This is a genomic window from Acinetobacter psychrotolerans (assembly GCF_048552595.1).
In the GTDB taxonomy this organism is placed as follows: Bacteria; Pseudomonadota; Gammaproteobacteria; order Pseudomonadales; family Moraxellaceae; genus Acinetobacter.
This window is the reverse complement of record NZ_JBIMDK010000001.1, coordinates 230,687-346,029: the sequence shown is the minus strand read 5'-3', so window position 1 is coordinate 346,029 and position 115,343 is coordinate 230,687. Positions and strand designations below refer to the sequence as shown.

At 38.4% G+C, this 115,343-nt stretch carries 115 protein-coding genes, 4 tRNA genes and 3 pseudogenes (1 of these 122 cut by a window edge); 46 read left to right on the top strand and 76 right to left on the bottom strand.

Annotation, left to right across the window (positions count from 1 at the left end; translation table 11 throughout):
• Together ACG94X_RS01580 and ACG94X_RS01575 are read left to right on the top strand one after the other, a co-directional pair.
• Positions 1–938, top strand: the 3' portion of a protein-coding gene (locus tag ACG94X_RS01580; protein WP_419381967.1) for a YihY family inner membrane protein. Its footprint begins 307 nt before the window's first position; only the last 938 of its 1,245 coding nucleotides appear in the window; the start codon falls outside the window, past its left edge; its stop codon occupies positions 936–938.
• A 453-nt stretch (positions 939–1,391) separates the two neighbouring features.
• A complete protein-coding gene (locus tag ACG94X_RS01575; protein WP_419381966.1) occupies positions 1,392–3,581 on the top strand; it encodes a TonB-dependent siderophore receptor in 2,190 nt (729 codons plus the stop codon).
• A 51-nt stretch (positions 3,582–3,632) separates the two neighbouring features.
• On the opposite strand, the gene ACG94X_RS01570 is transcribed toward ACG94X_RS01575, so the two are convergent.
• Both ACG94X_RS01570 and ACG94X_RS01565 read right to left on the bottom strand, forming a co-directional pair.
• On the bottom strand, positions 3,633–4,271 hold the full coding sequence (locus tag ACG94X_RS01570) for a fumarylacetoacetate hydrolase family protein (protein WP_419381965.1): 639 nt from the start codon (positions 4,269–4,271) through the stop codon (positions 3,633–3,635).
• A gap of 54 nt (positions 4,272–4,325) precedes the next feature.
• Positions 4,326–4,826 carry a YcxB family protein gene (locus ACG94X_RS01565; protein WP_419381964.1) on the bottom strand — a complete coding sequence of 167 codons (501 nt, stop codon included), beginning with the start codon at positions 4,824–4,826 and terminating at the stop codon, positions 4,326–4,328.
• Positions 4,827–4,990: 164 nt separating this feature from the next.
• Here ACG94X_RS01565 and ACG94X_RS01560 point away from each other — a divergent pair, with 164 nt between their 5' ends.
• Complete coding sequence (locus ACG94X_RS01560) at positions 4,991–6,280, top strand: SRPBCC family protein (RefSeq protein WP_419381963.1); 1,290 nt, start codon at positions 4,991–4,993, stop codon at positions 6,278–6,280.
• Positions 6,281–6,391: 111 nt separating this feature from the next.
• Here the strand turns inward: ACG94X_RS01560 and ACG94X_RS01555 are convergent.
• The 5 genes from ACG94X_RS01555 to ACG94X_RS01535 all read right to left on the bottom strand — a co-directional run bounded on the left by ACG94X_RS01555 (position 6,392) and on the right by ACG94X_RS01535 (position 7,891).
• Positions 6,392–6,468: transfer RNA gene (locus ACG94X_RS01555), tRNA-Arg, on the bottom strand.
• Between the two features lie 617 nt (positions 6,469–7,085).
• Entirely contained in the window at positions 7,086–7,283 is a 198-nt protein-coding gene (locus tag ACG94X_RS01550) for a hypothetical protein (RefSeq protein WP_419381962.1), read from the bottom strand.
• Positions 7,284–7,581: 298 nt separating this feature from the next.
• Positions 7,582–7,658 (bottom strand) — tRNA-Arg (locus ACG94X_RS01545).
• A 50-nt stretch (positions 7,659–7,708) separates the two neighbouring features.
• Positions 7,709–7,785, bottom strand: a tRNA-Arg gene (locus ACG94X_RS01540).
• 16 nt (positions 7,786–7,801) lie between these two features.
• Positions 7,802–7,891, bottom strand: a tRNA-Ser gene (locus ACG94X_RS01535).
• A gap of 267 nt (positions 7,892–8,158) precedes the next feature.
• Here ACG94X_RS01535 and rnr point away from each other — a divergent pair.
• The 6 genes and pseudogenes from rnr to ACG94X_RS01505 all read left to right on the top strand — a co-directional run.
• Positions 8,159–10,606: a ribonuclease R gene (rnr, locus tag ACG94X_RS01530; RefSeq protein WP_419381961.1), complete on the top strand. Its 2,448-nt coding sequence runs from the start codon at positions 8,159–8,161 to the stop codon at positions 10,604–10,606.
• A 334-nt stretch (positions 10,607–10,940) separates the two neighbouring features.
• Positions 10,941–12,980, top strand: a complete 2,040-nt coding sequence (locus ACG94X_RS01525) for a M3 family metallopeptidase (protein ID WP_419381960.1) — start codon at positions 10,941–10,943, stop codon at positions 12,978–12,980.
• Positions 12,981–13,022: 42 nt separating this feature from the next.
• A complete protein-coding gene (locus ACG94X_RS01520; protein ID WP_419382007.1) occupies positions 13,023–13,232 on the top strand; it encodes a YheV family putative zinc ribbon protein in 210 nt (69 codons plus the stop codon).
• Between the two features lie 12 nt (positions 13,233–13,244).
• Complete coding sequence (locus tag ACG94X_RS01515; protein WP_419381959.1) at positions 13,245–13,685, top strand: hypothetical protein; 441 nt, start codon at positions 13,245–13,247, stop codon at positions 13,683–13,685.
• Positions 13,686–13,864: 179 nt separating this feature from the next.
• The gene (locus ACG94X_RS01510) at positions 13,865–14,740 is read left to right on the top strand and encodes a DMT family transporter (protein ID WP_419381958.1); all 876 of its coding nucleotides are present in this window, start codon (positions 13,865–13,867) and stop codon (positions 14,738–14,740) included.
• Positions 14,741–14,896: 156 nt separating this feature from the next.
• Positions 14,897–14,977: pseudogene (locus tag ACG94X_RS01505) on the top strand (IS1595 family transposase); the annotation flags it as partial.
• A gap of 80 nt (positions 14,978–15,057) precedes the next feature.
• Here the strand turns inward: ACG94X_RS01505 and ACG94X_RS01500 are convergent.
• From ACG94X_RS01500 to ACG94X_RS01480, 5 genes are all read right to left on the bottom strand, one after another.
• A complete protein-coding gene (locus ACG94X_RS01500; RefSeq protein WP_419381957.1) occupies positions 15,058–17,256 on the bottom strand; it encodes a TRAP transporter large permease subunit in 2,199 nt (732 codons plus the stop codon).
• Positions 17,257–17,647: 391 nt separating this feature from the next.
• The gene (rrtA, locus tag ACG94X_RS01495; RefSeq protein WP_419381956.1) at positions 17,648–18,229 is read right to left on the bottom strand and encodes a rhombosortase; all 582 of its coding nucleotides are present in this window, start codon (positions 18,227–18,229) and stop codon (positions 17,648–17,650) included.
• Positions 18,230–18,298: 69 nt separating this feature from the next.
• A complete protein-coding gene (locus ACG94X_RS01490) occupies positions 18,299–19,390 on the bottom strand; it encodes a hypothetical protein (protein WP_419381955.1) in 1,092 nt (363 codons plus the stop codon).
• Positions 19,391–19,958: 568 nt separating this feature from the next.
• Positions 19,959–20,237 carry a hypothetical protein gene (locus tag ACG94X_RS01485; RefSeq protein ID WP_419381954.1) on the bottom strand — a complete coding sequence of 93 codons (279 nt, stop codon included), beginning with the start codon at positions 20,235–20,237 and terminating at the stop codon, positions 19,959–19,961.
• 112 nt (positions 20,238–20,349) lie between these two features.
• Positions 20,350–20,607 (bottom strand): FAD assembly factor SdhE, encoded by a 258-nt coding sequence (locus tag ACG94X_RS01480; RefSeq protein WP_419382006.1) that lies wholly within the window; start codon positions 20,605–20,607, stop codon positions 20,350–20,352.
• 178 nt (positions 20,608–20,785) lie between these two features.
• Here ACG94X_RS01480 and ACG94X_RS01475 point away from each other — a divergent pair, with 178 nt between their 5' ends.
• Positions 20,786–21,958 carry an acyl-CoA dehydrogenase family protein gene (locus ACG94X_RS01475; protein WP_419381953.1) on the top strand — a complete coding sequence of 391 codons (1,173 nt, stop codon included), beginning with the start codon at positions 20,786–20,788 and terminating at the stop codon, positions 21,956–21,958.
• A gap of 163 nt (positions 21,959–22,121) precedes the next feature.
• Here ACG94X_RS01475 and ACG94X_RS01470 read toward each other — a convergent pair whose 3' ends face one another.
• From ACG94X_RS01470 to ACG94X_RS01325, 30 genes and pseudogenes are all read right to left on the bottom strand, one after another.
• Positions 22,122–23,612, bottom strand: a complete 1,491-nt coding sequence (locus ACG94X_RS01470) for a flavin-containing monooxygenase (protein WP_419381952.1) — start codon at positions 23,610–23,612, stop codon at positions 22,122–22,124.
• Between the two features lie 210 nt (positions 23,613–23,822).
• Complete coding sequence (rplQ, locus tag ACG94X_RS01465; RefSeq protein WP_419381951.1) at positions 23,823–24,188, bottom strand: 50S ribosomal protein L17; 366 nt, start codon at positions 24,186–24,188, stop codon at positions 23,823–23,825.
• Positions 24,189–24,206: 18 nt separating this feature from the next.
• Positions 24,207–25,214, bottom strand: coding sequence for a DNA-directed RNA polymerase subunit alpha (locus tag ACG94X_RS01460; protein WP_419381950.1), 1,008 nt, complete (start codon positions 25,212–25,214; stop codon positions 24,207–24,209).
• Between the two features lie 17 nt (positions 25,215–25,231).
• Positions 25,232–25,858: a 30S ribosomal protein S4 gene (rpsD, locus tag ACG94X_RS01455; protein ID WP_419381949.1), complete on the bottom strand. Its 627-nt coding sequence runs from the start codon at positions 25,856–25,858 to the stop codon at positions 25,232–25,234.
• A 12-nt stretch (positions 25,859–25,870) separates the two neighbouring features.
• Positions 25,871–26,257 (bottom strand): 30S ribosomal protein S11, encoded by a 387-nt coding sequence (gene rpsK, locus ACG94X_RS01450; protein WP_004281491.1) that lies wholly within the window; start codon positions 26,255–26,257, stop codon positions 25,871–25,873.
• Positions 26,258–26,276: 19 nt separating this feature from the next.
• On the bottom strand, positions 26,277–26,633 hold the full coding sequence (gene rpsM / locus ACG94X_RS01445; protein WP_004650467.1) for a 30S ribosomal protein S13: 357 nt from the start codon (positions 26,631–26,633) through the stop codon (positions 26,277–26,279).
• A 107-nt stretch (positions 26,634–26,740) separates the two neighbouring features.
• The gene (rpmJ, locus tag ACG94X_RS01440; protein ID WP_000867907.1) at positions 26,741–26,857 is read right to left on the bottom strand and encodes a 50S ribosomal protein L36; all 117 of its coding nucleotides are present in this window, start codon (positions 26,855–26,857) and stop codon (positions 26,741–26,743) included.
• Between the two features lie 20 nt (positions 26,858–26,877).
• On the bottom strand, positions 26,878–28,197 hold the full coding sequence (gene secY, locus ACG94X_RS01435) for a preprotein translocase subunit SecY (protein ID WP_419382005.1): 1,320 nt from the start codon (positions 28,195–28,197) through the stop codon (positions 26,878–26,880).
• A gap of 45 nt (positions 28,198–28,242) precedes the next feature.
• Positions 28,243–28,683 carry a 50S ribosomal protein L15 gene (gene rplO / locus ACG94X_RS01430; RefSeq protein ID WP_419381948.1) on the bottom strand — a complete coding sequence of 147 codons (441 nt, stop codon included), beginning with the start codon at positions 28,681–28,683 and terminating at the stop codon, positions 28,243–28,245.
• Positions 28,684–28,686: 3 nt separating this feature from the next.
• Positions 28,687–28,863 (bottom strand): 50S ribosomal protein L30, encoded by a 177-nt coding sequence (gene rpmD / locus ACG94X_RS01425; protein ID WP_419381947.1) that lies wholly within the window; start codon positions 28,861–28,863, stop codon positions 28,687–28,689.
• Between the two features lie 6 nt (positions 28,864–28,869).
• The gene (rpsE, locus tag ACG94X_RS01420; RefSeq protein WP_419381946.1) at positions 28,870–29,367 is read right to left on the bottom strand and encodes a 30S ribosomal protein S5; all 498 of its coding nucleotides are present in this window, start codon (positions 29,365–29,367) and stop codon (positions 28,870–28,872) included.
• A 2-nt stretch (positions 29,368–29,369) separates the two neighbouring features.
• On the bottom strand, positions 29,370–29,720 hold the full coding sequence (rplR, locus tag ACG94X_RS01415) for a 50S ribosomal protein L18 (protein WP_419381945.1): 351 nt from the start codon (positions 29,718–29,720) through the stop codon (positions 29,370–29,372).
• A 14-nt stretch (positions 29,721–29,734) separates the two neighbouring features.
• A complete protein-coding gene (gene rplF / locus ACG94X_RS01410) occupies positions 29,735–30,268 on the bottom strand; it encodes a 50S ribosomal protein L6 (protein WP_419381944.1) in 534 nt (177 codons plus the stop codon).
• Positions 30,269–30,281: 13 nt separating this feature from the next.
• Positions 30,282–30,677 (bottom strand): 30S ribosomal protein S8, encoded by a 396-nt coding sequence (gene rpsH, locus ACG94X_RS01405; protein WP_419381943.1) that lies wholly within the window; start codon positions 30,675–30,677, stop codon positions 30,282–30,284.
• A gap of 13 nt (positions 30,678–30,690) precedes the next feature.
• Positions 30,691–30,996, bottom strand: coding sequence for a 30S ribosomal protein S14 (rpsN, locus tag ACG94X_RS01400; protein WP_166322118.1), 306 nt, complete (start codon positions 30,994–30,996; stop codon positions 30,691–30,693).
• Between the two features lie 9 nt (positions 30,997–31,005).
• On the bottom strand, positions 31,006–31,542 hold the full coding sequence (gene rplE, locus ACG94X_RS01395) for a 50S ribosomal protein L5 (protein WP_419381942.1): 537 nt from the start codon (positions 31,540–31,542) through the stop codon (positions 31,006–31,008).
• 16 nt (positions 31,543–31,558) lie between these two features.
• Positions 31,559–31,876 (bottom strand): 50S ribosomal protein L24, encoded by a 318-nt coding sequence (gene rplX / locus ACG94X_RS01390; RefSeq protein ID WP_419381941.1) that lies wholly within the window; start codon positions 31,874–31,876, stop codon positions 31,559–31,561.
• Positions 31,877–31,887: 11 nt separating this feature from the next.
• Positions 31,888–32,256 carry a 50S ribosomal protein L14 gene (gene rplN / locus ACG94X_RS01385; protein ID WP_004725701.1) on the bottom strand — a complete coding sequence of 123 codons (369 nt, stop codon included), beginning with the start codon at positions 32,254–32,256 and terminating at the stop codon, positions 31,888–31,890.
• A 90-nt stretch (positions 32,257–32,346) separates the two neighbouring features.
• Positions 32,347–32,604 (bottom strand): 30S ribosomal protein S17, encoded by a 258-nt coding sequence (gene rpsQ, locus ACG94X_RS01380; RefSeq protein WP_419381940.1) that lies wholly within the window; start codon positions 32,602–32,604, stop codon positions 32,347–32,349.
• On the bottom strand, positions 32,601–32,798 hold the full coding sequence (gene rpmC / locus ACG94X_RS01375) for a 50S ribosomal protein L29 (RefSeq protein ID WP_004650482.1): 198 nt from the start codon (positions 32,796–32,798) through the stop codon (positions 32,601–32,603). The genes rpsQ and rpmC overlap by 4 nt, the downstream gene beginning before the upstream one ends.
• Positions 32,798–33,211: a 50S ribosomal protein L16 gene (gene rplP / locus ACG94X_RS01370; protein WP_419381939.1), complete on the bottom strand. Its 414-nt coding sequence runs from the start codon at positions 33,209–33,211 to the stop codon at positions 32,798–32,800. The genes rpmC and rplP overlap by 1 nt, the downstream gene beginning before the upstream one ends.
• Positions 33,151–33,967: pseudogene (gene rpsC / locus ACG94X_RS01365) on the bottom strand (30S ribosomal protein S3). The gene rplP and the pseudogene rpsC overlap by 61 nt, the downstream one beginning before the upstream one ends.
• A gap of 1 nt (position 33,968) precedes the next feature.
• Positions 33,969–34,298 (bottom strand): 50S ribosomal protein L22, encoded by a 330-nt coding sequence (gene rplV, locus ACG94X_RS01360; RefSeq protein ID WP_419381938.1) that lies wholly within the window; start codon positions 34,296–34,298, stop codon positions 33,969–33,971.
• A 9-nt stretch (positions 34,299–34,307) separates the two neighbouring features.
• On the bottom strand, positions 34,308–34,583 hold the full coding sequence (gene rpsS, locus ACG94X_RS01355; RefSeq protein WP_139853116.1) for a 30S ribosomal protein S19: 276 nt from the start codon (positions 34,581–34,583) through the stop codon (positions 34,308–34,310).
• A gap of 19 nt (positions 34,584–34,602) precedes the next feature.
• The gene (rplB, locus tag ACG94X_RS01350) at positions 34,603–35,427 is read right to left on the bottom strand and encodes a 50S ribosomal protein L2 (protein WP_419381937.1); all 825 of its coding nucleotides are present in this window, start codon (positions 35,425–35,427) and stop codon (positions 34,603–34,605) included.
• 11 nt (positions 35,428–35,438) lie between these two features.
• Positions 35,439–35,759 carry a 50S ribosomal protein L23 gene (rplW, locus tag ACG94X_RS01345; protein WP_067661648.1) on the bottom strand — a complete coding sequence of 107 codons (321 nt, stop codon included), beginning with the start codon at positions 35,757–35,759 and terminating at the stop codon, positions 35,439–35,441.
• Positions 35,756–36,358, bottom strand: a complete 603-nt coding sequence (rplD, locus tag ACG94X_RS01340) for a 50S ribosomal protein L4 (protein WP_419381936.1) — start codon at positions 36,356–36,358, stop codon at positions 35,756–35,758. The genes rplW and rplD overlap by 4 nt, the downstream gene beginning before the upstream one ends.
• An 11-nt stretch (positions 36,359–36,369) precedes the next feature.
• Positions 36,370–37,008 carry a 50S ribosomal protein L3 gene (gene rplC, locus ACG94X_RS01335; protein ID WP_086164638.1) on the bottom strand — a complete coding sequence of 213 codons (639 nt, stop codon included), beginning with the start codon at positions 37,006–37,008 and terminating at the stop codon, positions 36,370–36,372.
• A gap of 60 nt (positions 37,009–37,068) precedes the next feature.
• Positions 37,069–37,380, bottom strand: a complete 312-nt coding sequence (gene rpsJ, locus ACG94X_RS01330) for a 30S ribosomal protein S10 (protein WP_004725677.1) — start codon at positions 37,378–37,380, stop codon at positions 37,069–37,071.
• Positions 37,381–37,657: 277 nt separating this feature from the next.
• A complete protein-coding gene (locus ACG94X_RS01325) occupies positions 37,658–38,383 on the bottom strand; it encodes a type 1 glutamine amidotransferase (protein ID WP_419381935.1) in 726 nt (241 codons plus the stop codon).
• Positions 38,384–38,566: 183 nt separating this feature from the next.
• On the opposite strand from ACG94X_RS01325, the gene ACG94X_RS01320 reads away from it, so the two are divergent.
• From ACG94X_RS01320 to ACG94X_RS01290, 7 genes are all read left to right on the top strand, one after another.
• Positions 38,567–39,757: a PLP-dependent transferase gene (locus ACG94X_RS01320; RefSeq protein ID WP_419381934.1), complete on the top strand. Its 1,191-nt coding sequence runs from the start codon at positions 38,567–38,569 to the stop codon at positions 39,755–39,757.
• Positions 39,758–40,109: 352 nt separating this feature from the next.
• The gene (locus tag ACG94X_RS01315; RefSeq protein ID WP_419381933.1) at positions 40,110–41,627 is read left to right on the top strand and encodes a helicase HerA-like domain-containing protein; all 1,518 of its coding nucleotides are present in this window, start codon (positions 40,110–40,112) and stop codon (positions 41,625–41,627) included.
• Between the two features lie 247 nt (positions 41,628–41,874).
• Positions 41,875–42,639 carry a globin domain-containing protein gene (locus ACG94X_RS01310; protein ID WP_419381932.1) on the top strand — a complete coding sequence of 255 codons (765 nt, stop codon included), beginning with the start codon at positions 41,875–41,877 and terminating at the stop codon, positions 42,637–42,639.
• 161 nt (positions 42,640–42,800) lie between these two features.
• On the top strand, positions 42,801–43,154 hold the full coding sequence (locus ACG94X_RS01305; protein ID WP_419381931.1) for a hypothetical protein: 354 nt from the start codon (positions 42,801–42,803) through the stop codon (positions 43,152–43,154).
• Positions 43,155–43,227: 73 nt separating this feature from the next.
• Positions 43,228–43,671 (top strand): RrF2 family transcriptional regulator, encoded by a 444-nt coding sequence (locus ACG94X_RS01300; RefSeq protein WP_419381930.1) that lies wholly within the window; start codon positions 43,228–43,230, stop codon positions 43,669–43,671.
• Between the two features lie 100 nt (positions 43,672–43,771).
• A complete protein-coding gene (gene yihA / locus ACG94X_RS01295; protein WP_419381929.1) occupies positions 43,772–44,638 on the top strand; it encodes a ribosome biogenesis GTP-binding protein YihA/YsxC in 867 nt (288 codons plus the stop codon).
• Between the two features lie 140 nt (positions 44,639–44,778).
• Complete coding sequence (locus ACG94X_RS01290; RefSeq protein WP_419381928.1) at positions 44,779–45,732, top strand: metal-dependent hydrolase; 954 nt, start codon at positions 44,779–44,781, stop codon at positions 45,730–45,732.
• 112 nt (positions 45,733–45,844) lie between these two features.
• On the opposite strand, the gene ACG94X_RS01285 is transcribed toward ACG94X_RS01290, so the two are convergent.
• The gene (locus ACG94X_RS01285) at positions 45,845–47,083 is read right to left on the bottom strand and encodes a dicarboxylate/amino acid:cation symporter (protein ID WP_419381927.1); all 1,239 of its coding nucleotides are present in this window, start codon (positions 47,081–47,083) and stop codon (positions 45,845–45,847) included.
• Positions 47,084–47,226: 143 nt separating this feature from the next.
• Positions 47,227–48,102 (bottom strand): acyl-CoA thioesterase, encoded by an 876-nt coding sequence (locus ACG94X_RS01280; protein WP_419381926.1) that lies wholly within the window; start codon positions 48,100–48,102, stop codon positions 47,227–47,229.
• 305 nt (positions 48,103–48,407) lie between these two features.
• Here ACG94X_RS01280 and plsB point away from each other — a divergent pair, with 305 nt between their 5' ends.
• On the top strand, positions 48,408–50,993 hold the full coding sequence (plsB, locus tag ACG94X_RS01275; protein ID WP_419381925.1) for a glycerol-3-phosphate 1-O-acyltransferase PlsB: 2,586 nt from the start codon (positions 48,408–48,410) through the stop codon (positions 50,991–50,993).
• A gap of 257 nt (positions 50,994–51,250) precedes the next feature.
• A complete protein-coding gene (locus tag ACG94X_RS01270) occupies positions 51,251–52,393 on the top strand; it encodes a catalase family protein (RefSeq protein ID WP_419381924.1) in 1,143 nt (380 codons plus the stop codon).
• Positions 52,394–52,547: 154 nt separating this feature from the next.
• Here the strand turns inward: ACG94X_RS01270 and ACG94X_RS01265 are convergent, their stop codons facing one another.
• Positions 52,548–53,366 carry an NAD(P)H-binding protein gene (locus ACG94X_RS01265; RefSeq protein WP_419381923.1) on the bottom strand — a complete coding sequence of 273 codons (819 nt, stop codon included), beginning with the start codon at positions 53,364–53,366 and terminating at the stop codon, positions 52,548–52,550.
• A 44-nt stretch (positions 53,367–53,410) separates the two neighbouring features.
• Between ACG94X_RS01265 and recG the strand changes: the two genes are divergently transcribed.
• Positions 53,411–55,456: an ATP-dependent DNA helicase RecG gene (gene recG, locus ACG94X_RS01260; protein WP_419381922.1), complete on the top strand. Its 2,046-nt coding sequence runs from the start codon at positions 53,411–53,413 to the stop codon at positions 55,454–55,456.
• A 167-nt stretch (positions 55,457–55,623) separates the two neighbouring features.
• Positions 55,624–56,208, top strand: a complete 585-nt coding sequence (locus ACG94X_RS01255) for a ComF family protein (RefSeq protein WP_419381921.1) — start codon at positions 55,624–55,626, stop codon at positions 56,206–56,208.
• Between the two features lie 186 nt (positions 56,209–56,394).
• On the opposite strand, the gene ACG94X_RS01250 is transcribed toward ACG94X_RS01255, so the two are convergent.
• Both ACG94X_RS01250 and ACG94X_RS01245 read right to left on the bottom strand, forming a co-directional pair.
• A complete protein-coding gene (locus ACG94X_RS01250; RefSeq protein WP_419381920.1) occupies positions 56,395–56,787 on the bottom strand; it encodes an NUDIX hydrolase in 393 nt (130 codons plus the stop codon).
• Between the two features lie 105 nt (positions 56,788–56,892).
• Positions 56,893–57,510 carry an LOG family protein gene (locus tag ACG94X_RS01245; RefSeq protein ID WP_419381919.1) on the bottom strand — a complete coding sequence of 206 codons (618 nt, stop codon included), beginning with the start codon at positions 57,508–57,510 and terminating at the stop codon, positions 56,893–56,895.
• A 158-nt stretch (positions 57,511–57,668) separates the two neighbouring features.
• On the opposite strand from ACG94X_RS01245, the gene ACG94X_RS01240 reads away from it, so the two are divergent.
• Positions 57,669–58,682: a CorA family divalent cation transporter gene (locus ACG94X_RS01240; protein ID WP_419381918.1), complete on the top strand. Its 1,014-nt coding sequence runs from the start codon at positions 57,669–57,671 to the stop codon at positions 58,680–58,682.
• Between the two features lie 150 nt (positions 58,683–58,832).
• On the opposite strand, the gene ACG94X_RS01235 is transcribed toward ACG94X_RS01240, so the two are convergent.
• The 9 genes from ACG94X_RS01235 to dxs form a co-directional block, all read right to left on the bottom strand.
• Positions 58,833–59,120, bottom strand: a complete 288-nt coding sequence (locus ACG94X_RS01235) for a toluene tolerance protein (RefSeq protein WP_419381917.1) — start codon at positions 59,118–59,120, stop codon at positions 58,833–58,835.
• A gap of 49 nt (positions 59,121–59,169) precedes the next feature.
• Positions 59,170–59,793, bottom strand: coding sequence for an MlaC/ttg2D family ABC transporter substrate-binding protein (locus ACG94X_RS01230; protein WP_419381916.1), 624 nt, complete (start codon positions 59,791–59,793; stop codon positions 59,170–59,172).
• Positions 59,794–59,814: 21 nt separating this feature from the next.
• On the bottom strand, positions 59,815–60,483 hold the full coding sequence (gene mlaD / locus ACG94X_RS01225; protein ID WP_419381915.1) for an outer membrane lipid asymmetry maintenance protein MlaD: 669 nt from the start codon (positions 60,481–60,483) through the stop codon (positions 59,815–59,817).
• Entirely contained in the window at positions 60,483–61,262 is a 780-nt protein-coding gene (gene mlaE, locus ACG94X_RS01220; protein WP_419381914.1) for a lipid asymmetry maintenance ABC transporter permease subunit MlaE, read from the bottom strand. Before mlaE ends, mlaD begins: the two co-directional genes overlap by 1 nt.
• A complete protein-coding gene (locus tag ACG94X_RS01215) occupies positions 61,259–62,077 on the bottom strand; it encodes an ABC transporter ATP-binding protein (protein ID WP_419381913.1) in 819 nt (272 codons plus the stop codon). The genes mlaE and ACG94X_RS01215 overlap by 4 nt, the downstream gene beginning before the upstream one ends.
• A 416-nt stretch (positions 62,078–62,493) precedes the next feature.
• On the bottom strand, positions 62,494–64,440 hold the full coding sequence (locus ACG94X_RS01210; protein ID WP_419381912.1) for a DEAD/DEAH box helicase: 1,947 nt from the start codon (positions 64,438–64,440) through the stop codon (positions 62,494–62,496).
• Positions 64,441–65,218: 778 nt separating this feature from the next.
• Positions 65,219–65,758 carry a shikimate kinase gene (locus ACG94X_RS01205; protein WP_419382004.1) on the bottom strand — a complete coding sequence of 180 codons (540 nt, stop codon included), beginning with the start codon at positions 65,756–65,758 and terminating at the stop codon, positions 65,219–65,221.
• A 122-nt stretch (positions 65,759–65,880) separates the two neighbouring features.
• Positions 65,881–66,711, bottom strand: a complete 831-nt coding sequence (locus tag ACG94X_RS01200) for an inositol monophosphatase family protein (RefSeq protein ID WP_419381911.1) — start codon at positions 66,709–66,711, stop codon at positions 65,881–65,883.
• A gap of 129 nt (positions 66,712–66,840) precedes the next feature.
• A complete protein-coding gene (dxs, locus tag ACG94X_RS01195) occupies positions 66,841–68,745 on the bottom strand; it encodes a 1-deoxy-D-xylulose-5-phosphate synthase (RefSeq protein ID WP_419381910.1) in 1,905 nt (634 codons plus the stop codon).
• Here dxs and ACG94X_RS01190 point away from each other — a divergent pair, their 5' ends adjacent.
• The 5 genes and pseudogenes from ACG94X_RS01190 to aroE all read left to right on the top strand — a co-directional run bounded on the left by ACG94X_RS01190 (position 68,746) and on the right by aroE (position 72,480).
• Complete coding sequence (locus ACG94X_RS01190; protein WP_419381909.1) at positions 68,746–68,910, top strand: hypothetical protein; 165 nt, start codon at positions 68,746–68,748, stop codon at positions 68,908–68,910.
• A gap of 151 nt (positions 68,911–69,061) precedes the next feature.
• Positions 69,062–69,664 (top strand): GTP cyclohydrolase II, encoded by a 603-nt coding sequence (ribA, locus tag ACG94X_RS01185; RefSeq protein ID WP_419381908.1) that lies wholly within the window; start codon positions 69,062–69,064, stop codon positions 69,662–69,664.
• Between the two features lie 121 nt (positions 69,665–69,785).
• Positions 69,786–69,980: pseudogene (locus ACG94X_RS01180) on the top strand (DUF4844 domain-containing protein); the annotation flags it as partial.
• A gap of 168 nt (positions 69,981–70,148) precedes the next feature.
• A complete protein-coding gene (hemF, locus tag ACG94X_RS01175; RefSeq protein ID WP_419381907.1) occupies positions 70,149–71,090 on the top strand; it encodes an oxygen-dependent coproporphyrinogen oxidase in 942 nt (313 codons plus the stop codon).
• Between the two features lie 601 nt (positions 71,091–71,691).
• Complete coding sequence (aroE, locus tag ACG94X_RS01170) at positions 71,692–72,480, top strand: shikimate dehydrogenase (protein WP_419381906.1); 789 nt, start codon at positions 71,692–71,694, stop codon at positions 72,478–72,480.
• Between the two features lie 104 nt (positions 72,481–72,584).
• Here the strand turns inward: aroE and ACG94X_RS01165 are convergent, their stop codons facing one another.
• Positions 72,585–74,984 (bottom strand): hypothetical protein, encoded by a 2,400-nt coding sequence (locus ACG94X_RS01165; protein ID WP_419381905.1) that lies wholly within the window; start codon positions 74,982–74,984, stop codon positions 72,585–72,587.
• Positions 74,985–75,214: 230 nt separating this feature from the next.
• On the opposite strand from ACG94X_RS01165, the gene ACG94X_RS01160 reads away from it, so the two are divergent.
• Together ACG94X_RS01160 and ACG94X_RS01155 are read left to right on the top strand one after the other, a co-directional pair.
• Entirely contained in the window at positions 75,215–77,038 is a 1,824-nt protein-coding gene (locus ACG94X_RS01160) for an acyl-CoA dehydrogenase C-terminal domain-containing protein (RefSeq protein ID WP_419381904.1), read from the top strand.
• A 332-nt stretch (positions 77,039–77,370) separates the two neighbouring features.
• A complete protein-coding gene (locus ACG94X_RS01155) occupies positions 77,371–77,778 on the top strand; it encodes a hypothetical protein (protein ID WP_419381903.1) in 408 nt (135 codons plus the stop codon).
• A gap of 198 nt (positions 77,779–77,976) precedes the next feature.
• Here the strand turns inward: ACG94X_RS01155 and hemW are convergent, their stop codons facing one another.
• The gene (gene hemW, locus ACG94X_RS01150) at positions 77,977–79,131 is read right to left on the bottom strand and encodes a radical SAM family heme chaperone HemW (protein ID WP_419381902.1); all 1,155 of its coding nucleotides are present in this window, start codon (positions 79,129–79,131) and stop codon (positions 77,977–77,979) included.
• 120 nt (positions 79,132–79,251) lie between these two features.
• Here hemW and ACG94X_RS01145 point away from each other — a divergent pair, with 120 nt between their 5' ends.
• Positions 79,252–79,713, top strand: coding sequence for a DMT family transporter (locus ACG94X_RS01145; protein ID WP_419381901.1), 462 nt, complete (start codon positions 79,252–79,254; stop codon positions 79,711–79,713).
• A 108-nt stretch (positions 79,714–79,821) separates the two neighbouring features.
• Positions 79,822–81,126, top strand: coding sequence for an MATE family efflux transporter (locus tag ACG94X_RS01140; RefSeq protein WP_419382003.1), 1,305 nt, complete (start codon positions 79,822–79,824; stop codon positions 81,124–81,126).
• Positions 81,127–81,299: 173 nt separating this feature from the next.
• Here the strand turns inward: ACG94X_RS01140 and ACG94X_RS01135 are convergent, their stop codons facing one another.
• Positions 81,300–81,512 carry a DUF1737 domain-containing protein gene (locus ACG94X_RS01135; RefSeq protein ID WP_419381900.1) on the bottom strand — a complete coding sequence of 71 codons (213 nt, stop codon included), beginning with the start codon at positions 81,510–81,512 and terminating at the stop codon, positions 81,300–81,302.
• Positions 81,513–81,829: 317 nt separating this feature from the next.
• Between ACG94X_RS01135 and ACG94X_RS01130 the strand changes: the two genes are divergently transcribed.
• Positions 81,830–83,128 (top strand): ABC1 kinase family protein, encoded by a 1,299-nt coding sequence (locus tag ACG94X_RS01130; protein WP_419381899.1) that lies wholly within the window; start codon positions 81,830–81,832, stop codon positions 83,126–83,128.
• Between the two features lie 162 nt (positions 83,129–83,290).
• Here the strand turns inward: ACG94X_RS01130 and crcB are convergent, their stop codons facing one another.
• Both crcB and ACG94X_RS01120 read right to left on the bottom strand, forming a co-directional pair.
• Positions 83,291–83,671, bottom strand: coding sequence for a fluoride efflux transporter CrcB (gene crcB / locus ACG94X_RS01125; protein ID WP_419381898.1), 381 nt, complete (start codon positions 83,669–83,671; stop codon positions 83,291–83,293).
• Between the two features lie 58 nt (positions 83,672–83,729).
• Positions 83,730–84,578 carry a hypothetical protein gene (locus ACG94X_RS01120; protein ID WP_419381897.1) on the bottom strand — a complete coding sequence of 283 codons (849 nt, stop codon included), beginning with the start codon at positions 84,576–84,578 and terminating at the stop codon, positions 83,730–83,732.
• 158 nt (positions 84,579–84,736) lie between these two features.
• Here ACG94X_RS01120 and ACG94X_RS01115 point away from each other — a divergent pair, with 158 nt between their 5' ends.
• Positions 84,737–85,069: a HopJ type III effector protein gene (locus ACG94X_RS01115; protein WP_419381896.1), complete on the top strand. Its 333-nt coding sequence runs from the start codon at positions 84,737–84,739 to the stop codon at positions 85,067–85,069.
• A gap of 105 nt (positions 85,070–85,174) precedes the next feature.
• On the opposite strand, the gene ACG94X_RS01110 is transcribed toward ACG94X_RS01115, so the two are convergent.
• The 3 genes from ACG94X_RS01110 to ACG94X_RS01100 all read right to left on the bottom strand — a co-directional run bounded on the left by ACG94X_RS01110 (position 85,175) and on the right by ACG94X_RS01100 (position 87,529).
• On the bottom strand, positions 85,175–85,585 hold the full coding sequence (locus tag ACG94X_RS01110; protein WP_419381895.1) for a GFA family protein: 411 nt from the start codon (positions 85,583–85,585) through the stop codon (positions 85,175–85,177).
• Positions 85,586–85,674: 89 nt separating this feature from the next.
• Positions 85,675–86,883 carry a TIGR03862 family flavoprotein gene (locus ACG94X_RS01105; RefSeq protein WP_419381894.1) on the bottom strand — a complete coding sequence of 403 codons (1,209 nt, stop codon included), beginning with the start codon at positions 86,881–86,883 and terminating at the stop codon, positions 85,675–85,677.
• On the bottom strand, positions 86,873–87,529 hold the full coding sequence (locus tag ACG94X_RS01100) for a class I SAM-dependent methyltransferase (RefSeq protein ID WP_419382002.1): 657 nt from the start codon (positions 87,527–87,529) through the stop codon (positions 86,873–86,875). Before ACG94X_RS01100 ends, ACG94X_RS01105 begins: the two co-directional genes overlap by 11 nt.
• 73 nt (positions 87,530–87,602) lie before the next feature.
• Between ACG94X_RS01100 and ACG94X_RS01095 the strand changes: the two genes are divergently transcribed.
• Positions 87,603–87,767, top strand: a complete 165-nt coding sequence (locus ACG94X_RS01095) for a DNA gyrase inhibitor YacG (protein ID WP_419381893.1) — start codon at positions 87,603–87,605, stop codon at positions 87,765–87,767.
• A gap of 930 nt (positions 87,768–88,697) precedes the next feature.
• Here ACG94X_RS01095 and ACG94X_RS01090 read toward each other — a convergent pair.
• The 5 genes from ACG94X_RS01090 to ACG94X_RS01070 form a co-directional block, all read right to left on the bottom strand.
• Positions 88,698–89,342 carry an MBL fold metallo-hydrolase gene (locus tag ACG94X_RS01090; protein ID WP_419382001.1) on the bottom strand — a complete coding sequence of 215 codons (645 nt, stop codon included), beginning with the start codon at positions 89,340–89,342 and terminating at the stop codon, positions 88,698–88,700.
• A 28-nt stretch (positions 89,343–89,370) separates the two neighbouring features.
• Positions 89,371–90,384: a ferrochelatase gene (gene hemH / locus ACG94X_RS01085; RefSeq protein ID WP_419381892.1), complete on the bottom strand. Its 1,014-nt coding sequence runs from the start codon at positions 90,382–90,384 to the stop codon at positions 89,371–89,373.
• A 67-nt stretch (positions 90,385–90,451) separates the two neighbouring features.
• Positions 90,452–91,471, bottom strand: a complete 1,020-nt coding sequence (locus ACG94X_RS01080) for a DUF4062 domain-containing protein (RefSeq protein WP_419381891.1) — start codon at positions 91,469–91,471, stop codon at positions 90,452–90,454.
• Positions 91,472–91,578: 107 nt separating this feature from the next.
• Positions 91,579–92,457 (bottom strand): glutamate racemase, encoded by an 879-nt coding sequence (murI, locus tag ACG94X_RS01075; RefSeq protein WP_419381890.1) that lies wholly within the window; start codon positions 92,455–92,457, stop codon positions 91,579–91,581.
• 47 nt (positions 92,458–92,504) lie between these two features.
• Positions 92,505–93,116: a DUF1285 domain-containing protein gene (locus ACG94X_RS01070; protein ID WP_419381889.1), complete on the bottom strand. Its 612-nt coding sequence runs from the start codon at positions 93,114–93,116 to the stop codon at positions 92,505–92,507.
• 215 nt (positions 93,117–93,331) lie between these two features.
• Between ACG94X_RS01070 and ACG94X_RS01065 the strand changes: the two genes are divergently transcribed.
• A complete protein-coding gene (locus ACG94X_RS01065) occupies positions 93,332–95,044 on the top strand; it encodes an electron transfer flavoprotein-ubiquinone oxidoreductase (protein ID WP_419381888.1) in 1,713 nt (570 codons plus the stop codon).
• Between the two features lie 98 nt (positions 95,045–95,142).
• Here ACG94X_RS01065 and tusA read toward each other — a convergent pair whose 3' ends face one another.
• Positions 95,143–95,400: a sulfurtransferase TusA gene (gene tusA, locus ACG94X_RS01060; RefSeq protein WP_419381887.1), complete on the bottom strand. Its 258-nt coding sequence runs from the start codon at positions 95,398–95,400 to the stop codon at positions 95,143–95,145.
• Between the two features lie 359 nt (positions 95,401–95,759).
• Here tusA and ACG94X_RS01055 point away from each other — a divergent pair, with 359 nt between their 5' ends.
• Both ACG94X_RS01055 and lnt read left to right on the top strand, forming a co-directional pair.
• Positions 95,760–96,599 carry a CorC family transporter gene (locus ACG94X_RS01055; RefSeq protein ID WP_419381886.1) on the top strand — a complete coding sequence of 280 codons (840 nt, stop codon included), beginning with the start codon at positions 95,760–95,762 and terminating at the stop codon, positions 96,597–96,599.
• Entirely contained in the window at positions 96,596–98,155 is a 1,560-nt protein-coding gene (lnt, locus tag ACG94X_RS01050; RefSeq protein ID WP_419381885.1) for an apolipoprotein N-acyltransferase, read from the top strand. Before ACG94X_RS01055 ends, lnt begins: the two co-directional genes overlap by 4 nt.
• A 214-nt stretch (positions 98,156–98,369) precedes the next feature.
• Here the strand turns inward: lnt and ACG94X_RS01045 are convergent, their stop codons facing one another.
• The 3 genes from ACG94X_RS01045 to gspF form a co-directional block, all read right to left on the bottom strand.
• Positions 98,370–98,705, bottom strand: a complete 336-nt coding sequence (locus ACG94X_RS01045; protein ID WP_419381884.1) for a hypothetical protein — start codon at positions 98,703–98,705, stop codon at positions 98,370–98,372.
• A gap of 283 nt (positions 98,706–98,988) precedes the next feature.
• Entirely contained in the window at positions 98,989–99,426 is a 438-nt protein-coding gene (gspG, locus tag ACG94X_RS01040) for a type II secretion system major pseudopilin GspG (protein ID WP_419381883.1), read from the bottom strand.
• Between the two features lie 50 nt (positions 99,427–99,476).
• Positions 99,477–100,682 carry a type II secretion system inner membrane protein GspF gene (gene gspF / locus ACG94X_RS01035; RefSeq protein ID WP_419381882.1) on the bottom strand — a complete coding sequence of 402 codons (1,206 nt, stop codon included), beginning with the start codon at positions 100,680–100,682 and terminating at the stop codon, positions 99,477–99,479.
• Positions 100,683–100,836: 154 nt separating this feature from the next.
• On the opposite strand from gspF, the gene ACG94X_RS01030 reads away from it, so the two are divergent.
• From ACG94X_RS01030 to ACG94X_RS00995, 8 genes are all read left to right on the top strand, one after another.
• Positions 100,837–103,062 (top strand): primosomal protein N', encoded by a 2,226-nt coding sequence (locus tag ACG94X_RS01030; RefSeq protein WP_419381881.1) that lies wholly within the window; start codon positions 100,837–100,839, stop codon positions 103,060–103,062.
• A gap of 92 nt (positions 103,063–103,154) precedes the next feature.
• A complete protein-coding gene (locus ACG94X_RS01025) occupies positions 103,155–105,047 on the top strand; it encodes a monovalent cation:proton antiporter-2 (CPA2) family protein (RefSeq protein ID WP_419381880.1) in 1,893 nt (630 codons plus the stop codon).
• A 71-nt stretch (positions 105,048–105,118) separates the two neighbouring features.
• The gene (gene hslO, locus ACG94X_RS01020) at positions 105,119–105,994 is read left to right on the top strand and encodes an Hsp33 family molecular chaperone HslO (RefSeq protein ID WP_419381879.1); all 876 of its coding nucleotides are present in this window, start codon (positions 105,119–105,121) and stop codon (positions 105,992–105,994) included.
• 127 nt (positions 105,995–106,121) lie between these two features.
• On the top strand, positions 106,122–106,571 hold the full coding sequence (locus tag ACG94X_RS01015; protein ID WP_419381878.1) for a DUF2147 domain-containing protein: 450 nt from the start codon (positions 106,122–106,124) through the stop codon (positions 106,569–106,571).
• 306 nt (positions 106,572–106,877) lie between these two features.
• Positions 106,878–107,327, top strand: coding sequence for a DUF2147 domain-containing protein (locus ACG94X_RS01010; protein WP_419381877.1), 450 nt, complete (start codon positions 106,878–106,880; stop codon positions 107,325–107,327).
• A gap of 251 nt (positions 107,328–107,578) precedes the next feature.
• Positions 107,579–108,544 carry a DnaJ C-terminal domain-containing protein gene (locus ACG94X_RS01005; protein ID WP_419381876.1) on the top strand — a complete coding sequence of 322 codons (966 nt, stop codon included), beginning with the start codon at positions 107,579–107,581 and terminating at the stop codon, positions 108,542–108,544.
• A 32-nt stretch (positions 108,545–108,576) separates the two neighbouring features.
• Positions 108,577–108,915 carry a chaperone modulator CbpM gene (locus ACG94X_RS01000; protein ID WP_419381875.1) on the top strand — a complete coding sequence of 113 codons (339 nt, stop codon included), beginning with the start codon at positions 108,577–108,579 and terminating at the stop codon, positions 108,913–108,915.
• Positions 108,916–109,034: 119 nt separating this feature from the next.
• A complete protein-coding gene (locus ACG94X_RS00995; RefSeq protein WP_419381874.1) occupies positions 109,035–109,295 on the top strand; it encodes an HP1242/YdcH family protein in 261 nt (86 codons plus the stop codon).
• Between the two features lie 16 nt (positions 109,296–109,311).
• Here ACG94X_RS00995 and ACG94X_RS00990 read toward each other — a convergent pair whose 3' ends face one another.
• From ACG94X_RS00990 to rpsO, 3 genes are all read right to left on the bottom strand, one after another.
• Entirely contained in the window at positions 109,312–110,535 is a 1,224-nt protein-coding gene (locus ACG94X_RS00990; protein WP_419381873.1) for a magnesium transporter CorA family protein, read from the bottom strand.
• Positions 110,536–110,668: 133 nt separating this feature from the next.
• On the bottom strand, positions 110,669–112,756 hold the full coding sequence (pnp, locus tag ACG94X_RS00985) for a polyribonucleotide nucleotidyltransferase (RefSeq protein WP_419382000.1): 2,088 nt from the start codon (positions 112,754–112,756) through the stop codon (positions 110,669–110,671).
• A gap of 261 nt (positions 112,757–113,017) precedes the next feature.
• The gene (gene rpsO / locus ACG94X_RS00980) at positions 113,018–113,287 is read right to left on the bottom strand and encodes a 30S ribosomal protein S15 (protein ID WP_419381872.1); all 270 of its coding nucleotides are present in this window, start codon (positions 113,285–113,287) and stop codon (positions 113,018–113,020) included.
• A gap of 263 nt (positions 113,288–113,550) precedes the next feature.
• Here rpsO and ACG94X_RS00975 point away from each other — a divergent pair, with 263 nt between their 5' ends.
• Positions 113,551–114,849: a serine hydrolase domain-containing protein gene (locus ACG94X_RS00975; protein ID WP_419381871.1), complete on the top strand. Its 1,299-nt coding sequence runs from the start codon at positions 113,551–113,553 to the stop codon at positions 114,847–114,849.
• The last annotated feature ends 494 nt before the right edge of the window (positions 114,850–115,343 follow it).

Sequence of the window (115,343 nt, the reverse complement as noted above, 5' to 3'; positions counted from 1 at the left end):
TTGGTGTGCTATTTCTATTCATTACTACAGTCATGATGCTTACCAGTATTGAAACTGTATTTAATCGAATTTGGCGAGTTAAAGAAACCCGTAACGGTATTGTCGGATTTATGCGTTACTGGACGATCATTTCTTTAGGGCCAATTTTACTCGGTAGCGCTTTTGTTATCTCATCGACCTTAGCGTCTATGAATGTCCTGAGTAACTTCACTGGCAGTTATGAAGTTAATGGTGCTTTTGTCTTTTGGTTAATTTCTTTTACCCTCACTGTCCTTGGTTTTTTTATCCTTTATTGGACAATTCCAAATCGTTCAGTACCTATGCAAGCTGCTGCTATTGCAGGTCTTTTCAGTGCCATTATTTTTGAATTATTAAAAAATCTATTTGGCTTTGTTATGACGCATTTTACCAGCTATACCATTGTTTATGGTGCATTTGCGGTTGTTCCAATTTTCCTTTTGTGGATTTTTCTGTCTTGGAATATTGTCCTTTTAGGGGTTGAAGTCAGCTATGCACTTACAGCTTTTCACGCAGGCAAAGTACAAACCCGCCATCCAGTTCTAATGCTGCTCGATATTTTAGAATTATTCTATAAAAGACAACAAACGGGACAAACCGTTACAGATACAGAAGCCCTTGATATTTTAGGTCGTGGTGAAATTGGACGTTGGCCTTCTTATGTGCTTTTACTAGAAAAACAGAATCTGGTTAAACGCACAATTAATGATGAATATGTCTTAGCACGAAATTTAGATACTGTTGATTTTTGGTCTTTTTATAAAGCCTTGCCTTATACACTCCCAAACCGTGAAGATGTAAAAAATGTCCATGAAGATGATGTTTGGATGCAGAGAATTGCCCCTGCGCTCATCGAATCTGATGAATATCTAGCGGCAAAACTGTCTATGCCACTGTCATTTATTTTGGATGATAAATAGTGTGAATAAATGGTATTGAAAATAAATTGCAAATGACCTTATTCGTCCAACTTATCTAGCTGAGTTGGACGAATAGATAGGTTATCAAAGTGGATCATACTTCTGCGTTTATCTATATGGTTAAAGCTTAGCTGAAAATCTAGTCTAATCAATTTTTAAAATAATTTTTGAATTAAGCCCTTATATCTATTCATAAATAATGTATTTATAAAACGACAACTACGTTTTTCACAACCGTTATTTATAAAATTTAGGATCAGTTCCTATTATTCAATCTATCAATACTATTTCATTTATTCATCGTTTTTAAAAATAAATCTTGATTTTACACCAGTAATAACAATAATCATTCTCAATTAAAAACGAGCAATGATTATGCAAATCCAAGTTCAAAAAACACCTCTTCTATTTAAAAATATACTGTGTATATCCATAACAAGCATACTTTCACAAATGGCTTTCGCAGCTGAAAGTAATGCCTCTATTGAAAGTTCTACAACGATAAATCAACTACCAACTATTGCAGTTCAAGCAAAACAAACTGACGATAAAGGCTATATCAAAACGAAAAGTAGTACTGCAACAAAACTGAATATTGATGTGAAAAAAACACCACAATCCGTGACGACTATTAGCCGAAAACAGATTGAAGATATGGGCTTCAATAACTTAGGTGAAGCCTTAACCAATACAACAGGCATCGTTTTAACTGGTGATAACTCTGAACGAACAAACTTTTCTATCCGAGGATTTAATTTAGGCGATGGCTGGAATTCCAACCTTTTACAATTCGATGGTATTGCATTAAATGCGTCTAATGTCGCTGCATCTAAACCTGATATGGCGATGATTGAAAGTATAGAGGTTCTACGTGGTGCTTCAGGTCTAATGCAAGGCTCTGGTGAACCTTCAGGTGCAATCAATCTTATTCGTAAGAAACCTACAGAACATTTTCAAGCAAATGGCAGTGTAAGCTACGGTTCATGGAATACACTACGTGGAGAAGTCGACCTTTCAGGACCATTGAACCAGCAAGGTTCGGTTCGTGGGAGATTCGTCGCAGCCTATCAAGATAGTGACTCATGGATGAAAGCCGTCACGCGAGATACAAACTTACTCTACGGAATTATTAGTGCGGACCTCACACCATCAACGTTATTAAATCTCGGTTTTTCTCAACAAAAAGAACATGCTGTACCTGTTGGGGGATTACCCCGTTTTTCAGATGGTTCAGATTTAGCATTAGACCGTGAAAACTGTGGATGCGATTATCGTGACTTTTGGGACAAAAAAAATTCACAAGCTTTTATCGATTTAACCCATGAATTTAATGAAAATTGGATGATGAAAGCGGCTTATATCAATGCCAATATTGATATGGATATGCGTTTTACTAGTTTAGCGCTTGCAGCAAATACCACACAAGATCATCCTCAGGCAACTGTAAATAAATATGCTTACCGCTATCAACAAGATATCAATGCTTTCGATTTATTTACCAAAGGGAAATTAAGTTTATTTGGTCGTGAACATGAATTGGTGGTTGGTGCAAATTATCAGCATAGTAAACTACCTGGGCAATGGACTAGCTTTGATAATATGCTGGCTGATGGCTCATTATGGAACAGTGCTCAGGGCAAACCCAACAATCCATATCTAGTAGACTTATGGACATACAAACCTTTTCAATTGCCATCGGGTGAATCTCGCTATAGCTTAGATGGAGGAATATCGGATGTAGAGTCAAAACAATCAGGGCTATATATTACGTCTAGATGGAATATATTAGATCCGTTGAATGTGATTGCAGGCATCCGTCAAAGTAATTATGAATATTCTTCAAAATATACCAGCAATGTCGATGGTTTAAGAAAAACAGCAAGAGATACTCAATATAAAAAGAGCAATGTTCTAACACCATATTTTGGTCTAACTTACGATATCAATGACGTAGTCACGGCGTATGCTAGTTATACAGATAGTTTTGTAGTACAAAATGTTAAAGATAAAAATGGAAACTTACTTGATCCAATCCAAGGCAATGTTTACGAGCTGGGAATCAAGGGTGGATTTAATGATGATCAAGTGATCGCTTCACTCGCTACATTTAGAACCAACCAGATTAATCGCAGTATTGATGATCTTTCAACACTCAACCAATGCCCTGAAAATGGTGCGAATAGCTACTGCAAAACGGCTTCAGGCAAGGTGATCAGTGAAGGTATAGAGACTGAACTCAGAGGTGAAATCTTGCCTAATTTAAATTTAATCGCAGGCTATACCTACAATACAACTGAATATAAAAAAGATCCTAAAAACCAAGGTCGTGTATTTAATGAAACCACACCTGAGCATATTGCACGATTATTTGCGAGCTACAAACTGCCCAATCAACTGACTATTGGTGGTGGAGTGAATTATCAAAGTGAATGGAAAGTTGGGCGTTATGGGGTCAAGCCTGCAACTCAAGAGGGATATGCTTTAGTTAATTTAATGGCGAGTTATCCACTGAGTGATCAGGTGACAATTGCTTTGAATATGAATAATATCTTTGATGAAAAATATTATTCATATATCTCTGAAACCACCAATCGTTACGGTGAACCTCGCAATGCAAAATTAACATTAAGAGCAAAATTTTAAATAAAAAAAGGCAGCTCAAAATTGAAGCTGCCTTTTTATCAAGCTCAGTGATTACTTCACAAAAGTTTTCCAAACAAAATCTTGGCTTTGACCATTTAAAGTCATGCTCAATTGATCACCCGAAGCCAATGCTGCAACACCTGCTGGCGTTCCAGTCATCACTACATCACCTGGTTCTAAAGAGAACACTTGGCTAATATCTGCAAGTAAATAACCAATATCAAAAATTAATAAAGAGGTATCACCTTTTTGGCGAACTTGATCATTCACAGCAAATTCAAAAGTCACAGAATCCCAAGCTTTTACTTCACTAATATCGACCCAATCTGCCAGTACGCACGAACCATCAAATGCTTTAGCACGTTCCCAAGGCTGACCTTTTTTCTTTAAGTCATCTTGCAGATCACGCAAAGTTAAATCCAAACCTAAAGTCACAGCACCAATGGCTTCAAGTGCTTTTTCAGGATTGGTTTCAGCTTTTAATGGTTTGTCTATTCGTAAAGTTAGTTCACATTCATGGTGGCAATTGCCCCAACTTTCATTCCAAGAAATACCCTCTTGCAATGAAATCAGACTGCTTGGTGGCTTAATAAATAAGACGGGGCGATCTGGTGTCGCATTCCCTAATTCGGCAATATGTGCAGCATAGCTGCGACCAACACAGATAATTTTAGATGGACGCGCACTCATATTTTTCCCTTCTTATTCATGACTATTAAAAACTTTTTGGCTGATACTACTGATTTACTTTTTAAAAGTATTAATAAAAATCGCTTGATCAGTAGGACTTTCAAATGCACGTTTCGGGACGATCACAACTGTACGATTTTTTAATTCGATCATATAGGTGAGTTTTCCTTCTACAAACTTTTGCACATCTGCATAATGAAAAACTTGTTTTGGACGACCGCTACTGAACAATGCTAGGTAATCTTGAAATAATTCAATACCCTGTTCACTTTTGCCAAATTGATATTTTACGAATTGACGTTTAAACATCATTGGTAAAAACCAATAACGCATCAGTGCTTGCAAAATAAGGAAAAATAAACCTAAGCTGATATAGTATTTGCCAACACCATTAATCCCCAGATAAAATCCCCAAAGGATAATCCCGACACTCACCAACGGTGTTAAAAATCGGCTAATTTGTTTTTTACCAAAAGTTGCGAGTTTAAAACCATCTTGTGATTCTTCTAAATTGAGGTAATAACGCGCAGATAATGCAGGTTTGCTGTCTGACATAGTTGCTTCAACACAATTCCTATTCACGATACCAAGATATTACACTAGATTGTTTGCTTAAATGAGGATTTTCACCTAGCTTTACAGAACACATATTTTTTAATATGTGTCATCATTTTAAAAATGATTCAAAAGAATCAAAGTAATAAAAATAAAGGATTATAATGAACCGTTTACTCCCCCAAATTTGTCTTGTTTTAATCAGTAGTATAAGTTCGTTAAGTTTTGCAAAATTAGTGACTTGGTCAGATAATATTCCCAGTGGAATCAAACCTTTTGATAATAACGCCCAACAAGTTGCGGCGATTGCACAAGATAATATTCTGATTTATGCACATCCTGCGCTAAAAACCACATTACCAACTTTAAAAAACAATCCACAACCTATTGCTCAATTTTCCACAGCCGCTATTGTTGTGCCCGTGAGTAGCCAAGAAGTGGCTAAAACATTAACCAATTACAACCAATATGTCGGACTTTTTCCCACATTAAAATCTGCAAAAATTTTAGAACAATCTGGAAATATCAGCCAATTCAAATATCGGATTGCTATTCCAACGCCTATTCCTGTTTTAAATTTTAATGAAGATGTGGTGATGCAACATCAAATTGGACACAACAGTATCTCGACTATCATCATTGAAGGGCCAATTCCTTATGGTGCAGGAAAATTCGAATGGTTCCGTCTTGGAGAGAACAAAACTTTAATTACCCTGACACAATGGGGAGATTTAAATCAGCCACAAGGTTTTTTACTCAAAAAAATATTAAATGCTTTTCCAGAGGTTAAATTAGCCATTCCAAGCGGTTCAAGTGCTTTTATTATGGAAGCATTAAAAAATAAATATGTTGCTAAAAAAACAATTGCATTGAATGCAGGGCAATTACCCAGTCCACAATTAAATACAGCGCAAATCAATAAAATTGTTCAGGTCAGTGCCAATTCACAGCAACCTGTAAGTTTTGTGCTCAATCCTGCAACTGTGCCTTATACCCATGGGCGTGAAGTTTTACGCTTTAGCACCAGTTATCAATATTTCAATGCAGCACCACAGCAAATGCAGAAATGGATACAACCCACATCCTATAAAGAAATCTTACCGAAACAAATTAAGAATATAAAAACCATGCCCGTTAATACTCAAGGGCAAGATACAGAATTTAAAGTCAGTGTTGGCTTAGGTGTGATCAGTATTCCTTTTGATTTTAAAATGCATTTCAGTTATCCCAAACCTACTGAAAATAACTTCTATGCCAACGGCGGCGATTTACGTTACTTAAAAGGACAAATTCAGTTTTTACCGCAGGGTAATGACACTTTATTAAAAATGACCACAACAGTAAAAATTGATGAAAAAGCACCATTTTTACTCAGAGTCGCACGTAGTTTGCCTTATCATGAAATGCTGCCTGCTGTAGGTATAAATGCCCTTTTTGCACAAAAAATCAAATAGATTGAATATAGGCAACAATACCTAAATATTGAATAATTTTATTATTTCAGACACAAAAAAACCGCAATTAAGCGGTTTCTTTCAATTTTATATCTTTCGATATCAAAAAGTTGGTGCGCTCAGAGAGATTCGAACTCCCGACCCCTTAGTTCGTAGCCAAGTGCTCTATCCAGCTGAGCTATGAGCGCGACGTCTTGATGGGACGCATTATACGCCTTTTCACGTTTTTGTTAAGTGTTTTATACGCTTTTAAGAATTGAATGTTTATGAATTAATCACCAACTAGATATACTGTTGCTAATTCGAACGAAATAAGCAACCACTCGATCAATGCAGAACCAAACAACACCTTTTAAAATATTCTTGGTGGATTACTCCTCCCTTTGATATTTATTTGCAGTATAAATTACATGACTTTTTTAGCTTTATCAGAATATACAACTCTGACCAAATCCGACTGGAAAGAGATCAGCCTTTCCACACAAGATTCCCCATATTTCGTTAAATCATTTAAAACTGAAACTAAACTTTTTATTGGAAATACTACCCTGAACATCAAAATTTTGAAGTGAGTTGTGATGAACGCTTATATGCTATGTGTAAATTACCATATTTTCAGTAGCATTGACCTTATTTTGCCTAATCAAAGGTATGCTACTTATTTATTAATAAAACCACAAAGGTAAATCCAATTCTCAGGAAAATCAGTTTAAGTTTTATAATCTTGCATCTAACCAATCTGTGCGTAGTAACCTATATAACCTTGGCTTAATGATTAGGTTTGAAATTGCCATAAAATGCCATGTTATTCAGCACTTACACATTCTAGTTGCTCCATACATTCAGCACAAAAAATCACAGCTTCATTTTCCAGACTTTGAATTTGCAGTTCGTAAACAAAACCTGTCAGCGTCCGATTACAACCATCACACTGTTGTAAGTTGAAATGACAAATAAAATCAGCATGTTCATAAATGTAATAACCGTCTGTATATTTTTTCATATCCTTATTTCTGAGCTTCTATTCTTAGGCTTATATTAAAGTTTTTAGTTTATTAATAGTGATATTGAAAGTGGCAATGCGACAAGAATAGACGTATAGAAATTTAGAAAAATATTCTTTTAATTCAAGAATAATGATTTTGCTATATTCTTCGACTCACAATTTAAAAAAGATAAAAGGTGAAAATAGAACATCATATTGTTCTAAATTATTTTTTTACAGCACCTTAAATTTCAGACACAAAAAAACCGCAATTAAGCGGCTTCTTCCAATTTTACATCTTGCGATGAGTGCAAGTTGGTGCGCTCAGAGAGATTCGAACTCCCGACCCCTTAGTTCGTAGCCAAGTGCTCTATCCAGCTGAGCTATGAGCGCAATACTTGTATGTCAATAAATTGACTTCGTTACTTTTAGATTTACTTAATTGGTGCGCTCAGAGAGATTCGAACTCCCGACCCCTTAGTTCGTAGCCAAGTGCTCTATCCAGCTGAGCTATGAGCGCGACATAAGTAAATCGTTGGCGGTGAGAGAGGGATTCGAACCCTCGATACAGTTACCCGTATGCATCCTTAGCAGGGATGTGGTTTCAGCCACTCACCCATCTCACCGTAACGAGCCGCCATAATACAAACTTAAACCCCATTCGGCAAGCCATCAGCCTAAAAAAAACCGAGTTTTTTGATCAATTAATTACTTTTTATACGATTTCCATTATTTTGTTGTTTTTTTATGCTACAAAAAGATCAAAACCATGCAAAAGTTAAATAATTTCTTTAAAAACTAATTTTAAAACACAATATTGCAATCAATTACGTGCAGTATTTCACTGTATGTCTTATGCTAATCCTATCTTCTGACTAGAAACCAAATACATCATGAAAAATTGGGTCGATCCTGAAGCCAAAGCTGAAGCTGAACGTTACGACAATCCTATCCCAAGTCGTACACTCATCTTAGAAATCATTGAGCAAAAAAAAGTACCACTGTCACACACGGACTTAGTGGAACAGTTTGAAATAGTTGATCAAAAAAGTATAGAAGCGCTAAGCCACCGTTTAAGTGCGATGGTTCGTGATGGTCAGCTCATGAAAGACGGTTTTAAATATCAGCTCATGGCAGATCAACCTTCTTTAGATGCAACAGTTTATGTCAACTCTAAAGGTTTAGGTGTTGCAAGCTTAGATGGTAAAAAAGACGAATTTTTATTACCCGAGCGAGAGCTACGCCAAGTCTTTCACGGCGACCGTGTAAAAGTTCAACAAACCTCTGTAGACCGTAAAGGTAAAGCTTGGGGCTATATTACTGAGATTACTCAGCGTCGTGTAAAACAGCTTATTGGTAAAGTTGCAGAATTTGAAGGTGAATACTTTGTTCAACCTGCCAATCCAAATGCACACCAACCAATTACCTTAGAAAAAGAATTGATTGAACATGCCAAAGCCAAAGTCGGTGATGCATTACGTGTAGAAATTGATGATTATCCAACACGTGATGAATTGGCAACTGGACATATTATTCAGTCAATGGCAGATAAAGCCGATACTGAAATCATTATTCCACAAACGATTTTGGAATATGGCTTGCCATACGAATTTCCAGATGAAGTGGTAAAAGAAGCAGAAAGCTTTAAAGAACCAACTGCGAAAGACCGTGAAGGTCGTGTCGATTTACGTGATTTGCCATTAGTGACAATTGATGGTGAAGATGCACGTGACTTTGATGATGCTGTATTTGCAGAAAAACGTGCAGGCGGTGGTTATCGTGTGGTCGTGGCAATTGCAGATGTAAGTCATTATGTTCGTTTGGGTAAACCACTAGATAATGAAGCACAGGAGCGTGGGACTTCTGTATATTTCCCACATTATGTTTTACCAATGTTACCTGAAGCACTTTCAAATGGCTTGTGTTCTTTAAATCCAAACCTTGACCGTTTATGTATGGTCTGTGATTTGAATTTAAGCCGTGCAGGTAAAGTGACGAAAGTTGAATTTTATCCATCAGTCATGCATTCAAAAGCACGTTTAACTTATACCCAAGTTGCACAATATTTGGATGGTGACACAACTGCTGTTCCAGAAAATCGTGATGTACACAAATCATTGAATACGCTGTATCAATTGTATGAAACTTTAAAAGGCTTACGTGCTGAACGTCATGCTATGGAGTTCGAAACTGTTGAAACATATATGACTTTTGATGAGTTGGGTGGAATTAAAGAAATTTTACCTCGCACACGTAATGTTGCACACAAACTTATTGAAGAATGTATGTTGCTTGCCAATGTCGCAGCAGCAGAATATTGCTTAAAAAATGAAGTGCCAATGTTGTACCGTGTACACGAAGCGCCTGAATTTTCCCGTATTCAAAAAGTCCGTGATTTTGTCAAATTACTGGGTTTGAAATTCCCTGAACAACCGACTCAAGCAGATTATCAAGCTGTAATTGAAGCGACCAAAGACCGTATTGATGCTCCAAGTATTCATGCGGTGTTGTTACGTTCAATGATGCAAGCTTATTATGGTGCGAAAAATCTCGGTCACTTTGGCTTGGCGTATGAAGCTTATACGCACTTCACTTCGCCAATTCGTCGTTATCCTGACTTGTTGTTACATCGTGCCATTAAAGCCAGTTTGACCACAAAACAGTATCCATTGTCTGGTGCTGCGCTAGATGCTGCAGGTGAGCACTTCTCTATTACTGAACGTCGTGCCGATGAAGCATCTCGTTCTGTGACCTCATGGCTAAAATGTCACTATATGCAGCAGCATATTGGTGAAGAATTTGTGGGTGTGGTCAGTGCAACTGCCGAATTTGGTTTATTTGTCACGCTAAAAGACTTGTATGTAGATGGCATGATTCATGTCAGCCAATTGGGTGATGACTATTTTGTCTTTGATCAAGCAAGTCAAAACTTAGTTGGTCAGAACCGTGGTCAGTCTTTCGGTCTAGGTGATGAAATTAGAATCAAAGTTGCGGGCGTCAATATTGAAGATCGTAAAATCGACTTTGAGTTGATCCAACAACTGAGCCATGGCGGTCGTCCGATTCGTAGCCGTGCACCTCGTGTTGCAAAAACTGTGGCAAAAGAAGAAGTTTTTGCTGATCGTCCTGCAAAGGCCAAATCTAAGTTAGAGTCTTCAAACCCGAGTGAAGATGGGGAACGTCCCAATCGAAAGAAAAAAGCCAAAGGGCACCCCAGTTCTGACAGTAAAAAGCCTCGAAAAAATACTTCAACAAAGTCTGCAACAAAGGTTAAAGATAAAGTGAAGAAAAAAGAAAAGGTAAAAAAGAAAAAGTCCAATGCTAAGGCTAAGGATGAGTAACTTTTAGATCATTTGAATGAGAGAGCTTCGGCTCTCTCTTTTTATTGCTATTCAGAAACTTAAAACTCCATATTTAAATTTGAATATTTCCTTAACCGTTCAATTTAATCATTCAAATCTTTATCAGATTTAAAATTTTGCTCAGAATTTTGAAAATTTCCACGCAACATTCAAATTATTTTAGAAGTAATATCCCTATCCTTTTGCGTACAAGATCCATACTCAGCAGATTGAATCAAATTTGGAATGGTTAAATTTATTACCAGACCTTGATTTCCCTGACCAAAAGCCCTACATCTATCTATAACTTCGCAAATTATTTGGCTTACACCACATGACATTAGAAAAGGCAACTTTGCCAGTACCGCAATTCGATCAAATCACTTTAGATCAACTCAAACAAAATATTGAAAAAGCCATTCAAACAGGGCAAAACTTTTTAAATGAACTGATCCAAGCTCCTGAAAGTATTCAGCAACAACTGGCTGTTATTGAAAATGTAGATTCACTTGAAAATAATATGGGCGAATCTTGGGGTGTTTTATCACACCTCAATGCAGTCATGAACAATGCCGAAACACGTGAAGTCTATCAATCACTACTACCGAGTCTAAGCGAATACTACACGCAGATTGGACAACACGTTCCATTATTCCAAACCTATCAATATGTTTATGACAATGTGATTTTTACTGATTTACCAGCAGCGCAACAAAGTGCCATTAAACTGGCTTTACGTGATTTCAAACTTTCAGGTGTTGCTTTAGAAGGTGAGGCGAAAAAACGCTATGCAGAAATTTCTGCTCGCTTGTCGCAACTGTCTTCTGACTTTTCCAATCATGTTTTAGATTCCACTCAAGCCTATAGCAAACCTTTAACCCAAGATCAGCTGAAAGGTTTACCACAAGGCAGTGTTGAGTTACTCAAACAATATGGTCAACAACGTGAATTAGATCAACCTGTTGCAACTTTAGATATTCCATCTTATCTCGCAATTATGACGTATGCAGAAGACCGTGCATTACGTGAAGAAGTCTATCATGCTTATGTAACTCGTGCCTCTGACCAAGCGATTGATACACAGTTTGACAATGCACCCGTGATGGTTGAAATCCTCAGTCTGCGTCAGGAAATGGCAAAGCTATTAGGTTTTGACAATTATGCAGAATATTCACTGGCTTCAAAAATGGCACCCGATGTTGCCACAGTTGATAAGTTTCTTGTCGATCTTGCTGAACATGCACGTACACCTGCACTTAAAGAAATTGAGGAACTTAAAGCCATTGCCAAACAAGATGGTATAGATGAGCTAAAACCGTGGGATAGCACTTATTATTCTGAAAAATTAAAAGTTCAACAATTCAATCTTTCTCAGGAAGATTTAAAGCCGTACTTCCCTGCGCCAAAAGTCATTCAAGGTCTATTTAATGTCGTGAATCGCTTGTATGGCATTAACGTGATTGAACGTGAAGCACCGTTATGGCATAGCGATGCACATTATTATGAACTTGAAGATCAAGGCAATGTGATTGGTGGTTTTTACTTTGACTTGTATGCACGTAGCGGAAAACGTGGCGGTGCATGGATGAGTGGTTTCCGTTCACGCATGCAAACAGATTCAGGTTTACAAAAACCAATTTGCTACATGGTCGGTAACTTTACACCACCAGTAGGCGATCAAGCTGCCCTTTTAACTCATGATGAAGTGATTACACTATTCCATGAATTTGGTCATGGCTTACATCACATGCTAACAGAAGTAGATAATATTGCAGTGGCAGGAACACACGGCGTAGCTTGGGATGCGGTCGAGTTACCAAGTCAATTTATGGAGTTCTGGACGTGGGATACCGAAAGCTTGGCTTTAATTAGCCAACACATTGAAACAGAAGCATCGCTTCCAAATGATTTATTGAAAGCATTATTAAATGCACGCTTCTTCCAATCGGGTATGCAAACTTTACGTCAAATCGAATTTTCTCTATTTGACTTAAACATTCACAAACAAACTCCTGCGTTAAATGCCGATCAAATCCAAGCAACTTTAGATGATATTCGCCAAAAATATGCAGTTTTAGCCACAGCGCCTTATAACCGCTTCCAAAATGGATTTAGCCATATTTTTGCAGGTGGCTATGCTGCCGGTTATTATTCTTATAAATGGGCTGAAGTTTTAGCCAGTGATGCTTTTGACCGATTTGAAAATGAAGGTGTTTTTAATACCCAGACTGGACAAGAATTTCGTAAGGCAATCCTTGCAGTTGGCGGAAAAGACACAGCACTTGATGCATTTATCAATTTCCGTGGGCGTGAGCCAAAAATAGATGCATTATTACGTCATCAGGGTTGGACGAATAGCTCAAAAAACGCTTAAACTAATGCCCAAATTTGTTTAAAGTATGGTGGGTGTATGAATATCAAACGTCGTTTCATTGCTGGTGCAAAATGTCCAAAATGTGAAGCGATGGATCGTATTGTTATGCTCACTCAAGACGATGCTGAATGGATTGAATGCATTGAGTGTGGTTATTCTGAAAATCGTCCTACGCATGTAGATGCGCCTGAAGAACCTGCCATACCAGATGAAATTGGGGTGATTCAATTCAAGCCTCGTTCTTTAAAATAACTGGACTGTAAAATGCATATAGATCAAAGAAATAATTCAAAATTATTATGGATCATTACCGGTGGATTGGTTGTTATTGCTGTTTTGATTGCGCTATTTTTCGCTTTCAGTGGTTCGTCTAATGATCAACAGACCAATACTCAGATCAAACCAGCTGCACCAGAGCAACCTCTAGTCGCTACACCATCTGCTGCACAACCCGTAGAACAAATAGCAACTTCACAAGCAGCCAATGTCGAATTGGTGAAGGAATCTATTTTAAAAGACAGTGTGCCTGAAAATTCAAGCTTAGCCAAAGAAGAAGTGGCTAAATTAGACGATATTCAAAAGCAACTGGATGAACAACAGCAGAATTTAAAATCGCAACATGCAGATGCAGATCAACTACTGAAATTAAAAGAAGAACAAGTCAAATTACTTGAACAGCAATTGGCAGCTCAAGCAAAAGCTTAGACTGAACTAAATATTTATTTCTACATTTGATAAGTAATATCATTAAAGCTTTAACCTGAGGTTAAAGCTTTTTTTATTGACATAATCTAAAGAATAATTATTTCAGGATGCCTTTATTCAAAGGTTTTTATGTTTCATTATTGCTACACTCACATTGAGTGCATAGATCGTTTTATTTTATGAAAATTAACTCAAGCAATCATAATATTGTTTTGGCAATAGTTTTGCTGACCTGTTCAGCTTTCCTATTTTCAATTATGGGGGTTTTCATCCGCTACGCTTCTTATACTGTAGATAATTACACCGTTGTGTTTTTTAGAAATGTGGTTGGAGTCCTGATCTTTATTCCGCTTATTTTCTCTAAAGGTATTGGTTATTTTAAAACTGAAAAACTGTGGATGCACTCATGGCGTGCCATTGTCGGCTTAACTGCAATGTATGGTTTTTTCTATGCGATTGCACATTTAAAACTCTCTAATGCCATGGTATTTACGTACTCATCTCCAATTTTTATTCCTTTAATTGCTTGGTTATTTCTCAAAGAACAAGTCACTACAACAATGCTGATTGCAGCAGCTCTTGGTCTCATTGGTGTCATTTGCGTTGCAAAACCAGATAGCGGTATGTTCAATAAAATCTCGGCAATTGGTTTAAGTGCAAGTTTTTTGGCAGCAATGGCTTTTGTCACGGTTCGAGCGTTAACCAGCACAGAACCTCCTGAACGGATCGTGTTTTACTTCTGCTTAATTGGCGCAATGCTCTCTGCGATCCCAATGTTTTGGATGATCCGCCCCTATACATTAAAAGAACTTTCATTCTTAATTGGTGCAGGACTTTTAGCAAATATCAGCCAGATCTTTATGTCCTATGCCTACAAACTCGCACCCGCAGGACAAATCGGTCCTGTGAATTATATTGCGATTATTTTTGCAGGAACTTGGGGCTTTTTATTATGGGGCGAAACGCCTGATCTCTCTAGTTTGATCGGTTTCGGCTTTATTGTATTAGCGATTATTCTATGCAGCCCTTTTTTGCAGAAAAAGTTAAATACTTAAAATCTAATATCTTGCCATATCATGTTTTTAATACAAAATATCGTATGACAATATTCACATACTCACCCTATTTTCAATCATAGCCTTATAAGCATAAATATTTAAAATAGAAGTTATTTTTGATGGATTTCAGCTTCAATTCATCTATCTAATTCTCTCCATTTTAAAGCAACTGAATACCGATTTAATCATCGAATGAAAAATCTATACCTCAATTTACTTAAACTATTCCGATGAGGCTCTCTTTAAATTTATCACCACCACACAAATCATCACGCACAAAAAAGCACCCGAAGGTGCTTTCTTAGAGACTGATCTTACTTATTCGGATACCAATCAAACATATTGAATAGGTATGGTACATAAGTCACGATCAACAGCGCAGAGAGTAATACCACGATTGGTAATATCCAACGCTCATATCGATAATAAAAGTTCGTGTATTGGGCTTTTGCTTCGGCATCCGCGGCGGCGACTTCGGCATCTCCGACGGACATTCGCGTCAGTAAATGATTCAATGCCACTGGTGGAGTTACATAACCAAATTCGAAAGCAACCAATACAATCATCCAGAAATGAATTGGATGTATGCCATTGGCAAAGGCAACTGGAGCAACCGTTGCTGCAACCAAAATTACTGCACCAAATGGGTCTGTTGTCATACCAATTAAAGCAAGTAATAGCGCCATAAAGCCAAGAGTAATCATAATGCTACCAAGGTGAGTTGGTACCATAGTTACGATTTCACTCCGCTCGATTAAACCACCAACACTTGCAGACAGTGCCATCAGGATAATTAAAGCACCAATATGCCCAACACTTTCCGAAGTCGCAAACCAAATAGATTTACGGAAACCACGCTCATGTTCAGCTGTAGCACCGTGTTCACGTAGAAATTCAGATTTTTTCTCATGCTCTAAAGTAAGTGCTTTATTTGGATTTTCTGGAACAGGTAACCTGTCACCAAACATTTTATCAAACAAGATAAATACGAGCAGCATGATTGGAAGAATTACAGGTGCTGTAAACTCATCCATTTGTGTATCTAAACCATACTTATAGAACCCAATCACAGCTCCAACGATTGCAATATATGGAAGCACTGGAATAAAGGCACGTAACATGCCAGGCACTGCAACTTTTGGAGAATTGATACGGAATTTATCTTCAGCCAGGAATAATGACACACCAAGGAAAATAAATGCAGTTAACCAGAATACGTAAATACCATGATCAAATAACTCATCAGAAGTAACATGACGGCTATCGAGCATTGAAATCAGAATAACAAGCAAACAAGGACGCAATACCACACCCAACGAGCCTGACATTGCAGACACTGCAAGTGCGTATTGACGGCGTGCACCAGAATTCCACACTTCCCGATAAATGATTGCACCCGCAGCCACAACGAAGATACCTGAAGCACCTGTATAAGCTGTTGGAATTGCCGCACCAATCAAAATGATCCATGTTAATGTTTCAGGTGCTAAATTCCATGGACGAAGAATCGCTAAGAACAAATCCATCACACGCGTTTGAGTCAGTAACATACCAGCCCAAATAAACAACGCTAAGTTGAGGAAAATCCCAGAGAATTCAACCAAAAGTCCAAGGTAGATCCCTTGACCCATTGGATAATCCATAAAGAAGGTAAACGCAATACCCGTCACAATCGCCATAAAGGCATAGAGAGGAATACTTAATAGCGCAAGTCCAAATTTACCGCCTTCTTCAGCATTGGCAGGTGTTCGAAACAATTGGTATAGACTGATCACGGTCAGTGAGATAAACAGAATCATCCATAACCAATAAACAGCAAGCGTTTCAAATGTCGAAATTACACCTGAATTCAATACTGAACGATATTGGCTAATAACCGAATAGCTTAATAATCCATTACCTAGAATCATGGCAACAGAATACACACGGAAATCAAGTTTAGTTCTTGCTGGACGTAAACCAATATGATGCATTTTCAAAGAAGCTGAAATTGCAGCAATAACAACCATTAAAATAAGAATAAGAACGCGGTTCTCAGTTCCCCATTTTAAAATCCAGAAGAATCCAGTCTCCATGGTGCGGTAAGCACGAATGGTAGAATGATCTTCCATATATTTCATGGATTTATCATAGAACGTAAATTTTCCATTACATTCTTGTTGAGCCGCAGTAAAAGACTGTCGTATATCTGCCTCAGGTGTAACCCCAAAGAAAGCAACATCTGGGTCTTTTGCTTCTTGTTGCATTTTATCTTTAACAAGTGAATCAATATTCGCATTTCGATCACATGAAGGCTTGCTTGGTTCTGCTCTTAAATAGGAATACTGCATTCCTACTGATTCGTTTCCGTAAAGTTTTTCACCAAAACGGAGCATCTGCCCATGAATCATATCCCCAGTGCCGATAATTAAAGTCAGCAAAAGGAGAATTAGTATGGAAAAGGTTGAGAACCACTCATTCCAGAGATAACTGAGTAGACCTAATCCCGATCTTTTATTTACAGGTTCTTGCATTGTTATTCCAGTTTTTATACATCGCGACCATACAATCACTTGCATAGCCCATCTTATATTTTTTGGTTATAGGTAAATTCCGTTACCAATACCCACTCCTATCATTACAACTTCAATTTGCCGTAATTTTTTTTAGAAAGACATGGCTCAGATTAATTTATTTGATGGAATTTTTACCAACTCATCCACGGTATTATCATCTAATTCGTTGTCAAACAACGATATGTCTAATTCTATCTCTCTAAAATACCTTGAATTTTGAAAGAATCAACAAAAATGGTGATTCAATCACAGCTAATTGTGAAAAAGTTGATGATAATTCAAATTTTAGATATTTTTCGATAAATTAATTCCATTTTTATTGATTGTTTTTTAATACAAATACACTTGATCATTCGTTTTTTTGTACTACTTGTAACTGAAATATAAGGATAAAAACTGCGAGTAATCCGCCAAAAATCACACCCAATAAATGTGCTTGTGTGAGCACTGGACTGCCAATAAGCTGAGCCGTTTGCAACGATCCAAAGTAATATTCCCAGATGATTTTAGCGAGAACAATCACAATAATCAGTGCTGAAAAATGACGATCAGTTTTATTTTTCAAACTCACAATGGCACAGAATATAAATAGCCCATGCAAAATACCTGACAGCCCTGCATAAGCAAAAATATGCGGATAAATTAAATAAAAACTGAAGCTTAATAATGGTGGCAATAAGAGAAGCAAAATAATTAAACTTATTTTTTTAATATTGGGAAATAAAAAAGGTAAGCAAGCAAATACCAGTACATTTAATAAATAATGAATCCAACCTACATGCACCCAGTGCCCTGTCCACCATCGCCAAGGTTGTGTAAAAAAAATATCATGCCGATAAATAAACTGTTGCTGAAAAAATTGAAGAGCTGCAAAAAAAATGGCGCAGACCATTACAAATTGCATGCTGTCATTGAGTTTTAATTTTTCCATTATTCACCATAAAAAAAGAAGAGCAATTGCTCTTCTTTTCATTGTACTTAAATACTTAATTGAATGACATTAGTTACTTGGCGCTGTACTATCTACCGCAGGTTCGCCAACGTCTTCAGCTGGTGGCGGAAGATCACTAAATAACTCATCATCACCTGTTGTACCTTGGTCATCCCAGAATACCGTCATGCCATCGTCACCTGCACGAACACCGGTATGTTCAGTCCAATAGCGATCCGCAACCCCTTGAACCATTTGACCCGCCATAGCATCAAACAATCTAAACTCAGGATTAATTGGCTTTTCATCTGTACGAGATGCTGCGTAAGCTTTTAAGGCATCTCTCAGCTTCACATCATCACCACTAGCTTGAGCAGCAACAGCATTCATTGCAAACGCTAAACGTACACCTTTTTGCTCTGCAATTTTCATCGATTCTTGCAATGTCTGCGTTGGATCTGGCTTACCATCACCTGCACCTGGCAACAATGTCCAAATAACAGCACGAGTTGCATTTGGTGCACCCCAGTACTTAGTATTATCTAAACATGCCATACCACGCTCAACAATTGCAGCAATATCTTTAGGCACATTCACCGCACCGCCAGAGTTGATGTCATTTGTCATCGCTTGTAAACCACTGAGCATACCAATTAAATATACAGTTTGATCTAAATCCTTACGCATAGCAGGACAAGAATCACCTAAAGTATATTTGTATTTTGCTTGCCAGCGTTCAGCAAAGAGTTGGTAACCTGCATATTGACGTGATGCAGCTAATGCCGCCCAACGTTTTTGTTCTACACGAGCATCTTGGGCTTCTGTTACTTTACCGTCTTTGGAAGCACGTAAATATCTTAACTCAGCATCTAGTGCACGATTTTCCGCACACATACCCGCTGCTGAATATAAAAGAACAGCCATACGTGTTGGATCTGCCCCCATATCTTTAGTAGCCAGAATGGCTGGTGTTAAAGCATTACCCGTACTACAAGCCATATCAGCATCGCCACCACTTAAAATAGGGGGAACGATATATTTTTCACTAAATTGCAATGCGACATTCGCACCTGATTTAACAACATATGAACAGCCTGACAATACAGATGAAGCAACAACAACGGTCAGCATCAATTGACCAAACTTGTGGACCTTAGACATATTCCTGTCCTCTATATAATTGTGTTTATGTCCTTTTTAACCAACAATATCAGATGCAATCTCTGAATAAAAGAGTAATAGCTCTAATTTTATCTGAACAATGTGCCATAAAGTTAAGAATATTCAATTGACCTTAGATTGTATTTATAAAAATTTTGGGCAAAAAAAAGTAGCATTGCGACGGTTCGGCACATGCTACTTGTTAAATGGTAAAACTCTCAGGAGAGCTTTTTAGTTTTGAGTCGTTTCAGCTTCGTATTACTCGCTTTCTCAATCTGTTCCTTCAGCACAGTTCCTAATCTTCCTATTGTAATCGCAAAAACAATTGCGATGATTAGAAACCAAAACGTATGAATTTCACCCATTTGGAAATTCCTCAGTTGCTTTTGGTAGTTTTAATTTACATGATCGAGTTCAACTTTCTGTAGATAATTGTCTGACAATTTGTTAATTTGGCATTTTCAATGAATCTAGTCAGACAAAGAAAAAATGAATTGATTAAAAATGCTCTAAGTTACTTATTTTTATAATTTTTAATAACTGATTAATAATTTAATTTGTAAGACAATCACCCAAACTTACAGCGATTTTTTAAAGATTTCCATTGATTTTTAGAGACTTGATCTTGCCAAATGATTGAAGGCTTTATTTTTTTATTCTCAAAATGAACCGCAATATAAAAATAATGATCAATAAATTGTATTATTTTGACTTGCTGTATCTCACGACTAGAAGAATATCGAATTGACCAAATGTCATATTCTAATTGCTCAATTTGATCTGCTTTAGGCTGCATGTTAAACAATTTTAGACTGATCAAAGCAGCGACAATACAGACCATCCACATCCAAATACTTAAGCTTAAATATATGAATAGTAGAATAATTATCAAGCATGAAATCTGAAAACCCAGTGCGAAACGACTGGGTTTTAACAAATAACATTGATGTATCTGAGAATTAGCCATGGACATATTTTTTGAGTTTGTTAATTAAATCTCGCAGTTCAGGGCGTGGTGGCTCTGACACTTCCATAAACCAATCCAATAAATCTGGATCTTCTTGATCAACCAACTCTTTAAACAAATCTCTTTCTTGTTGATCTGCGTGTAAATAGTATTGTTTTACATAAGGGTCAAAATACACATCAATCTCTTTCAAACCACGACGTGCACGATAAATCACTTTGCGCTCTTCTAAAGTCATTTCTTCAGACATGATATTCCCCGATGATGAATTGCCAGATAGTTTACCTGATTCTTTCATAAATTCTTGCTAAAAACGTTGAAATGACCAAATTCATCATTTTCAAAATAGATTTGAGCATTCATCTCATTGCGACAAAATTATAATTCACATAATTTCAACCCACTAAACTCCTTTGGATATTATAAAAATGCAATCAGCTTCTGTCCGCCCTTTGGCAAATATGTTGCCGCGTAAATTATTTAATGCTGAGCATGAAGCATTCAGAGAAACTGTACGTAAATTTTATGAAAAAGAAGTCGTTCCAAATATTGCTAAATATGAAGAACAACAACATGTCGATCGTGATTTATGGAATAAAGCAGGTGAAATGGGGCTACTTTGTGCAACCATGCCTGAAGAATATGGTGGTTATGGTGTAGATCGCCTCTACAGTATGATTTTAATTGAAGAACAAGCATATGCTATGGATTCTTCAACAGGTTTTTCTTTACATTCAGATATTGTTGCAAACTATGTCAACAACTTTGGTAATGAAGAACAAAAGAAACACTGGATTCCAAAAATGGTTTCTGGCGAGGTGGTTACTGCTATTGCAATGACAGAACCAGGTACAGGTTCAGACTTACAAGGCGTAAGAACAACTGCCGTTTTAGAGGGTGATGAATATATCATCAATGGTTCTAAGATCTTTATCACCAATGGTTATTTGTGTGATATGGCAATTGTAGTCTGTAAAACAGGAAGTACAGATAAAGGTTCTGCCAACTTATCTTTAATTATTGTAGAAGCGAATCGTGCTGGTTTTAGCAAAGGCAAACCTTTGAATAAGATTGGCATGAAAGGTCAAGATACTTGCGAATTGTTCTTCGAAGATGTACGTGTCCCAAAAGAAAACTTACTCGGTATGGAAGGAATGGGCTTTATCATGCTAATGAAAGAATTGGCTTGGGAGCGTATGTTAGTTGCAATCATTTGCCAAGCCGGTTCAGAAGCTGCCTTTGCTCACACTGTCCAATATACAAAAGATCGTAAAGCATTTGGTAAGCCAATTGGTGCTTTCCAAAACACACGCTTTAAACTTGCTGAAATGCGTTCAGAGATCGATTTCAGCCGTGCTTATTTAGACCGCTGTATGGAATTGCAACTCGAAGGTACTTTAGGTATCGAAGCAGCTGCAGCAGCAAAATATAAGATGTCAGATATGTTCTCCGAGGTTGTAGATGAATGCCTACAATTACATGGTGGTTATGGCTACATGCTCGAGTATCCAATTGCACGTGCTTATATCGATAACCGTGCGAATCGTATTTATGCAGGAACCAATGAAATTATGAAAGAATTAATTGCACGTTCTTTATAATTTTTAAACAATAAGATCAGGGAGCAAATGCTCCTTTTTCTTTACCTCATTTTTTTGTAGTCTAGTAATCGGCAATTATTACTATTGATTGATTTTCATTAATATTTTTGTAATAAAAAAGGAGCTTACGCTCCTTTCAGTTTAGTACTGGGTTCTTAATTTATTAAGACACCAGTTTAGGCTTTTTTTCAGTTTGGGCTTCACGTTTATGAAACTTCAAGACGCTATCATCAAATTTAGCATTTTTAAGCTCTTTACGATCTGCCAAATAGTTATTGGTCACTTTCCATGGCGCATGTTTACCTTGTTTAGGCATAACGTCTGCAGCACGTGCAATATAACCTGAACTTAGACTACCCATCACAGTATCTTCAAGTAACTCTGTAGCATCACCTTGTGGAATCACTTCATCAAAGCCTTTCTGATCCATATAATTCACAAGACGACTAATATATTCTGCAGCGATATCAACTTTTAACGTCCAAGATGCATTGATATAGCCAATGATCATTGCCATATTAGGTACATCACTCACCATGACGCCTTTATAAAGCATATGCTGAGAAGTGTTCATTGGCTTACCATCAATCGTCGCTTTAATGCCACCCAGAATTTGAATTTCTAGACCTGTCGCAGAAACAATGATATCGGCATCCAAGTGTTTACCAGATTTTAATTGAACACCTGTTTCAGTGATTTTTTCAATATGATCTGTTTCAACACTTGCTTTACCAGTACGTAAAATTTTAAATAAATCACCATCTGGAACAACACATAAACGCTGATCCCATGGGTTATAGCTTGGTGTAAAGTGCTTTAAATCTACTTTACCCTTCAATTGTATTTCGATAGATTTTAATAACAGTTTACGCAGAATATTAGGCTGTTTTTGTGCTAATGCATAAATACCACGTTGCATGCCAATATTTCTTGCACGTGTTAATTTATAAGCCACATCTTCTGGCAAAATTTTACGCATTTTTTCATAAACAAAATCAACAGAAGGCACAGTTGCAATATAAGTTGGAGAGCGTTGCAACATAGTTACATGACCAGCCCCACCCTTCACCATTGCAGGTACTAAGGTAATTGCTGTTGCACCACTACCAATAATTAAGACTTTTTTCCCCGTGTAATCTAGGTTTTCAGGCCAAAATTGAGGATTGATAAACTGCCCTTTAAATGCTTCTTTATTTGGAAAATCAGGTTGATAACCTTGGTCATAATTATAATAACCCGTACAACCTACGACAAAATTAGCCTGCCAAGTATTTAATTTACCACTAGAATCCTCAACTTCTACAATCCATTTTTTAATAGAAGAATCATAATTAGCAGTACGTACACGATGATTAAAACGAATTTTTTCTTTTAACTTAAATTCTTCTAAAACTTCAGCAACATAACCTTTAATCGAAGCACCATCTGCCAAAACTTTTGAACTCTGCCATGGTTTAAAATTAAAACCAAAAGTCGACATATCAGAATCAGAACGAATACCAGGATACTTAAACAAGTCCCACGTCCCACCAAAGCTTTCACGACGTTCAATAATTTCAAATGAGCGCTGTGGTGAATTTTTAGAAAGGTGAGCTGCCACACCAATACCAGAAATACCAGCACCTACAATAAGGATATCAATTTGCTTTTCCATGTTCTTTTTATGACCTATTTAAGAATACATTTTTATTAAATCACAAATTTGACAATACGCAATGTCAAGTTTGTATTTTTCCGACAAATTTCATGTCAGTTCAGGACAAATTTAAAGTTTTGTCTGACAATTATCAATACTTAAGCATAAAAAAAGGTCGGTAAAATACCGACCTTTTTCGAACAACCGATTGTTCTGTGACGCGAGTAATTAGTTTACTTCACGATCCACAAGTTCTACATAAGCCATCGGCGCAGCATCACCTGCACGGAAACCAGCTTTAAGAACACGTAGATAACCGCCGTTACGTTCTTTGTAACGAGGGCCAAGAACGGTAAATAATTTACCAACTGTTGCTGCTGAACGAGTACGAGCAAACGCCAAACGACGGTTTGCTACAGTATCGCTTTTAGCTAAAGTGATTAAAGGCTCAGCTACACGACGTAACTCTTTAGCTTTAGGCACAGTTGTTTTAATCAACTCATGCTCAAACAAAGAATTAGCCATGTTTTGGAACATCGCTTTACGATGACTGCTTGTACGGCCTAATTTCACACCACTATTACGATGACGCATGGTGATAGTCCTACTTAATTAACGGCTACGATAGGCAAAACGATCGTCCATACGTAAACTAGCTGGTGGCCAGTTTTCTAAACGCATGCCGAGTTGTAAGCCTTTTGAAGCCAGAACATCTTTGATCTCAGTAAGCGATTTTTTACCAAGGTTAGGAGTTTTAAGTAACTCCACCTCAGTGCGCTGTACAAGATCACCAATGTAGTAAATATTTTCTGCTTTCAAACAGTTAGCAGAACGAACAGTAAGCTCTAGATCATCTACTGGACGAAGCAAGATTGGATCAACTTCCTCACGAGGTTCTTGAGCCACTGGAGCTTGATCTTTCTGAAGATCAACAAAAATTGCAATTTGTTGTTGCAAGATTGTTGCCGCTTTGCGGATTGCTTCTTCTGGATCTACAGTTCCATTAGTCTCAAGATCAATGACGAGCTTATCAAGGTCAGTACGTTGTTCTACACGAGCATTTTCAACTGTGTAAGACACACGTTTGATCGGGCTATAAGAAGCATCTAACTGTAAACGACCCACTGGGCGAGTTTCGCCTTCTGGGAAACGTGAGTCAGATGTTTCATAACCACGGCCTTGACAAACTTTCAGGCGCATTTTAATTGAGCCTGAAGCACTTAAAGTACCAATCAAATGTTCAGTATTAACCACTTCAACATTATGCGGTAAACGAAGATCAGCGGCAGTAATGTCGCCAGGACCTTGTTTTTCCAATGTCAAATATGCTTCGTTTTGATCGAACAGCTTAATAGACAATCCTTTTAGGTTCAGCAAGAGCTCGACGATGTCCTGCTGCAAGCCTTCTAAAGTACTGTACTCATGCTCGACACCTTCTATCTCAACTTCAACCACAGCAGCGCCAGGTAAAGAAGATAAAAGGATACGGCGTAAAGCATTACCAAGAGTATGACCAAAGCCACGCTCTAACGGTTCAAGAATCACTTTTGCCGAGGTCCCGCTTGCCGCTTCGACTTTAATCGCTTGCGGAGTAAGAAACTCGTTTGCAGTACGCGTCATTATTGCTACCTCAAGGATTATTTAGAATACAATTCTACAATCAAGCTTTCGTTGATTTCAGCAGGTAAATCAGAACGATCTGGTGCAGCTTTAAATGTACCTTCAAGTTTTGAATGATCTACATCAATCCAAGGTGAAGTACCACGTTGAGCAGCTAATTCAATTGCGCTTTTAATACGTAATTGTTGTTTAGCACCTTCGTGAACTGCGATCACGTCGCCCGCTTTAACTTGGATAGACGCAATGTTTACGCGACGACCATTTAAAGTGATTGAACGATGAGATACAAGCTGACGAGCTTCTGCACGTGTAGAACCAAAACCCATACGATAAACAACGTTATCGAGACGGCTTTCTAGCAATTTCAACAAGTTTTCACCTGTTGCGCCTTTAACACGAGCAGCTTCTTTATAGTAATTACTAAATTGACGCTCTAACACACCGTACATACGACGTACTTTTTGTTTTTCACGTAATTGTAGAGAATACTCAGATTGTTTGCTACCACGAGCTCCACCATGTTGGCCAGGAGCTTTCGCATGTTTTTTTGTCTTAACTTCAAACGGTTTAACGCCTGATTTAAGTTGCAGGTCTGTCCCTTCGCGGCGAGAGAGTTTGCATTTTGGACCAATATAACGAGCCATGAATGTTTCTCCTTACACGCGACGTTTTTTAGGTGGACGGCAACCGTTGTGCGGGATTGGCGTCACATCGGTAATGCTGTTAATTTTATAACCCACTGCACCTAATGCACGGACCGCAGACTCACGACCAGGACCAGGACCTTTTACAAGGACGTCCAAGTTTTTCAAACCGTAATCTAAAGCAGCTTTACCAGCAACTTCAGCAGCTACCTGAGCAGCAAACGGAGTTGATTTACGTGATCCACGGAAGCCTTGTCCACCAGAGGTAGCCCAAGCCAGTGCATTACCTTGACGATCGGTAATAGTCACAATGGTGTTATTAAAAGAAGCGTGAATGTGTGCAACACCTTCAGAGACGGTACGAGTGACCTTCTTGCGTGCGCGAGTATCTTTAGCCATCTTTTAGCTTCCAGAAATCTTATTTCTTAATAGGTTTGCGCGGACCTTTACGGGTACGTGCGTTAGTTTTGGTGCGTTGTCCACGAACAGGCAAGCTGCGACGATGACGAAGACCGCGGTAGCAGCCTAAATCCATTAAACGTTTAATGTTCATGGAAATTTCGCGACGTAAATCACCTTCGGTCGGAACCTTAGTAATTTCTGCACGAATCGCATCAAGCTGAGCGTCATCTAGTTCACGAATCTTAGTGGTAGTAGCGATACCAACAGCAGCCAAGATATTCTTAGCAGTATGGCGACCAATACCAAAGATATACGTAAGAGAGATAACAGCATGCTTGTTATCCGGAATGTTTACACCGGCAATACGAGCCATTCAAATTTCTCCAAAAAGGCAGTAGAGATAATCAACCGCCCTACAAAAATCTTGAAGGGCGGATAATAACCTAATTAGCCTACTGAAATCAACAGGTCTTAATTAAATTAACCTTGACGCTGTTTATGACGAGGTTCTGCGCTGCAAATTACGCGAATAACCCCATTACGACGGATAACTTTACAGCTACCACAAATTTTCTTTACAGAAGCTTGTACTTTCATGATGAAACCTCTAAGTGCGCTTATCCCTTAGGATGAGCAGTCGTTTTTCTCATTAACGATTGATTATCGTACTGGTGCGAAGTTAAATGGGCTTGCAGCTGAGCCATAAAGTCCATAACCACTACAACTACGATGAGTAATGAAGTACCACCCAAATGGAATGGAATACCAAAAGAACTCTGTAAAATCATCGGCATTAAACAGATGACCGTAATGTAGATTGCACCAATAAAAGTCAAACGATTAAGAATATGATCTAAGTAACGAGCAGTTTGCTCTCCTGGGCGAATACCAGGCACATAAGCTCCACTGCGTTTTAAATTCTCTGAAACTTCTTTAGGACTGAACACCAGTGCCGTATAAAAATAACAGAAGAAAATAATTAACGCACCGAAGAGCACTAAATACAAAGGTTGTCCAGGCGATAACACTAATGCTAAATCTTGTAGCGAACGTTTCACGATTCCTGCATTTGGATCAGCACTACCTAACCATTGACCTAAACTTGCAGGGAAAAGTAACAGCGAACTCGCGAAAATTGCTGGAATTACCCCTGCCATATTAATCTTCAATGGCAAATGTGTTTGCTGTGCAGTAAATACACGACGACCTTGCTGCTTTTGAGCATAGTTAACAGGTATACGACGTTGAGCTTTTTCAATGAACACAATCGCCGCTAATACAGCAATTGAAAGTAATCCAAATACAGCCAAACCGATTAAACTCGATTGACCATTATCTACCGAAGTAAATGCTTGGATGACTAAGTTTGGTAAACCAGCAACAATACCTGCAAAGATAATCATTGAGATACCATTACCAACACCACGTTCAGTGATCTGCTCACCCAACCACATTAAGAACATAGTACCTGCGACTAACGATGTTAGCGCTGGAACGTAGAACGCCAATCCTGAAGTCAAAGTAATCCCTTGACTAATCAGACCAGCACACATCCCAATACCTTGAACTAATGCAAGTAATAGGGTGCCGTAGCGCGTATATTGATTAATCTTACGCTTACCCTGCTCGCCTTCCTTCTTTAATGCCTCTAACGAAGGAACAACTGTTGACATCAGCTGCACAATAATTGATGCAGAAATGTATGGCATGATTCCTAACGCCAAAATAGACATTCGTTCTAATGCTCCGCCAGAGAACATATTAAACAAACCTAAAAAAGTACCTTCATTAGCTTTGAAAAAACGTTCTAAAGCGACATTATCAATCCCTGGCAGCGGAATATGCGCTCCTAGTCGAAAGACCACCAAAGCACCGATTAAAAACATTAATCGCTGTATAATTTCACGATATTTCACATGAAACGGCTGACCTTTCATCATGTTAACATGACCTGTAGAACTAGGAGACATAGTCACTCGCGATTACTCCTCGACTTTACCGCCAGCAGCTTCAACAGCAGCTTTAGCGCCTTTAGTCAATGCAACACCTTGGATAGTGAACGCACGAGTGATTTCACCAGAAAGAACGATACGAGCACGAATCATATCTTTACGTACTACGTTCGCAGCTTTTAAAGTTTCAAGAGAAACAATATCGCCTTCAACTTTAGTAAGCTCAGATAAACGTACTTCAGCAGTTTTCAAAGCCAATTGGCTAGTGAAACCGAATTTAGGTAAACGACGATATAACGCTGTTTGACCGCCTTCGAAACCTGGACGCGTACCACCACTTTTACGTGAGTTTTGACCTTTGACACCACGGCCACCAGTCTTACCAACGCCAGAACCGATACCACGGCCTACACGACGGCTGTCACGTTTTGCACCTTCAGCAGGTGCAAGTTCATTTAAACGCAGAGTCATGGCTTATTCCTCTACACTAACCATATAGTAAACTTTGTTGACCATACCACGATTAGAAGGTGTATCTAACACTTCTACAGTATGACCAATACGACGCAGACCTAAACCTTGTAGGCAAAGTTTGTGATTTTTCAAACGATGCGAAGAAGATTTAATCTGGGTAACTTTAATCGTTTTCATGATTGATTACCCTTGAATTTGTGCTACTGAAAGACCACGTTTCGCAGCGACTTTCTCAGGAGAAGTCATATCACGCAAACCTTTGAAAGTTGCGTTAACTACGTTAGCAGCATTAGTAGAACCGTAACATTTAGCAAGTACGTTATGTACACCTGCCGCTTCTAAAACAGCGCGCATAGCGCCACCAGCAATTACACCAGTACCTTCAGAAGCAGGTTGCATGTATACACGGCTTGCACCATGACGAGCATTCACAGGGTGTTGCAGAGTAGTACCTGCAAGATCAACGGTAATCATGTTGCGACGAGCAGCTTCAAGTGCTTTAGCAATAGCAGCTGGAACTTCACGTGCTTTACCACGACCAAAACCTACACGACCATTACCATCACCTACCACAGTCAATGCTGTGAAAGAGAAGATACGACCACCCTTAACAACTTTGGCTACACGATCAACGGCAACCAGCTTTTCAACAAGACCTTCGTTTTGTTCAACTTTAGCCATGATTAGAACTCCAAGCCGTTTTCACGAGCAGCATCAGCCAAGGCTTTGATACGACCATGATATTTAAAACCAGAACGGTCAAATGCAACTTTAGTAACACCAGCTGCTTTAGCGCGCTCTGCGATTAAAGCGCCTACTTTAGTAGCCGCATCAACGTTACCAGTAGTACCGCTACGCAATGATGTATCCAAAGTAGAAGCTTGCGCTAATACTTTTCCACCATCTGCTGAAATAACCTGAGCATAGATGTGACGCGGAGTGCGGTTTACACACAAACGAGTCGCACCCAACGCACGGATGTGCAAGCGTGTGCTTTTCGCACGACGCAAACGGGATTGTTTCTTTTCGTTCATAAGAACCTCGCGCCTTATTTCTTCTTAGCTTCTTTACGAAGAACAACTTCGTCAGAATAACGAACACCTTTGCCTTTATATGGCTCTGGTGGACGGTATCCACGGATTTCTGCAGCCACTTGACCTAACAATTGCTTGTTAGTTGATTTCAAAATGATTTCAGTAGCAGTAGGAGTTTCCGCAGTTACACCTTCTGGAAGTGCGTAATCAATTGGATGTGAAAAACCTAAGTTAAGGTGTACAACAGTACCCTTAACCGCAGCTTTGTAACCAACACCAATGAGTTGTAACTTACGTTCGAAACCTTCGTTAACACCTTTTACAAGGTTATTTAACACAGCGCGAGCAGTACCAGCTTGCATCCAAGAATCACGAGATTCTTTAACTGGAGCAATTTGAAGTTTACCTTCTTCCTGTTTAAGCTCGACCAGCGCATGCAGGGTGAAAGACAAAGAACCCTTTGTACCTTTCACTTCGACCTGCCGGCCGTTCTGAGTAACTGTTACACCATTAGGTACAGCTACTGGGGCTTTAGCCACACGAGACATGAGGAATCACCTATTAAGAAACAAAAGCAATAACTTCACCACCGATACCAGCAGAACGTGCTGCGCGATCAGTCATGATGCCTTTGCTTGTAGAAACAATTGCAATACCTAAACCTTGCTTAACGCTCGGAAGTGCATCCTTACCGCGATACTGACGTAAACCTGGACGGCTTACGCGTTTCACAGTTTCGATAACTGGTTTGCCTTCAAAATACTTTAAAGTAATTGTCAAAGTAGGTTTGCCTTCATTCTCAGCTACTTCTACATTTGCAACATAACCTTCAGATTGAAGTACGCTAGCGATAGCAACTTTCAACTTAGAGTTAGGCATAGAAACAGTTTGTTTCTTTGCCATTTGTGCGTTACGAACACGGGTTAACATGTCGGCAACGGTATCTTGCATACTCATTTATAGTCGCTCCTTACCAGCTTGCCTTAACAACGCCCGGTACATCACCTTGCATTACAGTTTCACGTAATTTGTTACGGCTTAAGCCGAACTTACGGAAGTAACCATGAGGACGACCAGTTAAACCACAACGGTTACGAAGACGCACTGGAGACGCATTACGTGGTAATGCTTGAAATTTCATCATCGCTTCGAAACGTTCTTCATCTGTAGCATTTACGTTTGCAATAATTGCTTTTAATTCAGCACGTTTTGCAGCGTATTTAGCAACAGTAGCTTCGCGTTTCAATTCGCGATTAATCATACCTTTCTTAGCCATATCGACCTCTTATTTGAACGGGAAGCCGAATCCACGCATAAGCGCACGGCCTTCGTCATCGGTGCGAGCAGTCGTAGTAATGGTAATATCCATACCACGAATACGATCGATCTTATCAAAATCGATTTCAGGGAACATTATCTGCTCCTTGAGACCCATTGAATAGTTACCACGACCATCAAATGACTTCGCAGAAAAACCACGGAAGTCACGAATACGAGGGATCGCAATAGAGATCAAACGGTCTAAGAATTCGTACATTTGTTCGCCGCGTAAAGTAACTTTACAACCGATCGGCCAACCATCACGGATTTTAAAACCAGCGATTGATTTACGAGCTAAAGTAAGCACTGGTTTTTGACCAGCAATAGCTTGCATATCAGCTAGAGCACCATCCAACAATTTCTTGTCAGCTGAAGCTGCACCAACACCCATGTTGATGGTAATTTTTGTAATGCGAGGAATTTCCATCACATTAGCCAAGTTAAGTTCATCTTTCAACTTAGCTCGGATTTCTTCATTAAAACGTACTTTAAGTCTGGCCATAGCCTATTTCAACCTATTACTTTGCTGTCGCCACTGATTCACCATTTGACTTATAAACGCGAGTTTTCACGCCTTCAGCCACTTGGTAACCAACACGGTCAGCCTTTTGGGTTGCAGCATTAAAAATTGCTACATTTGAAATATGAAGCGAAGCTTCTTGTGTAACGATAGCACCTTCAGCACCAGTTGCACGGTTCGGCTTTTGATGCTTCTTAACTAAGTTAAGGCCTTCAACCTTAACTTGGTCATTTGAAACAGACAAAACGGTGCCCTGTTTGCCTTTTTCTTTACCTGCGATCACAATTACTTGATCGCCTTTTCTAATCTTAGCCATGATTGCCTCTATTATAGAACTTCAGGAGCCAATGAAATGATTTTCATGAACTGTTCAGTACGAAGTTCACGAGTCACTGGTCCGAAAATACGAGTGGCAATCGGAGCCTTGTTGTTGTTCAAAATAACTGCAGCATTATCATCAAAACGGATCACAGAACCATCTGGACGACGAATACCGAATTTAGTACGAACTACAACCGCATTCATCACGTCGCCTTTTTTAACACGACCACGTGGAATTGCTTCTTTAACAGTAACTTTAATAATGTCGCCAACAGAAGCATAACGACGATGTGAACCACCAAGTACTTTAATACATTGTACGCGGCGTGCCCCACTGTTGTCTGCTACGTCTAGCATACTTTCGGTCTGAATCATTGCCCTACTCCGAAACCGAGCATCACCGGTCGCAATTTCGAAAGGCTCAAAGAGTACTCGAAATTGACCAATGATGCAACAAGAACGTAATTACTCAGCAGCTGCTTCAATAACTTCCACTAAAGTCCAAGCTTTAGTTTTTGAAATTGGGCGGCTTTCTTTAATGGTTACAACATCGCCAGTTTTAGCAGTGTTATTCTCATCATGAGCGTGTAATTTTGTTGAACGGCGGATTGATTTGCCATACAACGGGTGTTGAACGCGGCGTTCGATAAGTACAACAATAGACTTGTCCATTTTGTCGCTTACTACTTTGCCTGTTAACGTGCGAACTATTTGCTCACTCATTGTCCGTTCCCCTGTTTTTCGGTAAGGAGTGTCTTGATGCGAGCAATAGTCTTACGAGTAAGCGCAACTTCATGCGATTTACCCAATTGACCTGTTGCTTTCGCCATACGAAGACGGAATTGGTTAAGCTGTTGCTCATCAAGCAAAGCTGTCAACTCTTCTACCGATTTTTCACGTAGATCTTTAGTTTTCATTACATCACCGTCTTAATAACGATAGCGGTTTTAAACGGAAGTTTAGCTGCTGCAAGCGCAAACGCTTCACGAGCCAATTCTTCGCTAACACCGTCCATTTCGTACAAGATCTTACCTGGTTTGATTTGGCAAACCCAATATTCCACTGAACCTTTACCTTTACCCATACGAACCTCAAGAGGTTTTTTAGTAATTGGTTTGTCCGGGAATACACGGATAAAGATCTTACCACCACGCTTAACACGACGACTAATTGTACGACGCGCAGCTTCAATTTGACGAGCAGTCATTTGACCACGTTCAACAGATTTAAGCGCAATTGTACCAAAAGATACGGTGCTACCGCGATGAGCTAGACCAGTATTACGGCCTTTTTGCACTTTACGGAATTTAGTACGTTTAGGTTGCAACATGGATTATTCTCCCTTTTCAGCAGAACGATCATTGCGACGACCACGACGCTCTTGACCCTCACCACGACCACGACCGCGTTTAGCTGGACGATCTTCAGCAGGAGCTGGGTTCATGACTTGCTTCATGCCACCCAAGATCTCGCCACGGAAAATCCAAACTTTAACACCAATCGTACCGTAAGTAGTTTCAGCGCGCACTGATGAATAGTCGATGTCCGCACGAAGAGTATGAAGAGGTACACGACCTTCACGATACCATTCTGTACGTGCAATTTCAGCACCACCTAGACGACCAGAAACTTCAACTTTAATACCTTTAGCACCAGCACGCATAGTGTTTTGAACCGCACGCTTCATAGCACGACGGAACATTACACGTTTTTCTAATTGTGAAGAAATACCTTCAGCAACTAAACGAGCGTCTAAGTCTGGGCGATCGATTTCGTTGATGCTTACTTGCGCTGGAACACCCATAATTTGAGTAAGTTCACGCTGTAATTTTTCAATGTCTTCGCCTTTTTTACCGATAACGATACCAGGACGAGCAGTGCTAATAGTTACTTTAGCAGCGCCTGTAGGACGTTCGATAAGAATTTTGCTGATCATTGCGCTTTTAAGTTTTTTATTCAAAAACTCACGAACTTGAAGATCTTTAAGCAAATATTCAGCGTATTGTTTCGGACTCGCATACCAGTTGGCGTTATGACGTTTTACAACACCAAGGCGGATACCGATTGGATGAACCTTCTGACCCATATCAAACCCCTACCTTAACGGTAATGTGACAAGTACGCTTAGTAATACGATCTGCACGGCCTTTAGCACGTGGCATAATACGTTTAAGGCTAGTGCCTTCATCAACGTAAATCGTAGTAACTTTAAGGTCGTCTACATCTAAACTGTTATTATGTTCAGCGTTTGCAACTGCAGATTCCAAAGCTTTTTTCACAATCGCTGCAGCTTTTTTATTGCTGAAGCTCAAGATATTAAGCGCGTGAGCAATAGATTTGCCACGGATTAAATCTGCAACCAAACGAGTTTTTTGTGCCGAGATAGCGGCACCGCGTAATTTAGCAGTAACTTCCATCATAGCACCTTAACGTTTAGACTTCTTGTCAACACCGTGACCACGATAGGTACGAGTTGGCGCGAATTCACCGAGTTTGTGACCAACCATGTGTTCAGATACGATTACTGGAACATGGTTACGGCCATTATGTACAGAAATTGTTAAACCAACAAAATCCGGGAGGATCATTGAACGACGCGACCAAGTTTTGATCGGCTTGCGAGTATTACTCGCTACAGCCGCTTCAACCTTAGCGAACAAGTGCGCATCGACGAATGGGCCTTTTTTCAGAGAACGAGGCATTGTCAGATTCCTTTACTTGTTACTTAACGCGACGGTCGCGAATGATCATCTTAGTCGTACGCTTATTGGTACGTGTTTTGTACCCCTTAGCTTTTTGACCCCATGGGCTTACAGGTTGAATACCTTTGTTACGCCCTTCACCACCACCATGTGGATGGTCAACTGGGTTCATCGCCATACCACGAACGGTAGGACGAACGCCACGCCAGCGTGCTGCACCTGCTTTACCAAGTGAACGAAGGTTGCTTTCTGAGTTAGATACTTCACCTAACACAGCGCGACATTCAACATGTACTTTACGCATTTCACCCGAACGAAGACGAATGATTGCGTAAGAACCGTCACGACCTAACAACTGAGCAGAAGTACCAGCAGAACGCACTAATTGTGCACCTTTGCCAATTTTAAGCTCGATGTTATGTAGTGTAGAACCGATAGGCATGTTGCGAAGTGGCAAGCAGTTACCTGGACGAATTGGAGCATCGTTACCAGACTGTACTTGATCACCAGCACGTAAACCCTTAGCAGCGATGATATAACGACGCTCACCATCAGCATACAAAACCAAAGCAATGTGTGATGTACGGTTAGGATCGTATTCAATACGCTCAACTACAGCAGGAATGCCATCTTTGTTACGTTTAAAGTCAACGATACGGTAGTTTTGTTTATGACCACCACCAACGTGACGAGTTGTAATGTGACCGTTATTATTACGACCACCAGTACGTTTTTTAGCTTCAACCAACGGTGAGTAAGGTGCGCCTTTATGAAGATGGTCGTGAACGACTTTCTCTACAAAGCGACGCCCTGGAGACGTTGGCTTACATTTTTGAATTGGCATAATTTTCGTCCTTATTCCGCTGTGCTTTCAGCGGTATCGCCCAAGTCAGCCATTTCAACATCTTGGCCAGCTTTCAGGGTGACGTATGCTTTTTTAACATCAGAACGACGTCCTAATGTTTTACCAAAGCGTTTAGTCTTACCTTTAGTAATAGTCGTGTTAACTTTAACAACTTCTACACCAAATAATTGTTCAACCGCTTTTTTGATTTCAAGTTTGTTTGCATTAATTGCAACTTTAAAAACTTGAACACCAGCAGCTTCACCTAAAGCTTGAGCTTTTTCTGAGAATACAGGTCCTTGTAGGACTTGATAGATACGTTCGTTGTTCATCCGAGTTCTACCTCAATTTTCTTAGCAGCAGCTACAGACATGACAACTTTATCAAACGCAATCAAACCAACAGGATCGATCCCAGCAGCATCAACCACATCAACATGTGGAATATTACGAGCAGCTAGATATAGATTTTCATCTACAGCTTCCGTAACGATTAATGCGCGAGTAGCGTTCAAGCCGTTAAGCTTAGCAAGCAATTCTTTAGTTTTAGGAGCTTCAACAGCAAAATCTTCAACTAGAATAAGACGATCTTGGCGAACAAGTTCAGCTAAGATACATTGCATTGCACCGCGGTACATTTTACGGTTAACTTTTTGAGACCAATCTTGTGGACGAGCAGCAAAAGTTTTACCACCACCAACCCAGATTGGGCTACGGATAGAACCAGCACGCGCGCGACCAGTACCTTTTTGACGGAATGGTTTTTTACCACCGCCAGATACATCGCCACGTGACTTCTGAGCTTTCGAACCTTGACGACCACCAGCTAAATAAGCTGTAACAACTTGGTGTACAAGCGCTTCGTTAAATTCACGACCGAAAGCAACTTCAGATAGTTCAACAGTAGAGCCGGAAACAGTATTTAAATTCACAATATTTCCCCTCAGGCCTTGATCGTAGGACGAACAGTAACGTTGCCACCAGTAGCACCAGGAACTGCGCCTTTAACGACAAGAACTGAACGTTCAACGTCGATAGCAATGATCTCAAGACCCTGTGTAGTTACGCGTTCAGCACCCAAATGGCCAGCCATTTTTTTGCCTTTGAACACGCGTCCAGGTGTCTGGTTTTGACCAGTAGAACCCAAAGAACGGTGAGAAAGTGAGTTACCGTGTGTAGCATCTTGCGTACGGAAATTCCAACGCTTAACACCACCTTGGAAACCTTTACCTTTAGATTGACCAGTTACGTCAACAACTTGACCCACTGTGAACAATTCAACGGTAAGAGAACCACCAACTTCACGACCTTCAAGATCAGCTTCTGTAGCACGAAATTCTTGAACCAAACGACCAGCAGCAACACCCGCTTTCGCGAAATGGCCTTTCTGAGCGTTAGTTACGCGAGATTCGCGACGTTCACCAGTAGTGATTTGAATCGCTTGATAACCATCAGTTTCAAGCGTTTTGATTTGAGTGATGCGGTTAGGATCAACCTCAATCACTGTTACAGGCACAGAAACACCAGCATCTGTAAAGATACGTGTCATACCGCACTTGCGACCGACTAAACCAATAGTCATGTGCATAAACCTCTAAAAAAGCGACCTAATTGACTTAAAACATCAATTAACCCGAAAGCCTTAACCCAATGCGATCTGAACATCAACACCAGCTGCAAGATCCAACTTCATCAATGCATCAACAGTTTTATCTGTAGGTTGAACGATGTCGATCAAACGTTTGTAAGTGCGGATCTCATATTGGTCACGCGCATCTTTATTAACGTGTGGTGATGTTAAAACGTTAAAACGTTCGATGCGAGTAGGCATCGGGATAGGGCCACACACTTGTGCGCCAGTACGTTTTGCTGTTTCTACGATCTCTTGAGAAGATTGATCAATTAAACGGTGATCAAAAGACTTAAGACGGATACGAATTCTCTGGTTAGACATACCAGTTAACTCCAAGCCAAATATATAAAGAATCACCCATGACGCATCTCCCCCTATCAAAATAGAGCAAGTGTCAAAGGCAGTGAATTATCACTAAGGTCATGATCGATGCCACGACTGTAACGATACGGACGACTTTCTTCGCCATCCATCCCCTTCATATCGAAGGGTCGCTTATTATAACGATTGTTTAACGCTTAAGCAAACCTATTTGAGTGCTTTTCCATATATTTAAATAATTTATTGTAAATACTCAGGTTAATATTAAAACAAAAATTTAGACTCGTAAAACGTAATCAATCGCGTGATTAAGAAGTTGATTTCCGTTCATATAATCCATCTGTTGTGACTTTTTCAATCCGCTCAATGATAGTGCAAGCTCTTGACTAAACACCATATCATTCTCTTCATGTTCAATGAATATTTCCAAACTATGTGGTGTAATTTCTGGATGAAATTGAAAACCTAAAACGTTCTTGCCAATTTGGTAGAGTTGATTTGGACATGCTTGATTTTCGGCTAAGCGAATTGCGCCTTTCGGAATATCAAAAGTCTCACTATGCCACTGCATCACACGAACAACTTCAGGGAGTTGAAAGTATTCATCTGGCACAAAGTGACTTTTATTCACCGTTGTCCAACCAAGCTCTTGTACTTCGTTGCGTCGAACATTTGCACCCAAAGCATTGGCAATGAGCTGCCCTCCCAAACACAACCCTATTGCAGGTTTTTGTTCTGCCAAATAGCGGCGGATCCAGCGTTTTTCCAGTTTTAACCATGGGTAATTGGCTTCATCATTTACGCTCATCTCTCCGCCCATAATAATAAGCAAATCCACATCATTCACATGCGGCAATGCTTCTATATCTAATTGTGAATCTATAGGTAAAGCAAAAAATTCCGTTGCGGTAATTTCTGCACCCATTGCTTTTAAATAATCATAACAACTACCAAAACCTTCACCCGCAATATGTTGAAAATAATGAACTTTCAATTTATTCATGTTATCACCTATTCTTGTTGTTTCGCCTACACTGCAAAGCCAAAAATGTACCGTTGTATAAATGCAAAAATGAAGCCAACACCTGTTTTAGATATTAATTTTCACAAATTATTGCTTTTAGATACCAACTGAATATGTTTTGCTTATTTCAATTCTTTTATTGTTCTTATTTTGAGTAATCTTGTGAAACAAAATCCTCAGACCGCTTTAATTCACGCGCCGCGCAAAGCACCTCAATTTATCAATACCGTTCAAGCTCCCTTATTTCGTGCATCTACAATCATTTTCGAAAATACCGATGCTCTGTTTAATCGCCATTGGACAGATGATTATGACTATAGTTATGGCACACATGGCACACCAACCACCTTTACACTAGGCGATAACATTGCCCAAATTGAAGGTGGGCAATATTGTCTACTCGCGCCCAGCGGTTTGTCTGCAATTAATTTAGTCAATTCTTGCTTTTTAAATCATGGCGATGAGGTTTGGGTTGCAGATAATATTTATGGTCCAAATATGGAACATTTACGTAATCTTGAACATCGCTACAACATTATTGTCAAAGTTTATAATCCAATTGATGCAACTTCTTTTCAGCCAAGTGAAAAAGCAAAATTGATTTGGTTAGAAGCAGCAGGCTCGGTCACTTTAGAATTTCCAGACTTAGTTAATTTAGTCAGAAAAGCCAAAGAAAAAAATATTCTAACAGCACTCGATAATACATGGGGCGCAGGTTTAGCCTTTAATACTTTTGATTTTAGTGATGAACATTTGAGTGTCGATATTTCCGTTCATGCTCTGACCAAATACCCAAGTGGTGGTGGTGATATTTTAATGGGTTCAGTTGTTACTAACGACAAAAGCTTACATCACCAATTATTTCGTACTCATGCTATTCAAGGCATTGCTATTTCGGGTGATGACGCGGCTCAAGTACAACGCAGCCTTGCTTCTATGCAATTGCGCTATCAACATCAATCACAAAGTGCTTTGCAAATTTTAGCATGGCTAAAAACCCAAACTGCATTTGCACAAGTATTACACCCTGCCGATCCAGACAACATAAGCCATACCTTTTGGAAAGACACCTGCCAAACTGGACTCAGCGCAGGCTTAGTCAGCGTCATTTTCAAGCCTGAATATGATTTGGTAGCAATTCGTAAATTTTGTGATCATTTAAAACTCTTTAAAATCGGTTTTAGTTGGGGTGGCCCTATTAGTTTGGTGATGCTGTATAACTTAAATGGTATGCGCCAATTAGAACACCCACATTTACAGCAAGGTTTATTGGTACGCTTTTGTATTGGCTTAGAACATCCTGACGATTTAATTGTAGATATTGAAAATGCATTAAAGGTTATTCTAGTTTAATCCGTTTAATTATTGAATTGATAAGTTTTAATCAATGAGATCAATTTAACAAACCACTCCATAGACAATGTGAAATTAAACATAATGCTGCGATTATGTGAGGTGGTTTAGATGCCGCCTCACGTAGCACCACATTCAAACAGTACAAGTAAAACGTAACGATATAAGAATGTATACGCTGTAAAAATTGAGCAAAAATTTCTTTCAATCGTTAAAAATATCAATTTCAAATTCATCAACAAATACAGATTTACAACATCGCCAATTCGTGCAATTTTGTATAACAATAAAGACATAAATATTGAGCAAGATTAAGAATATCCGAACTCAAATAGAAGCTATAGGAATAACAATGGGTACACCAATTATCATCGCAAAAAAAACTTCAGATACAGCACAAGACATCGTATTACATTCACAATTTGCCAATCGGCATGGACTCATTGCAGGGGCAACAGGAACGGGTAAAACAGTAACCCTCAAAGTGCTTGCAGAGAATTTTTCACGGATTGGCGTACCTGTATTTTTAGCAGATGCCAAAGGTGATGTTTCAAGTATTACCAAAGCAGGCTCAAGTAATCCAAAATTTGAAGAACGCATTAAAAGCCTAGGCATTGAGAATGTTCCATTTGCATCTTCACCAACAATTTTCTGGGATTTATTTGGTGAGCAAGGGCACCCTATTCGTACCACCATGTCAGAAATTGGCCCTTTACTTCTCGCTCAAATGCTAAATTTAAACGATACCCAAGAGGGCGTACTTTCTGCGGTATTCCGTGTCGCAGACGACCAAGGGTTATTATTAATTGATTTTAAAGACCTTAAAGCAATGTTGACCTATGTCAGTGAAAATGCATCAGATCTAAAAGCCGAATATGGCAATCTCTCACCTGCGAGCTTAGGCGCAATTCAACGCAATTTATTGGCTTTAGGAGATCAGGGTGGTGAACGCTTCTTTGCCGAGCCTAGTTTAGATATTATGGATTTTATCCAGACTGACTCCAATGGACAGGGTTATATCAATGTTTTGGCAGCAGATAAGCTGATGAATACACCAAAACTCTATGCCACTTTCTTATTATGGATGCTTTCTGAATTGTTTGAAAAACTCCCAGAAGTCGGCGATATGGATAAACCAAAACTGGTGTTCTTCTTTGATGAAGCACATCTACTTTTTGATAACGCAAGCCCAGCCTTACAAGATAAAATTCAACAAGTGGTTCGTCTAATTCGCTCTAAAGGTGTGGGCATTTATTTTATTACCCAAAGTCCACTCGATATTCCAGAAAATGTTTTAGGGCAGTTAGGGAATCGAGTACAACATGCTTTACGTGCATTTACACCAAAGGATCAAAAAGCAGTAAAGACCGCTGCGGATACATTTCGAGCCAATCCTGAATTTAAAGTGGATGAAGCCATTACCGAACTTGCTGTGGGTGAAGCCCTCATTAGTTGTTTAGACGAACAAGGTACACCGCAAGTCGTAGAACGCGCGATGATCATGCCTCCCTACTCGTCATTCAGCCCAATTACTTTAGAAGAACGTAAAGCGCTGATAGCACAAAGTATTGTGGCTGGCGTTTACGACAATGAAGTAGATCGTGACAGTGCTTATGAAATGCTACAACGTAAAGTTTCCGATAACACCCAACAACAAGTCGCTTCGGAAGCAGCAGCACAACAAGCCAAAGAACAAGAGCGTTTAGAAAAAGCACAACAAAAAGAAGATGAAAAAGCTGCTGCTGCACGCTCCAAACTCACCCAAGATGTGATTGGAACATTTGCCAAAAGTGCTGCACGTAGTTTAGGTGGCTCTACTGGGCAAAAAATTGTCCGTGGATTATTAGGATCACTCTTTGGTGGTCGTTAATTTATCTCAGTAATTCAAGAAGGAGTAATTCAACTCCTTCTTGAATTATCTAAAACGTTTTATATAAAAGACTAGCCGTTAAAAATACTGTAAATAAACAATTTTATTCATCTTCTTAGTTTGATTAATTAAGTTTGAATAAATAATCCATAAAAAATTTAAGGTTATTTTTTAAAAAGTATTGCAAGAGCATCTTAAAACATATATTTTAAATATATCTTATAAAGCCAGATAAAAGGTCTAGCCAATGATTCCACAACATATCGAACTTGTTAAATCTACCGTTCCTGTACTTCGTGAAAATGGTGTTGCATTAACAAGCTATTTTTATAAAAGAATGTTGGCAAATAACCCTGAATTAAATAATATTTTTAATCTAGATAGTCAAAATTCTGGACGTCAACCCCGCGCCTTGGCAGCAGCGGTATTAGCATATGCAGAAAATATCGAAAACCCTTCTGTTCTCGCTAAAGCTATTGAGCACATCACCACCAAACACGTCAGCTTAGACATCAAGCCTGACCAATATGCGATTGTGGGTGAAAATTTACTGCATTCGATTAGTGAAGTTCTAGATGTACCAATGGAATCTGATTTAATCGCTGCGTGGAAAGTCGCTTATCTGCAATTGGCTGATATTTTAATTGGCGTAGAAAAGCAAAAGTATCAAGATTTAGCCGCTCAAAATGGTGGCTGGACAGGTTGGAGAGCTTTTGAAATTACTGCAATTGCAGATGCTTCCGACAATGGAAAAATCTTTACTGTGCGTACTGCTGACCAACAAGCTACAGCTCAAGCGAATCCAAATGCATTTATTTCAGTCAAAGTAAAAGTACCAAACAAAGGTATTGAGCAACCACACCAGTATACAGTCCTTACTCATACTGAAAATTCATATCAATTTGAAGTAAAACCTGAAAAAAATCACACTGAATACTCGGTATCTAATATTCTTTTAGACCATTACAAAGTTGGTGATCAAGTTCAATTAACTGCACCTCTAGTGAAGTAATATTGAATTAAAGCGAACAGAATATTAATAAATAAGCGATATATGGTTTCCTCATTCATATATCGCTTATTTTTTTCATAAAAATTCACAATTGGGTTATTGGTCAATATTCTGAAAATTTATATACTGCTATTTGAGTATGCTCATTCAGAGTTTTTATTATGCAACGCATTTACATTATTCTAATCATTATCACACACGCGTTAGCTTTTTCCACATCGAGTCAAGCAGCCCAAGTAAAATCGTCATTGCATTGTAAAGACCAAGCAATTCAACAAGCTCAAAAACTTTTAGAGTTTCATTTCGGGCCAGATGACCGTATCGAAATTTCACAAGATGTCAAAGCCTTAGCTTCTATCGTTAATCCAAGAAATAAAAAACAAAGATTCGATGTTCTAGAAGTATGGGGATTTATTTATAAAGGTGAATATCGTATGCGTTTCGAATACTATTTGGAAAAACAAGGTACGTGTTTGTTAATGGGGCAAGAAATTCTTGAATACGCCAATATTTAGATGACATACCATTTCACGACTATTCACGCTAAGATAGGTGGGTATATGATTATGTCGAAGTTTATTTAAATTTATGCAACTCAACAAATTTACCGATTATGCGCTCCGTATTTTAATGTACATCTCTCAACCGAAAGATGTACCGTATACGATTGCTGAAATTGCAGAGAACTTAAAAGTTTCACAAAATCATTTGGTTAAAATCGTTCATTTCATGGGAAAACAAGGCTGGCTAATTACCACACGTGGTAAAGGTGGCGGTTTACGTCTAAATCCAGAAATTTTAGACTATCGACTCGGTCATATTGTTCGTATTCTTCAAGGCGATGCACAAATCGTAGAATGCAATACCCCACCTTGTGTTTTACGCTCTCGTTGTGGACTAAAAGGTATTTTAGATCATGCAGTTGAAGCATTTTATCACAGTCTTGATCAATACACTGTTGCAGAAGTATTGAATACTCCACCTCAGCAGCACAAGCTTGTCGACTCCCCCATTCCAAACCTTAATGTATAAATCACACTACCTTTTACTCAAATAAGATTTATCAAAATTCGCTTGAATCTTCGACTTCCTTTATAATGCACTTCGTTCATCCGTTTATTGAAGTTGAAGTATGCATCGCAGCAGTGGAAAGTCTAGAAATAGCAAGACATCAAACACCCCTAAACAAAAAATCAGCTATGAGAAAATGGCGGATCCTGCGATTTCAGAATATTCAACTTCATCTTTGAACTGGTTGCATAGTGCTGAATTCCTCATGAGTGCGCCAAAACTGAATCTTTGTGTAGAAGATACAGGCTATGAAATTGCATTTGCAGGTCGTTCAAATGCAGGGAAATCAAGTGCAATCAATGCACTAACCAACCAAAAGCAATTGGCTCGTGCGTCTAAAAGACCTGGTCGTACTCAAATGCTCAACTTTTTCAGCTTGGGTAATCCAGATCAGCGCTTGGTCGATTTACCAGGATATGGCTATGCAGCCGTACCTGAAGCAATGAAAATTGTTTGGCAAAAAGAACTGGAAAATTATTTGATTCATCGTCAAAGCCTACAAGGGCTTGTTTTATTAATGGATATTCGCCATCCATTACAACATTTTGATGTCATGATGTTGGAATGGGCATATTCACGCCACTTATTTGTTCATGTACTTTTAACCAAATCGGATAAACTGAATCGCGGACCTGCCAGCAAAGTTTTACTCGACGTACAACAAAAATTGAAAACAATGAAACTTAATTTCTCTATTCAATTATTCTCATCTTTAAATAAACAGGGTCTTGAAGAACTTGCATCGATCATGGCAGGACGTCTAAATTACACACTAGATAAAACAATCGGTTTTGATCTCGATGCAATTCCAGAAGCCACAGCAGACGATATGGATGATGAAGTTACTGATCATGAATTAGACGATGCAAGCGACGAATCTGTCACTGAATTTATTAAAGATGGTGATATTTCAAACAAATCTGAATAAATTTCGCCTTTTTTTCGATTGTCCGACCAAAATCATCACTAATTGATATTCGAATGTCCTAAATTGCTAATAACAATTCAGGGCATTTTTTTATACTGAAATTATAAAGTGTGAATTCACATGATAAAAATTAGGACACTGTGATGAAGTTATTATCTAAATTAAAGAACAGTAAGATTGGATCGTCTATTCAATACCATATTAAGCCACGTAAAGTTAAATTCGAATGGCAAGACACACCAATAGATTGGATTCCAAATCAACCATTCTCTAGCTATTTCATTAATGAAATTAATATGATTTTACCTGCGGGTGAGTTTTGGTTTTGTCGCCTCTATAACAAAGTATTACCCCAGATTACCGATGAAAAATTAAAAGAAGATGTTCGTGCTTTTATTCGCCAAGAAGCAATGCATGCACAAGCCCATAGTTCAGCAAATAAAGAGTATTTAACGGTTCGTAATATCGATATACAACGTAATCTAGATATTATGGAGCTTTTATTTACCAAAGTTTTGGCAGATAAACCATTTACCGTTATTCCTGTACCGGGTCCACTTGAACATCAGTGGGATTTATTCCGTTTAGGTATTGTGGCAACGGTTGAGCACATGACATGTGTACTCGGTAAATACGTGTTATATAATAAAAAATGGGCTGAATTGGGTGCAGATGCCAATATGCTCGATTTAGTAAAATGGCACGGCGCAGAAGAAATTGAACATCGCACTGTCGCATTTGACTTATATCGTCATTTAGGTGGTGGCTATATTTCTCGTTATTACCAGAGTGTCATTGTAATCGCTGCTGTATTAGGTCTTTGGGTAGATGGTGCAGCACATATTATGGGCCAAGATCCACGTTTTGCTGATAAAAAACCCGCCGTTTACAAACCGTGGATTTGGCGTGAATGGGCAAGTATTGCTCAAAAAGATAATCGTTTGATGCCACATCCACTTTGGCTCATATCGCAACAACTGGGCTATTTAATGCCTTGGTATGATCCTGTCCATGAGGCTAAAACTGAAGATGCGATTGCATACTTAGACCAGTCACCTGCTGCGAAACGCGCTTTACCTAAGGTTGCTGCTTAAGTATCACATTCTCGGCTATTGATTAAAGCAGGAATAAAATTCCTGCTTTTTTACTTCTGCCGATTAATATTAGAAAAATTTAAGATAAAATAACGATACAAATCATTAAATATTAACTGGTTGATTCGGATGTTCTTGTATGACGATCGACCACCACACTAATCATCATATCACCCTGCACATTCACCACAGTACGAACAGTATCCAAAATACGATCAATCGGCAGCAAAATTGCGATGGCTTCCGCAGGTAAACCAACGGACTGTAGCACCATAATCATTGTCACCATGCCAGCACTTGGAATACCTGGTGCACCGAGAGATGCGATCATTGCGGTTAAACACACAATCAATTGCTGAGTAATGCTAAGTTCAAGCCCCATTAAATTGGCAATAAAAAGTGCAGCAGCAGCTTCATATAACGCAGTACCATCCATATTTAATTGTGAACCAAAAGGTATGACAAAACCTGCAATCTGCGGACGTACACCTAAATTTTCCTGTGCACACTTTAAACTCAGTGGCAATGTTGCAGAACTGGAACTTGTCGCAAAGGCAGTAATCAGTGCTGCTCGTGTCCCTTTAAAGAACGTGATTGGATCCATTTTCCCAAAGATCCATAACAATAATGGCAACACCACCACGCCATGGAAAATCGTAGTACCTGTAACAACCACTGCAAATTCAGCCAAACGACTGAGAATAGAAATATCTTCAATTGCAATCAACTTTGCTAATAATGCAAAAATTCCAATCGGTGCAACCTTCATTACCCATGATACAAGCAACATCATAATGTCAAAGAATTGATGTGCAAGTTGTTTGATGGCACTGAAACGCTCACCACCACGGACTAAAGCCAATCCCAACAATAATGCAAATACAACAACGGCAAGAACATTACCATCGCTAAAAGCTTTGAATGGGTTAATTAAAGTATTTTGAATAAAATTGGTAAAAAAACTACTTGGAGTAAGTGTATCTGGAGTTTGATGTTGCGCCATCGCATCCTTAAACAAGGTAATATCTACACCCTGCCCGACATTAAAAAGATGTGTAGACGCTAAGCCGAGAATCAATGCCAATGTCGTTGTCGTTACACAACACGCCAAAGTAATTTTCCACACTCGACCCAGTTGCGTACCACCTTCTAAATTAGATACACCCACTAAAATTGAACTAAAAATAAGCGGAACAAGTAACATTTTTAATAAACCAATAAAAATGTTACTGGCTATGCCTAAGCCATAAATACTGACATCAAAAAATTGTGTTGCAGGAAATTGAATTAATAAAAATCCAAAAGCAACACCTAAAATCGCAGCAATTAATATTTGTGTATTTAAGCTCATCTTCGCTGACTATTTATCTTATCTATTGATCGCAATATGCCATTGAAATTATTTAGAATCGAGCATTATTTTGTGACAAGCTCTACGCAAAAATAGAAAAGCCATCTTAAAAGATGGCTTAATTTTCAAGCTCGATTCAGAATTTACTGCGTTTCTATTTCTCTTAAACGCATTAAGCCTTCTTGAACTGTACTACATACCAACTGTCCATTTTGCCACATCCGACCATGATTCAAACCACGTGAGTTTGCAGTCACTGTTGCATCCATATCGTATAGCATCCAGTCATCAGCACGGACAGGTTTGTGGAAATAGATCGCATGATCAATACTCGCACATTGCAAACTTGGCGATAAATAGTTCATACCGTGTGGACGTAATGCCGTCATCATCAAAGTGTAATCTGAATAGAATGCAACAATCGCTTGATGTAAAGACACATCATTTTCAAGCTCAGGAGAAAGCTTGTCATGCGTCCGCAGGTAATGTGCGTAAGATGGTGCTTCTGGCTGTGCCTGAAAAGGATTGCTAATATTGACTGGGCGAATTTCCACCTGACGCGGACGCATAAAGGCCGTCCGAATATTTTCTGGAATAAAGCTCACTAAGTTTTCTTTTAATTCCTGTTCTGCTTTTAGGCTTTCAGGTTCAGGATATTCAGGTTCTGCAATCTGATAATCCAATCCGTCTTCATTGTTTGCAAATGAGACCATTGCAGTAAAAATCGTACGACCATGTTGAATTGCTTTCACCTGACGGCTCAGGAAACTTTTGCCATCACGTAATTTTTCCACTTCATAAATGATCGGCGCATTAATATCACCACCATATAAGAAATAAGCATGTAATGAATTAACTGGGCGATCTGCTGTATATGACGCTGCACGTAAAGCCTGTCCCAACACCTGACCGCCAAAAACACGCTTCCCAACAAGGTTGCGGCTTTGACCACGAAAAATATGTTCTTCAAGCTTTTCAAGCGTTAATAGTTCTACGAGTTCTTTTGTTAAGTCATTCATATACAATCCATACACTTAGTGTTCAATGGCTTGAACGGCAATCTGCATTTCTAGATGCCAAACAAACGCCATAATTTCAGTCCTTTTGGCATTTTGCCATAAATACACAGTAAAATACTAAAGATTGATTGACTGCATTGTCACTTCTCATATTTGATATAATAGCTAAAAATACGATTTGTAACGGTAAAACATGCCACTTTGCATGCAATTTGGCTGAAAATGACCTATCGTTTTATGCGTAAAATATAGAGAATATCGCACCATCTGTATAACGTGGTTCTCATCACCTGTCAGGAGTTTTTATGTCCAAGAGTGGTTTTGGTCAAATGTATCGTCGGCTTTCTAGTAAGCTGCTTGACCTCGTTGTTACCCCGCATGTTCTTGGCGAGGTTCCAAAGGAATCTCAACCATCTGAAACTCAACTCTCCGATGCTCAGACCAATCAACAATCACAGAATAAAATCGTCTGTTATGTTTTGCAGAACTATTCACGTAGTAATGCACTGGTGGTTGATGGTGAAACACGTCGTTTAAATCTACCTGCGGCACTTGATCCATTATTGCTCACCGATCATAAAGAAAAGGCAGCAGTGTTGTTTTTACAACATCGGGATGAGAATAATGCCTTCCATACGCCAACACATTCTTTCCCGCCACGTTTATTACGTCTCATCGAGTTTATAGAAAAACATCCAGATACGGACATCGAACTCATTCCTGTAACTGTATTGTGGGGACGCTCTCCAGACAAAGAAGATTCATTATTTAAGTTATTATTTACAGACACTTGGGCGACCCCAAGTAGAGTGAAACAACTGATGAATATTGGCGTACATGGTCGTCAGTCTTATTTGGAATTCCACGAAGCACAATCGTTAAAAACACTGGTGGATTATTCCAAAATTTATCATCCAAATATTTCCCCTGCGACCTATATTATTAACCAGTTAAATGGTTATTTGGATCGTCAGCGTGAAGTCATTCTGGGGCCAGATTTATCAGACCGTCGCAATGTCATGCAATCGCTGATTAAATCGCCAGATGTACAGGATGCTATTCGCAAAGAAAGTATCCGTTCTAAAATCAGCATGATTGATTCAGAACGTAAAGCGATTGGCTTTGTCAATGAAATTGCCTCGGACTATTCTGCATCTGCGGTACGTTTTGCAGATATGGCACTGACCCGTCTTTGGACACAGCTTTATGATGGCGTAGAAGTACATAACTTTAGCACCGTGCGTGAACTGGTCAAAGATTACGAAGTGATTTACACCCCATGTCACCGCAGTCACATCGATTATTTATTACTGTCCTATGTGATTTATAAACGTGGCTTGATGGTGCCGTATATTGCAGCAGGCGATAACCTCAATATGCCTTTCGTGGGGCAATTACTGCGTGGTGGGGGTGCTTTCTTTATTCGCCGTTCATTCCGTGGAAATGCACTTTACACCTCTGTATTTAAAGAATATTTATTCAGCATTCTGTCTCGCAATACACCTTTGGAATACTTCATTGAAGGTGGTCGTTCACGTACAGGACGTTTGCTTCCACCGAAAACAGGCATGCTTGCAATGACCATTCATAGTCATTTGCGTGGTCGTGCCAAACCGATTGTATTCATTCCAACTTACGTGGGTTATGAGCGCTTAATGGAAGGCGCAACCTATGTCGGTGAAATGAACGGTAAAGCGAAAGAATCTGAATCCATTTGGGGGATTCTGCAGACTCTGAAAAAAATTGAACGTATTTTCGGTAAAGTTCATGTTAATTTTGGCGAACCTGTATTTTTAGATGACGTGCTCAAAGAACACGGCGCAGACCAAATTAAAATTGCACACAATGATGATCCTATTCCGCAAGAAGTGTCCGATGCGGTCAGCAGTTCTGCTAATACAATTTTAGAAAATATTAACCGTGCCGTGGTGATAAACCCTGTTTCGTTACTTTCACTTATTTTATTGGCAACACCGAAACACACGCTCGATGAAGAAATCTGTATCAAACAACTTGATACTTATCGTAATTTATTGGCTGCCCTACCATATGACAGTCGTACACAAGTGACCCCACTTTCAGGTAAAGAAATCATTGCTTATGGTTTAAAACTGAAACTGATTAAACGTGTACAGCATGTTTTAGGCGATATTATTGCGATTGAAGATAACCAAGCAATTTTACTGACCTACTTCCGCAACAACATTCTACATGCCTTTGTTTTACCATCGCTTATTGCAGCTTTAGTTGAACATAATGGTACGATTAAACATGCCGATTTAATTAATGTCATTCGCACGCTTTATCCATTCTTAAAAGCTGAGTTGTTCTTAAAATGGAAGGATGATGAAGTCAAAGATCAGGTCTGTGCATATGTCAAAGTATTGGCTGAAGCAAACCTGATTACTGTAGATGATCAAGGTGATATTCATAGTCCTGCGCCAAATTCTGAAGATCATAATCAAATTGTGGTACTTGCTGCGCCTGTGAAACAAAGTCTTGAACGTTATTACATGACTCTAGCACTCATTACGCAGCGTGGTTCAGGCAATATTTCTACCCGTCAGGTAGAAGAATTAAGCCACTTGGTAGGTCAGCGTTTATCTGTATTGTATGAGTTCAATTCACCTGAATTCTTTGATAAAGCATTATTCCAAAGCTTCATGAAGGTCTTAACGCAACAAGGTTATATCGGCACCAATGAAGACCATGCAATTGTGTTTGATGATCAGTTCCGTAATGTCGCACAGTACGCCAATTTAGTATTGGATGATGTGACTTTACAGATGTTACAGCACATCACGTCATTTACCGATGATGAGTTAAAAGCAGCTTTAGATGCTTTGGCTGCACAGCAAGCGAAAAAACGCTTGAAACGGAAGAAGAAGTAAGTCCGTATGTACCCCTCCTCTCCCGACTGGAGAGGAGGACTTTATTTAAAATAGAATCGATATCCATCTGAAAATAAAAATCTGTCTCACATCCCATCATGATATTAAATAAGCTATATTTGAAGCTATATTTAACTCAAAAATATTTATAAAATCGGTGACTATTCAATTTTATAATAATTGATGTATTAAATGAATCTGACCTCTACCAGACGAATAAATTAGACATGATACTTGCTCTAAGCAAGGAGATATCAATGATAAAATTTATAAAGCCTATATGCTTAAATCAACTCTTACTGTCTATGGTAATGATCAGCATCTGCTCTACTGTAGATGCGAATACTTTACCTATCGCACTTAGCTCTACAAATGATGTTACTTACCCAACGATAGATGAAGGTTTAAGTGAACATCTTTATCCAAATGAAGCAACTACAGCTGTAGAAATTGCAGACATCATTGAAACATCCATTCGAAAGCAATATGCAACAGGTATTGCACTGCGAGATGCACACCCCAAAGCGCATGGTTGTGTACATGCAGAATTCAAAATCAATGAAAAATTACCTAAAAATCTAGCTCAAGGTGTTTTTCTTCCCGGAAAAACATATCAAGCATGGATTCGCTTTTCTACTGGATCTCGCGATGCGACTCAAGCAGACATAAAAAAAGATGCTCGAGGTATCGCAATAAAAATTTTAGGAGTACCAGGAACAAAGCTTTTAGCTAATGAAGCATCTGCTCAAGATTTTATTATGATTAACCACCCTGTCTTTTTTGTGAATAATCCTGCTCGTTATTTGTCATTAATGCAGGATATAAATAGCGAGCGTTTTTTTAAGCAACTTCATCTTCCCTTTGCATTAGGTACAAAAGGCACTTGGATTGCATTCAATTCTAGAAATCAAATTTCAAATCCTTTGCATACAAGGTATTGGTCTATGGTGCCATACCAGTTGGGGATAGGTCAGAATCGTGAAGCTGTAAAGTATTCTATACAAGCATGTTCCGTATCTAAAGAAGCTATTCCATCCGCACCTAATCATGATTTTTTAAGAGAGGCACTCAAAAATAGTCTACAAAAAAATGATGCTTGCATGGAGTTTTTAATACAACCTCGAACATCAAATAGCTTGTCAGTCGAAGACTCTATGACTGAATGGAAAGAAAGCCTAGCACCTTTTTACAAAGTAGCAACTATTCGTATTCCTCAGCAAATTTTTGATACGCCTGAGCAAAATAAGTTTTGTGAAAATCTTTCTTTTACCCCATGGCATACACTACCTGAACATAAACCACTGGGAGCAATAAATAGAATGCGAAAAGTAATTTATGAACGTATTAGCCGTGTGAGACATGAGATGAATTCTACTCAAAGAATAGAGCCACGCTCATAAATCAATTTATATAAAGGTTATAAAATTGCAGGAAGATATAAAAAAGCCAGCTTATTTAAACTGACTTTTTTATGGATTACTCATGTTTTATCTAATTTTAAAATATTGAATAAAATCAATCACAAAAACTCTTATGCTAGATAGCATTCATCCATTAATGCACTTCTAATAACATCCTATAATCTACCAAACAACTTGCGTGCTTTAATTTATACCCACTCTTCACCATCCTCTCCGCAGCAATCCTTTTCCCAGTTTCATTCTGACCTTGCAAAACCAATTCAGGCAAATCCAACTCACGCTGAAACCACTGTAACGTTTCATGTAAAGCTGTAGGTTGGCTATTACTACAAATATAAGATTTTTCAGCACGTTCCACGTGAAGCAAATACACCAGAAAACTGGCCAAATCATCTATATGAATCCGATTTGACCAATGAATATTTGGATAAGTTTTTGTCGTTTCCGCAAGCTTAACCATACGTGCGATCGAAGTACCATAAATTCCTGTAGGGCGCACAATTACGCATTCATGAACAAAAGCTTTTTTCCACAACTGCTCCATCTGCAACAATAAACTGCCCTGCTCATCACTTGGTATAATTACAGAATCATCAGTAATACATTCGCCTTCATTCTCACCATAAACACGGGTAGAAGACACCACAATAATCCGTTGCACAGGATGATTTTTTAAAGCATGCACAATCGGCTGAACCGAATCCACATAAGTCTGTTTATACGCCTCGACCGAACTTAACGCGGTATTTTGCGAGGGCGACAATAAGACATATACCGCATCTACAGGCTGAATTTGCGACAAATCGAGCTGATGCACATCTTGAATCAACTGTTGAGTGAAATCAGCATCTTTCAGAGAGCGACTGACTGTGGTAATTTGGTGATCTTGCTGAAATAATTGTTCAGCAACTCGTCGTGATGTTTTACCATAACCAATAAATAGAATATGCATCACACACCTTATCGTTCAATTGAATTAACCAAAGTTGAGGGGACATGGCTGCCGTCCGTCAATTGCAAGGGGTTGGCAATGCTGCCGCTGCCTTACTTGAAAAACTGAATATTTTTACCACAGATGACCTGCTATTTCATCTGCCCCGTGACTATGAAGATCGTAGCACGATCATTGCAATGAACCAATTACAGGTTGGGCGTAGCTACTTAATGGAAGGCGTGGTCATATCCATAGACATGCCGCCAGGTAAACGCAAGTCGATGGCGATACTTTTACAGGATGATTTCGGCAAAGTCACCTTACGCTTTTATCATATTTACAAAGCGTTGATGGATCGTGCTAAAGCAGGTAATCGCTTAAGAATATTTGGTGAAGTGCGAGTCGGTGCGAGAGGTCTTGAGCTCTATCATCCTGAAATACAGCTCATTACAGAACATACACCACTACCACAGACTGAACTTACAGCGATCTACCCTGCGACCGAAGGCTTAACCCAACCCAAACTACGTGAATACGTCAAACAGGCTTTGATTCAACATGCCGATGATCTACCTGAACTTTTAGCAGAAAAATTTACCAATGGTTATGTGCTCAAACAAGCTTTGGAATACATCCATCATCCGCCTGTAAACGCCAATATGCTGCAACTTTCGCAAGGTTCACACCCTGCGCAACAACGGCTGATTTTTGAAGAACTGGTGGCGCATCAGGTCAGTTTATTAACTCGTCGTGCTTATATACAGCAGATTGCAGCGCCATCATTTTCCAACAGCAAAACCTTTGCCAAGCAACTATTGGCGAGTATGCCTTTTGAAATGACCAATGCACAGAAACGTGTATCGAATGAAATTGCCAAAGATTTAAAGCAAAACAAACCAATGTTACGTCTGGTTCAGGGTGATGTCGGTGCAGGTAAAACACTAGTCGCAGGGGTTGCAGCCTGTCATGCGCTGGAAGAAGGTTGGCAAGTTGCACTCATGGCACCGACTGAAATTCTAGCGGAACAACATTATCTGAATTTTAAAAAATGGTTTGAGCCACTCGGTTTAAATGTCTCGTGGCTTTCGGGTAAGCAAAAAGGCAAGGCACGCACCGCAGCTGAACAAACCCTGAAAGATGGTACAGCCAATGTGATTATTGGGACGCATGCTTTATTTCAGGACAATGTTGAATTTGCCAAACTCGGTTTGGTGATTATTGATGAACAGCACCGTTTTGGGGTCGATCAGCGTTTGGCTTTACGCAATAAAGGCGTGAATAATACTACGCCACATCAATTGGTGATGACTGCGACACCGATTCCTCGTACCTTGGCAATGTCTGCCTATGGCGACTTAGATACTTCTGTGATTGATGAACTTCCACCCGGACGTACACCGATTCAGACTGTGACTATTCCATTAGATCGTCGTGAAGAAGTCGTGAATCGTATTGCCACCAATTGCACAGATGGTAAACAAGCTTATTGGGTTTGTACGCTCGTTGAACAGTCTGAAACTTTAGATGCCCAAGCTGCCGAAGCCACTTATGCGGAAATTAAAGAACGCTTCCCACAGCTGAATATTGGTCTGGTACATGGCAAAATGAAGGCTGATGAAAAACAGACGGTCATGCAACAATTTAAAGACAATGAAATACAACTTTTAATTGCGACCACAGTGATTGAAGTCGGCGTGGATGTTCCCAATGCCTCTATTATGGTCATTGAAAATGCTGAACGTCTTGGGCTTTCACAACTGCATCAGCTTCGTGGTCGTGTCGGACGTGGGGCAACAGCGAGTTTCTGCGCCCTGCTGTATAAGCATCCACTGTCCCAAAATGGGCAGGAACGTTTGCGTATCATGCGGGAAACTAATGACGGCTTTCTGATTGCCGAAAAAGATTTAGAAATACGTGGACCAGGTGAATTACTTGGTACAAAACAAACAGGAGATATGGGGTTTCGGGTTGCAAAACTCGAACGAGATGATCACTTACTAAATCAAGCACATTTTGTCGCGGGACAGGTTTTAAAGGATTACCCTGAAAATGCAGAAGCGCTATTAAAACGATGGCTTCCTGAAGCACCAAGGTATGCATATGTTTAAAGAAAGTCCTCATCCCTTTTAGAGGGGCGACTTTCTTTATTAATTTCACTGTGCAAAAATCATTTTTTAATAACTGAATTTACTTTAAAATTGATATTTAAAATTAAAAAAAGAATAAAAATATGTTCCAACTCATCAGCCGAATTCTACAAAAAAGCGTACAAAGCATGTCAAATTGTCTACTCTGTGGAACCGATAAGCAACAATATCATTCTCTTTGCACTGACTGTTGGAACCATCTACCGTGGTTCAAACAACACATCACCCGACACGAACTGCAAATCCTCTGCGCGCACCGCTATAGCTTTCCCATAGACCGTATCATTCAAACCTACAAATACGAACAACAACTGCAATACCAAAACCTATTGGCGTATAGCTTACTCAGTTTAAGGCTTCCCAAAGTTCAAGCGATTGTACCTATGCCTATTTCCACAGAACGCCTGATTGGGCGTGGCTATAACCAAATGCTGATCATCGCCAAAATTATGGCAGAGGAATTGAATATTCCAGTATGGCAGCCTGTAATTCGTGAAGCACAGCATTCACAAAAAGGCTTAACTCGAACAGAACGATTGGAAAATATCGACAATCAATTTCAGATTATTAAAACTGAGCGCAGAAAATATCGAAAAATATTGCTGATTGATGATGTGGTGACAACAGGAAGTTCCATTCATGCGCTGACCCAAGCTCTAGAACTTTTAGGCTGTCAGCAGATTTATACAGCGTGTATTGCAGGCGTGGAGTGAGGTTTAAAAATTGAAGTCCTCACTCTTTGAGATAGCCTAATCGAGAGGTTTTCAGAATTTATATTTAAATTCAACTATCTTTAAAAAACTAAAATATACCTATGCAAAAATAATAAAACTAAGCCATAAACTTGAGCCTATGTTGATTTTACCGAATACCTTTTAACAGTAATAAAATGGCTAAAATTAGACGATATTTTCCTTACACCATGGAATCACAATTTCTTTGGTTAATGGTGCAAGTAAAGTCTGATCATCATCTAAGTCAATCCACTTCATTTCTGCAATTTCTGCATCAATTTCAGGCGGCTGATCCAAACTTACCTGATATACATAACTGACCAATTGATGATTAGCTTCATTGGCAGCAAGCGTTTCGAAACGCCCAATAAACTGCTGAATCTCAGCTTTGACACTTATTTCTTCAGAAATTTCACGAATCATGGTCTGTTCAGGTGCTTCATTCAGCTCAAGTTTGCCACCGACCTGCATAAAAAACTGAGTATTCTTTTTACGTACCAATAAAAGCTGATTCTGCGTATTTAAAATCACTGCGGCAGCCACTGTAATCACATTCATTATCGTTACATTAAAAATAAAAACACAATATATTGTGGTATTAATCCAAAATTAAATCAATATATTGTGCTTTAATTAAATTGGCTGATTAATGATATCTATCAATTAACCAAAGTTTTTATCAGCTTGATCTAACCTCACCAATTCTTCACGATCCTGCACACCCCATTTCGGTTCAGGTGCCCGATAACGCTCAAATTGCTTAAGAATATCGTCTATAGAATCAGAATGAATCAATTGGTCTGTAAAACGAGCCTTAGAAAAACCTTTATCCGTCGTCAATTGGATAAATTTCAACAAATCATCATAAAAACCATCAACATTCAAAAATGCACATGGTTTTAAATGGATACCGAGCTGCGCCCACGTCCATTGTTCAAAAATTTCCTCAATCGTTCCTGCACCACCGGGCAATGCAATAAAACCACTAGAAAGTTCGGACATTTTGGTTTTACGTTCATGCATATTTTTGACAATATACAGTTCTGTTAAATCTGGATGCGCCAATTCACGATCGACCAAACCCTGTGGAATAACACCAATAACTTGCCCACCGGCTTCCAACGCACTATCTGCGACAACGCCCATCAAGCCAGAACGACCACCACCATAGACCAGTACTTTGCCCTGCTTGGCAATAGTTTGACCTGTCAATCGTGCTATTTCTGTAAAACTAGAATCTACTCCATAAGAAGAACCACAAAAAATTGCTATAGAATTCATATATATTAAACCCTGTTGTGATATTGTCATGCCGTACAACTAAACTATACGAGAGACTTTTTAAAAAATAAGTGAAGCAACCCGTGTTTTTCGTTGAATCCTTGTCTAAAATACACCCATCGATTTAACACAATACGGCGCAAGGGAGAAAAGACACTATGCTTGAAGCCTTTTACGCCACAGAGCGCGGTAGCCTTGAAGATGCTACGATTAATGGTGGTTTTGATCTACACCCTGAATTGGTGTGGATTGATTTAATCGCACCCTCTCAAGAAGAACAAGAATGGGTATTGGATGCCTACGAGCAAAACCTACCTACGCTCAAGTCTTTAGAAGACATCTCCTCATCTGCACGATTTTACCGTGATGATGATGGCGTTTTACACATCAGTACCTATTTTTTAACAAAAAATAAAAATTATCAAGTTGATGAAGATCCCGAGGACTCATCCAACATGCTTGCAACAGTACAAACTGTTGCCTTCATCCTACATAAAGATCGTTTGTTTACTTTACGTGGCGAAAAATTAGTTGCTTTTCGTGCCTTTCGTGCACGTGCTCGTCGTAATGACTATGATATCGAGTACAAAGATCCCACTTGGATTCTTTTGGGCTTACTCGAAGCGAAACTCGATGAGCTTGCGGATATCTTAGAAGATATCCACAAGGACTTAGAAGTATACTCAACCGAAGTATTAAATGTGCGTCATCGTGAAATGATTCTAGACCTAGATGACATGATTACCCGTTTAGCACAAAAGGAAGATGTCCTTGGAAAAGCTCAATTGTGTCTAATCGATTTACGTCGTGTTTTGACCTTCCTATCGCGGCCACGTGCATTAGGCAGTCATATTTATGATGCAGATATCCGAGAACTGAGTGAGGATGTACGCTCTCTCGTAGAACATGATGCTTTCTTATTCCAAAAAGTACGCTTCTTACTGGATACCACATCGGGGTTCATTAACACCGAACAGAATGACACGATTCGTCGATTCTCCATTCTACCAAGTATGCTTGCACCTCCAATGCTGATTGCCAGTATTTATGGTATGAACACAGAGGTCTTACCTTTTGCACACGGTTCAACCAGCTTTTATATGGTGATGACCATATTGCTCTTCTTCCTTATCGGACCATTGATTTACTTTAGGTGGAAGAAATGGATTTAAGGAAGCTATAAAGCACTGTTTCAAAGTTAAGCTCAACTATTTAGACAATTCCACTCGATATTCGCTTTCTTTAAAAAGAGTGCCAAACAGAGTTTATCTTCTCACTGCAAAAAAAAAAGCACCTTCCGGTGCTTTTTTTACATCAATAACTTAAATTATTTTTAAATCATCTTGTAAATGACAGGCTTGAATGATCTTCATCATTTTGACAGGAACTGCTTTAAACTGTAATCCTTGCGTACTTGGTGTTTGGCGCAACCATTGTACAAATACAGACAAAGCTAATGTACTACCATGCTCAAGCTGAGATAAGTTGACTATCATTGGAAAATTCTGCTCATTTTGAATGACTCTCAAACCATTTAAATAATAGTTTTCAGCATTTTCATAAGTAATTTTACCAATAACATGCAATTCCTGATTTTTCAATTCAATCACTGAAAGCTCACCTATCCTATTTACAATTTAATTTATTCTGTTGATCTAATTACTTCTTCACCGCAGCATCAGCATCGGGTTGGAATGTCGCAATTGCTTTATCAACATTACCACCATTACGTTTTACATTGGCAGCGAACTGATTACGGAATTGCAAACCTAAATCGATCCCAGAAACATTGATGTTACGAATTTTCCACTGTGAACCTGCATCAGCTAACTGGAAAGAAACTGGAATTTTATCGCCTTTGTTATTAAAGTCGATCGTCACTACAGGATTTTTGCTTCCCGTATCTTTATATGGACGCAAAGTATAAGTTTGAGTTGAATACTTAGCAAATGCACTTCCATAATTTTCAATTAAAGTATTACGGAAATTTTGCTCAAATTGAGCACGTTGTGCAGGTGTACTCGTATTTGCATAAGTACCCATCACGATGCGAGTAAATGCTTGCCCATCTACATATGGATCAAGATTTTGGCGAACAATCGCTTTAATAGCAGCAGGATTATTTTGCAATTTAGCATTATCTGTTTTTAAACGTGTGATTAAACCATCAGCAACACGTTTAACAAATGCAGGAGGTGCTTCTGCAGGTGCAGCCTGTGCCGCAGTTACAACCATCGCTGCCAAAATACCTGCAGTAAAAGTTTGTTTTAATAAAATGTGCATTTTTAATAACTCCTCTAATGCTTATTGGACGAATGAGCTTTGAGCATCAGTCGATGCAGGGGTCTCTTTAGACTCTTCTGCGTTACTTGATGATTTACCTGCACCGCCAGTGACAAATTTAGTAATTAAATCTTCTAAATCCATTGTTCCTTGCGTATTGGCAATACTTCCACCACGTTTGACATAAGCAATGCCACCACCTGGAACAACTTTGAGATATTTCTCACCTAACAAACCATTTGTAGCGACCATTATGTAAGCATCTTCATCAATATTGGTGATGGAGTTCATGTTACCTAATAGTTGCTTTTCCATTTCTTTTTGTTTATTAGGTGTCGCCGCTTGGTAATCTGCACTGTAATGCAAATCGCCTAACGCATTTTCTTTCACTTTCTTTAACTGTTCTGTATTAAATGTTGTTAAAGAACCATCTAATGCAAATTTAACAGTTGCTTGGCGTGTAACTGGATCAAGAGTAATTGTTTCAACCTGACCAATTTTAACTCCACTCATTGTCACTTTCGCACGTGGTTTTAAACCATTCACATTGTCAAATGTCGCAGTCATTTCATAACTGTCTTTTAAATTTGTGCCGACTAAACCGCTCACTTTCATTGCTAAAAAGAATAAAGCAATACCGAAGATGACGACAAAAACACCTACGGTTAACTCACTTGTACGTGATTTCATTAAACACCTCCGAACATGACCGCAGTCAACACGAAATCAAAACCTAAAACACATAACGATGAATACACAACAGTACGCGTCGTAGATGTTGCAATACCCTCAGACGTTGGCTCACAGGCATAGCCTTGATACACCGCAATCCAAGTACAAATTAACGCAAATACTAAACTTTTAATGATGGTGCCATTAAATACATCTTTCATAAATTGAGTGCTGCTGAGAATACCACTCCAATAAGAGCCTTCATCCGCCCCTAGAAAATCAACACCCACCATTTTGCCACCCATAATACCCACCGCAGCAAAAATCACAGACAGCATTGGTAAACTCACAATACCAGCCCATAAGCGTGGTGAAATCACTCGTTTTAACGGATCCACACCAATCATTTCCATGCTAGACAACTGTTCAGTGGCTTTCATTAAGCCAATTTCAGCGGTCAAAGCAGAGCCTGCACGTCCAGCAAAAAGTAGCGCAGCAACAACAGGGGCTAACTCACGGAGTAACGTCAGCGCTACAGCTGCACCTAACATTGCCTCACTTCCAAAAGTGACCAAAATGCTATACATCTGCAAGCCAAGAACAGCGCCAATAAATAGACCCGACACAACGATAATCAAGAGAGACAATACGCCCACTCGATACATTTGATAAATAAATAATTTAAAACCCAAAGCAGTCGGCATCGAAAAAAGAATACGCAGCAACATCACCATTGCCACACCGATACCTTGAACACGTTCTAGAACGCGTCTACCTAATAAGGCAATTGCATTCATGAACCAACCTCATTACTTAAATAGGCTTGATGACTAAATTGATAATCGACAGGTCCTTCTATAGAGCCTGTTAAAAATTGCTGTACAAATGGAGAAGAGTGTTGCTTTAACTGCTCAGGTGTACCTTCACCTTGTACTTTACCTTCGGCAACCACGTAGATGTAATCTGCAATTGATAAAGTTTCATCTACATCATGAGAAACAATAATTGTGGTTAGATCCAATGCCTCACGTAAAGAACGGATCAAGCGAGTCAAAACCCCCATAACAATAGGATCTTGCCCTGCAAAAGGCTCGTCATACATAATCAGATCTGGATCAAGTGCGATTGCGCGTGCCAATGACACACGTCGGTTCATACCACCAGACAATTCCGCAGGCATTAACTGCTCTGCACCTCGCAAGCCTACTGACTCCAACTTAAGTGCGACCAATTCTGCAATCAGGTTTTCTGGCAGTTTAGTATGCGCTCGAATTGGAAATGCCACATTTTCATAGACTGTCATGTCTGTGAACAATGCACCACTTTGAAATAACATGCCCATACGTGCCCGAGCAGCGAATAAATCACTGCGAGACATAGATGCAATATTTTTCCCTTCCAATAGTACCTGACCTGAGTCTGGACTAAGCTGACCACCAATCAATCGGAGTAACGTTGTTTTCCCTGTCCCTGATGGACCCATGATTGCAGTAATTTGCCCACGACGAATCTGCAAATTTACATTATCATAGATAACGCGTTCGCCTCGGTTAAAACTCAGATTTTTGACTTCGATTAAAGCTTCAGCTTCGGAATGACTTTGTTTATTCATAGCCGAACATTTTCCTGCATTTATCAGCACAGATACTATACTCTGAAATACTTATATTTATGTAATTAAAAGATAATGGAATAGATGAAAAAAGATTGAGACAACTCACAATCTATTTTTAAATTTTTTATAATTTTATTTTAAATTTCTACCATTCAAACAATAGGTGCATCTAGCCAAAAATCAGACCATAAATTAGATATCCAATATTAGAAATTAGCAACAATGAAAAGATATACGACATATTCACTCCGAGCATTAGATTCCCCTGAGGTAAATTTACATTTTTATAATTCATAATTATCCAATTTTAATAAAACTTTGAAATAGAGCACACTTTCATTCTAACAAAATTTTTTAAACTTGCAATAAAAAAACCAGTCCGAAGACTGGTTTTTTTATTTAACGTTAATTAATTAATCGTTAAATTTACGACGCGGACGATCTTCACCACCTTCACGGCGTGGACGATCTGAATTAAATTCGCGTTTAGGACGGTCTTCACCACCGAAAGTGCGCTTAGGACGATCATCACCACCAAAAGAACGTTGTGGACGATCACCGAAACCACCTTCACGACGTGGCGCTGGACGATCACCAAAATCACGCTTAGGACGGTCATCAAACGAACGTTGTGGACGATCACCACTTGGCTTGTAATCTACACGGTTGCCACGGTTATCATCTGCAGAACGCGGTTTGTCACCAAAGCTACGTTGTGGACGATCACCGAAACCACCTTCACGACGTGGCGCTGGACGATCACCGAAATCACGTTTAGGACGGTCATCAAACGAACGTTGTGGACGATCAGAACCGCCTTCACGACGTGGCGCTGGACGATCACCGAAATCACGTTTAGGACGGTCATCAAATGAACGTTGTGGACGATCACCAAAACCGCCTTCACGACGTGGAGCTGGACGATCACCGAAATCACGCTTAGGACGATCATCACCGCCAGCATAAGCTGGACGCTCACCACGAGGTTTGTCATCAAAACTACGACGTGGACGATCTTCGCCGCCTGCATAAGCAGGACGGTCACCACGAGGTTTGTCATCATAGCTACGACGTGCGCCGCCATCACGACCACCGCCGAAACCGCCACGACCGCCATCACGACCACCGCCGAAACCGCCACGACCGCCATCACGACCACGACCGCCGCCATCACGACTACCGCGTGCAGGAGGTGGAGATGGCTCAAGGCCTTCAATTTCAGAAACGTTCAAACGCGCTTCTAAATATTCTTCTAATGCACGAATCTTGCCGCGTTCACGGTAAGTCGCTAGTGTAATTGCTTTACCAGTACGACCCGCACGACCAGTACGACCAATACGGTGTACATAATCTTCGTTCTTCATAGGAAGACCAAAGTTGATCACGTGAGAAATTGTTGGTACGTCAAGACCACGAGCAGCTACGTCTGTAGCAACAAGGATTTTTGCACGACCTTCACGGATGCTGCGTAAACGACGGTTACGAACAGTCTGTGGCATAGCACCATGAAGCGCTACAACTGAAAGGCCAGCTTCTGCAAGCTCTTCAGCAAGCATATCTGTATCTTCTTGAGTTGAAGCAAATACTACAGCTTGATCCACATCTTCAGCACTTAACCAATGAGTAAGCAATTTTTTCTTATGCTCAAAACCATCAGTCCAATGTAAAGTTTGCGTAATGTCAGTATTTGTAGAATGACCTGTTTCAATTGCAATACGTTGTGGATCATTCATCATGCGTTCAGCAAGATTAATAATACGTGGTGCAAATGTTGCAGAGAACATCAATGTTTGTTTACGATTTAATGCTAAATCGCTGATCGCTTCTAAGTCTTCAGAGAAACCTAGATCAAGCATACGGTCAGCTTCATCGACGATTAAAGCATCAACCAAATCAAGTTTGATTTGACGACGGTTTACAAGATCAAGTAAACGACCTGGAGTCGCAACGACAACTTGTGCACCTTTTAATTGTTGGATTTGTTTACCAAAAGGCATACCACCCATGATTGCAGCAACACGAACACCTTTCATGTGACGTACAAGTGCGATTGCATCTTGACATACTTGTTGTGCAAGTTCACGAGTTGGTGAAATAACCAAAATATTAGGTTGAGTTACCGCTTTCATACGATCTTTAAATGAGTTTAGCGTGTCTTCACTAGCTAAAGCATTTAATGTCGGAAGTAAAAATGCAGCAGTTTTACCAGAACCAGTTTGGCTTGATACAAGAAGGTCTTTACCTTCCATAGCCGCTGGAATAGATTGTTCTTGCACAGTTGTAGGCGTAGTAAAGCCAAGAGATTCAAGTGCTTTAAGTAGCGACTCGTCTAAAGAAAAATCAGCAAAAGTTTTGCTCATAGAGAGATTCACCCTAATGTGGGTGCTCCATTAAATATATAGTCTGATGGACATCGGCAAAAAGCGGCACAGCAATAATCGCTGAAAAATAGAATCAGCGGAGATCCGAGAACGACGATGCGTATAACGCACATTTGATAACAGCCGCAACCTGAAGGAATCGCTTAAGCGATTGGGTGGGGCGCGAAATATTGTCCTCTCTTGGGACCGGACGCGCTACACAATATAGAAGAGAAATGTTCAGGTAATGAACGAAATTTAGTGCGTGGGCGAATTATAACAGGATTTTAAATAATGTCACGAAGTTTTATTGTTTTTTCCTTTAATCATTCAAATAAATCTACTTTTTATGTGTAACTGGCTATTTTTAATCTTAAATTAAATAAAAATTATTTAAGCATCGTTCTTAATCATTCTACTCATTCTATGTTTTTCTGCTCAGCAAGAAGCTCTTCAATACTTAGCCAAGCATGTTCTTGCATTATATTTACAACTTCTGATGCACCTGTTACAGCTAACATCCAAGGGTATTTTGAAAACAAATAAAATCACTTTCACTTTCTAAATAAGATCATTATCGTTCTAAAAAAATTACTTTTTAGATATCAATTTCCTTTCCTAATTTTTATTTACTAATTAGGCTCCTTAAGGAGATTCAAAAGAGAGAAAAACTTCAACACGAATCAAATATTACTTAAATGTTACTTTCGCAACAGAGCGATTTAAAACGACACAATACTTCTAACCTACACCATAAATTCATAACTTAATTCCTCGACTAGATTAGCTTTAATAGCCTTACTTGAATTTCATCTACGACATTAACTGGTAAAGTCCCTGTAATAATCTGCTTACACTTTAGTTTTTTATACAATTCGAATCTTTTCCTTATTTTTACTTCTTCTTTTTCAGCAACTGCATTTAAATACGTTCTCGCCATTTGCCGCTTCACAATAATTTCCACACATTCTTCCACGTCAAAAGAAGGCATCAATAAAAACGTGAACTGATCATTTTCAATATATTGCTTCAATTCTAAATATTCATGCACAATATTTTCTGGATAACTCATAAAGCCAGATGAACAAACAATAATTGCTTTTGCATTATCTGAAATAAGATTTTTAATCTGGAAATACAGTTCTAAATTACGCTTTGCATAATCATCATAGCCGTGTTGATCAATAAATTGAGCGATACTCCCTTTATTTTCGATAAAATATTCATCCAAATCGAAATAAGGAATATTCATTTTCAGAGCAAGTAATTTTGCTGTCGTGGTTTTCCCTGCTCCACCTAAACCAATAAAGTGAATCACCAATGTTTATTTTTCCTGACTTGTAATGTGTCTTGTTATTTTCAATATTGCATAAAAAAGCCCTCATAAAGATGAAGGCTTTTTAAAACTAGATCCACAAAGTTATTTCACATTAAAAGTGATTACTTCGCAGCTTCACCCCAAGCAGGAACAACAGCTTGCATCAACGGTTTTAACATTTTCATAGAACACGCAATCACTTGGCCATTTTCCATAGAATCTGAACCACCACGAGCATCAACGACTGTACCACCCGCTTCTTTCACAATAAGCTCGCCTGCTGCGATATCCCAAGGTTTTAAACCGAGTTCAAAATAACCATCTAAACGACCAGCCGCAACATAAGCCAAGTCTAATGCAGCAGAACCTGCACGACGATATTGTGCACCAGCTTCAGTTACATTTAATAATGATTCAAAATGGTTTTTCGCATAAGAAACAATCTCACCATTACGTTTTACACGGTAAGCATGACCTACACCCATGAGTGTATTTTCAAGGCTGTCTTTGATGTTTACACGAATACGACGCTGGTTCAGCATTGCGCCACGACCACGACTTGCAGAGAACAATTCGTCTTTTACTGGATCATAAATCACACCGTGTTGAGTGATGCCTTTATGCTGTACAGCAATAGATACGCAGAAATGAGGAAAACCGTTAATGAAGTTTAAAGTACCATCAAGCGGATCAATGATCCAACACCAATCGGCATCGTGACCCTTACCTTCTTGTAAACCAAACTCTTCACCAAGGAAGCTGTGATTTTTATAACTTTTACGAAGTGTATCAATCGTCAACTGTTCGATGTAGCGATCTACTCGAGTCACAGGACCATCGATACCTTTTTCTTCGACTTGTAGATCGAGCTTATGACGATTTTGATGCGCTTTTAAAATTTCTTGACCAACTAATTGAGCCGCACGCGCAGCCATAACCACCATAGGTTCCATTGAACACCCACTACAAATTTGAAGAATCTGATAAAGAATAATGCATAAAAGCCCCAACATTTTAGCAAATATTGGGGCTTTTAGGGGAATTAGTTTTTAAAACTTTAGAAACTTAGAATAAACAGAAACTTAAACATGCTGAACAAGTTTTAACCATGCTTTTTCAATCGAATTTTGAACGCCTTTGGCATCTAAACCACAATCTTGCAACATTTCCGCATGTGAAGCTTGTGGAAGAAATTCATCGGGTAACCCAAGATTCAGTATGGGTTTGATAATCTGCGCTTGAGCCATAAACTCATTTACCGCACTTCCCGCACCTGCCATGACTGCATGTTCTTCTACAGTCACAAATAAACTGGTTTTATCTGCAAGATTGCGAAGAATCTGTTCATCCAATGGTTTTACAAAACGCATATTAATCACACGCACCGCAATATCCAGTTGTGTTGCAAGGTTTTTAGCAGCTTCAACTGCAACCTGCACACGACTACCAAATGCCAGAATGCTAATGCCTTCTTCATGTTCGGCATTCAATTCCATTAACAATTCAGCTTTACCCATTTCAAGTACAGTGAGCTGTTGTTGGATTTCAACGCCTAATCCGTTACCACGTGGGTAACGTACAGCGGCAGGACCATTATAAAGGTAAGCTGTATGCAACATCTGACGACATTCATTTTCGTCTTTTGGAGCCATAATTACCATATTTGGAACTGTACGCATAAAGGCATAATCGTACGCACCTGCATGCGTAGGACCATCTTCACCGACCAAGCCTGCACGGTCTATACCAAAAGTGACATCTAGATTTTGCAATGCTACATCATGAATAAGCTGATCATAACCACGTTGCAAGAATGTTGAGTAAATCGCAACAACAGGTTTTAATCCTTCACATGCCATACCTGCTGCTAATGTCACTGCATGTTGTTCTGCAATAGCAACATCAAAGTAGCGTTCTGGAAATTGTTTGGCAAACTGTACCATTCCAGAACCTTCACACATTGCAGGTGTGATGGCGATTAATTTCTCATCTTGTGCTGCTTCATCACATAACCATTGACCAAAAACATCTGCATATTTTGGTGCTGTATGTTTTGCAGCTACTGCATTTAATTTATTAATCGCGTGATATTTTATTTGATCCACTTCGGCAGGTGCAAAACCCTTACCTTTCACAGTATAAATGTGAATTAAGCGTGGGCCTTTACGTTTTTTCAATGCATTGAAGACTTGTACCAATTGATCAACATCATGACCATCAAATGGTCCAAAATAGTCAAAACCAATGGCTTTAAACAAGTTATCTGCTGCATCTGTTGCAGACTCATGTAAACGGGATGTATAGTTCCATTCTGGATAATCTTGTACAAAAGCTTGACCAAGTTCATCAATATTAACGAACTGCCCTTGCTCCCAAATAGACGCTAAATGCTTTGCAAAACCACCAGTACTCTGTGAGATTGACATATCGTTGTCATTTAACACCACCATCATATCTGCATTATGTGCAACAGCATCATTCATCGCTTCAAAAGCCATGCCTGCTGTCATTGCACCATCACCTACAATCGCAACAACATCACGGGCTGAATTTTGGTAACGACTGGCTAAAGCCATACCTAAACCTGCCGATATTGCAGTAGATGAATGACCCACACCGAAAGTATCAAATTCAGATTCTTCGCGTGCAGGGAAAGCAGCTAAACCATTTTTTGCACGAATTGTGGTGAGTTGCTCACGGCGACCCGTTAAGGCTTTATGTGGATAAGCTTGATGACCAACATCCCACACCAAACGATCATTTGGCGTGTTAAAACAATAATGTAAAGCGACCGATAATTCGATAACGCCTAAGTTTGCACCAAAATGCCCGCCACTTTGTCCAGCAGCATACAAAATAAATTGACGCAATTCGTCTGCGACCTGTACCAATTCGCTTTGCTCAAACTGACGTAATTGTTGAGGGTGATCAATACGATCCAACAATGGCGTAACAGGACGTTGACTAGGTATTTCGGTATACAACATATGTGGCAAAGCCTTCTAAAGCCTGGCGAATCGAAGCTAGGTACACGGGTTAGCATGATCGTGAAATTGCATCATATCACATTCGATCAGCCACATTTAAATGATGCGTCATTGGAAGTGATCCAATTTCGCAAGCGTGTTCGTAGCGTCAATTATCCTGAATAATCTATCTATATATCAACTATTATCGTGTGGTTTATACAAAAAAGAAAATTATATATCTCAGTTATGTATAAATACTTGTTTTACTATTCTAGCAATGTCTGAGCATTACGCTATACTTTAGTCAATTTCTAAACAAGTCATGGGAGATTCTGTGTCGATTGAGTTTGTTGCCACGTCTAATTTACCAACAGCTTATGGTGAATTTAAAATTTCTGTATTTCAGGATCCCCAAACAGGTGAAGAGCATGTTGCCCTTTCTAAAGGTCTGGAAAATACTCCCACAGAACCCGTATTGGTTCGTATTCATTCAGAATGCTTAACGGGTGATGCTTTTGGCTCATTGAAGTGTGATTGTGGCCCACAGTTACATGACACCATGAAAATGATCAATGATGCAGGTCAAGGCGTCATTTTATATTTGCGCCAAGAAGGTCGTGGTATTGGTTTGACCAATAAAATTCGTGCTTATGCTTTGCAAGATCAAGGACATGACACAGTTGATGCTAATTTGTTATTAAATCTCCCTGCTGATGCACGTACCTATGATATGTGTACGATCATTCTCGATCACTTACAGGTCAAACGCGTGAAGCTCATCACCAATAATCCTTTAAAAATAAAAGCCTTAACTGAATTAGGTGTCGATATCATTGATCGTGTACCGTTGACGGTCGGTTTAAATAAATTCAATGAAGATTATTTAAAGACTAAACATGATCGTATGTCGCATATGTACAAAAAAGATGACTTTTAAATCAAAATAATTCCGTTCGATAACTGGAGATAAAGCAAATAAAATGAATTTCTATCTTATTTGATTTATCTCCAGTTATTCGGCACTTGTATTCAATCAAGATGCAGCTAGTCTAATCACACAAAAATCACTCAAAATACTTTCTGATGGTATCTACCAAATTGATCCCGATCAATTGGATACTGAAGATAGAGAGCAAGTTGTGATTAGCTATGAAAAATGCCTATATATTAATGAATTAGAAAGTTTTGAAGGTATTTTAAATACATGGATGTATGGCAAAGAAATAAATGATATTATTGAGCATAACAATTAGATCAAAACCAATAATATCAATGAAATCAATACGAATTCCAATCATTTTATATGTACGCACTTAGAAGTGAAAAAGAAATAAATTAAAACCTTACTTTTTTTATGGTTTTATGTTTTGATATATTTATTCAAGTTTTCTAAATACTTTAATCTTCCATAGAGGGTCATCATGCAGAATCCAACTTCAGTTGATATTCAACGTGTCCGTGAGTTTCTCCTCGACTTACAAGCACGTATCTGCGCTGGATTAGAACAGCAGGAACAAATCGGCGGTGGTACGGCACATTTTGAAATTGATGACTGGCAACGCCCTGAAGGTGGCGGTGGTCGCTCACGTGTATTACAAAATGGTACCGTGATTGAAAAAGGCGGTGTGATGTTTTCTCACATCAATATCTCCAAACTGCCAGCAACTGCAACTGAACGCCACCCACAAATAGCAGGTACAAAAGCCCAAGCAATGGGTGTTTCATTGGTCATTCACCCGAATAATCCCAATGTGCCAACCTCGCACGCCAATGTACGTTTATTCGTAGCAGAACCTGAAGGACAAGATCCTATTTGGTGGTTTGGCGGTGGTTTTGACCTCACACCATTCTATCCTAATGATGAAGATGTTTTAGCATGGCACCAAAAAGCCAGTGATTTAAGTGCGCCATTTGGTGAAAATGTTTATGCAGAACACAAACAATGGTGCGATGACTATTTCTATTTAAAACACCGTGATGAACAGCGCGGCGTAGGTGGCTTATTCTTTGATGATTTAAACCAATGGGATTTTGAAACGTGTTTTGAATATATCCAAGCGGTCGGCAATGGTTATTTAGAAGCAATACTTCCTATTTTCAAAAAAAACCAAGATAAACCATATACAGAAGTTCAACGTGACTTCCAGCTCTACCGTCGTGGGCGTTACGTAGAATACAATTTGGTTTATGACCGTGGAACGTTGTTTGGCTTGCAAACAGGTGGTCGTATTGAGTCTATTTTAGTGAGTATGCCACCGCTTGCAGCGTGGTTATATCGACCTGAATGGGATGAAAATAGCCCTGAAAAACGTTTGGTTGATCATTACCTCAAACCTAGAGATTGGCTCAAAGAACGTCGATAAAATATAAATTTAAATCAGAACCTAACTTCATCATAAAGTTAGGTTTTTTATGATATAGACAATTATTGAAAAATTTACTCACAATTTAGTGAGAATAATTCACATTAATACATATTTTCAATTGCGTTTAGCGTTATGCTTCATCCTCACAAATAACTTAAGATTAGCTTAAAAACCCTTACATTTTTAATCTCCTACTCTCGTTTCAAAGTTATAGTCTTCAAGGTGTGAAATATGAAAAATATGTTAGAAAATCATAAGATTATGCTCTCTTTAAGCTTGCTTTTTTTATTGGCATGTTCAGTTTTAATCACCATTTTGTCACAAAACCATGTATTCGATAGTATTTCAATTACCTCTAGCATTTTATTCGCCATGGGTTTTATCGTTATTTTTGCCATGATTTTCCTTGATTTTCTAACATCTGTTTGTAATCCTTAAATTTATTTTAAAGAAAAAACATTAAAAATTTCCCAAAAAATTCAAGAATAATAAGTTCCTTTAAAACTAAATTTTGCCTGATATTTTTGTTGTCCTGCCTATTTTGACGTATATTATTGCCATTCTAAAAAATCATTCCAAGCCAACATGGACATTTGACATGAGTAAACAATTCGCAGTCATTGGCAATCCCATTGAGCACTCTCGCTCACCTGAGCTACATCATCGTTTTGCAGAGAAAACGGGGATTGATCTTGAATATAAAAAGCGTCTTGCGCCATTGGATGGTTTTGAAAACAATGTAAATGAGTTTTTTTCGCAAAATGGCATCGGGATGAATGTCACCGTTCCTTTTAAAGAGCAAGCTTTTGCATTGTGCCAACAACTGACTGAGCGTGCCAAAATTGCCAAAGCAGTCAATACGCTTTGGATGAAAAATGGTGTATTACATGGTGATAATACCGATGGTCAAGGTTTAGTCGATGCAATTCGAGCCTTAGATTGGGATCTTACAAACAGCCAAATTTTAATTATTGGTGCAGGCGGCGCAACACGTGGTGTGATCTATCCTTTGGTCAAAGCAGGTGCAAAGAAAGTTGTGATTGCCAATCGTACACTTGCGAGAGCAGAACAATTGGTATCAGATTTAAAAAATGCGGTACCAGAAGCAGAACTTTCTGCCTGTGGATTGGATAAATTAGAGGGTCAGTTTGATCTTATCATTAATGCAACTTCTGCAAGTTTAAGCGGTGATGCATTAATTCTTCCTGAGAATTTAAAATTTAATCATGCTTATGAAATGGCATATGGCAAACCATCGAGCTTTCTAGACCAAGCCAGAGCACGTCAAATTCCGATTTCAGAAGGTTATGGAATGTTGGTTGGACAAGCCATTGAAGCCTTTTATATTTGGAACAGTGTCCGTCCCAATCTTAAAGATTTTTTATAAGGTCAAATTGCCGCTAGGCTTCACTTAAAAATAATAAACCCTCGCTCCTTTTCAAGAGCGAGGGTTTATAAAACTAAAATCAATTATTCACATCATGCTATAAATTACTTTAATTGAGCATCACTCAAAGCCTGATAGGTCTGTTTAAACAAATCATAATCAATAAATTCAACAGAGTCTTCATTCAAACTCATAACCAATTGATCCGTAAATTTACCATTCATAAGTGCACGATAAGATTTCGCCAATACATTCACAGTCTTAGAAAACTCAGCACGTTGCCCTTTTTCAATATCATTTTCAGCTTCAAACTTCTGCGTATAATATTGAGTAAAAACAGCTTCTGTTGTTTTATATTGCTTTTGCAATTTTTGAATTTCTAAAACACTTTGCTTATCTTTCCAAACTTTAACCACAATCTCATCAATGCTATTACCAAAGTCATCGTCATATTGATGATCATCTTCTAAATGATGCTTTTTCTTCAACGCTTCAATATGTTTTAAAGCAGCACCTTTCAGATTATAAATTTCTTCGTCAGAATAAGAATATGCATATACAGCCGCAATTTCTTGTAAATCCTGTGCTGAATATTGTTTCACTAAATCAGGTTTTTCCGCCGTTAATTTGCTAATAAATACGGCTTTATAGGTTTTTTCATAAGATCCCGATTGGGTGAAAACCTGTTCTGCCAATTGCGCTAAACGCTCATCTACACTTAAATAGTTCTGCTCAGAATCTTCTTCTGATGTAGAACCTTTAGCAATACCGCCAATCGTTCTTTCCATGAAACTTCCTTTAAAAATTTCATTAAAAGATTTTGCTTCTTTTAGAATTTGCGGATCAATTTTATTGGCCTTACCATAATTGAGAATTTCCATATCTAACTTAACATTAAGTTTTTGTTTAGAAAAATCTATTCCTAAATCATAATCTACTTTTATTGCACGACCTTGATCATCTAAAGCTAGATCCACCACCAAAGTATTTCGCTCAGCTTTTGGTGGCAAACTCGCTGTAATTTCAGCATGATGCTGATCCCAAAGTTGCTTGAATTGATTTGCATCAACTAACTGCTCTTTAGCATAACCTTCAAAGTTTTGAGACAACGCTTTGCTTGCTTGCTCTTGGTTGGTTTGATTGGTATCGGTAGCTAAAGTAGATTTTGCTTGATTTGTTGTATTTAAAAGATCAATTTCATAATGATATTCACAATAATCAACATCACCAAAACGGACTTTAGATTTATTCTGAACTAAATCTTCACACTGCTGTTCTGAAAGAATTTTTTCTTCCCGCGCAGAATCTTCTTCTGCTGGTTCACTCTGTTCTAAATCACTATTTTTTGAAGCAGATTGCTCATCAACAGTACGTTCATCAGCTCGAGCTTCCGTACCTTCAGCGTCATTGTCTTCTACATCCTCCTCAACTCCATCAGCTTGAGTAGATTCGCCATGAACAACTCGATTCACAGCATAATAAAGCTTATACATCGCTTTATCAGCTTGACCATCTGATACCGCTAAAGCTGCTGCTTCTTCAACCGTTTGATCAGCCCCATGAGCTGCTGTTGCAGAAATATCTACAAGCTCTTTATTTTCAGAATCATCTAGTATTTTTGCAATATTCGCCTGATTCAAGCCAAGTACAGTATTCATAAAATATTGGCGGTTGATTGATGCGTATAACTTGCCTTGTAACAACAACTCTTCCGCAGAAGTATGTAAGCGAATTTTCTCTACCACACCTGCCTGTTTTTCGGCAGCAGTAACACTCACATTTTCAATTTGATCTTTAGGTGCTAACACATACGTTGTCGCACCAGATTGCTTTAAGAATTCAATTAAAGCCTGAGCATTTACTTTAGAAATATCTTTTTTATATTTAGAAAAATCATAATAAGCATATTTATCTTGATCTTGTGGATTAGCTAAATAAGGCATCAGTGAAAAAATTTGTGTATAAAAACGATATTCATTTAAATCTAAAATGGTGGGAATACGCATTTCTACCGAAAGATTCGGCTTGTTATACTTGGTCTCTAAATTAAACGATGCCATTTTTTGACGATAATTGACCGTTCCATCGTAGCGAATCTGAACATCATTCAAAATATTTTGAACAACTTCAGCACCTTTCGTTAAATAATCACCCAAACCACTGGTATCATTTTTCACAATGGACTGATATAAATCTTTCTTTTGTTGTGCTGTGAGTTGGATATTTTGCTGCTTTAAATATTGATCCAATTTTTTCTCAATCGCTGGGTCAAGTCCTTTTTGTTGAGCCGATCCTTGTTGAGTCTTTTTACTCTTTTGATCCATTTGAACTTTGACTTGCCCACGATAGTCAAAACTTGGATATTCATATATCGCATTAAACCCTTGAATTGCACGTTGTGAAGCATCCAAGTTGCTATTTGCAGCATTGCTTTTAAGTATATGCGATGAACAAGCTGATAAGCTCAACCCGAGGAGACATAAAGTTAATTGTTTTAAACGCATGAGTGATTCACACCTAAATATTTATAATAACTAAAAATAATAAACGAATAATATAAAAAAAAACTTATACATCGTATCAAAAAACAACCGATTTTACCTGTACTTTTTCTACCAAATTCGCTTTTCTGACATTTTTTTTAGCCTATCTTATCAATGCATTCTTTAGCTGAAATCTGAATAATCATATTACTTTTTAAAATCCAAAAAATATTTAGATTAGGATTTAACACATGCCAGCATATAAAGCCCCGTTACGTGACATTCGTTTCTTAATGAATGAAGTTTTAGACTACTCTACCCACTATAAAGCATTATCTATTGGCGAAAATGCCGATACAGACACAATAGATATGATTTTAGAAGGTGCAGCAGATTTTTGTGAAAATGTACTTTCTCCACTGAACCAATCGGGTGATGAAGAAGGTTGTCATTTTAAAGATGGCGAAGTCACCACGCCAAAAGGCTTCAAAGAAGCTTATAACCAGTTCATCCAAGGTGGATGGCAAGGTCTGTCTTACCCAGAAGAGTTTGGTGGTCAAGGCTTACCAATGTCTTTAAACCTGATCAAATCTGAAATGATGGGTACTGCAAACTGGTCATTCACCATGTACCCAGGTTTAAGTATGGGTTGCATGAACACGATCATGCAATTTGGTACAGATGAACAAAAAAATACTTATATGCCACCGTTAACCGCAGGTACTTGGTCAGGTACGATGTGTTTAACTGAACCACAATGTGGTACAGACTTAGGTCAGGTAAAAACTAAAGCAGAACCAAATGCAGATGGTACTTATGCAGTTACAGGGACAAAAATCTTCATTTCTGCGGGTGAGCATGATTTAACAGAAAATATCATCCATATCGTACTTGCACGCCTTCCAGATGCCCCTGCAGGTACACGTGGTATTTCATTGTTTATCGTACCTAAATTCCTACCAACTGCTGATGGTGGTTTAGGTGAACGCAATCCTGTGACTTGTGGTTCAATTGAACACAAAATGGGTATCCGCGCTTCTGCAACTGCTGTTTTAAACTTTGATGCTGCAACGGGTTATTTAATCGGTGAAGTCAATAAAGGTTTACATGCAATGTTCACATTTATGAACACTGCACGTATTGGTACGGCTGTACAAGGTCTTGCACATGCTGAGTTAGCATTCCAAGGCGCATTACCATATGCCAAAGATCGCATGTCTATGCGTGCCCTTTCTGGTAAAAAAGAGCCTGAAAAAGTTGCTGACTCGATCATTCATCATGCAGATGTACGCCGCATGTTATTGACCCAAAAAGCAATTGCTGAAGGTGGTCGTTCGATGATTTATCATGCAGCACAGCTTGCAGATAAAATGACAGATGCACTTGCTCAAGGCGAACAAGCAAAATTTGATGAATATGATGACAAATTAGGTTTCTTTACCCCAATTCTAAAAGGTTTCTTAACTGAATTGGGGTTAGAAGCTGCAAATTTGGGTATGCAAGTATTTGGTGGTCATGGTTATATCAAAGAACACGGTATGGAACAAATTGCTCGTGATGCACGTATTTCCACATTGTACGAAGGTACAACAGGCGTACAAGCACTTGATTTAATTGGTCGTAAAGTTTTACTTTCTTCTAAAGGGAAAGTCGTTCGTGAATACACTGCTGAAATTTTAAAGTTCTGCGGTCAACATGCGCGTAATAAATACATGCGTAGATTTGCATGGGATTTAACCAAAATCTGTGCACAATGGAATGCTTTAACTGTACGTATCATGCTTGCAGCGCGTAAAGACCGTGACATCGTATCTTCTGCTTCTGTAGACTTCTTGATGTTCTCTGGCTATGCCATGATGGCATATTACTGGGCACAACAAGCAGCTGTAGCTTCAGAAAAATTAGCGTCTGGAACTGGTGCTGAAACTACTGAATTTTATAAAGCAAAAATCAAAGTTGCTGATTTCTACTTTGAACAGTTATTACCGCGTACCCAAGGTCATGCAGAGTCAATGCTGAACCCTTCACGTACCATGATGTCACTTGAAGCTGAACATTTTAGTTTTGATTACTAATACTGTTTTTAACTAATAATACTTGTTTGACAACTCAACCGTGAATCTAACAAGGCATTAAAAAGAGCGCTTAGACGCTCTTTTTAATGCCTACTCATCTTCTCTTTTATCATAGCTATGTACTATCAAAATTTTGCGGAAGAATAACTGAGTCACCGTTTAATCACATTATAATATGTATGAACTCAACACAATAATGCAAAATAAATCACATTAAACAAAATTAATGATAAATAATTTGATTAATTTTATTTATTATTGTACTTTACTGAAAATAAACCATCTATTTCAAAGAAAAATTTCTAAAAGAAATGATAAATAGGAAGAACTAAATGAAAACACAACTATTATTAATTGCCTCAAGCTTAACGCTTTTTGCATGTGTAGATGCAGGACAACTCGGGCATATTTCACACCCATCTAATGTAGCCTTAAATATTATTCCAGATCATAAGTTAGACCTCATTGCAGATCGTAGTAGTACAATAACGCCAGATACGCTTAAAAAAATAAATGATGACAAAACAACTGAAAATTATAAACAAAATCATAAAGTAACAGCAATTTGTCAAAAGTTCTATTTTGCAGGTAGCGAAGCAACAACAGATCTAGCCAATAAAACAACGACGATTACATTCCTCAATGGAGAAAAAGTGTTATACAGAAATCTATGCTTTATTGAAAATGCCAATCCAAATAATTCTACTTATTATTCTATGTCAACTATTAACAAATCGTAGACTGCGAAACATGTTCAAACTCGAAAATGAGTCGCTAAACCACAATAAACGTTATGTTAAAAACCTCATAACTTGCTATGTCACTGTTTGACATACAGAAAACTTAGTCTTTTAATTTAGTGGTTGCTTATTTATCTCAAACCGTTCCAATCTACAATAGATTGGAACGGTTTTTTTATATTTTTAATCCATTAAAAGTTAAATGAACTCTTCCAAAACCGAATTTAAAAATACATGCCCTTGCTCTGTGCATACCAAAAAATTGGGATTATCCACCATCAACTTCCGCTGTTTTAACGAATGTAACCTTTCCTCTAAATCTGTCAAATTCTGCCCAGTACGCTCTGCATAAAATTGTGCATCTACACCCTCATTTAATCGCAAGGCATTCATCATAAATTCAAAAGGCATTTCTTCATTTTCAATGCGTTTAAATTGCACATGCCCCGCAGGTACTTTGGCTAAATAATCTTTCGGTAAACGTGTTTTCTGAAAACGATAAACACCATCTGGCTGGGTGACTTTACCATGTGCACCTGCACCAATTGCCAGATAATCGCCAAACTGCCAATAATTTAGATTATGTGCAGAAGGCTTCTCCTTACGCCAAGCTGATACTTCATAATTAATAAAACCCTGCGCTTTTAAATAGGCTTCGCCCTGCTCCTGAATGACTTCAAGTACATCATCCACAGGTAAAATAGGTTGGGTCCTAAAAAATACAGTATTGGGTTCAATGGTTAATTGATACCACGACACATGCGTTGCACCATTTTCTACAGCGAGTTTTAAATCGAGTAAAGCCTGCTCTAAAGTCTGCTCAGGCAAACCATGCATTAAATCAACATTAACTCGTTCAAACCCTGCTTCTCTGGCATTTTGGATGGCAGTGATTGCATCATCATTGGAATGAATTCGCCCAAGTTTTTGTAGATGGTCTGTATTAAAACTTTGTACCCCAAGGGATAAGCGATTAATTCCTGCGTCTAGATATTCTGCAAATGGGTCATGCTCTACCGTTCCTGGATTTGCTTCAAGAGTAATTTCACAACCATCTTCAAATGGAAGAAGGCTTTTTAACTGTGCAAATAACCACGAATAAGCTTGTGCAGAAATTAAAGAGGGTGTTCCCCCACCAATAAAAACGCTATGAATTTTACGATTTTGGGCAAAATCAATCTGAGTTTTAAAGTCTTCCACCAAAGCCTGCAAGTATTCCTGTTCTAATTCAAGTGACAATTCACCATTTGGAACAGCATGCGAGTTAAAGTCACAATACGGACACTTACGCACACACCAAGGCATGTGAATATAAAGTGATAAAGGAATATTTTGGGGATTTAAATCAGCCAAGGAACAAGCTCAGAACAATTTTGAATAGTCGATAATTTTAACACGACTTTTGCAATCAAATGAGATCAAGTCATAAATTTGCTTTAGACTGATCATGAAGAATAACAAAAGATATTCAAAATGATGAAAATATCCAGTCAGTTATTGCTGCTACTTCCTCTTGCAATGGGCATAGGTATTGCCATGACTTTTCAAACTGCAATCAACAGCCAATTACGTGAATATTTACATTCCCCGATACAAGCCGCCCTTTTGTCATTTTTAATTGGTACAATCGTACTGGCTATTTTTGTGTTTTTTCAAGCTGTGCCAAAACCAACACTACACAGTTTAAGTGTCATTCCTTGGTATTTATGGTTAGGTAGATGCTTAGGTGTTTATGCAATCAGTATCAGCATTTTTACTGCACCCAAACTTGGTTTTCTGACGCTGTCAGGTTTAATTATTTTTGGGCAGATGATCATGTCGATGCTTTTGGATCATTTTGGCTTACTTGGTATAGAAAAAACACCTGTAAATTGGCAACGACTTTTAGGTGGCGTGGTGATTTTTCTTGGTGTGCTTCTCACTTTACAACGCTGATACCTCCTTTTCTAAGCACTAAATTAAACCGTAATACGAGTAATTTTTGTGTCTCATGTATCCCCAGTCACCACAACGCGCTTTGAGTTGAAGCAACTTTTCAAATTGATGTTTCCTATTTTAATCACACAATTTGCGCAAGCAGGTTTTGGATTAATTGACACCATCATGGCAGGACATTTATCTGCACAAGACCTTGCTTCTATTGCAGTCGGTGTTGGTTTATGGATTCCAGTAATGTTACTTTTTAGTGGCATTATGATCGCAACCACGCCACTTGTTGCAGAAGTAAATGGTGCACGTGACCCTGCAAAAATTCCATCCATTGTCCGACAGTCACTTTGGATTGCCCTAGTATTGGGAATAATTGCGGCTTTGATTTTACAAATACTGCCTTTTTTATTACCACTGTTTAATGTGCCAGAAAGCTTGATTCCAAAAGCCAGTTTATTCCTTCACTCCATTAGTTTAGGCATGCCTGCAGTCACGATGTATGCAGCATTAAGAGGATATTCCGAAGCGATTGGCTACCCTCGCCCTGTGACTGCAATTAGCTTAATCGCACTGGTACTATTAATTCCGCTGAATTTTATTTTCATGTACGGCATTGGGCCAATTCCCCATTTAGGCAGTGCAGGCTGTGGTTTTGCGACTGCAATTTTGCAATGGCTGATGTTCTTTGCTTTAGCATTGTATATTTTAAAAGCCAAGCGATATCAAAAAACGCAGCCTTTTGCAGTGTGGGAAAAAATCAATCCTGTTTTGATTAAAAGAATCATTCACTTAGGCTTGCCCATTGGCTTAGCTATTTTCTTTGAAGTGAGTATTTTTAGTACAGGTGCAATTATTCTCAGTCCATTGGGTGACATTACTGTCGCAGCACATCAAATTGCGATCTCCGTGACTTCTCAATTGTTTATGATTCCGATGTCTTTGGCAATTGCGCTCACTATTCGGACAGGAATGTATTATGGTGAAAAAAATTGGCCCGCGATGATAAAAGTACAGAAAGTGGGTTTAATCGTAGGAACAGGATTTGCTTTCATTACCATGTTACTGATGTGGCTATTCAGACATCAAATTGTTGCAGTATATACCAACGATTTTGGTGTCACCCATGTTGCGGTCTACCTGATTTTATTTGCAATTGCTTATCAGCTCATGGATGCATGGCAAGTCAGTGCTGCGGGATGCTTACGTGGCATGCAAGACACCAAAGGTCCAATGTGGATCACTATGTTGGCTTATTGGATCATCGCCTTCCCTGTCGGAATTTATTTAGCACGTTATACCGATATGGGTGCAGCAGGTGTTTGGATGGGTTTAATTGTCGGCTTAAGCATTGCCTGTGTATTATTAATCACACGTTTGTATATGAATAATAAAAGATTACGCCTACATAATGGCTTGTAAATAATTGAATAAACGATCCTCTCTTTTGTTAAATGAAAGAGAGGTTTTATACATAAGTAACTTTTCAACTGATTCAAATGAAGATCAATCATCCAAATAGAATCAGTGATTCATTACATTATGAATCATCATTTCACAAAAACTTTTGAATCAACAAAAATGGAATCATAAAACTACCCTTTATTGTTCAGAGCATCTTTCAAACCTTGTGGCATTTCTGATTCATCGGCAACATCTTTGATAACTACCTGTCCAACAATTACATCTGTACCATTGAATGTCATGGTGGGTGCACCATAAAGCGCATAGCCATCGTTTAAAGCCTGAGTCACTCTTGCACAGAAATTCACATCATCTTTACCTGTTAAATATCGATAAACCTTCATTGCATAACCACTTTTATGATTTCGAATAATTTTATCTCTAAGCGATGCATAAATGTGTTAAAACCAATCTAAGCGATAAATAAATACATACATACATACATACATACATACAGTTGATCATAATTTTTACCGTTAAATAGAATTTTTTATTTATCCATGACCGTATTTTAAAAAATGAATGCCCAAATTAAAAACTTAAGCAAAACAAAATAACTTTGCAGAAACAATATTTTAACAATTTAAAGTAGGCAGTTTAAGTTTTGTCGCCTATGATCAAAATCAATAAAACTTTATTCAAGTTTAAGGGACGCTCACGAATGTCTAAAAATACCAGTACGCCCGGTCGCCGTTTTTTGAAACTTGCCAGTATGACAGCAAGTATTGCGACAAAAACGGTATCCAATTCTATTCGTAACTTAAATGCGGATGAAGAACAAAAAAATGAAGCTCGCAGTAAATTATTTCAAGATATTGGGTTACAAATTGCTGATACATTGGGAGAAATGAAAGGCGCCGTGATGAAGGTTGGGCAAATCGCCTCACAATATAAAGATATTTTCCCGCCAGAAGTCGCAAAAGCCATTGCCAAATTACAGCGTCAAGCCCCTGCCATGCCTTATGCAGACATTAAAAAACAAGTCGAAAAAGAATTGGGTAAACCAATTGATAAAGCATTTTTAAACTTTGATGAACACCCTTTTGCTGCAGCATCTATTGGTCAAGTGCATAAAGCAACATTACCCAATGGCACGCCTGTCGTAGTAAAAGTACAATATCCAGGAGTAGATGTCGCTTGTGAAAGTGACTTAAAACAAGTTCGTTTAGCCCTACGATTAATGGGTGTGATTAAAATTGATAAAAAATTACAAGACCGATTATTTAAAGAAATTCAAGACAGTTTGCATGAAGAACTGAACTACGAAATAGAAGCACAGAATCTACAAGTGTTTAAAACTTTTCATCAAGCTTTGGACAGTAAGATCATCATTCCTAAGGTTTTCCCAGAATATTCGAGTCGTCGTATTTTAACGCTGAGTTTAGAAAATGGTGAAAGTATTGAAACTGCAAGTACTTGGAACGTAGCGATTCGCAATGAAATTGGGCAACGCTTAGTACGTGCTTTAGGACAGCAAATTTTCTTTTTAAAGCGTTTCCATTGTGACCCACATCCAGGGAATTTTGCTTTTAGAGAAGATGGCAGTGTCATTATTTACGATTTTGGTGGTGTAAAAACGCTATCGAATGAACTCATTAGCCATTTTAAAACCCTTGTCCGTGCAGGACGCAAACAAGATATTGCAACCATTGAAAATGAACTGCTTGCCTTAGACGCACTTGCAGAAAAAGATAAATTTCCAGAAGAACTCTACAAAGCATGGTTAGAGGTTTTACTCCGTCCACTCAGTACATACTATGATTTTGCAGAAAATTCAGCACATCACGATGGTATGCGATTAGTCAAAAAATCATTGAAATATTGGGATGTCTTTAAACCATCTCCAGATACTTTAATGGTCAACCGAACAATTTCAGGGCAATATTGGAATCTTATTCATTTAAAAGTACATGACAATTTAAATGAATTATTTGAAGAACTGGTCGATAACCATGACTAATTGTCTAAGTTGAAAATCTACACTTGAAATACAGTACATGAGTCGCATTAATTTAATTTTAAGCTATCAAAGTTAAAGTTTATTTTGTAAGTAGATAACACCTTATGAGCCTAAGCACTTTCCTCCTGCTTGGGCTCTTTTTTTATAATTTTCTAATCACAACTATTTCGCAGATAGCATCATTTGAAAGAGATAAAAACCAATCACTAAGCAAATCACACCAACAACAACACTAGAAACGGTATAAGCCAAAGCAATTGGAATATGCCCATTTCGAATCAATTGAAAAGTCTCTAAGCCAAAACTAGAAAATGTAGTAAATCCACCTAAAATCCCGACCATGAAAAATAAGCGTGTTTCATTTTGTAGAATTGGATAACGTTGTGTAAATGCAAAAAATACCCCTGCCAGAAAACAACCGAATAAATTGACATACCATGTTGTCCACGGAAATAAGCTGTATGGCTTAAAAAAAATCAACCCTGCACCATAACGTAAACATGCACCAATTGCCCCACCACATGCGACCAGCAGCCAATTCATTGCTATATTCCTAGATGTGTATAAGTCGAATGTTATCCACAGATTAGCATGGGGTTGGTTAACAATCTAATGATAATGGTCGTTCATTGCGTACATGAAAATCGACCTGAGGAACGATAAAAGCGAATACATCTTGCTCATTCACCCCCCATTCTTTGAACAATGGACAATGTATATTAAGTACATCGACAGCTTGAATTTGATCAAAATCAAAGGGCATTTCGATATCCCCCTGCGATAATTTTTGTGGTTGATCTACCCATTGCACCCACGCATGTTCTTGATCAACCAAATAGCGAATCGCCTCATCCCATGAAGAAAAGAAACTTTCCCACGCCAAAGGCAATGATTTGTGATGACTGATTTGCACTAAACTTTGTAATTGATATTCAGCATCGAGTTGAATATCGGTTTGAATGTGTTGCTGTATTTTTTGATGTAAGAATTGAATCGCATATTGTGCAGGCATCGCATCACTGGCTAAACGCCCACTCATGACATACATCATTTGATCAACAATCACTTGATCAAAAAATGCAGTTTTTTCTTGTTGATCTGGACTGATATAAAATCGCCAATTGCTTTGTTTGGGCGAAGGCATCCTTTTTCGAAGTGTTTTTAGAAAAGAAAAACTAAAATGATAATGTTGATAGGTCAGAATTGTAAAAATCGTTTTACCTTGTTTTTCGAATAATTGTACTGAATCGGGATATCGCTCTCGCACTTGATCGATATCCACCAACCACGATAAATACACGATATTTTCAACCTGACTTTGCAATTGCATAAAGGGTAAAAATTTCATCATCACACGACGTAAACGAAGTAAAAATGAACTTTGTACGATAGGGCTGAGCCATTTTAGTAACCAATGTGCTTCTTTATTTTTAATGTGATGACGATTCATATCTGCCTATTTTTATCTTCATTTTCACTTTAATTCTAACAAGAATATCTTCCACACATGCGCTACATTCTGAAAATAATCATTGCTACAGAATTAAATACGATTTTTAGATTTATTGGTTATGATAGCCAAGCAATTTAACAAGGAATTCTAAAGTCATGGCACAAGATTTATTGAATCAACTTCAATCAGGTGATGCAAAATTTGCAGATGTGATCGCATTTATTGAAGCTCGTTATACCCACACCGCAACTGCGTTCCAAAATGGTTTGCAACACAATGCTGCAACAGAAAATCAAGGCAGTGCAAAGGTCTTTTCATTCGCAAAATTAAATGATTTAGACCCACAACAAACATTAAGTCTATTTGCAGAACATTATGCTTCTGTACTGGCAACACCTGATGCAACAGATCACCAAAACATTCGCCAATTTATGCAAAATGGCTGGGATGGTATTCAATTTGAAGGTACAGCATTAACAGCAAAATAGTTTTGTCGATATTTAGACACTGAATATCAAATAAGAGATCGCAAGTGATTTGCAATACTTGTGATCTCCTCTAAAAAGTCTGAATCAATATATCCATTTATCATTCTATGGTCGCTCATCAAATTGTGGTAAATCATCCGAAATCGTATCCCACTCCGCCCTAGATGCAGCATATATATGCATTGTTGGTTTCTGTTCGAGTGGTGTATCTAAAGTCCCGATTCTTAGACGATAAGTATCCGGAGTTTCTGCTTTAATACTGATAATTGGCGAAGCACATTCAGCACAAAAACAACGGTCTGTAGTCGCTGTCGATTTATATTTTTTGAGTAAATGCTCACCTTGTACGATTTTAAAATCTGCCTTCTGAATGGGTGCATTAGTCGCAAATGCTGTACCATTAGCTTTGCGGCAACGCTGACAATGACATTGGATAATCTCACCAATTTCACCATGAATTTCATAGCGAATACCACCGCACAAACAACTTCCTGTATATCGTTTTGCTTCAGACATAAACTTAACTCAAACAAAGGGAAAACTAAAACTAGCACGCTTTCATCAACTTAACGGTAAATTAATTTTACTTTTTAAAGCCAATACAATCACCTTTTCAGCCAATGCTCAACACCCTCTCCCGCAGCACGCCCAGTCGCAAAACACGCTGTGAGTAAGTAACCACCTGTTGGTGCATCCCAATCCAGCATTTCACCACAACAAAATAGGTATGGATTTGACTTTAATTGTAGATGCGCTGTTAATGCATTTTGCTTGATACCACCTGCACAACTAATCGCCTCATCAATTGGGCGGAAATCAGTCAAGGTTATTTTTAAATTTTTAATCCGTTGGGCTAACAGTTCAGGTTGATTCCATAACGATTTATCAACCAACTCACGAACTAAATTGGCTTTAGCCAGATCCAATCCTGCTTTGCGCCATACATTACTCATCGATTGTTTTTTAAAAGCTTGTAATTTTTGTGCCAATTGATGTATTGATTGATCAGGCAATAAATCTAAATATAGACTCATCTCTTGTTGCTGTTTTTGTAAAGCACGCAATGCACGACCTTGTTTATAGATCAAACCACTTTCTAAACCATAATGGCTAATCACTATATCGCCTTGGGTCTTCGGCTGCCCCTCCACCCACGCGTCTACACGTTTTAAAGGCTGTCCAAATATCGTGTGCATATACGAAGACCATTCTCGTACAACACCTGCATTACTTGGCTGAAAAGCATCTATTTCATCTGAGTTTAGCCATTGTTGCCACGCCCCATCGCTACCGAGCCTCATCCATGAAACTGCACCACAAGCCAAAATAATGGCATCAAATGACGTTTCAAATATGTGTTCATCAAGTAAATTTTGAATAGTTAAGCGATTCGATTGTAAATCTAAAACTTGGTGGCGGTAATGAAACTGCACACCATCCTGTAACAAGCGTTTTAACCAAGCACGTAATAGCGGTGCAGTTTTCATCTCCAGAGGAAAAATACGCCCTGAACTACCAACATAGGATTCTATTCCTAAATCCTTCATCCAATTTTGAATCCAATCAGCGTCCCATTTTTTAACCCAAGGTTTGAGCCATTCTGAATGATCATAACGCTGAATAAATTGTGCAAAATTTTCTGTATGGGAAATATTTAACCCTGTTTTTCCTGCCATCAAAAATTTACGTGCAGCAGAAGGCTTTTGTTCAAACACATGAATTTCTGTATCAGGCAGTGAACTTTGGCTCAGTACTTCAGCAGCCATTAAACCCGCAGGTCCTGCCCCAATAATCGCTACACGCTTATTTGACATCAGGCTGCTCTGGAGTGAGTTGCTGTCCCTGCAAAGGTTGAAAATAATCAAATCGTGTTGTGAAACTCTCAGGCTTAGAGATAATCAATTGTTGACACAATTCACCACGTTCTAAATATTTAATTTCAAAATGAGTTCGTGCTGAATCTTGAGCAATCACTTGCTTTTCATAAGGCAATTGCCAAACCATTTTCAATTGTTGTTCAGCTTCATCAATATATTCTGGAATATTACTGGCTAAAGTAATCGTACCATTCTGAGCCAATCGAGAAATCAAAAACTCAAAAAACGGCATATTTAACCATCGCTGAGCAGGATTATGTGGTTCTGGATTGGGGTAGAGGATAAAAAACTGTTGTACTTGTTTGGGAAATAAAGCATGAACCACCCAGGGCAAAGCATCTGCATGCATAGGCGTTAAATTATTTTGTCCTTCAATCTGGTGTTGTTTCTGCATTGCCAAAAACTTTTCACGAGTCCGTTCAATTGCAATCAATTCATCCATTGGATTATCTGTTGTAAATAGCAACGCATGTTTGCCTTTACCTGCGCCTATTTCGATACAAATAGGGCTATTTTCAATCGGGTGAAAATCACGAGGCGCATGCATACGATGGGCTTGAAATTGACGAATCGGCATAATCAGATCAAACTAGTAAAAATCAGCACAAGTTTAACAATTCTTTTCCCATCGTGCTGTTCAATTTAAGGATTCAATTATGTCACGCACTTTCCCTTGCCCCCGCTGCGGAGAACCTTCTACATGGGAAAATAATGAATTCCGCCCTTTTTGTTGTGATCGTTGCAAGTTAATCGATTTAGGCGCTTGGGCAAATGAAGACTATCAATTACCTACTGAAGACGCACCTCAAGCAGAAGATTAGTCATTTCATCTTCTGCATTTCTGTTTATGATTCTATTAATCATTTTGCTATCATTTATTCTTGTAAATTTATCTTAAATTAAATTTTTAAAACAGAAACAGGGCACTTTTTGTTTCAATTTAAAACATAATTCATCTATTTTTCACAATAACCAACTACTATTGTAAAAATCAAAACAATATTATTATTGTGCGACACAATTATCATTTTAAATATAAAACTCAATATAGCATGCTCACCAAAAAAGGTGCCGGAGTCGAAAATGTATATCGGTCTTAAGGTTTTTGTGATTCTCTTATCTTTATTATGCGTTTTTTTTACGTTTATCGGAGTATACACTCTCGATTTTTCACTCATATCTGTTGGCGTATTATTTGCTATTTCAATTCTATTAGTGACTTTAGAAACCCGAAATAAATTAACAAGCCCATTTAAATAAGTTTAATTTTCAAGCTCTTAATAACTATTAATAAAATTGTTTAATTTTTTTAAATTATGTATAATTCCACACTTCTAGAATAAAAAGCTATCTATTTAACATAGAAAGTGGAATAACAATGAAAACATACATAACCTTAAAAATCATGTTGAGCTTTCTTATTGTCATGGGAATCATGTTCCTAATGCTTGGCATCTATAATTTAGACAGTTCTTTGGTGTCAATTGCTTGTTTATTTGCCGTCGCGAGCTTCATTCTTAAATTAGAGATAAAAGAATATTCCTTTAATCCTTTTGCGTAACTAATCATGCTATAGATCCCATAGGACAACGAATAGAATCTCCTTTATAAATGCTTTTATTTACCCAATAAAATTATAAAATAAATCTAAGAGCTCAACCATTCAAAAAAACTTCTCCAATATTTGAGGAAAAGCCTTTTTAAAATTTGAGCATTAGTTAACATTATCGTCGATGAATCTATATGATTCTTTATCCAGCTTTACTCGCCACAAATGGATTATGTTGTTTTTCGAAACCAATCGTACTCATCGGACCATGTCCAGAAATAAATTGTGTTTCATCGGGTAAACTAAAACATTCTCTTTGAATTGAATCTAAAAGCTGTTGGTGATTCCCTTTGGGAAAATCGGTACGCCCAATAGATCCTTTAAATAGCACATCACCCGTCCACAACACACCATAATTTGCATTATAAAACATCACATGACCTGGTGTATGACCGGGTGCAAAACGCACCTCAAATTCTTCTTCACCCAGAATGAGTTTCTCCCCACCTTCAAGCCATTGTGTAACAGTAACGGGTTCTGGAATAGGAAAACCATAACGCGCAGAGACTTCTTGAATCATATCCAGCCAAAATAAATCTTCTTTATGTGGTCCAATTACAGGAATTTTCCATTCGTTGGCTAAAGCACCGACTGCACCGGCGTGATCTAAATGTCCATGTGTCAACCACAGTGCTTTTACGGTCAATCCCAAAGCTTCAACTTCTTGTTTAAGTTTTTCTGGTTCACCACCTGCATCTATCAGCACGGCTTCTTTGCTTTCTGAATCCCAAACAATCGAACAATTTTGAGCAAATGCGGTAACTGGAACAATTTTGACTTGTAGCATCATGGTTTCCTCAAAGTCATCCTAAAAATCATGCACTCTTTAAATGAAAATGAATTGCATCTAATTGAGTTTGTAAAAGTTGTGTAAATAATTCAATGTGATCTGAACGGTTATTTAAAGCAGGAATATAGTCATATTGCTGACCACCAGCTTGGAGAAAAAATTCAGCATTTTGGATTGCCAACTCTTCTAAAGTTTCTAAACAATCTGCCGAAAAAGCTGGACTCAACACCTGAACAGATTTTACACCTTGTTGTGCCCATTCAAGTAGCAGTTGGTCTGTATAGGGTTTCACCCATTCTTGCTTACCAAATCTAGACTGGAAACTAATCGCCCATTGATCATCGGCTAAGCCTAAAGCCTGTGCGACTTTCAATGCTGTTACTCTACAACGATCTGCATAAGGATCGCCCTTATCGGCATAAGGTTGTGGAATACCATGAAAAGACATCAACAATTTTTCCGCTTGACCATGTTGTTGTTGATATTCACGCACACTATTGGCTAAAGCCTGAATATAAAGTGGATGTTGGTAATAATCACGAATAAGACTTAAACCAGGTAAATTTCTTTGCTCTAAGACCCATTTCGAGATTACATCATATAAAGGTGCTGTCGATGTTGCAGAATATTGCGGAAATAAAGGTAATAAAATAATGTGATCGTATTGAGTCTGAGCTGCGTTTTTTAAAACTTGATTAATACCCGGCTGACCATAAGTCATTGCAGCTACGATATTTAAATCTAATTCTGGATTGCAATCAATCAACTTTTTTTGAGTCAATTCAACTTGTTGAAATAAGATTTCTCGCATTGGAGAGTCTTCTGACCAAACCTGTGCATAAGCTTTGGCAACACGTTTTGGTCGAAAAGGTAAAACGAAAGCATGTAAAATAATTGCCCAAATGAATTTAGGAATTTCTATCACACGCTGATCAGATAAAAATTGCTTTAAAAAAGCACGAACTGCAGGTGCAGACGGCGCATCTGGTGTGCCTAGATTTGCCAAAATAATGAGAACTTTAGGTATGGATAAAGACATTATGACTCTAATTTGAACATCATCAAAATCTAGCTTAGCAGAGTCTTAAAGCAAACAACATTCTAGATTAATAGATTGACGATCTTTGACTGCTAATTTTTTGATAGCCATCAAGCAACTTCAAACATTTCTCCGTCATTTGCCACAGCATTCGCTGACGATCATCACGCCCCACAGGAACAATCCATTCATTTTGACGTACTTGTTGTTTAATCATATGTAATGAACGAATATTAATCTGCGCTCTAGACACTGCATGCGCACGTGGCATCATCACTTGTGCATCGCTTAAACCTGTATTGTTTAAATATTCATTCAACGCTTTTGAAAAGAAATCTTCAGGTGTCGGCTGTCTAAACTCTACAATGAGAATTTCTAACATTTCAGCCCATGTCATTTCACGAATAGGCGATAATTCTTTAAAATTACCATCCTGATAAGCATGCATCCGATAATCAAAATTAAATACTTCATGCAACGAGACTTTAGGCAAAGTCAAAAATGGATCCGCTTCTTTCTGACCATGTTCAATCGAAACTTGCGCTAACTTTGTTTTTAAATGATCAATTTCATCTTGTAAAACTTGAATACTTTGGGGTCTTACCCATCCTACTACAGGATAACGCTCTAACATTTGTGGCATATAAGAGCGAACAGCCAACTCCAAATCGCGCAACGTTCTGTAGGTTACGACTTGCTCAACTTCTTTTTGTAGTTGATGTCTAAATTCGTTAAATTTTTCTTTGAGAATCGGTACATCTTCTTTTAAATCGGCATCACGAGAATCTGGGCTCTCATGCATAAAAACAATAATTGGTTTTTGCTTAGTGACTGCGTAAATATATTCTAGATTTAAATAACTTACCCCAGAAACAGATTGCTCACCATATTGGCTTCCCAATAACAATAAAACATAATCACAATCATCAATTTGGCGACGTGCAAAAGCAGTACTTAAAGGTGTACGCTGTTCTAATCCCCAAGAAAAAAAGCCCATTCCAATGAGCGTCTGTGAAACAGCCATTCGCTCTGGCTGCATCTCTTTACCAGACGTTGTAATAAAAACTTGATACCGTTTATCGAGCATAGGTCAGCCTATTTTTGTCATATCACTCGCTAAATTCTGTCCTGAATCATTTTTCGAGTCACATGCCCTACACTTATTAAAAGAAATTCTATTCAATACTGAAAGAATTAGTCTAGTTTATCAACAATATTTTCGATTGACCATGTAATTTCAGATTGCATCAGGTTTTTTAAAACAAATTCTAATTCTTTTGCATTTTTCCCACTGACGAAACATTTTAATCTAATCTTATCAATCGGCAGCGTGGTTGAAATTAACTCACTTTTGAATAATATTCGTGCTGTTTGTCGTGCAACTGCCAATCCTGAATCGACTATAGTCAACTGTGCCCCATATAAATCATGGATTGTTGGTTTTAAAAATGGGTAATGTGTACAGCCTAAAACTAAATAATCTGCATTTTTTTCTATAATTGGATCTAATACTCTTTTAAGACTTGCTTTACAATCCTGACTGTTTTGCAACCCTTTTTCGACATAAGGCACAAGGTCTAAACAGGTGATATTGAGCACTTCAACTTGTGATGGTTCTGCAAAACGATGCAATACATCTTTAATTAATTGCCCTCGAAATGTGGCAGGAGTCGCTAAAACAGATACAACTTTCGTTTTCGTCTGCAAAACGGCAGGTTTCAATGCAGGAACCAAACCGACTATCGGAAAGTTTTCACCATAATGCTCTCGTAGAAAATCCAAACTAAAAGCAGAGGCTGTATTACATGCTACAACTGCAATTTTACACCCTTGACGATATAACCATTCAATCGCATGCGCTGTTAATTCACGAATATTTTGATCTGTGCGTGGCCCATAAGGAACATGCGCAGTATCTGCATAATAAATAATATGTTCATTTGGCAAATAATTGGCAATTTCTTGTGCTACTGATAATCCCCCCACACCTGAATCAAAAATACCAATAGGCGCATCTGCTTGTGCTTTTGGCATCGGGTTTTCTAAAGGGTATAAAGGAAGTATCGCGCTCATTTTATCCACTATTTATATGAGTCAAAAATCATTAACAAGCTTAAACCTCAAGTGCCCAATTGCAAGTGTAAATCGCCACTTTTCAAACTTAATATGGTTGCGCCTTGATCATTTTCAAGCAACTCGCCATATTCAATTAAATGGAAAAAGCTATGCCGTTGAATCAATGCATTTATTCCAAAACGAACATGTACATAAGGTCTCAATTCACCTTGGTACTCTCGCATAAAAATAGGATGTTCACTGTCCACAATAATCATATCTTGTTGTGGTGTAGTGAGTTGCAAATATTGCTTTCCCTCAATTTCAATTTGATCGACTTGATTGATCACTAAAGGCTCATCTTCAACATCAATTTCAATCTGTTCAACAGGGGTTTTTAAATAGAAATGTCCATTCTCTTTCCAAAGTACTTTGGTAAATAAATCTAATAAAGCTTGGCGACGTATCAATTGACCTTCGTGCCACCATTCTCCATTGGCTTTTACCGTCAAATCCATTTTGCCACAATGCTTTGGCTGCCATTGCTCTAAAGGGGGAATTGACCTTTTGTGACCCGCCTGTCCATCTTTTATGTATTGTGCAATGCTCATTAAGTTTTTATTATCAACATGAGCTTGATTTTGAACCTCTGATGTTGAATTATTTTGATTTACCATGGTTTATACCTTGCTGACTAAAAAATAAAACGACTCAGCCAATTGGCTAGATCAAGGTTTGAAACTATACTAGCGCAAAATATATTATCGATACGAGCGTTAATTCGTATCACGAAATTTTTAGAACACTCACGGCAGCACCGATTTATTGTAATTTATATTAAAGTTCAATAAATATATACGGTTGCCACCCTTTGAAATATGAGGAGTCCTACATGGAACACATCGAACGTGAATCGATGGAGTTTGACGTAGTGATCGTAGGCGCAGGTCCTGCTGGTCTTTCTGCTGCGATTAAAATTCGTCAATTAGCTATTGAAAACAATCTTCCAGATCTTTCGGTTTGTGTGGTTGAAAAAGGCTCTGAAGTTGGTGCGCATATCCTTTCTGGTGCTGTACTTGAACCACGTGCAATCAATGAACTTTTCCCAAACTGGAAAGAAGAAGGCGCGCCTTTAAATGTTCCTGTAACGGAAGATAAAACATACTTCTTAATGTCTGCTGAAAAGTCGCAAGAAGCACCTCATTGGATGGTTCCAAAAACGATGCATAATGATGGTAACTATGTTATTTCATTGGGTAATGTCGTTCGTTGGTTAGGTACGAAAGCTGAAGAATTAGAAGTTTCTATCTTCCCTGGTTTTGCTGCTTCAGAAATTCTTTATCATGAAGATGGTTCTGTAAAAGGCATTCAAACAGGTGACATGGGGATTGGTAAAGATGGTGAGCCGACTCACAACTTCACTCCAGGTTACGAACTTCATGCGAAATATACGATTTTTGCAGAAGGTTGCCGTGGTCATTTAGGTAAACGTTTACTAGCTAAATTCAACCTAGACAAAGATGCAGATCCGCAACATTACGGCATTGGTATTAAAGAACTTTGGGAAATTGATCCTGCTAAACACAAGCCAGGTCTTGTGATGCACGGTTCAGGCTGGCCTTTGACCGAAACAGGTTCGACCGGTGGTTGGTGGTTATATCATGCTGAAAATAACCAAGTAACTTTAGGTGTGATCGTAGATTTATCTTACGAAAACCCAAATATGTATCCATTTGCAGAAATGCAGCGTTGGAAAACGCATCCATTAATCAAGCAGTATCTTGAAGGTGGTAAACGTATTTCTTATGGCGCACGTGCTGTGGTTAAGGGTGGTTTAAACTCTCTTCCTAAATTGACCTTCCCTGGTGGTTGCTTAATTGGTGATGACGCAGGTTTCTTAAACTTTGCAAAAATCAAAGGCTCTCATACTGCAATGAAGTCTGGCATGTTGTGTGGTGAAGCTATATTTGAAGCGATCAAAGCAGGTCATGAAAAAGGCGGGGATTTAGCTGTTGCTCGTGTGACTGAAGGCGAAGATTTCTTCATTAAAGAAGTCACTGCATACACAGAAAAATTTGACAATAGCTGGTTAAAAGAAGAGTTACATCGTTCTCGTAACTTTGGTCCAGCAATGCACAAATTCGGTTTATGGATGGGTGGTGCATTTAACTTTATCGATCAAAACATCTTTAAAGTGCCATTCACATTGCATGATTTAATACCTGATTTCAGCACTTTAAAAACTGTTGATGCTGCGACATTCAAACCGAATTATCCAAAAGCTGATGGTAAAATCACATTTGACCGTTTGTCTTCAGTGTTTGTATCGAATACGGTTCATGAAGAGAATCAGCCTGCGCATTTGAAATTGACTGATGCATCTATTCCAGTGAATGTAAACTTACCAAAATGGGATGAGCCAGCTCAACGCTATTGCCCTGCTGGTGTTTATGAAATTATGGAAAATGATGATGGCTCGAAGCGTTTCCAAATTAATGCTGCAAACTGCGTCCATTGTAAGACTTGTGATATTAAAGATCCTTCGCAAAACATCACTTGGGTAACACCTGAGGGTGGCGGTGGTCCAAACTATCCAAATATGTAATCTTATATGAAATAAAAAAGACTCGCGAAATGCGGGTCTTTTTTATTTAAATACGCTTAGCAACACCGTAAATTAAAACCATAAGGAATATAGGTTTATCAACCTTTTTTAACTAGATAATGAAATTCTTTATTCCCTGCGTCATCTAAAATTTCTTCTTGTAAAACCAGTTCATGACCTAAATGTATACAAAATTTAGGAATATCCCATGTAGTTGAATTATCTGTTGCAAATACTTCTACAATATCACCTGACTTCGACTTACGGATGGCTTGATGCAACATCATCACAGGTTCAGGACAACGTAAACCACGAGTATTCAGTTGAATAGAAGGTAAAATAGATGATTCAGACATTCACAAACTCAAATTACAAATTTGGCATTATTTTAGCATAAATCAATCTAAAGGCTGATCTAGTGGATTTTATTACGCATCAATACTATTTTAATCTTGAACATTCCAGACTTAAATTTTGCACAAAATAATAGAGATATGGATTAGGCTCATCATTATTTCGCTGTTGAACTATACACATTGAATTTGCACCAAGCTAAAAAGTAAGAGGAATAGTCTCTAATTTTTAAAATAAATCAGGCTATGCATAAATGATCGCTATATTCATCGAAATGCCTTAGTTAAAAGATAGACTTCTGTATTTTCTTCGGTATGATAAAAAATCATTTACTAGATATTAAGAGTCTTTAGGAAAGATCATGCACGAGGAATCAGGCCCATCGTGGGGAATGCGTGGATTACGCAAATGGTTAGGAACTGCTCCCGAAACCCGCGATGAACTGCTAAAATTAGTACAAGATTCACGTCGTTTTTTAGAACCCGATACTGTTGCAATGTTAGAAGGCGTCTTAGACCTTCCTGCAACAAAAATTCGTGAAGTCATGACACCTCGCACAGCGATGGTCAGCTTACAAGAAGATGACCAACTTCTTGATATTTTGCATGTTCTTATTGAATCTGCTCATTCACGTTTTCCAGTTTTCTCTGCCAACCAACCTGAAAATGTGGTGGGTATTTTATTAGCTAAAGATCTCTTGCCTTTTCTGACGGATCGCTCATCTGTCTTAGATGTCCGTGCGCTCATGCGTCAACCTTTATTTGTTCCTGAAAGCGCACGCTCAGACCAAGTATTGAGAATGCTGAAAAATACACAAACCCATATTGCCATCGTGATTGATGAATATGGTTCAACAGCAGGATTGGTTACTTTAGAAGATATTCTTGAAGAAATTGTCGGTGAAATTGAAGACGAACACGACAATGTAGATGAAGAAGCTCAATTTATTATTCCAGATCAAACCCATAGCACAGCAAATACATGGATTGTGCAAGCACTTACACCAATTGAACATTTCAACAATGTTTTAGATGCTGATTTTTCTGACGATGAAGTAGAGACTGTTGGCGGTTTATTGCTTCAAGAAATTGGTTTAGTCAGTGATTTACAAGGTCAGGTCATTGAACTTGAAGATTGGCAATTTACAATTATTGAAGCAGATGCCCGTACTATTCATCTGATTCGAGCTGTACATAAATGAGAGCATACTTCGACAAACTGTTAAATCCATCCCAACAACAAAAACAGCTGCCCTTTATATTTCCACTGATCATTTCATTGATTGCAGGTGGTGTGTTTAGCTTAGCGCTCGCCCCTTTTTATTGGTGGTGTCTTGCGATTTTATCTCCTGCATTGCTTTATGCATGTTTAAAGGGATGCTCTCCTAAGCAAGCTTTTGCCTTAGGTCTAAGTTATGGTTTTGGTTTATGGTTTGTCGGTGCTTTTTGGCTTTATACCTCGATCCATGTTTATGGCGATACCAACGCTGCCTTAAGTGTGCTTATGATTGTGATCATGGCACTCTTGATGGGCTTGTTTACAGCCGTGCAAACATGGGTTTATCGCAGATTTTTCCCAGAAACCCCACTCACTTTTGCACCATTATGGGTACTTTTCGAATGGTCTAAAACATGGGTATTTACTGGGTTTCCATGGCTATTTGCAGGATACGCATTTACTGAACGCTTCTTAGATAGTTATGCACCTTTATTTGGTGTTTTTGCTATTTCTTTTGTGGTTATTCTACTTGCCTGTGCCCTTGTAGAAGTGATCAATCGTAAAATATTTTGGGTTGTGCCTTCTGCCCTATTGTTATTGGGTGCATGGGGTGCTTCATATATCACATTCGTACATCCTAAAGCAGAAAAACCGCTGACTGTTTCCTTAATTCAGGGCAACATTCCTCAAGATTTAAAATGGTTAACTGAATACCAAGTTAAAACCCTTGAAATTTATGTGAATCTGAGTCGTACAGAATGGGGACGTGACCTGATTGTTTGGCCAGAATCATCTATTCCACTGTTTCAAACAGATATTGAACAGTTTTTAGACATGATGGACCAACAAGGTAAAAGTTCAGGAACAGCATGGGTGACTGGCATACCTTATTGGGATTTAAAAGAATCTCAGCAAAATGGCTACCCAATGTACTACAACAGTATGATGGCTTCTGGTGCTGAATCTTCAGGATTATATAAAAAACAACGTCTAGTTCCATTTGGTGAATATATTCCACTCTCTGGATTATTGGCATGGGTTCTACCCTCTTTACAGAATGACCCATCTATGGCTGGTTTTTCACGCGGTGCGAAAGACCAAAAACCATTTAATATCAAAGGACACAATTTAGCTGCTGCGATTTGTTATGAGGTGGCTTATCCAAATCTCACTCGTCGCAATGCGATCAATAGTGACTTTTTAGTGACTGTTTCTAACGATGCTTGGTTTACAGGTACCGCAGGACCTTTACAGCATTTGCAAATGGTACAAATGCGAGCGAAGGAAAATGGGCGTTGGTTTATTCGTGCCACCAATACAGGTGTAACAGCTTTTATTGATCACAATGGTCATATTGTCAAACAAGCACCTGTCGATAAAAAAGCCGTATTACGTGGTGATTTACCTGCAATGCAAGGTGAAACATTATATACCCGTTTAAGTGATTGGCCGATTTTAGGCTTCTCTTTCTTACTGCTTCTTTTAGGATGGATTTATCGCCCTAAAAAGGTTGATGTCAGCTTTAAATCTAGACGTTAATTCCCCTATATTCTGAGCAAGAAGAAAATCCCTCTTAATTAAAGAGGGATTTAAGCTCTAAATAAAATTACAGCACAAAGACCGCCCAAAAACTGACAATAGATCATGTAAAAGGAAAATCTTGAGTATTAATTTCTAAGTTTAAAAAAAAACCGAGGACATCCTCGGCTTTCAATACAGTAACACTTCCAAGCACATGTTTTAAAAGTAAATTTTAAAATTGAGTTACTAAATAAGACAGCATTGCAGCCAATGATAACATTGGAACATAGCGGTAAACTTTGACTAACTGTTGTTCTAATAATGACGAGAATTCAGTTTTTAACTGAACCACCGTGAGATTTAAGGCATTATAAAAACTAATAATCATTAATGCACTAAATACACTCATTGCCATAAAACCAATCATAATTTGACTGGTGGCATCTGCACTTTGCCATAAGTTTATAAAAAATTGGCTAATCGGTAATAAGCTCAGAATTAAAAGAACAGATTTGAGCATCGCCCAATGAAACTGACTAATTTCATCCGATAATAATAATGCTTTCATCATACCCTCCTAGACAATTCAAGTTGTCTTAAGAACTATTATGCAAGCTTTTAATTAAATAAAAAGTCTATTTTTATCCATAGTTTATCTTTCTTGTAACTATCAAACATGGGAATAATTGTTATTATAACTCTCAAATACCACCCCATTTAATAAACATTTTATTATCATCAATTTAAAGTGATTTTATGAATTAAGAAACATTATCACTTCACTCAACATTTATTCACTTAATTGAATGAAGTGATGCATACGACCATTCTGTATTTAGAATGATTTTCACTTAAGGTGTGTAATAAATATCAGCATCATTTTCTGCGCCGCCTTCTTTACCATCGGCACCAAAAGAATATAAATCAAACTTGCGTCCTTCTGAACCAGGGATCACATATTGAATGTCATTATCCCAACTGTCTTTAGGATAACCACCTTTAATATAACCACCTGGTAACCAGTTTTTTGCTGTGGCAGGTTGATTAACCAAAGCATCTAGACCGCCTTCTTGTGCAGTTGGATAATGAGCATTGTCCAACTTATATTGGTCTAAAGCACCAGCTACACCTTTTAAGGTAATTTTTGTGGTGTCAACTTTGGCTTTTTCGCCACGTCCCATGACGTTTGGTACGATCAATGCTGCTAAAACACCTAGAATCACGATAACAACCATAACTTCGATTAATGTAAATCCTGATTGTTTGCTTTTATATAACTTCCGTTGCATTTAAAAATCTCGCTTAAATTTCGTTATAAAAATAATAAAATAGGGTTCGCTTAAATCATATTGTTCATATTGACAATTGGCAACATCACAGCAATCACAATAACCAAAACAATACCTGCCATAAAAACCAACATCAAAGGTTCTAATAATGCCAATAATGTGGAAATAAATGCAGAAACTTCACGGTCTTGCATATCTGATGCACGACGTAACATGCGGTCTAACTCTCCCGATGTTTCACCACTTTTAATCATTTGCACCATCATTGGTGGGAAATAGCCACAACGCTCTAATTGCGTTGCAAGATTTCCACCTTCTGTTACCTTTTCCGCTGCGATATTAACAGCATCACGAATGATCCAATTGCTACTTACAGCTGCGCCAATTTTCAAAGCATCAACCAAAGGCACGCCCGATTGCGTAAGAATAGATAAGGTACTGGCAAATCGTGCTGCGTTTATACCACGTGATAATTTACCAAATAGTGGCAGTCTGAGTGTTAAACGATCAAAAGCATAATGCCCTGCCGAAGTCCTTAGGAATCTAATCAATAAAAAGATACCCAAGACACTCGCGACCAATATAAAGGGCCAAGCTTGTCGAATAAAATCACTGGCTTTCATTAAAGCAACGGTAATCCACGGTAATGCTTGTTTGCTTTGATCAAAAGTTTTGACAATATCTGGAACGACATACGTCATTAAACCCATCACGATTGAAAAAGACATCAACATGAGAATGATTGGATAAATCATCGCACCCTGAATTTTCTTTTGCATAGCAAAACGGTTTTCTGTGTAATCTGATAATTGATCTAGAATTAAGTCTAAATGCCCCGAACGCTCACCTGCTGCAATCGTTGCAATGTACAAATCGGGGAAACTCCCTGTTTGTTGCATCGCCTGAGCCAGTGAATGCCCTTCTAAAACTTTAGAACGTACTGAAAGTAGAAGATTTTGCACATGAACTTTTTCACTTTGCTTCGCAACAGCACGTAAAGCCTCTTCTAAAGGAATTGCTGCTGCAACTAAAACAGACAGTTGACGTGTCATCAAAGCCAATTCATAGGCAGAAAATTTACGTTGAAAGAATCCTGAAGATTTGTTTTTATCTTTTTGCTCAACAGCATCTACCGTTACAGGAGTGAGTTCTTTATCCCGTAATTGTTGGCGAATTTGACGTGCTGAATCTCCCTCTAACACGCCTTTTTGCTGCTTTCCAGATGCGTCTAACGCAGTAAATTGATATGCGGGCATTATTATGCTCTAGTTTTCCTAAATTTTTAATTTAAGCAGTTGCGTCCAACCCTATAAATCATTCATATTCATATTTATAAATGACGGTTACACTCTAACATAAGCCTAAACAGTACACGATACTATTTCACCCAAGAGCCCTTGATTATTGATTATGCAGACTGATACTGAATCTAGCTTAAACATCTACCGTGTACGTGTTGCTGTACCCGTGTATATCTATGACTGTTTTGACTATAAACTCAGTGCCGAACAATACGCACAAGCGGAAATCGGCTCACGTGTCGCAGTTTCTTTTGGTCGTCAAAATCTGGTGGGAATTATCGTTGAAAAACTACCCGTCGATGCACCCATTGACCCCAGTTTTAAACTCAAAGCCATCACAGAGCTTTTGGATGATCGGGCAATTTTAGACGAGAAAGTTTTAAGTTTGTTGACATGGTCTGCACAATATTACCAATTCCCTATTGGAGAAGTTGTTCAAGCGGCAATTCCAACATTATTGCGTCAAGGTAAACCTTACAATTTACTTGCACGAATGTGGAAGGTTTTAGACTTACATGCAGAAGATAAAGTAAAGCGTTCTGAAAAACAGCAAGATGCTTATAAAATTTTAAAGCTGCATCCCAAAGGGACGCAGGAAAATATTCTAAATTTGAGCGGCATAGAAACTGCCACATTAAAAGCATTGGAAAAAAAAGAGATTATCCGTTGTGACTTAGAAGAACAAAACTTTAAGCCTGAACCGATGCAATTGGCACAAATGCCTTTGACAGCAAATGATGACCAAAAGAAAGCCATTAACACTATTCTCAAAGCTGTTAAAAAATACCAAGCCTTTCTACTGGATGGCTTAACAGGAAGTGGTAAAACTGAAGTTTATTTACAAGTCATGCAAGAGGTTTTAAAACAAGGTAAACAAGTGCTGGTTTTAGTTCCAGAAATTGGACTGACCCCACAAACCATTAGCCGCTTTCAATCTCGCTTTCATTGTAATATTGCTTTATTGCATTCAGGCTTAAATGACAGCAAACGCCTACAGGCTTGGCAACATGCGCAAACAGGCAAAGCCTCGATTATTTTAGGCACACGTTCTGCAATCTACACACCAATGCCCAACCTTGGTTTGATCATTTTAGATGAAGAACACGATCTGTCTTTTAAACAGCAAGAAGGTTTTCGCTATCATGCACGGGATGTTGCCCTATATCGTGCGCATCTAGAAAATTGTCCAATTATTTTAGGTTCTGCCACACCCAGTATCGATAGCTATTATTTAGCCCGACAAGAAAAGCTGACCCGTCTAGAACTAAACCAACGTGCTGGCACAGCAGTCATGCCAAAAATGCATGTGATTGATTTGAAAGTTGCTAAAAAACAGCATGGTTTAAGTCATGAATTGGTTGAAGAAATTAGAAAAAGATTAGAGAAAAAAGAACAAGTACTGATCTTTTTAAACCGTCGAGGTTATGCACCTGTTTTAATTTGTGAAAGTTGTGGATGGCAAGCCAATTGCCTCAATTGCGATGCACATTTCACTTTACATTTAAAGCCATATCAACATTTACATTGTCATCATTGTGGCACGATTAATCGTATGCCCGATGCTTGTCCCAAGTGTAATCAACACACTTTAAAACCAATTGGTATTGGCACTGCAAAAGTCGAAGAAACGCTCAATGAATTGTTCCCTAATTTCCCTGTGTTACGTGTAGATCGTGATTCCACCAGTCGTGTCGGTAGTTGGCAAAAAATTTATGATCAAATTCAAAAAAGCCAACCGACTATTTTATTGGGCACGCAAATGCTCGCCAAAGGACATCACTTCCCTTACGTGACATTAGTAGCAATTTTAGATATTGATGCAGGTTTGCTCAGTGTCGATTTCCGTGCCATGGAACGTACAGCACAATTGGTGGTACAAGTTTCAGGTCGTGCAGGTCGTGGTGATAAAAAAGGTGATGTATATTTACAGACATTAAGACCCGACCACCCACTGCTGAATATTTTAATTAATAATGACTACCGTGCTTTTGCAAAACAAACGTTAAAAGATCGCCAAGTGGCACTGTTACCGCCTTGCCGCTATGCCATTCTAATCCGTTGTGAGTCTAAAACTCAGGAGCAAAACCTAGAATTTCTCACCGAAATGACACAGGTATTAAGACAAAATTCCGAAGCAAACTTAATTGATATTTGGGGTCCAATTCCTGCACCAATGGAACGCAAAGCGGGACGTTACCAAGCCCATGTGGTTCTGCTTTCACAAGATCGTGCCAAAATGCATTTTTATAGTAGACAATGGTGGCAACTCGTTTTACACAACAAACCATCTAATATGAAACTGACGATTGATATCGATCCGCAAGAATTGAGCTAATAAAAGTAAAAAGGATAATTTATTCACAAATATTTCCAAGTGAATCATAAAATCAAGCTACAATTTCTACAGAATAAATTTAGGACAAATACATGTCATTACTGTTAGAAATTACCATTTTCTTAGGTGCTGCACTCCTGATCGTGCCACTTGGGAAAAAATTGGGCATTGCAACAGTTTTAGGCTATCTGTTCACTGGCATATTACTTGGACCAAGCGTATTCAATATTGTTAGTGACCCTAAAGACATTATGCATTTTGCGGAATTTGGCGTCATTCTGCTGATGTTCTTGATTGGGCTTGAACTACGACCTCAGCGACTTTGGGAAATGCGACAATCCATCTTTGTTGTGGGAAGCCTTCAAGTGATTATGACTGGCATCGTGTTAATGGGCACCGTATTTTTACTATTACAACAAAGTTTATCTGCCAGTTTTGTCATCGGTTTCGCACTCGCGCTTTCATCCACTGCCTTTGTTTTACAGCTTTTAGAAGAAAAACAACAACTCAATACCACACACGGTCAACAATCATTTTCTATTTTACTCTTTCAAGACATTGCCGCTATTCCACTGATCGCAGTCATCCCCTTACTTGCAGGCGGGGAATCGACACATCATGGCGTTGCATACTTTGCTGCAATTATTGCGACATTTACAGGCTTATTCTTATTTAGCCGTTATATTATGCGACCTTTTTTCCGCTTCGTTGCTAAAAGCGGCGCAACAGAACTCATCACCGCAGTCGGTTTATTCATTGTCCTCGGTGTGGTTTTACTCATGGACACCTTGGGAATAAGCACAACTTTGGGCGCATTTTTAACAGGTGTTTTACTTGCAGATTCAGAATTTCGCCATGAGCTAGAAGCCAGTATTGCGCCATTTAAAGGACTCCTACTTGGTTTATTTTTTATGACTGTAGGAATGAGCACTCAACTCTCGTTAATTATAGAAATGCCAATGCTGATCATTGGTGGTGCGGTATTGTTGATTATGCTTAAAGGCATGGTGATGACAGCGATTGCTCGCTATAAAAAATACAGTTGGAGCAATAGTTTGATGATCGCCACCTGCCTTGCACAAGGTGGGGAATTTGCATTTGTGGTTCTCAATGTCGCAAAAAGTGAAAAAGTTCTGGTTGATGCAATTTTAGAACCAATCACTTTGATTGTGACTTTGTCTATGGTACTGACCCCCATCTTTTTTTGGTTAGTGAGCAGTAAACTTCTACCTTTATTCGATAAAGATACCGTACCTCAATACGATGAGATTCCCAATCAGCACCCTGCTTTAATCATTGCAGGGTTTGGTCGTGTTGGACAAGTTGTGGCGCGTTTGGCACATATGCAGCACTTCACATTTACAGCCATTGATAATAATTTACAAAAAATCGATTTTGTTCGCCGCTATGGTGGCACACTCTATTATGGTGATGTGACTTTACCTGATTTATTACGTTCGGCAGGTATTGAGCATGCCAAAGTATTTGTTCTAGCCATTGATGATGTAGAAGATTCGATTAATGTTGCACGGCACATTCGTTTGAATTACCCAAACCTTGCTTTATTGGTACGTGCGCGCGACCGTTATCACACACATTTATTGCGAGATTTAGGGGTCAAACATATTTGGCGTGAAACTTATCTCACATCATTAGGAATCTCTTATCGTGCGCTATGTGAATTAGGTATAAATAAATCAGATGCTTATGACAGTATCGAGTTATTTCGAAATTATGATGAAGAATTATTGTCTAGACAACAACGTATTTACACAGATGAGCAAAAAGTTTTTGAAAGCTATAAAAACTTCTTATCTGAGCTAGAACATTTATTTGAAAGTGATGCTCAGGTTTCGACCCAAGAACTGAGCCAATTCCAAGATGATCCTGATCAAGATGAATCAGGTTTGGAAAGAACTCAGGTACTACATAGCAATCGAGATCGGATTAATGTGACACGAGATGACAAGCAAACACCGCTATAAATCATTTTCAAATAGATCAAACTTGTGATTTATAATATCGTCACCATCTAAGCAGGGATTTGGAGAATTTTATGTCTGATTTACGTCAACGTTTTTATATTGAAGATAGCCCTGTTCGTGGTGAAGTTGTGCATTTAGAAGAAGCACTACAAACGATTTTGGCTCAACGTAATTATGCACCTGCTGTGCAAATTTTGTTAGGCGAAATGCTCAGTGCAACAGCTTTACTGGCAAGTACCTTAAAAATTAAAGGGCGTATCAGCTTACAAATTCAGGCACAAGGCACTTTAAAATGGGCAATGGCTGAATGTAACCATTTGGGTGAAATTCGTGGGCTCGCAGATTATGAAGAAGATCCTCGGTTTCAAAGTGCGATTGATAGTAGCACCGTGCTTTCAACACTCGTTAGCCCTGTATTATTTATCAATATCGAACCTGAATTTGGTGAGCGGTACCAAGGGATTGTACCATTAGACAAAGCAGATCTAGCTGGATGTTTAATGCAATACCATGACTTATCTGCGCAAATTCCGACACGTATTGTTTTAGCGAGTACCGAACAGCGTTCAGGTGGTTTACTCATTCAATTGTTACCAAGAAACAATGACGAAGAACAACAGCGTGTTGATGAAGATTTATGGCCACGTCTGACTATGCTCACAGGAACACTCAAGACCGATGAATTAACCAATTTGGATGCGCAAGAAATTCTTTACCGTTTATACAACGAAGAAGAGGTTCGCCTACCTGAAGTTGAAAAGCTACAATTTGGTTGTACTTGTTCACATGAAAAGTGTGCAAATTCATTAACTCAAATTGGTTTAGAAGCAGTTAAGGAAACCCTTGAAATTAATAATCCGATTGAAATGGATTGTCAGTTCTGTAATAAGCGATATCTGTTCACAGCAAAAGAAGCACTAGACCTCTTTGGCGAACATTTAAGTTAATTAGTCGATGATCCGAGTATAAAATAAATCTCCTTTGATCTATTTAATCATTGATTTTATTTAAAAAAAGAGCAAATCTAACTTGCTCTTTTTTTATTCAAACTTGATATAGAAACAAGGTTAATATATGAAAAATAAATTATTTTCACTACTGTGCTGTGTATTATTTTCTAGTGCAATACATGCAGCAGACTTAACGGGGAAATGGAAAGCTGTCGATGATAAAACAGGTTATTCACGTGCTGATATCGAAATCACTAAAAATGCCAGTGGCACTTATACTGGGAAAATTTATAACACTCGTCCATTACCCAACAGCCCTTTAGTAGGATATTGCTATAAATGTAAAGGAGCACTCAAAGATGCGCCTATCGTTGGACTTAACATTATTTACAACTTCAAACAGAACCCAGAAAAACCAAATGAATACATTTCAGGCAATGTACTTGACCCACTTTCTGGAAATATCTACTCAGGTACAATCAAAGTCAATCCTAAAGGAAATCGATTAACATTAAGAGGTTATGTTGGTATTTCTTTACTGGGTCGCTCACAAACTTGGGTAAGAATTGAATAATTTTTACAAATATATAAAAGCGCTACGGCGCTTTTATATATGAAATATAAATAAGTTATCTATGCTCATCCATTTTAGAATCATCATTTGCTAAAAATAATCAACATCACCATTATAATTAAAGAAACATGACATTAATAAAAATGCATTACGAGTATCATTTATTTAAAATTAACCAAAAAACATCACAGTAAATAATTAAATTGCTTATTTTTCATTTGGTTATAACTTGCTTTTATTCTGGAAAACGTAGAATCTAATTCTGCTATATTTTCAATTAAACAATTTATAAAATAAGGAAAGCATATGAATAAAAAAATAGGGTTATTATTATTGTCTAGTTTCATTATCAGTTTCTCTCATGCTGCAGATTTATCTGGAAAATGGAAAACAGTAGATGATAAAACAGGATATTCACGTGCAGATGTAGAAATGTCTAAAAATGCAGATGGAACTTATAGTGGAAAAATCATTACTATTCGTAACTTGCCAGGAAAAGTACTCGATGAACTGTGTAGAAAATGTCAAGGCAGCTTAAAAAATGCTCCCTATGTCGGGCTCGAAATTGTTTCTGGATTCAAACAAGATCCAAATAATCCCAATGAATATGTGAATGGCCGTGTTTTAGATCCACTTTCGGGTAAGGTTTATAGCGGAAAAGTGAAAATTAATGCCAAAAATACCCGCTTAAATATGCGTGGCTATATTGGTGTATCCCTACTTGGTCGTTCCGTCACATGGGTTCGTCTTGAATAGTCGAATGAACAAATCAATGAAAAATATTTAAGCGCTTCGGCGCTTTTTTACCTCTAAAATTTTCGAAATAGATTAAATTCTGAAAATACTTTGAATTATACCCAAGCTTATTATTTAACGACGATCAATCTAGACTTTTAAGCGAGCTGTATAAATAAACTTTGAAACAATAACAACACCAAGTTCTACTTCCATCTCACTGCAAAAGAGCATAAAACTATAATAAAGCTAAACAAATAATGAATGGGCATATGGCAAAAAATTATTATGAAGATTTAGGTGTTTCTAGAACAGCCACACCAGATGAAATTAAAAAAGCATATCGTAAATTAGCACGCAAATATCATCCAGATGTGAGTAAAGAAGCCGATGCTGAAGCAAAAATGCAAACAATTAATGTTGCCTATGACACGCTCAGCAATGAAGAAAAGAAAAAGCAATACGATTTTGAATTAGATAATCCATATGCAAATGCAGGTGGATTTGGTGGGCAAGCTGGCGGACACGGCGCTGATGGCTCACAATTTTATCGCCAAAGCACTGGTGCAGATGGACAAAATTATAGTGGCTTTGAAGATTTATTTGGACGCTTTGGTGGTGGCTTTGGTGGTGGTCATCAACAAGATTTTGGACAAAGAGGTTCAAGACAACAACGTAGTTACAAAGGCGAAGACCAACACGCCAGTATTGAAGTTCCTATTGAGGTTGCTTACGAAGGCTCAACGCAAAGTATTACCTTACAGATTCCAACCTACAACGCATATGGCGAACCTGAAGTACAACGTAAAACATTACAGGTAAAAATCCCTAAAGGCATGAAAGAAGGTCAACAAATTCGTCTTTCCAAACAAGGGCAAGCAGGAATCAATGGTGGGGAGAATGGCGACTTATATCTAGAAATTCAGTACCAAGATACTCAGCGTATTCGTGTTGAGGGTGCAGATGTTTTCTATACCGTTGATGTGACGCCGTGGGAAGCTGCTTTAGGTCAAAATATTGAAATTGATACACCTGCAGGTAAAGTCAAAGTGACTGTACCTAAAAATGCAAAAAATAATCAGCAATTACGTTTAAAAGACAAAGGGATACCAAATAAAACACCTGGGCATTTATATTTGGTGATTAATATTGTCTACCCTAAAGCAGAAACAGAAAAACAGCAAAAAGCATATCAAACCTTTGCTGATGAATTTTCTGACTTCAATCCTCGTTCATAAAAACTCACATACGATGCAAAAGGAGAGCAATCATGACGACTATTCAATATCGTGAAATTGTCTGCGACGGTTATCTAGATACAGAAATCATTGATGAAACTTTAAATTTAGATCTTAAGCATTTTGCACAAGCCTGTGGGCAAAGTCCTGAATGGATTTTACAATTACTTGAATATGAAATATTACCTGCTCGACCAGAGGAACGTATTCATCAATTTTTTGGTGATGATATTTCACGTGCTCGTCGTGCGTATCGCTTACAACGCGACTTCGAAGCCAGTCTTTCGGCTGTCGCAATGATGATGGATTTGATTGACGAAGTTCAACAATTACGCAAACAAGTCAAACATATTCACTTTCAAACCCAGTAATTCATTTCAATTTGTTAATGGCTATTGGCAGGTTAATATTTAACCTGTCATGATGGAGATCTTGTCTTTTCGTTTTTGTATTGTTGTTTAGAATTTAATGAATAGAGGTGAAAGCTCGAATGAATTCGAAAGTAATGAATAAAAAGTTGAAACTCATGTTTCCTGAACATCGTGATCTTATGTCTACACTCAAACAAGAAGATCCGCATTTTGCTAAACTTTTACTTGATCATGACCAGTTAGATCGAGAAATAAGCCATCTTGAAATTGATCCGCTTAATCATATTCATGAAGATATTGAACTACTTAAACGTAAAAAATTAAGATTAAAAGATAGACTCTATTTAATCTTGCAAAAAAATGTACAGATTAATCCTTAGTGACAATAAAGGCTAATTATTTCATTTTTGTGATTTTTTCGACTTCTTTCATGGTTTGTTTAATCGGCTCATAGTCCAAAAACCACAATAGATTGACGTGTTGATTTTTATGTTGTTGTGCCAACATATCCATCACACTTCTTTCACCACGTCCTACCAAATGTCGTCGATAAAAATAGACCAGTAACACAAGTGTGCATCCCAACATTGCCGTGAGCATCATCCAAAAACCGATTGGGCTTTTTAAACCTGGAATGAATTCAAAGTTCATTCCATACACGCCCGTTAATAAAGTTAATGGTGCAAACACAGCTGTAATGATGGCGAGAATACGCATATTTTCATTGGTTTGGTTGGAAATAGCAGAAAAATGTAGATCAATCGCCGCTTGAATTGCCCGACTCAGGCGAGAGGTATATTTCTGAATTCTTCCAACATGACTGATTAAATCATCAACACGAACCAATGTAATATCTTGCTTATCCGTTTTTTTCTTCGATTTATGATGTTCATAATTGTCTACAACTTCATCACGTAATTCTTGTAAAGCATCAACCTGCTCTTCACAAAGATTTTCTACCTGCTGAAACGCCATATTTTCTTGAAAAAGTTGCTGCCATTTCGCAAAACGGCGGTTGCCTTGTAATAACTCTTGTTGCCAAAATTCCACACGACGGGTTAATGGTGTTCTCAAATCCAAATAACCATCAATCATGGTATTCAATAAACGTAATTGTAAATCCAGCGTGCTAGAAACGAGTTTTCTTGGCTTATTTTGCTCATCTATTGATTTTTGGATAACATTTTGAATACGTGCTAAATAACTTTCGACAGCATGATTGCCCTGCTCGCGAATAGTAATAATAACTTGTTCTGTACAAATGAAACTTACAGGCGATGTAGCTAATCCAAAAATACGCTCATGTTGTTCAATCGCATTTTCACCATTACTAATACTATCATCAGGTGTAATCAGTTTACGAAAAATCAATAGATCATATTCATCCATTGCATCAAAAGCACAAGGATGTTCCAAGTTTAAAATATCTTTAATGTGGTATTCATTGATGTGAATGCCTGTTTGTGCCAATACTTCTTTTTGCCACAAGTCTGCACGATTCACCACATCTTCACGGGTACAGTCAATCCAAACAAACTGCTGCTCTGCATCCTGTATTGGTTTTTGCTGCACACATATATACGGCTGTTCAGGGTGTTTAAAAAAGTAAAAAGTTTGCATAGTGACAATTTCTAGAGAGTTGCAATTATTGTTGGTCTTGCTGACCTATATCATGCCCATAAAAAAAGCCCTGAGCAAGCCAAAGTAATCACTTTGGAAAGCTCAAGGCTGAGTTTCGAATCAGGTTAAATCATTAACCTTGTTCGATATCTTTCATTGTCAATTTAATACGTCCACGGTTATCTACATCTGCAACTTGTACTTTAATATCTTGACCTTCAGTTAAGATATCAGTCACATTTGCAACGCGTTCGTTTGAAATTTGAGAGATGTGAAGTAAACCATCTGTACCCGGCATAATATTTACAAATGCACCAAATTCAACGATACGAATAACTTTACCTGCATAGATCGTACCTGGCTCAACTTCTGCAGTAAGTGCTTGGATTTTTGCAATCGCAGCGGCAGCAGCAGCTTTAGTTTCACCAAATACACGAACTGTGCCGTTATCTTCAATATCTATCGCAGCTTTAGTTTCTTCAGTAATCGCACGAATTGTCGCACCACCCTTACCGATTACATCACGGATTTTATCCGGATTGATGTTAATCACTTGGAACGTTGGCGCATGCATTGAAATTTCAGGACGAGCACGTGAAATCACTTGGTTCATTTCGTTTAGGATGTGCATACGACCAGCATAGGCTTGGTTCAATGCAGCTTCCATGATTTCTTCTGTGATACCTTCAATCTTGATATCCATTTGAAGCGCAGTAATACCGTTCGCAGAACCTGCTACTTTAAAGTCCATGTCACCTAAGTGATCTTCATCACCTAAGATGTCAGAAAGAACTGCGAAACGCTCGCCTTCTTTCACTAGACCCATTGCAATACCTGCAACTGGTGCTTTAAGTGGAACACCTGCATCCATAAGTGATAATGAAGCACCACATACAGAAGCCATTGAAGATGAACCGTTTGATTCTGTAATGTCAGATACAATACGAATCACGTACGGGAAGCGATCAGCCGGTGGAAGTACTGCTTGAACACCACGACGCGCCAAACGACCGTGACCAATTTCACGACGTTTAGGACCAGATTCACGACCAGTTTCACCTACAGAGTATGCAGGGAAGTTGTAATGCAACATGAAGTTGTCAGTTTTAGTACCAGACAAAGTATCAACCATCAACGCATCACGTGTATTACCTAGCGTTGTTGTAACCAATGCTTGAGTTTCACCACGTGTGAATAATGCCGAACCGTGCGCACGACCCAACACACCCACTTGAACGTCAATACCACGAACAGTTTTCGTGTCACGGCCATCAATACGTGGTTTACCAGACAAGATATTGTCACGTACTGTGCGGTATTTTAAGTCTTCAAATAATTCGTCAACTTCATTTGCAATACCAATTTCGTCATTTTCAGGAACAAACTGAGCAACAGCTTCAACATGAAGAGCATCTAATGCAGCATAACGATCTTGCTTAACAGCAATGGTATACGCTTCAGAAATTTTAGCTTCAAACGCAGTTTTTAACTGAGCTAAAAGTGCTTCGTTTTTAATTGGAGCAACCCAAGTTGATTTCACTGCACCAGCAGCTTTAGCAAATTCGTTAATCGCTTGAATTGCAATTTGCATTTCGTCATGACCGAAAAGCACAGCACCTAACATTTGGTCTTCTGAAAGCTCTTTTGCTTCAGATTCAACCATCAATACAGCAGCTTCTGTACCTGCCACTACAAGATCAAGATCAGACTCTTTCAATTGTTCATGGTTCGGGTTAAGAATATATTCACCGTTGATTAAACCAACACGTGCGCCTGCAATCGGACCAGCAAAAGGAACACCCGCAATTGACATAGCCGCAGATGTACCTAACATTGCAGCAATGTCAGCATCCATAGTTTTGTCAGAAGAAATAACAGTTGCTGTTACTTGGATTTCGTTATAGAAACCTTCTGGGAACAATGGACGAATTGGACGGTCAATTAAGCGTGAAATTAAAGTTTCAGCTTCAGACTGACGGCCTTCACGTTTACCATAACCACCAGGAATACGACCAGCAGCATATTGCTTTTCTTGGTAATTCACGGTTAATGGGAAGAAGTCTTGACCTGCTTTTGCTTTTGGTTGAGCAACAATAGCAACAAGAACTGTTACGCCACCCATAGTAATAACAACAGTGTTAGCTTGACGAGCAACACGACCAGTTTCTAGAACAACTTGATACTGACCGTATTGAAATTCTTTACGAACGATATTAAACATCGACATATAATTTTCTTTCCTGATTTTTTATGCCAGTGGAGACCCCTAAGATTTGGCATTTACATTTTCATGTAAACATAAATGACAAAGCTTAGAAGCCGACCTCACCAGACCATAAAATTTATTAAAACACTAATTTTAAACACAAAGAAGGAGCGAAACATCGCCCCTTCTCATTATCTAGCCAAAGCTAAATAGACTTTAGTTTTCATCAGTACAGCATTCAAGATGCAATCTTCCGAAAATAAAGTTTAAATCGAATTAACGACGTAAACCTAAAGCAGCAATCAAATCGCTATAACGAGTCGTATCTTTACTTTTAAGATAATCAAGAAGCTTACGACGTTGGTTAACCATACGGATCAAACCACGACGGCTATGATGGTCGTGTTTGTGTGCTTTAAAGTGACCTTGCAAATCATTGATTTGAGCAGTCAATAAAGCAACTTGTACTTCTGGTGAACCAGTGTCGTTTTCAACGCGAGCGAATTTTGCAATAATCTCTGCGCGATCTGTATTAGTTAAAGCCATTCGATTTCTCCGAGATGCTTATAAATATTTGATAAAAATCAATTTAATGTAAAACATTAACATTGACTGCCGTGCATCACTACAGCAGCCGCCTATTTTAAAGGAACTACGCTCAGATTGCAAAAATATCGTTCAATCTTATAAGTAATATTACATATTCAATATTGCATTTGTTTCACAAAGATTCTGCGCTTCAGACACTGACAAAGACTTTCAGGCTCGGCAAAATCGTCCTGAATAAAAAGAATTTAGGAAGTTCTGTCGTGAAATTATTTTCAACGAATACCTGTTATGTACCTCAAGATCTGAGCAGTATTACACAAATCAAAGATGAGGTCGCTGCCGAACAAGGGGGTATGACCGCATTACAAATACAAAAAATTTGGAAAAGTGTCGAAAACTTATATCAAAGCGGTAATTATCCACTTATCACCATGTGTTTAAGACGCCAAGGCAAAATTGTGCTCAACCGTAGCCTTGGCTACGCTTCTGGTAACTCTGCACAAGGTTTAGCCGGAAATGCTGTGATTGCCACCCCAGATACCCCTATATGTTTATTTTCAGCTTCGAAAATGATTACTGCAATGCTCATTCATATGTTGGATGAAACGGGTGAAATTAACCTACTTGACCCGATTAGCCATTACATTCCAGAATATGCCCAAAACGGAAAACGTCGTGCCACGATTTTCCATTTACTATCACATCGGGGGGGTATTCCAAGAGTTGAAACTGAGGTCACTCCAGAATTACTTTTTGATAAAGAAAAAATTTTACAGCAGTTATATGCATCTAAACCAATTTCTCCCGCAGGCACACATCTAGCATATCATGCTGTAACGGCAGGTTATATTCTAGGTGAACTGATTGAACGCGTAACAGGACAAGATATCCGTCAGTTTTTGCATGAACATGTAGAAAAGCCGATGGGGATGGATTATTTCAATTATGGTTTAAAACCAGAATTTCGTGATCAAGTTGCACTGAATTATCCAACAGGAATTCACCCTAAACTGGGTACAGACGTATATTTAAATCGTGTCTTAGGTGGTGGTTTACAATTGGCTGTCGATGTTACCAATGATCATCGTTTTATGGACACTGTTTGCCCTGCTGGAAATATCTATACCAGTGCTGAACAAGCCAACCGTTTTTTTGAAATGTTATTGAATGGTGGGACATATAACGGTAAGCAAATTATGAGCCCTGAAACAGTGTTCCGAGCAACCTTACCGACATCATCCACAAGCATAGATCGTACACTATTAGCGCCCATGCGTTACGCACTTGGCCCAATGCTCGGCAGTAATCCAGTCGGAATCTTTGGCCCCATGACAGGACAAGCTTTTGGTCATTTAGGTTTTTCCAATATTCTGTGTTGGGCAGATCCAGAGCGTGATATTAGTATTAGCTTTTTAACCACTGGAAAATCCGTGGTTGGCACACATATTCCTGCACTTGCACAAATGCTCTATCAAATTTCTACGAACTGTCCAAGAATACCAAAAAATCAACGTCGTGCATTATTTGGCACAGATCGAACCGAAACAGATTTGGTTTAATATTTTACAAGCACTGTTCAAGTTCATTTTAACGATATTATTTAAAATAATTGAATGAAAAGCCCTAAGATTACTCTTAGGGGCTTTCCCGTTTACGCTGTAGTTTATTATTTAATAATCATTATTCATTTATTTATTGTTTTTAGCTAAGCTTCACGCTTTTATTCTTATTTTAATGACATTTTTTCACAACCATGTGATCAACTACATCCTTATATAACTCATTATGCATACAATTTATTTGCGACAAAAGTCGCATTATTCTTATTTTTATGTAGGAAATTTCGCACAAAACATATACAAATATTCACATTATTTTTTTGGATAATATTCTCAGTAAAACCAATACCTACAGAATAATAATCAACTTCTTAGATCTATCTTAACGTATATGTTCATTCAATTTTAAAGAAAAAATTCAATCAAAAATACAGAATATTTTAGCAGTGATGATAAAATAAAACTCTATAATCAAAATCTTAAATATAATTTTT

Coding starts and splice junctions, on each gene's coding strand:
- ACG94X_RS01575 (WP_419381966.1), top strand. CDS start 1,392: ATGGCTTTCGCAGCTGAAAGTAATGCCTCTATTGAAAGTTCTACAACG.
- ACG94X_RS01570 (WP_419381965.1), bottom strand. CDS start 4,271: ATGAGTGCGCGTCCATCTAAAATTATCTGTGTTGGTCGCAGCTATGCT.
- ACG94X_RS01565 (WP_419381964.1), bottom strand. CDS start 4,826: ATGTCAGACAGCAAACCTGCATTATCTGCGCGTTATTACCTCAATTTA.
- ACG94X_RS01560 (WP_419381963.1), top strand. CDS start 4,991: ATGAACCGTTTACTCCCCCAAATTTGTCTTGTTTTAATCAGTAGTATA.
- ACG94X_RS01550 (WP_419381962.1), bottom strand. CDS start 7,283: ATGAAAAAATATACAGACGGTTATTACATTTATGAACATGCTGATTTT.
- rnr (WP_419381961.1), top strand. CDS start 8,159: ATGAAAAATTGGGTCGATCCTGAAGCCAAAGCTGAAGCTGAACGTTAC.
- ACG94X_RS01525 (WP_419381960.1), top strand. CDS start 10,941: ATGACATTAGAAAAGGCAACTTTGCCAGTACCGCAATTCGATCAAATC.
- ACG94X_RS01515 (WP_419381959.1), top strand. CDS start 13,245: ATGCATATAGATCAAAGAAATAATTCAAAATTATTATGGATCATTACC.
- ACG94X_RS01510 (WP_419381958.1), top strand. CDS start 13,865: ATGAAAATTAACTCAAGCAATCATAATATTGTTTTGGCAATAGTTTTG.
- ACG94X_RS01500 (WP_419381957.1), bottom strand. CDS start 17,256: ATGCAAGAACCTGTAAATAAAAGATCGGGATTAGGTCTACTCAGTTAT.
- rrtA (WP_419381956.1), bottom strand. CDS start 18,229: ATGGAAAAATTAAAACTCAATGACAGCATGCAATTTGTAATGGTCTGC.
- ACG94X_RS01490 (WP_419381955.1), bottom strand. CDS start 19,390: ATGTCTAAGGTCCACAAGTTTGGTCAATTGATGCTGACCGTTGTTGTT.
- ACG94X_RS01485 (WP_419381954.1), bottom strand. CDS start 20,237: ATGTGGATGGTCTGTATTGTCGCTGCTTTGATCAGTCTAAAATTGTTT.
- ACG94X_RS01480 (WP_419382006.1), bottom strand. CDS start 20,607: ATGTCTGAAGAAATGACTTTAGAAGAGCGCAAAGTGATTTATCGTGCA.
- ACG94X_RS01475 (WP_419381953.1), top strand. CDS start 20,786: ATGCAATCAGCTTCTGTCCGCCCTTTGGCAAATATGTTGCCGCGTAAA.
- ACG94X_RS01470 (WP_419381952.1), bottom strand. CDS start 23,612: ATGGAAAAGCAAATTGATATCCTTATTGTAGGTGCTGGTATTTCTGGT.
- rplQ (WP_419381951.1), bottom strand. CDS start 24,188: ATGCGTCATCGTAATAGTGGTGTGAAATTAGGCCGTACAAGCAGTCAT.
- ACG94X_RS01460 (WP_419381950.1), bottom strand. CDS start 25,214: ATGACGCGTACTGCAAACGAGTTTCTTACTCCGCAAGCGATTAAAGTC.
- rpsD (WP_419381949.1), bottom strand. CDS start 25,858: ATGGCTCGTTATATTGGTCCAAAATGCAAACTCTCTCGCCGCGAAGGG.
- rpsK (WP_004281491.1), bottom strand. CDS start 26,257: ATGGCTAAAGATACTCGCGCACGCAAGAAGGTCACTCGTACCGTCTCT.
- rpsM (WP_004650467.1), bottom strand. CDS start 26,633: ATGGCTCGTATTGCCGGTGTAAACATTCCGGATAACAAGCATGCTGTT.
- rpmJ (WP_000867907.1), bottom strand. CDS start 26,857: ATGAAAGTACAAGCTTCTGTAAAGAAAATTTGTGGTAGCTGTAAAGTT.
- secY (WP_419382005.1), bottom strand. CDS start 28,197: ATGAAAGGTCAGCCGTTTCATGTGAAATATCGTGAAATTATACAGCGA.
- rplO (WP_419381948.1), bottom strand. CDS start 28,683: ATGACTCTGCGTTTAAATGAACTTGCACCTGCTGAAGGTGCAAAACGT.
- rpmD (WP_419381947.1), bottom strand. CDS start 28,863: ATGAAAACGATTAAAGTTACCCAGATTAAATCTTCTTCGCATCGTTTG.
- rpsE (WP_419381946.1), bottom strand. CDS start 29,367: ATGGCTAAAGTTGAACAAAACGAAGGTCTTGTTGAAAAGCTGGTTGCC.
- rplR (WP_419381945.1), bottom strand. CDS start 29,720: ATGAACGAAAAGAAACAATCCCGTTTGCGTCGTGCGAAAAGCACACGC.
- rplF (WP_419381944.1), bottom strand. CDS start 30,268: ATGTCTCGTGTGGCTAAAGCCCCAGTAGCTGTACCTAATGGTGTAACA.
- rpsH (WP_419381943.1), bottom strand. CDS start 30,677: ATGAGTATGCAAGATACCGTTGCCGACATGTTAACCCGTGTTCGTAAC.
- rpsN (WP_166322118.1), bottom strand. CDS start 30,996: ATGGCTAAGAAAGGTATGATTAATCGCGAATTGAAACGCGAAGCTACT.
- rplE (WP_419381942.1), bottom strand. CDS start 31,542: ATGGCCAGACTTAAAGTACGTTTTAATGAAGAAATCCGAGCTAAGTTG.
- rplX (WP_419381941.1), bottom strand. CDS start 31,876: ATGGCTAAGATTAGAAAAGGCGATCAAGTAATTGTGATCGCAGGTAAA.
- rplN (WP_004725701.1), bottom strand. CDS start 32,256: ATGATTCAGACCGAAAGTATGCTAGACGTAGCAGACAACAGTGGGGCA.
- rpsQ (WP_419381940.1), bottom strand. CDS start 32,604: ATGAGTGAGCAAATAGTTCGCACGTTAACAGGCAAAGTAGTAAGCGAC.
- rpmC (WP_004650482.1), bottom strand. CDS start 32,798: ATGAAAACTAAAGATCTACGTGAAAAATCGGTAGAAGAGTTGACAGCT.
- rplP (WP_419381939.1), bottom strand. CDS start 33,211: ATGTTGCAACCTAAACGTACTAAATTCCGTAAAGTGCAAAAAGGCCGT.
- rplV (WP_419381938.1), bottom strand. CDS start 34,298: ATGGAAGTTACTGCTAAATTACGCGGTGCCGCTATCTCGGCACAAAAA.
- rpsS (WP_139853116.1), bottom strand. CDS start 34,583: ATGCCTCGTTCTCTGAAAAAAGGCCCATTCGTCGATGCGCACTTGTTC.
- rplB (WP_419381937.1), bottom strand. CDS start 35,427: ATGCCAATTCAAAAATGTAAGCCAACGTCTCCAGGGCGTCGCTTTGTA.
- rplW (WP_067661648.1), bottom strand. CDS start 35,759: ATGAACAACGAACGTATCTATCAAGTCCTACAAGGACCTGTATTCTCA.
- rplC (WP_086164638.1), bottom strand. CDS start 37,008: ATGACTATTGGTTTAGTCGGTCGCAAGTGCGGTATGACACGTATCTTT.
- rpsJ (WP_004725677.1), bottom strand. CDS start 37,380: ATGTCTAACCAGAGAATTCGTATCCGTCTTAAGTCTTTTGATCACCGT.
- ACG94X_RS01325 (WP_419381935.1), bottom strand. CDS start 38,383: ATGAATAAATTGAAAGTTCATTATTTTCAACATATTGCGGGTGAAGGT.
- ACG94X_RS01315 (WP_419381933.1), top strand. CDS start 40,110: ATGGGTACACCAATTATCATCGCAAAAAAAACTTCAGATACAGCACAA.
- ACG94X_RS01310 (WP_419381932.1), top strand. CDS start 41,875: ATGATTCCACAACATATCGAACTTGTTAAATCTACCGTTCCTGTACTT.
- ACG94X_RS01305 (WP_419381931.1), top strand. CDS start 42,801: ATGCAACGCATTTACATTATTCTAATCATTATCACACACGCGTTAGCT.
- ACG94X_RS01300 (WP_419381930.1), top strand. CDS start 43,228: ATGCAACTCAACAAATTTACCGATTATGCGCTCCGTATTTTAATGTAC.
- yihA (WP_419381929.1), top strand. CDS start 43,772: ATGCATCGCAGCAGTGGAAAGTCTAGAAATAGCAAGACATCAAACACC.
- ACG94X_RS01285 (WP_419381927.1), bottom strand. CDS start 47,083: ATGAGCTTAAATACACAAATATTAATTGCTGCGATTTTAGGTGTTGCT.
- ACG94X_RS01280 (WP_419381926.1), bottom strand. CDS start 48,102: ATGAATGACTTAACAAAAGAACTCGTAGAACTATTAACGCTTGAAAAG.
- plsB (WP_419381925.1), top strand. CDS start 48,408: ATGTCCAAGAGTGGTTTTGGTCAAATGTATCGTCGGCTTTCTAGTAAG.
- ACG94X_RS01270 (WP_419381924.1), top strand. CDS start 51,251: ATGATAAAATTTATAAAGCCTATATGCTTAAATCAACTCTTACTGTCT.
- ACG94X_RS01265 (WP_419381923.1), bottom strand. CDS start 53,366: ATGCATATTCTATTTATTGGTTATGGTAAAACATCACGACGAGTTGCT.
- recG (WP_419381922.1), top strand. CDS start 53,411: ATGGCTGCCGTCCGTCAATTGCAAGGGGTTGGCAATGCTGCCGCTGCC.
- ACG94X_RS01255 (WP_419381921.1), top strand. CDS start 55,624: ATGTCAAATTGTCTACTCTGTGGAACCGATAAGCAACAATATCATTCT.
- ACG94X_RS01250 (WP_419381920.1), bottom strand. CDS start 56,787: ATGAATGTGATTACAGTGGCTGCCGCAGTGATTTTAAATACGCAGAAT.
- ACG94X_RS01245 (WP_419381919.1), bottom strand. CDS start 57,510: ATGAATTCTATAGCAATTTTTTGTGGTTCTTCTTATGGAGTAGATTCT.
- ACG94X_RS01240 (WP_419381918.1), top strand. CDS start 57,669: ATGCTTGAAGCCTTTTACGCCACAGAGCGCGGTAGCCTTGAAGATGCT.
- ACG94X_RS01230 (WP_419381916.1), bottom strand. CDS start 59,793: ATGCACATTTTATTAAAACAAACTTTTACTGCAGGTATTTTGGCAGCG.
- mlaD (WP_419381915.1), bottom strand. CDS start 60,483: ATGAAATCACGTACAAGTGAGTTAACCGTAGGTGTTTTTGTCGTCATC.
- mlaE (WP_419381914.1), bottom strand. CDS start 61,262: ATGAATGCAATTGCCTTATTAGGTAGACGCGTTCTAGAACGTGTTCAA.
- ACG94X_RS01215 (WP_419381913.1), bottom strand. CDS start 62,077: ATGAATAAACAAAGTCATTCCGAAGCTGAAGCTTTAATCGAAGTCAAA.
- ACG94X_RS01210 (WP_419381912.1), bottom strand. CDS start 64,440: ATGAGCAAAACTTTTGCTGATTTTTCTTTAGACGAGTCGCTACTTAAA.
- ACG94X_RS01200 (WP_419381911.1), bottom strand. CDS start 66,711: ATGGAACCTATGGTGGTTATGGCTGCGCGTGCGGCTCAATTAGTTGGT.
- dxs (WP_419381910.1), bottom strand. CDS start 68,745: ATGTTGTATACCGAAATACCTAGTCAACGTCCTGTTACGCCATTGTTG.
- ACG94X_RS01190 (WP_419381909.1), top strand. CDS start 68,746: ATGTGGCAAAGCCTTCTAAAGCCTGGCGAATCGAAGCTAGGTACACGG.
- hemF (WP_419381907.1), top strand. CDS start 70,149: ATGCAGAATCCAACTTCAGTTGATATTCAACGTGTCCGTGAGTTTCTC.
- aroE (WP_419381906.1), top strand. CDS start 71,692: ATGAGTAAACAATTCGCAGTCATTGGCAATCCCATTGAGCACTCTCGC.
- ACG94X_RS01165 (WP_419381905.1), bottom strand. CDS start 74,984: ATGCGTTTAAAACAATTAACTTTATGTCTCCTCGGGTTGAGCTTATCA.
- ACG94X_RS01160 (WP_419381904.1), top strand. CDS start 75,215: ATGCCAGCATATAAAGCCCCGTTACGTGACATTCGTTTCTTAATGAAT.
- ACG94X_RS01155 (WP_419381903.1), top strand. CDS start 77,371: ATGAAAACACAACTATTATTAATTGCCTCAAGCTTAACGCTTTTTGCA.
- ACG94X_RS01145 (WP_419381901.1), top strand. CDS start 79,252: ATGATGAAAATATCCAGTCAGTTATTGCTGCTACTTCCTCTTGCAATG.
- ACG94X_RS01140 (WP_419382003.1), top strand. CDS start 79,822: ATGTTTCCTATTTTAATCACACAATTTGCGCAAGCAGGTTTTGGATTA.
- ACG94X_RS01135 (WP_419381900.1), bottom strand. CDS start 81,512: ATGAAGGTTTATCGATATTTAACAGGTAAAGATGATGTGAATTTCTGT.
- ACG94X_RS01130 (WP_419381899.1), top strand. CDS start 81,830: ATGTCTAAAAATACCAGTACGCCCGGTCGCCGTTTTTTGAAACTTGCC.
- crcB (WP_419381898.1), bottom strand. CDS start 83,671: ATGAATTGGCTGCTGGTCGCATGTGGTGGGGCAATTGGTGCATGTTTA.
- ACG94X_RS01120 (WP_419381897.1), bottom strand. CDS start 84,578: ATGAATCGTCATCACATTAAAAATAAAGAAGCACATTGGTTACTAAAA.
- ACG94X_RS01115 (WP_419381896.1), top strand. CDS start 84,737: ATGGCACAAGATTTATTGAATCAACTTCAATCAGGTGATGCAAAATTT.
- ACG94X_RS01110 (WP_419381895.1), bottom strand. CDS start 85,585: ATGTCTGAAGCAAAACGATATACAGGAAGTTGTTTGTGCGGTGGTATT.
- ACG94X_RS01105 (WP_419381894.1), bottom strand. CDS start 86,883: ATGTCAAATAAGCGTGTAGCGATTATTGGGGCAGGACCTGCGGGTTTA.
- ACG94X_RS01095 (WP_419381893.1), top strand. CDS start 87,603: ATGTCACGCACTTTCCCTTGCCCCCGCTGCGGAGAACCTTCTACATGG.
- ACG94X_RS01090 (WP_419382001.1), bottom strand. CDS start 89,342: ATGCTACAAGTCAAAATTGTTCCAGTTACCGCATTTGCTCAAAATTGT.
- hemH (WP_419381892.1), bottom strand. CDS start 90,384: ATGTCTTTATCCATACCTAAAGTTCTCATTATTTTGGCAAATCTAGGC.
- ACG94X_RS01080 (WP_419381891.1), bottom strand. CDS start 91,471: ATGCTCGATAAACGGTATCAAGTTTTTATTACAACGTCTGGTAAAGAG.
- murI (WP_419381890.1), bottom strand. CDS start 92,457: ATGAGCGCGATACTTCCTTTATACCCTTTAGAAAACCCGATGCCAAAA.
- ACG94X_RS01070 (WP_419381889.1), bottom strand. CDS start 93,116: ATGGTAAATCAAAATAATTCAACATCAGAGGTTCAAAATCAAGCTCAT.
- ACG94X_RS01065 (WP_419381888.1), top strand. CDS start 93,332: ATGGAACACATCGAACGTGAATCGATGGAGTTTGACGTAGTGATCGTA.
- tusA (WP_419381887.1), bottom strand. CDS start 95,400: ATGTCTGAATCATCTATTTTACCTTCTATTCAACTGAATACTCGTGGT.
- ACG94X_RS01055 (WP_419381886.1), top strand. CDS start 95,760: ATGCACGAGGAATCAGGCCCATCGTGGGGAATGCGTGGATTACGCAAA.
- lnt (WP_419381885.1), top strand. CDS start 96,596: ATGAGAGCATACTTCGACAAACTGTTAAATCCATCCCAACAACAAAAA.
- ACG94X_RS01045 (WP_419381884.1), bottom strand. CDS start 98,705: ATGAAAGCATTATTATTATCGGATGAAATTAGTCAGTTTCATTGGGCG.
- gspG (WP_419381883.1), bottom strand. CDS start 99,426: ATGCAACGGAAGTTATATAAAAGCAAACAATCAGGATTTACATTAATC.
- gspF (WP_419381882.1), bottom strand. CDS start 100,682: ATGCCCGCATATCAATTTACTGCGTTAGACGCATCTGGAAAGCAGCAA.
- ACG94X_RS01030 (WP_419381881.1), top strand. CDS start 100,837: ATGCAGACTGATACTGAATCTAGCTTAAACATCTACCGTGTACGTGTT.
- ACG94X_RS01025 (WP_419381880.1), top strand. CDS start 103,155: ATGTCATTACTGTTAGAAATTACCATTTTCTTAGGTGCTGCACTCCTG.
- hslO (WP_419381879.1), top strand. CDS start 105,119: ATGTCTGATTTACGTCAACGTTTTTATATTGAAGATAGCCCTGTTCGT.
- ACG94X_RS01015 (WP_419381878.1), top strand. CDS start 106,122: ATGAAAAATAAATTATTTTCACTACTGTGCTGTGTATTATTTTCTAGT.
- ACG94X_RS01010 (WP_419381877.1), top strand. CDS start 106,878: ATGAATAAAAAAATAGGGTTATTATTATTGTCTAGTTTCATTATCAGT.
- ACG94X_RS01005 (WP_419381876.1), top strand. CDS start 107,579: ATGGCAAAAAATTATTATGAAGATTTAGGTGTTTCTAGAACAGCCACA.
- ACG94X_RS01000 (WP_419381875.1), top strand. CDS start 108,577: ATGACGACTATTCAATATCGTGAAATTGTCTGCGACGGTTATCTAGAT.
- ACG94X_RS00995 (WP_419381874.1), top strand. CDS start 109,035: ATGAATTCGAAAGTAATGAATAAAAAGTTGAAACTCATGTTTCCTGAA.
- ACG94X_RS00990 (WP_419381873.1), bottom strand. CDS start 110,535: ATGCAAACTTTTTACTTTTTTAAACACCCTGAACAGCCGTATATATGT.
- pnp (WP_419382000.1), bottom strand. CDS start 112,756: ATGTTTAATATCGTTCGTAAAGAATTTCAATACGGTCAGTATCAAGTT.
- rpsO (WP_419381872.1), bottom strand. CDS start 113,287: ATGGCTTTAACTAATACAGATCGCGCAGAGATTATTGCAAAATTCGCT.